At 45.2% G+C, this 93,490-nt stretch carries 88 protein-coding genes, 1 pseudogene and 1 other annotated feature (1 of these 90 running past the window's edge); of the genes and pseudogenes, 30 read left to right on the top strand and 59 right to left on the bottom strand.

Annotated elements, in window-relative coordinates:
* Nucleotides 1–473 (bottom strand): annotated as a pseudogene (locus tag C4S39_RS04975) (transposase); the annotation flags it as partial.
* Nucleotides 79–195: a sequence feature (AL1L pseudoknot), on the bottom strand. It overlaps the preceding pseudogene by 117 nt.
* A 42-nt stretch (nt 474–515) precedes the next feature.
* Here C4S39_RS04975 and C4S39_RS04970 point away from each other — a divergent pair.
* The gene (locus tag C4S39_RS04970; RefSeq protein WP_219817915.1) at nt 516–821 is read left to right on the top strand and encodes a tyrosine-type recombinase/integrase; all 306 of its coding nucleotides are present in this window, start codon (nt 516–518) and stop codon (nt 819–821) included.
* Between the two features lie 983 nt (nt 822–1,804).
* Here the strand turns inward: C4S39_RS04970 and C4S39_RS04960 are convergent.
* Nucleotides 1,805–1,987: a hypothetical protein gene (locus C4S39_RS04960; protein WP_103965933.1), complete on the bottom strand. Its 183-nt coding sequence runs from the start codon at nt 1,985–1,987 to the stop codon at nt 1,805–1,807.
* Nucleotides 1,988–2,076: 89 nt separating this feature from the next.
* A complete protein-coding gene (locus C4S39_RS04955; RefSeq protein WP_181023756.1) occupies nt 2,077–2,256 on the bottom strand; it encodes a hypothetical protein in 180 nt (59 codons plus the stop codon).
* 46 nt (nt 2,257–2,302) lie between these two features.
* On the opposite strand from C4S39_RS04955, the gene C4S39_RS04950 reads away from it, so the two are divergent.
* Nucleotides 2,303–2,602, top strand: coding sequence for a transposase (locus C4S39_RS04950; protein WP_181023753.1), 300 nt, complete (start codon nt 2,303–2,305; stop codon nt 2,600–2,602).
* Between the two features lie 195 nt (nt 2,603–2,797).
* Here C4S39_RS04950 and C4S39_RS04945 read toward each other — a convergent pair whose 3' ends face one another.
* Nucleotides 2,798–3,364 (bottom strand): DUF2780 domain-containing protein, encoded by a 567-nt coding sequence (locus C4S39_RS04945; protein WP_103965930.1) that lies wholly within the window; start codon nt 3,362–3,364, stop codon nt 2,798–2,800.
* Between the two features lie 514 nt (nt 3,365–3,878).
* On the opposite strand from C4S39_RS04945, the gene C4S39_RS04940 reads away from it, so the two are divergent.
* A complete protein-coding gene (locus tag C4S39_RS04940; protein ID WP_103965929.1) occupies nt 3,879–4,583 on the top strand; it encodes an arginine N-succinyltransferase in 705 nt (234 codons plus the stop codon).
* A gap of 206 nt (nt 4,584–4,789) precedes the next feature.
* Nucleotides 4,790–5,149 (top strand): exosortase system-associated protein, TIGR04073 family, encoded by a 360-nt coding sequence (locus C4S39_RS04935; RefSeq protein ID WP_308457303.1) that lies wholly within the window; start codon nt 4,790–4,792, stop codon nt 5,147–5,149.
* Between the two features lie 190 nt (nt 5,150–5,339).
* Here C4S39_RS04935 and C4S39_RS04930 read toward each other — a convergent pair whose 3' ends face one another.
* Nucleotides 5,340–6,026 carry a response regulator gene (locus C4S39_RS04930; RefSeq protein WP_181023752.1) on the bottom strand — a complete coding sequence of 229 codons (687 nt, stop codon included), beginning with the start codon at nt 6,024–6,026 and terminating at the stop codon, nt 5,340–5,342.
* A 349-nt stretch (nt 6,027–6,375) separates the two neighbouring features.
* Here C4S39_RS04930 and C4S39_RS04925 point away from each other — a divergent pair, with 349 nt between their 5' ends.
* The gene (locus tag C4S39_RS04925) at nt 6,376–6,720 is read left to right on the top strand and encodes an exosortase system-associated protein, TIGR04073 family (RefSeq protein WP_103965927.1); all 345 of its coding nucleotides are present in this window, start codon (nt 6,376–6,378) and stop codon (nt 6,718–6,720) included.
* A 223-nt stretch (nt 6,721–6,943) separates the two neighbouring features.
* Here the strand turns inward: C4S39_RS04925 and htpX are convergent, their stop codons facing one another.
* From htpX to argH, 6 genes are all read right to left on the bottom strand, one after another.
* Nucleotides 6,944–7,837 (bottom strand): protease HtpX, encoded by an 894-nt coding sequence (gene htpX, locus C4S39_RS04920; protein ID WP_103965926.1) that lies wholly within the window; start codon nt 7,835–7,837, stop codon nt 6,944–6,946.
* A 177-nt stretch (nt 7,838–8,014) separates the two neighbouring features.
* On the bottom strand, nt 8,015–8,323 hold the full coding sequence (ftsB, locus tag C4S39_RS04915) for a cell division protein FtsB (RefSeq protein WP_103965925.1): 309 nt from the start codon (nt 8,321–8,323) through the stop codon (nt 8,015–8,017).
* Entirely contained in the window at nt 8,323–9,606 is a 1,284-nt protein-coding gene (eno, locus tag C4S39_RS04910; protein WP_103965924.1) for a phosphopyruvate hydratase, read from the bottom strand. The genes ftsB and eno overlap by 1 nt, the downstream gene beginning before the upstream one ends.
* A gap of 147 nt (nt 9,607–9,753) precedes the next feature.
* Entirely contained in the window at nt 9,754–11,430 is a 1,677-nt protein-coding gene (locus tag C4S39_RS04905; protein WP_103965923.1) for a CTP synthase, read from the bottom strand.
* A 76-nt stretch (nt 11,431–11,506) separates the two neighbouring features.
* Entirely contained in the window at nt 11,507–12,391 is an 885-nt protein-coding gene (locus C4S39_RS04900) for a fructosamine kinase family protein (RefSeq protein ID WP_103965922.1), read from the bottom strand.
* On the bottom strand, nt 12,375–13,811 hold the full coding sequence (gene argH / locus C4S39_RS04895) for an argininosuccinate lyase (protein WP_103965921.1): 1,437 nt from the start codon (nt 13,809–13,811) through the stop codon (nt 12,375–12,377). Before argH ends, C4S39_RS04900 begins: the two co-directional genes overlap by 17 nt.
* Before the next feature lie 237 nt (nt 13,812–14,048).
* On the opposite strand from argH, the gene C4S39_RS04890 reads away from it, so the two are divergent.
* A complete protein-coding gene (locus tag C4S39_RS04890; RefSeq protein WP_103965920.1) occupies nt 14,049–14,663 on the top strand; it encodes a hypothetical protein in 615 nt (204 codons plus the stop codon).
* A 63-nt stretch (nt 14,664–14,726) separates the two neighbouring features.
* Here the strand turns inward: C4S39_RS04890 and murA are convergent, their stop codons facing one another.
* Complete coding sequence (gene murA, locus C4S39_RS04885) at nt 14,727–15,980, bottom strand: UDP-N-acetylglucosamine 1-carboxyvinyltransferase (protein WP_103965919.1); 1,254 nt, start codon at nt 15,978–15,980, stop codon at nt 14,727–14,729.
* Between the two features lie 149 nt (nt 15,981–16,129).
* Between murA and C4S39_RS04880 the strand changes: the two genes are divergently transcribed.
* From C4S39_RS04880 to C4S39_RS04865, 4 genes are all read left to right on the top strand, one after another.
* The gene (locus C4S39_RS04880; RefSeq protein WP_103965918.1) at nt 16,130–16,519 is read left to right on the top strand and encodes a RidA family protein; all 390 of its coding nucleotides are present in this window, start codon (nt 16,130–16,132) and stop codon (nt 16,517–16,519) included.
* A gap of 4 nt (nt 16,520–16,523) precedes the next feature.
* Nucleotides 16,524–18,563, top strand: a complete 2,040-nt coding sequence (gene recG, locus C4S39_RS04875; RefSeq protein WP_103965917.1) for an ATP-dependent DNA helicase RecG — start codon at nt 16,524–16,526, stop codon at nt 18,561–18,563.
* Between the two features lie 419 nt (nt 18,564–18,982).
* A complete protein-coding gene (locus C4S39_RS04870; protein WP_103965916.1) occupies nt 18,983–19,357 on the top strand; it encodes a DUF6746 family protein in 375 nt (124 codons plus the stop codon).
* A 346-nt stretch (nt 19,358–19,703) separates the two neighbouring features.
* On the top strand, nt 19,704–20,078 hold the full coding sequence (locus C4S39_RS04865) for a hypothetical protein (protein ID WP_146059747.1): 375 nt from the start codon (nt 19,704–19,706) through the stop codon (nt 20,076–20,078).
* 12 nt (nt 20,079–20,090) lie between these two features.
* Here C4S39_RS04865 and C4S39_RS04860 read toward each other — a convergent pair whose 3' ends face one another.
* From C4S39_RS04860 to C4S39_RS04815, 10 genes are all read right to left on the bottom strand, one after another.
* A complete protein-coding gene (locus tag C4S39_RS04860; protein ID WP_258039291.1) occupies nt 20,091–20,549 on the bottom strand; it encodes a GNAT family N-acetyltransferase in 459 nt (152 codons plus the stop codon).
* Nucleotides 20,542–21,846, bottom strand: coding sequence for an adenylosuccinate synthase (locus tag C4S39_RS04855; RefSeq protein ID WP_103965914.1), 1,305 nt, complete (start codon nt 21,844–21,846; stop codon nt 20,542–20,544). The genes C4S39_RS04860 and C4S39_RS04855 overlap by 8 nt, the downstream gene beginning before the upstream one ends.
* 42 nt (nt 21,847–21,888) lie before the next feature.
* Nucleotides 21,889–23,040: an ATP phosphoribosyltransferase regulatory subunit gene (locus C4S39_RS04850; RefSeq protein WP_103965913.1), complete on the bottom strand. Its 1,152-nt coding sequence runs from the start codon at nt 23,038–23,040 to the stop codon at nt 21,889–21,891.
* Between the two features lie 40 nt (nt 23,041–23,080).
* Complete coding sequence (locus tag C4S39_RS04845; protein WP_103965912.1) at nt 23,081–23,266, bottom strand: DUF2065 domain-containing protein; 186 nt, start codon at nt 23,264–23,266, stop codon at nt 23,081–23,083.
* A 223-nt stretch (nt 23,267–23,489) separates the two neighbouring features.
* Nucleotides 23,490–24,365: a protease modulator HflC gene (gene hflC, locus C4S39_RS04840; protein WP_103965911.1), complete on the bottom strand. Its 876-nt coding sequence runs from the start codon at nt 24,363–24,365 to the stop codon at nt 23,490–23,492.
* The gene (hflK, locus tag C4S39_RS04835; RefSeq protein WP_103965910.1) at nt 24,366–25,547 is read right to left on the bottom strand and encodes an FtsH protease activity modulator HflK; all 1,182 of its coding nucleotides are present in this window, start codon (nt 25,545–25,547) and stop codon (nt 24,366–24,368) included.
* 20 nt (nt 25,548–25,567) lie between these two features.
* The gene (gene hflX / locus C4S39_RS04830) at nt 25,568–26,740 is read right to left on the bottom strand and encodes a GTPase HflX (protein ID WP_103965909.1); all 1,173 of its coding nucleotides are present in this window, start codon (nt 26,738–26,740) and stop codon (nt 25,568–25,570) included.
* A gap of 14 nt (nt 26,741–26,754) precedes the next feature.
* Complete coding sequence (gene hfq, locus C4S39_RS04825) at nt 26,755–27,000, bottom strand: RNA chaperone Hfq (RefSeq protein WP_103965908.1); 246 nt, start codon at nt 26,998–27,000, stop codon at nt 26,755–26,757.
* Nucleotides 27,001–27,241: 241 nt separating this feature from the next.
* A complete protein-coding gene (locus C4S39_RS04820) occupies nt 27,242–28,234 on the bottom strand; it encodes a cytochrome-c peroxidase (protein ID WP_103965907.1) in 993 nt (330 codons plus the stop codon).
* Nucleotides 28,235–28,414: 180 nt separating this feature from the next.
* On the bottom strand, nt 28,415–28,975 hold the full coding sequence (locus C4S39_RS04815; RefSeq protein WP_103965906.1) for an RNA pyrophosphohydrolase: 561 nt from the start codon (nt 28,973–28,975) through the stop codon (nt 28,415–28,417).
* A 210-nt stretch (nt 28,976–29,185) separates the two neighbouring features.
* Between C4S39_RS04815 and C4S39_RS04810 the strand changes: the two genes are divergently transcribed.
* Complete coding sequence (locus C4S39_RS04810) at nt 29,186–30,895, top strand: proline--tRNA ligase (protein WP_103965905.1); 1,710 nt, start codon at nt 29,186–29,188, stop codon at nt 30,893–30,895.
* On the top strand, nt 30,883–31,461 hold the full coding sequence (locus C4S39_RS04805) for a lytic transglycosylase domain-containing protein (RefSeq protein ID WP_103965904.1): 579 nt from the start codon (nt 30,883–30,885) through the stop codon (nt 31,459–31,461). The genes C4S39_RS04810 and C4S39_RS04805 overlap by 13 nt, the downstream gene beginning before the upstream one ends.
* Nucleotides 31,462–31,544: 83 nt before the next feature.
* Here the strand turns inward: C4S39_RS04805 and C4S39_RS04800 are convergent, their stop codons facing one another.
* The 9 genes from C4S39_RS04800 to C4S39_RS04760 form a co-directional block, all read right to left on the bottom strand.
* Nucleotides 31,545–32,012, bottom strand: a complete 468-nt coding sequence (locus C4S39_RS04800; protein WP_258039290.1) for a TlpA family protein disulfide reductase — start codon at nt 32,010–32,012, stop codon at nt 31,545–31,547.
* A 45-nt stretch (nt 32,013–32,057) separates the two neighbouring features.
* On the bottom strand, nt 32,058–33,590 hold the full coding sequence (locus C4S39_RS04795) for a 2-isopropylmalate synthase (protein WP_103965903.1): 1,533 nt from the start codon (nt 33,588–33,590) through the stop codon (nt 32,058–32,060).
* Between the two features lie 230 nt (nt 33,591–33,820).
* The gene (gene pssA / locus C4S39_RS04790) at nt 33,821–34,594 is read right to left on the bottom strand and encodes a CDP-diacylglycerol--serine O-phosphatidyltransferase (protein ID WP_103965902.1); all 774 of its coding nucleotides are present in this window, start codon (nt 34,592–34,594) and stop codon (nt 33,821–33,823) included.
* A gap of 163 nt (nt 34,595–34,757) precedes the next feature.
* Nucleotides 34,758–35,408: a phosphatidylserine decarboxylase gene (locus tag C4S39_RS04785; RefSeq protein WP_103965901.1), complete on the bottom strand. Its 651-nt coding sequence runs from the start codon at nt 35,406–35,408 to the stop codon at nt 34,758–34,760.
* Nucleotides 35,409–35,471: 63 nt separating this feature from the next.
* Nucleotides 35,472–36,488, bottom strand: a complete 1,017-nt coding sequence (ilvC, locus tag C4S39_RS04780; RefSeq protein WP_103965900.1) for a ketol-acid reductoisomerase — start codon at nt 36,486–36,488, stop codon at nt 35,472–35,474.
* A 118-nt stretch (nt 36,489–36,606) separates the two neighbouring features.
* Nucleotides 36,607–37,098, bottom strand: coding sequence for an acetolactate synthase small subunit (gene ilvN, locus C4S39_RS04775; RefSeq protein WP_103965899.1), 492 nt, complete (start codon nt 37,096–37,098; stop codon nt 36,607–36,609).
* Between the two features lie 7 nt (nt 37,099–37,105).
* Nucleotides 37,106–38,809 carry an acetolactate synthase 3 catalytic subunit gene (locus tag C4S39_RS04770; protein ID WP_103965898.1) on the bottom strand — a complete coding sequence of 568 codons (1,704 nt, stop codon included), beginning with the start codon at nt 38,807–38,809 and terminating at the stop codon, nt 37,106–37,108.
* Between the two features lie 69 nt (nt 38,810–38,878).
* Nucleotides 38,879–40,354, bottom strand: a complete 1,476-nt coding sequence (gene tldD, locus C4S39_RS04765; RefSeq protein WP_103965897.1) for a metalloprotease TldD — start codon at nt 40,352–40,354, stop codon at nt 38,879–38,881.
* Nucleotides 40,355–40,421: 67 nt separating this feature from the next.
* Nucleotides 40,422–41,252 carry a carbon-nitrogen hydrolase family protein gene (locus C4S39_RS04760; RefSeq protein WP_103965896.1) on the bottom strand — a complete coding sequence of 277 codons (831 nt, stop codon included), beginning with the start codon at nt 41,250–41,252 and terminating at the stop codon, nt 40,422–40,424.
* Between the two features lie 266 nt (nt 41,253–41,518).
* Between C4S39_RS04760 and glnE the strand changes: the two genes are divergently transcribed.
* From glnE to C4S39_RS15990, 4 genes are all read left to right on the top strand, one after another.
* Nucleotides 41,519–44,311, top strand: a complete 2,793-nt coding sequence (glnE, locus tag C4S39_RS04755) for a bifunctional [glutamate--ammonia ligase]-adenylyl-L-tyrosine phosphorylase/[glutamate--ammonia-ligase] adenylyltransferase (protein WP_103965944.1) — start codon at nt 41,519–41,521, stop codon at nt 44,309–44,311.
* Between the two features lie 183 nt (nt 44,312–44,494).
* Entirely contained in the window at nt 44,495–44,953 is a 459-nt protein-coding gene (locus C4S39_RS04750) for a pilin (protein ID WP_103965895.1), read from the top strand.
* Nucleotides 44,954–45,030: 77 nt separating this feature from the next.
* Nucleotides 45,031–45,192, top strand: a complete 162-nt coding sequence (locus C4S39_RS15995; RefSeq protein WP_103965894.1) for a DUF4160 domain-containing protein — start codon at nt 45,031–45,033, stop codon at nt 45,190–45,192.
* 112 nt (nt 45,193–45,304) lie between these two features.
* On the top strand, nt 45,305–45,427 hold the full coding sequence (locus tag C4S39_RS15990) for a DUF2442 domain-containing protein (RefSeq protein ID WP_103965943.1): 123 nt from the start codon (nt 45,305–45,307) through the stop codon (nt 45,425–45,427).
* Between the two features lie 92 nt (nt 45,428–45,519).
* Here the strand turns inward: C4S39_RS15990 and C4S39_RS04735 are convergent, their stop codons facing one another.
* Genes C4S39_RS04735 through C4S39_RS04710 form a run of 6 tightly spaced genes read right to left on the bottom strand, consistent with a single transcriptional unit; the run spans nt 45,520 to nt 51,358 of the window.
* Nucleotides 45,520–47,901 carry a GspE/PulE family protein gene (locus C4S39_RS04735; protein ID WP_103965893.1) on the bottom strand — a complete coding sequence of 794 codons (2,382 nt, stop codon included), beginning with the start codon at nt 47,899–47,901 and terminating at the stop codon, nt 45,520–45,522.
* Nucleotides 47,902–47,912: 11 nt separating this feature from the next.
* Nucleotides 47,913–48,677, bottom strand: a complete 765-nt coding sequence (locus C4S39_RS04730) for a 3',5'-cyclic-nucleotide phosphodiesterase (RefSeq protein ID WP_103965892.1) — start codon at nt 48,675–48,677, stop codon at nt 47,913–47,915.
* Between the two features lie 21 nt (nt 48,678–48,698).
* Nucleotides 48,699–49,124, bottom strand: coding sequence for a universal stress protein (locus tag C4S39_RS04725; protein WP_103965891.1), 426 nt, complete (start codon nt 49,122–49,124; stop codon nt 48,699–48,701).
* A 30-nt stretch (nt 49,125–49,154) separates the two neighbouring features.
* On the bottom strand, nt 49,155–49,880 hold the full coding sequence (locus C4S39_RS04720) for a TerC family protein (RefSeq protein ID WP_103965890.1): 726 nt from the start codon (nt 49,878–49,880) through the stop codon (nt 49,155–49,157).
* A gap of 43 nt (nt 49,881–49,923) precedes the next feature.
* The gene (locus C4S39_RS04715; protein ID WP_103965889.1) at nt 49,924–51,108 is read right to left on the bottom strand and encodes a patatin-like phospholipase family protein; all 1,185 of its coding nucleotides are present in this window, start codon (nt 51,106–51,108) and stop codon (nt 49,924–49,926) included.
* On the bottom strand, nt 51,101–51,358 hold the full coding sequence (locus C4S39_RS04710) for a hypothetical protein (RefSeq protein WP_103965888.1): 258 nt from the start codon (nt 51,356–51,358) through the stop codon (nt 51,101–51,103). Before C4S39_RS04710 ends, C4S39_RS04715 begins: the two co-directional genes overlap by 8 nt.
* Before the next feature lie 160 nt (nt 51,359–51,518).
* Here C4S39_RS04710 and pip point away from each other — a divergent pair, with 160 nt between their 5' ends.
* On the top strand, nt 51,519–52,481 hold the full coding sequence (gene pip / locus C4S39_RS04705) for a prolyl aminopeptidase (RefSeq protein WP_103965887.1): 963 nt from the start codon (nt 51,519–51,521) through the stop codon (nt 52,479–52,481).
* Nucleotides 52,482–52,527: 46 nt separating this feature from the next.
* Here pip and C4S39_RS04700 read toward each other — a convergent pair whose 3' ends face one another.
* Nucleotides 52,528–53,244 carry a phosphoadenylyl-sulfate reductase gene (locus C4S39_RS04700; RefSeq protein ID WP_103965886.1) on the bottom strand — a complete coding sequence of 239 codons (717 nt, stop codon included), beginning with the start codon at nt 53,242–53,244 and terminating at the stop codon, nt 52,528–52,530.
* A gap of 421 nt (nt 53,245–53,665) precedes the next feature.
* Here C4S39_RS04700 and C4S39_RS04695 point away from each other — a divergent pair, with 421 nt between their 5' ends.
* The 3 genes from C4S39_RS04695 (at nt 53,666) to greB (ending at nt 55,661) form a co-directional block, all read left to right on the top strand.
* Nucleotides 53,666–54,181, top strand: coding sequence for a hypothetical protein (locus C4S39_RS04695; protein WP_103965885.1), 516 nt, complete (start codon nt 53,666–53,668; stop codon nt 54,179–54,181).
* 361 nt (nt 54,182–54,542) lie between these two features.
* Nucleotides 54,543–55,085: an ATP-dependent zinc protease family protein gene (locus C4S39_RS04690; RefSeq protein WP_103965884.1), complete on the top strand. Its 543-nt coding sequence runs from the start codon at nt 54,543–54,545 to the stop codon at nt 55,083–55,085.
* Nucleotides 55,086–55,112: 27 nt separating this feature from the next.
* Complete coding sequence (gene greB / locus C4S39_RS04685) at nt 55,113–55,661, top strand: transcription elongation factor GreB (protein ID WP_103965883.1); 549 nt, start codon at nt 55,113–55,115, stop codon at nt 55,659–55,661.
* Between the two features lie 174 nt (nt 55,662–55,835).
* Here the strand turns inward: greB and C4S39_RS04680 are convergent, their stop codons facing one another.
* Both C4S39_RS04680 and pstB read right to left on the bottom strand, forming a co-directional pair.
* Entirely contained in the window at nt 55,836–56,828 is a 993-nt protein-coding gene (locus C4S39_RS04680) for a VWA domain-containing protein (RefSeq protein WP_103965882.1), read from the bottom strand.
* 408 nt (nt 56,829–57,236) lie between these two features.
* Nucleotides 57,237–58,109 (bottom strand): phosphate ABC transporter ATP-binding protein PstB, encoded by an 873-nt coding sequence (gene pstB, locus C4S39_RS04675; protein ID WP_146059746.1) that lies wholly within the window; start codon nt 58,107–58,109, stop codon nt 57,237–57,239.
* Nucleotides 58,110–58,152: 43 nt separating this feature from the next.
* Between pstB and C4S39_RS15120 the strand changes: the two genes are divergently transcribed.
* A complete protein-coding gene (locus C4S39_RS15120) occupies nt 58,153–58,332 on the top strand; it encodes a hypothetical protein (RefSeq protein WP_146059745.1) in 180 nt (59 codons plus the stop codon).
* Here C4S39_RS15120 and pstA read toward each other — a convergent pair.
* From pstA to C4S39_RS15725, 15 genes are all read right to left on the bottom strand, one after another.
* A complete protein-coding gene (gene pstA / locus C4S39_RS04670; protein ID WP_103965881.1) occupies nt 58,324–59,169 on the bottom strand; it encodes a phosphate ABC transporter permease PstA in 846 nt (281 codons plus the stop codon). The two genes, C4S39_RS15120 and pstA, sit on opposite strands and share 9 nt — an antisense overlap.
* 8 nt (nt 59,170–59,177) lie before the next feature.
* Complete coding sequence (gene pstC, locus C4S39_RS04665; protein ID WP_103965880.1) at nt 59,178–60,140, bottom strand: phosphate ABC transporter permease subunit PstC; 963 nt, start codon at nt 60,138–60,140, stop codon at nt 59,178–59,180.
* Between the two features lie 42 nt (nt 60,141–60,182).
* Nucleotides 60,183–61,247 carry a phosphate ABC transporter substrate-binding protein PstS gene (gene pstS / locus C4S39_RS04660; RefSeq protein WP_103965879.1) on the bottom strand — a complete coding sequence of 355 codons (1,065 nt, stop codon included), beginning with the start codon at nt 61,245–61,247 and terminating at the stop codon, nt 60,183–60,185.
* A 461-nt stretch (nt 61,248–61,708) separates the two neighbouring features.
* Nucleotides 61,709–61,972: a hypothetical protein gene (locus C4S39_RS04655; RefSeq protein ID WP_103965878.1), complete on the bottom strand. Its 264-nt coding sequence runs from the start codon at nt 61,970–61,972 to the stop codon at nt 61,709–61,711.
* Between the two features lie 31 nt (nt 61,973–62,003).
* A complete protein-coding gene (locus C4S39_RS04650) occupies nt 62,004–63,329 on the bottom strand; it encodes an alkaline phosphatase PhoX (RefSeq protein WP_103965877.1) in 1,326 nt (441 codons plus the stop codon).
* 337 nt (nt 63,330–63,666) lie between these two features.
* Complete coding sequence (locus tag C4S39_RS04640; protein ID WP_103965875.1) at nt 63,667–65,265, bottom strand: hypothetical protein; 1,599 nt, start codon at nt 65,263–65,265, stop codon at nt 63,667–63,669.
* A gap of 168 nt (nt 65,266–65,433) precedes the next feature.
* On the bottom strand, nt 65,434–66,357 hold the full coding sequence (locus tag C4S39_RS04635; protein WP_103965874.1) for a bile acid:sodium symporter family protein: 924 nt from the start codon (nt 66,355–66,357) through the stop codon (nt 65,434–65,436).
* A 188-nt stretch (nt 66,358–66,545) separates the two neighbouring features.
* The gene (locus tag C4S39_RS04630; protein WP_103965873.1) at nt 66,546–69,728 is read right to left on the bottom strand and encodes a TonB-dependent receptor; all 3,183 of its coding nucleotides are present in this window, start codon (nt 69,726–69,728) and stop codon (nt 66,546–66,548) included.
* 122 nt (nt 69,729–69,850) lie between these two features.
* Nucleotides 69,851–71,026 (bottom strand): tetratricopeptide repeat protein, encoded by a 1,176-nt coding sequence (locus C4S39_RS04625; RefSeq protein WP_103965872.1) that lies wholly within the window; start codon nt 71,024–71,026, stop codon nt 69,851–69,853.
* Nucleotides 71,027–71,034: 8 nt separating this feature from the next.
* Nucleotides 71,035–71,670 carry an energy transducer TonB gene (locus tag C4S39_RS04620; RefSeq protein WP_258039288.1) on the bottom strand — a complete coding sequence of 212 codons (636 nt, stop codon included), beginning with the start codon at nt 71,668–71,670 and terminating at the stop codon, nt 71,035–71,037.
* Between the two features lie 5 nt (nt 71,671–71,675).
* Entirely contained in the window at nt 71,676–72,080 is a 405-nt protein-coding gene (locus C4S39_RS04615; protein ID WP_103965870.1) for an ExbD/TolR family protein, read from the bottom strand.
* A complete protein-coding gene (locus C4S39_RS04610; RefSeq protein WP_074720592.1) occupies nt 72,077–72,703 on the bottom strand; it encodes a MotA/TolQ/ExbB proton channel family protein in 627 nt (208 codons plus the stop codon). The genes C4S39_RS04615 and C4S39_RS04610 overlap by 4 nt, the downstream gene beginning before the upstream one ends.
* A 1-nt stretch (nt 72,704) precedes the next feature.
* Nucleotides 72,705–74,198, bottom strand: a complete 1,494-nt coding sequence (locus C4S39_RS04605) for a MotA/TolQ/ExbB proton channel family protein (protein ID WP_103965869.1) — start codon at nt 74,196–74,198, stop codon at nt 72,705–72,707.
* Complete coding sequence (locus tag C4S39_RS04600) at nt 74,195–74,965, bottom strand: DUF3450 domain-containing protein (RefSeq protein WP_258039287.1); 771 nt, start codon at nt 74,963–74,965, stop codon at nt 74,195–74,197. The genes C4S39_RS04605 and C4S39_RS04600 overlap by 4 nt, the downstream gene beginning before the upstream one ends.
* Nucleotides 74,966–75,725: 760 nt before the next feature.
* Nucleotides 75,726–76,499 carry a PEP-CTERM sorting domain-containing protein gene (locus C4S39_RS15725; RefSeq protein ID WP_258039286.1) on the bottom strand — a complete coding sequence of 258 codons (774 nt, stop codon included), beginning with the start codon at nt 76,497–76,499 and terminating at the stop codon, nt 75,726–75,728.
* A gap of 463 nt (nt 76,500–76,962) precedes the next feature.
* On the opposite strand from C4S39_RS15725, the gene C4S39_RS04590 reads away from it, so the two are divergent.
* The gene (locus tag C4S39_RS04590; protein WP_103965867.1) at nt 76,963–77,913 is read left to right on the top strand and encodes a hypothetical protein; all 951 of its coding nucleotides are present in this window, start codon (nt 76,963–76,965) and stop codon (nt 77,911–77,913) included.
* A gap of 124 nt (nt 77,914–78,037) precedes the next feature.
* Here the strand turns inward: C4S39_RS04590 and C4S39_RS04585 are convergent, their stop codons facing one another.
* Together C4S39_RS04585 and C4S39_RS04580 are read right to left on the bottom strand one after the other, a co-directional pair.
* Nucleotides 78,038–79,588, bottom strand: coding sequence for a SulP family inorganic anion transporter (locus tag C4S39_RS04585; RefSeq protein ID WP_258039285.1), 1,551 nt, complete (start codon nt 79,586–79,588; stop codon nt 78,038–78,040).
* A gap of 156 nt (nt 79,589–79,744) precedes the next feature.
* Entirely contained in the window at nt 79,745–80,773 is a 1,029-nt protein-coding gene (locus tag C4S39_RS04580) for a fatty acid desaturase family protein (RefSeq protein WP_103965866.1), read from the bottom strand.
* Nucleotides 80,774–80,917: 144 nt separating this feature from the next.
* Here C4S39_RS04580 and C4S39_RS04575 point away from each other — a divergent pair, with 144 nt between their 5' ends.
* Entirely contained in the window at nt 80,918–81,313 is a 396-nt protein-coding gene (locus tag C4S39_RS04575; RefSeq protein WP_258039284.1) for a MarR family transcriptional regulator, read from the top strand.
* Between the two features lie 324 nt (nt 81,314–81,637).
* Here C4S39_RS04575 and C4S39_RS04570 read toward each other — a convergent pair whose 3' ends face one another.
* Nucleotides 81,638–82,720 carry an ADP-ribosylglycohydrolase family protein gene (locus C4S39_RS04570; protein WP_103965865.1) on the bottom strand — a complete coding sequence of 361 codons (1,083 nt, stop codon included), beginning with the start codon at nt 82,718–82,720 and terminating at the stop codon, nt 81,638–81,640.
* Nucleotides 82,721–82,801: 81 nt separating this feature from the next.
* Here C4S39_RS04570 and C4S39_RS15255 point away from each other — a divergent pair, with 81 nt between their 5' ends.
* The 5 genes from C4S39_RS15255 to C4S39_RS04550 all read left to right on the top strand — a co-directional run bounded on the left by C4S39_RS15255 (nt 82,802) and on the right by C4S39_RS04550 (nt 89,790).
* Nucleotides 82,802–82,948, top strand: a complete 147-nt coding sequence (locus tag C4S39_RS15255) for a hypothetical protein (RefSeq protein WP_181023751.1) — start codon at nt 82,802–82,804, stop codon at nt 82,946–82,948.
* A gap of 262 nt (nt 82,949–83,210) precedes the next feature.
* Nucleotides 83,211–85,559 (top strand): hypothetical protein, encoded by a 2,349-nt coding sequence (locus C4S39_RS04565; RefSeq protein ID WP_103965864.1) that lies wholly within the window; start codon nt 83,211–83,213, stop codon nt 85,557–85,559.
* Between the two features lie 210 nt (nt 85,560–85,769).
* Nucleotides 85,770–87,638 (top strand): hypothetical protein, encoded by a 1,869-nt coding sequence (locus C4S39_RS04560; RefSeq protein WP_103965863.1) that lies wholly within the window; start codon nt 85,770–85,772, stop codon nt 87,636–87,638.
* Nucleotides 87,639–87,727: 89 nt separating this feature from the next.
* Nucleotides 87,728–89,446: a YbaL family putative K(+) efflux transporter gene (gene ybaL / locus C4S39_RS04555; protein WP_103965862.1), complete on the top strand. Its 1,719-nt coding sequence runs from the start codon at nt 87,728–87,730 to the stop codon at nt 89,444–89,446.
* A 41-nt stretch (nt 89,447–89,487) separates the two neighbouring features.
* The gene (locus C4S39_RS04550) at nt 89,488–89,790 is read left to right on the top strand and encodes a hypothetical protein (protein ID WP_103965861.1); all 303 of its coding nucleotides are present in this window, start codon (nt 89,488–89,490) and stop codon (nt 89,788–89,790) included.
* Here the strand turns inward: C4S39_RS04550 and C4S39_RS04545 are convergent.
* The gene (locus C4S39_RS04545; RefSeq protein ID WP_103965860.1) at nt 89,787–90,191 is read right to left on the bottom strand and encodes a hypothetical protein; all 405 of its coding nucleotides are present in this window, start codon (nt 90,189–90,191) and stop codon (nt 89,787–89,789) included. The genes C4S39_RS04550 and C4S39_RS04545 overlap by 4 nt on opposite strands.
* Before the next feature lie 220 nt (nt 90,192–90,411).
* Here C4S39_RS04545 and C4S39_RS04540 point away from each other — a divergent pair, with 220 nt between their 5' ends.
* A complete protein-coding gene (locus C4S39_RS04540) occupies nt 90,412–91,686 on the top strand; it encodes an NRAMP family divalent metal transporter (RefSeq protein WP_103965859.1) in 1,275 nt (424 codons plus the stop codon).
* A gap of 11 nt (nt 91,687–91,697) precedes the next feature.
* Nucleotides 91,698–93,490: the 5' portion of an ABCB family ABC transporter ATP-binding protein/permease gene (locus C4S39_RS04535; RefSeq protein ID WP_103965858.1), read on the top strand. It continues 19 nt past the right edge of the window; only the first 1,793 of its 1,812 coding nucleotides appear in the window; the start codon lies at nt 91,698–91,700; its stop codon lies beyond the right edge, outside the window.

The raw sequence follows: 93,490 nt of genomic DNA, 5'->3' as shown, positions 1-93,490 counted from the left end.
CAGTGATTGATCACGCTGATGGCGTAGAGATTGCTTAGCAGGTTCTGCCTGACGGGCCTTATGGGCAAAGTAAGTAGAGGGGGCAATCGGCAGTTGCTGGCAGATCGACTCGACCCCGTGCTCTCGGCGGTGTTGATCAATAAAAGTAACCATCACTTTGGTCGGCGGTCGAGTTCCGCCTGAGCGAAAAAAGCCGCTGCTTTGCGAAGTATCTCATTAGCCCGTTTCAGTTCCCGGTTCTCGCGCTCCAAAGACATGAGCCGCTCCCGATCCGAGGTGCTCTGACCTAAGCGGACACCCGAATCACACTCATTCTGGCGCACCCATGTACGCAGTGTCTCGGCAGTACAGCCGATCTTGCTGGCAATGGATTTGATGGCTGCCCACTGGGATTCATAATCGGCTTGGTGTTCCAAAACCATGCGAATTGCTCGTTCACGGATTTCAGGTGAGTATCTTATCGATTTATTCATAGCTCCATTCTCTCAAGAAATGGAGTCTCCGATAAACCCGGGGTGGTTCAGTTTGAGTATCTGTTCATTAATCGTCTGACAGGCATGCCTTATCGTAATATTCATAAGGTCTGGCAGCGACTGCGCAAGAAAGCAGGATTAAAACATCTGCGTTTGCACGATCTGCGGCATCAGTATGCGTCCTTTCTGGTCAACAGTGGCCGTACCCTTTACGAAGTACAGCAGATATTTGGTCATAGCACGAGCGTGGTTACGCAGCGTTATTCTCACCTGTCTTCCAAGGTATTGAAAGAGGCAGCTCAAAGCGCATCGATCAAAATCAGGGAGGCCACGACAACCACGACTTAAAAAAGAGCGAAAATTGCGGGTCGGGCTGGCGAAAACCGGCCCCGCTCGTGCCCATAGTTGGCCGCTCTGGAGCGATTCCTGGGCGGGGATGGCTGCACTATCGGCAATCCCCAGCGCTGCGCCTCGGGTCGTTTTGGGACAAATCCGGGATTTTTTCCCGCTCTGCCTTGCCAGTGTTCGCTTTCCGTCTACTGGATTCGGAATCGTTCGGGTTCGGCTCAGTTGAAATTGCGGTATGGAATTGTTTCCAATCAAAATAAACTAATAGCAATGCAATTTATACCCTTTTCGGTTCGGTTTTGGATGGTCCAGACACTTGCAATAAAAAAGAATTTACGCTTCTTCAACTTTGAAACCATAACTTCCACTGTGACTGCTTCTTTTAATCCGTTGGTCGCGCGTTCGAATCTAGCAATAACTACCAAATAAAACAATCACTTAGAGACTAGCAATCCTAAGTGCTTTTCTTTTTAATGAAATATGTCACCAATTTGTCACCACAAATTATCAATATTGATAAATTATTGATAAATAAAAAACCCGCCACTCGGACGGGTTTATAAACGTTTTCCTTAAATTGAGAAGTATCTAGTACTCGGGGAACTTACAGTGCGAAACGCTTGTATCATGACTTGGCAGATCACGGAGCATGCCATACTGCGTTCGAACATTGCGCAAGAAATTTCAATTGATGAATCGTGCTGCTGGGCGCTAGCATTTTTATCACCATTCCAACCAAAAATATGCAGTAATCTTAACATTCCAGGTCGACAGAATTATACATACCGCAGCATTATTGCTTGATATCAGTTGGTTCGGCGTATTTAAGGAAAGACTAATTAGATAGGCCCCCGTGGAAAGACCACGGGGAATGATAAGTTTATAACCAAATAATCATTGTCCTAACAATAACTTAGAGCAATGTAAGTTGGAGTAAATATTGAACATTGATTAACTTTATAGAGTTTTGCACACTTTAAGGCTTAACTTGACAGTATTGCTTGTTTTTCAGTTATTTTATTATGATAAGCTGCTTTGCTGGAACTTAATGTTGCATTTTGTTCTGCTGCAGAGGAAGCCACTGTTGTAGCAATAAATCCAAAAGCAAAAATTATCATTAAAGTACAAATTGATGTAATTACAAAATATTTAGTAGTTTTTTTCATGATAGGCACTCCTCGAATTGATTTTAAAATTTAGAATAAGTGTAATTAGATTAATAATTTACGTATATAGGGGAGACAATCATTTTTCTCTAAGGGAAGCCATTAGTTCCTAATATCTGCAGTATGGCTCTCCAGGAACGCCTGTCGATCATTTCACATTCCAAAGTAGCAAAAAAACTTTCAGCCATCGCATTGCCCACGCTGCCCATGAAGGGACGCACGCCACTGAGAAAACCCGCGTTTCTAATCTGAGGTATGCCGATTTTCATGGAGTCCAAAGTTTCATAAAATGGAGGCATGAAATGGAGGATGAAGATGGAATTATCGCGTACCCAATATAGTCAGGAATTTCTGGAGCAATCAGTTAAGTTTTTTAAAGAAAGTGGATTGACTGTGGTAGAGGCAGCAAAACGACTGTCGTTACCTCGAGGGACACTAAAGAACTGGGTTTATGCTGACAAACGAGGAGAACTCGCTGCAGTAGGCAAACATCAGAAGCCGCTGACTGAACTTGAATTAGAGCTATCCAGGGTTAAACGGGAATTAGCAGAAGTGAAGATGGAGCGTGACTTCATAAAAAAGTGTGCGACGTATTTCGCCAAGGAATCGCGGTGAGATACGGCCTGATTGAGTCGATGCTTTGAGCTATCCGGTTGCGCTCATGTGTCGGGTACTTGATGTATCCAAGAGTAGCTTTCATGCAAGGAAAGCACGCCCACCATGTGATTGTGAACGTGAGAGTACAAGTGTCCTGGTCAAATGAAACTGGACAGTCCAGTTTCATTTGACCAGGTGATTTCACTGTAATAACTACATTCCGCCCATTAGTGCTGATTGAAGTGCACCCGCAACTGCACCACCTCCATTACCCTGAACATACTGCATAACGACTGGAATAAACTTCTGTACCATATCAGGTGCTAAGCCAAGCTGTTGAAATGAGCTGGCTAAGCCAACTAAATTTCCGTCTGCTCCACTCAAATTACCTGCCATACTTGCTAGGTTGCCCGCCGTACTACCGCTTCCAGCTGCGTTTGCAACAGGCGCGGCGGCTAGTAACCCTTGCATATCTGGAACGGAATCACCCAAGGCTGTAAAATCACCTGCCGACATTTTAGATTTGGCTAATTGGAATAGCGCTCCTGCTCCACCTTCTGCTTGCGGTTGTGTCACCCCTAATTGTTGCATTAATAACTCAGTCAACCCAGTGGTAGAGCTTGGCACGGCCGCAGTAGCAGCTTGTCCAGCTTGCGTGCCTTGCTGCAGAATACCGGTTGCTCCCGTAAGATCACTTAAGTCGGCCGCATAAGAATTGGCAGCTACGAAAATAGCGACACCTAATAAAGAATATACAGTTAATAATTTAATTCTTTTCATAATTTACTCCTTAATTAAGAACCGTTTGATGATATAGCCCTTGATTTAAAATTCGAATACATAGTAGAAATATGCTGCTTACACATCTCTACCTACAAATTTATTAAGCTACAGGCTTTCTATTTATCACCCTGATTTATCATGTTAAAAACCAATTCTGCCACTACGCCGCCCACAAAATAAGCGACCAAATGAATCCAGATATTACTCCAATTCCCAATTCATCAAGCCCATTAATGGGGCGCCGATCGCTACTGCGGGACTGAAAGCACCAATAAACTCGACGATAAACTTTTTCATGATTGATGCCCTCCTATCAATGTATTCATTCTGATGCAAATAGAATATCGGTCGGCTTGTATCTAAAATATCGCAACAACTTATTGCGTAACTTGCCTGCTTAAATGATACATTTCCATTTAAGCATAAAATTTTTCTGGTGTATAAACTATTTTTTATTACTATACAATGCGAAAAGCAAGGCTAACCCTTTTGAGCAGATATACTCACTCGCATGAATTCAACTGAAAACATTTATCAAAAGACTTCTACTATGCACTGGACTCATGTACTCCTCATTGTTATCTTCACCATTGTAATCACCATAGCCGGAACCTACTGGATACTCAAGACCTACATTTTCACAACGGCATTTACACCCGTTGTACTCGACACAAAGGAAGAAAGAACACTCCAAGACAAACTTAAGGCAATCGGTTATGACTTCGAATTTTCAGCACGACCCAGGCATAAAAAGGAACGTGATGAAATCAATGACAATGAAGATGGCTTTCTGGAACCTGAACCCTATTCAGAAAAAAATGCGCCACGCAAAATCACTTTCACAGAACGCGAATTGAATGCACTACTTGCTAAAAATACTGATCTTGCGCAAAAGCTGGCTATTGATCTTGCAAGTAACCTCATCAGTGCAAAACTGCTCATTCCGCTTGAAGAAGATTTTCCAGTTCTGGGCGGCAAAACACTGCGCTTTAATGCCGGCATCGGAATGGCTTATCTGCATGATAAACCGGTTATTGTCCTCAAAGGTGTCAGCATCATGGGTGTTCCCATCCCCAATGCTTGGCTGGGCGGATTAAAAAATATTGATCTCGTCAGCGAATTTGGCGTCGATCCAGGTTTCTGGAAATCCTTCTCGGAAGGCGTAGAAGACATTCAAGTCACAGATGGTCAAATCAGCATCAAGTTAAAAGAGTAATCTACCTTTACTGCGACTCAATCATGATCATTTGGCGCGTGAAATCGTTCGATTAATTTAAAGTGAAAAGTCTGCATAATTATCAAGAGCAAACATCATCTTGTTTCATCTATCCACTTACAGATCACTAGACTTAGATATGCTGCTTATTTAGCTAAACTTTCCTAAATATAATGATGACATTAACGGCCTGAGCAGAAAGCTATCTGACAGGTTTCACCAACAAGATAAGCCAGGGTGTGGCTAATATTGCTTTTGGATTTATCGAAATCCCGAAAAATATCATCAATATCACCAATGACCAAAATATTTTTGTAGGCATGAATTGGGGTGTTATTCGAGGAGTTGCGCACGGGGTGAGTCGAACACTAGTGGGTGGTACTGAGTTTTTAACTTACCGATTCCAACGAGTGAGTTTGCCTCATCAGCCTATGTCTGTGATCGTTTTAGTGAAGATAGCCGCTATTTTGGCTTGCATTACCCCGGCTACTGGACTAACTACGGCCCATTGGATGATGGCGAGTAAGCCTGTTGCGACTAATTCAATCACGAGGATAACATCATGAAAAAATATCATTACTTACTACTCGCAACTTTGATACTTTTCCTAACAGCTTGCGCTACATAAAATCGATACGGAAGATTTGAAAGCCGAGATTAAATCAGCCAGATCAGGTCACTATGGTCAAGCCATACTACATCAGGAACTATCTGAAGAAGATCTGGAAGTGGCTAATACCATTCTGGGAGGATTACCTAATCATTCGCTCCTAAACGCAGCAATTCTACTCTGCTTGCAACATCGTCAAGAACTGAGAATATTAACAAAGGGATATAATTCTTATTCTGATCCTCAAGCTGCCTGATGGCCTTTACAGTACCACGACCGTTTAATCTTCCTTTCAGCAATATATCAATGAGCACTAAATCATATACATTATTCTGAAATACCCGTATTCCTTCTTCGCCGTTAGCGAAACGGTCGACGGTATATCCATTGTCACGAAGTATAGTTAAGGTTTGATTAGTAACTGATTGACTATCTTCTATGTATAAGATACGCCCAGATATTGCTTTTTTGTATTTCTGATTGGAAAATTGCGCAGCATAACTTGTGATCTTGTCGAGTTCATGCTTGGCAAATATTTTTGTTACACCTGCTGAAAATGCCTCATCCAATAATTCTTTGTCTTCATTTGAAGTGATCATAACTACCGGTATTTGACAGATATGTAAATCAGCCCGAAGATGCCATGAAAACTTGGAAGCATTCATATCTTGTAAATGCATTGCAATAAATACCAGGTCAAAATGTTGATTTCTCAGTAACATTAGCGCTTCGCTGCCAATTGAAACCTGTTTCGTCCCCAATCCACCCAATTCAATCGCAGATGATAAAAACCTCTGATAAGTTCTGGATGGTTCAACAATAAGCCCTTCCATGTTATGCTTCCCTTTCAATGACATAATCTGAATATGATGGATAGAATTAATCAGCATCTAGCTCTTCTAAAAACATAGCTATCGACATTCAATGTGTTTTCGTTTTTTCGTTAGAAGTTATTTGGTTACCGTACATTGCAAATTCGATCGTGTTTGTTGGTGATCGATAACAAACAGATTTATTCTGTGGGATTTAACGTTAGTTATATAAAAGGGGATCAATCACAATATATTTCAGCTTGATTTGTATGATTAATTCCGAAAGGGTAAACTGCTAGGGAATTTTTGCTTATTCTCATTAAAGGCATAAATTTGATAAATTCTAAAACTGTATAAAGGAGATTCTTTGATGGGAAGTATTGTTAAATTATCTTTGGTGATTGCGATTTCTTTTGTTTTCTCGTCTCAGGCAATTGCTTCTGGTAGTAACTTTAATGCCTCGGGAGAGAGATTTGTAAGCGGAATAGCAAACATGGCTACTGGGTGGGTGGAGCTGCCAAAGAATGTTGTGCTAACGGGACAAAGAGATGGTCCGATATATGGCATTACCGTTGGATTGGCAATGGGTCTCATGCATACAGTGGGTCGAACGCTTGTTGGAGCATTGGATGTGGTAACCTTCTGGATGCCATTAAAGCCTTCAGTAAATCCACCTTATATCTGGGAAGACCTTTCGAGAGAGACTTCTTACTAATTAATATCTTATAGCACAACCAATTTCGTAAGAAATGTTATTAATGCAGAAAGGGAATGCTTCTTTTTAACTGTATTTGGGAATTACGAATATTTTTGTGTGATATCGGTTATTTCAATCATGCTCGAATAATCGAGAAAGCTCGGCATAATAGAAAAACGAGTTGTATAAAAAATAAAGCCGCCATGCGACTCGCATGGCGGCTTTATTTTTTCATCAAATGTCAGAATTTAGCGTTTTGTTGCGCTTCAAGTGCTGCAATTCTTTCCTCCAACGGAGGATGCGACATAAATAGCTTCGTTAATCCATTACTGCTTCCGGAAATACCAAAAGCAGCTAGCTGATCGGGCAAATGGGCCTGCCCATGGGCTAGTTGCAATCGTCGAAGTGCGGCAATCATTTTTACTTTACCTGCCAGGTTGGCCCCGCCTGCATCGGCACGAAACTCGCGTTGACGGCTAAACCACATGACAATGATACTAGCCAGAACACCCAGAACAATTTCAGCAATAATGGTGGTCACCCAGAAAGCAGGTCCGTGGCCTTCTTCAGTTTTAAATACGGCGCGATCTATCGTATGTCCAATGACGCGTGATAAAAAGATTACAAATGTGTTGACGACACCTTGTATTAACGCCAATGTGACCATATCGCCATTTGCGATATGACTGACTTCGTGCGCCAGGACCGCCTCCGCTTCATCCTGGCTCATGGTATTTAATAATCCAGTGCTCACGGCAACCAGCGCAGCATCTTTTGACATTCCTGTGGCAAAGGCATTGACATCAGGAGCCTCATAAATGGCTACCTCTGGCATACCAATACCCGCAATCTTCGCTTGCCGCTGCACGGTAGATACCAACCAGTGCTCTCGCGCGTTTCTTGGTGTTTCAATGACTTGTGCGCCAGTGAAACGTTTAGCTGTCCATTTTGACATCGCCAGCGACATGAAGGAGCCACCAAATCCGAATACAGCCGCAAACAATAATAATGAATTAATATCCAGGCCAGCACCTTGTTCATCCAAAATTCTTTCGAATCCCAACAGTCGTAAGGAAATGCTAAGAACAACGATGATAGCCAGGTTAGTAATTAAAAAAAGAAAAATCCTTTTCATTTTTTGCTCCACAATAAGATTTAATTTGACAGAAGTAATATGTCAATTATTTGCCTTTTTTCAAGAAAAATTTATTTAAGCTAAAGCTAGATTGGATAATTGACAAGCATCTGAATAACGATCATCTGATTATAAAGATTATTGGGTACTCAGATCGCTCAAGAGTCCTGGCAGATTTTATGGTGCAATATCTGATTGTGAAGTCTGAGGTTGCGCATTTCTGACAATCTGGAAAAGTACTTCCCCTTTCTTGATCATACCCAAATCGCTTCGGGCGCGTTCTTCAATTGCTTCAAGTCCTTGTTTTAAGTCATTGACTTCGGCTTCTAGCTTGTTATTGCGCACCTGCAGCTGTAAATTATTTTTACGTGCCGCGACAACCTCTTGATCCACTTGAAAAACTCTTAACCAGCTTACCTTACCAATCCACAATGAATATTGCGTCGCAAAAATTAACGCCAGCAGTATGAAACTCAACGGCTTCATTATTTAAGTTGATAAAACGCGCTCCGGCCTGCATATTTTACTGTATCCCCTAAATTTTCTTCAATTCGTAATAGTTGATTGTATTTAGCAAGACGGTCGGATCTAGATAGTGAGCCAGTTTTGATTTGTAATGCATTGGCTGCTACTGCGATATCGGCAATGGTGGTGTCTTCGGTTTCTCCTGAACGATGTGAGATGACTGCGGTGTAACCAGCACATTTGGCCATCTCTATGGCCGCGAATGTTTCTGTTAATGTGCCAATCTGATTTACCTTGATTAAGATAGAATTAGCAATACCTTGCTTGATCCCTTCCTGTAGAATTCTTGCGTTGGTGACAAAGATATCATCGCCAACCAATTGAATTGAATCACCCATTTTCTGAGTTAATAATCTCCATCCATCCCAATCATGCTCGCTCATGCCATCCTCGATACTGATGATGGGATATTTATCCACCCACGATAATAAATAATCAACGAATTGCGCTGATGTCAGGTGCAAATCATCAGAAGACAAATGGTATTTGCCATCATGAAAAAATTCAGAGCTGGCGCAATCAACACCAATCGCAATATCTTTTCCAGGTTGATAACCTGCTTGATCAATTGCTTCTACGATTAATTGCAAAGCTGCTTCATTGTTTTCCAAGTTAGGTGCGAACCCACCTTCATCACCCACTGTAGTGGGCATATTTTTGTTGTTGATAAGCTTCTTGAGCGTGCCAAAAACTTCGGCGCCGCAACGAATGGCATCATGGAAATTTGAGATTCCCAGCGGCACAATCATAAATTCCTGCATATCGATATTATTATTGGCATGCGCACCGCCATTAATCAGGTTCATCAGCGGAACGGGCATTGACATTGAAGCAGCACCACCCAGATAACGATACAGCGGCAATCCTGATTCCTCGGCGGCTGCTTTGGCAACCGCCAGCGATACTGCCAGAATTGCGTTGGCGCCAAGCCTGGATTTGTTTTCCGATCCATCTAAATCAATCAAGGTCTGATCAATGAAGCTTTGATCGATCGCATCTAAACCCATTAGCGCCTCAGAGATTTCAGTGTTAACATTTTTCACCGCCTTAAGAACGCCTTTTCCTGAATAGCGTTGTGCATCGCCATCGCGCAGCTCCATTGCTTCTTTGGTTCCAACAGATGCACCGGATGGAACCGAGGCGCGGCCTAAAACTCCCGATTCCAGCATTACATCTGCTTCAATAGTTGGATTGCCGCGAGAATCCAGAATCTCACGGGCGATGACTTCTACAATTGCACTCATGCTACATTTTTCCTGTTATTTGCGTTTACTGTTATTGATTAATTGATGGCGATCTTGTGATTTCTACTACAACTACAATGATATATCGATAATGTCGATTATCTTTTTTGTTTCTTGGCTCTAAGTTTTTTGTGCTTCGACAGTTGGTCAGTTGTTGTGTAATGCATGGATTTTTTCATCTCCGGAGAGTTGATGTTTGCTGGCAAAATTTATTGCTGCTTGAACATAGGATTTGAATAGTACATGCCCTAGCCGTGGTGTAGAAGTAAATTCCGGATGAAATTGACAACCTAAGAACCAGGGATGCTCAGCCTCAGGCAGTTCTATCATTTCACATAGATTCTCTTCCTTGGAAAAGCCGCTGATGCAAAGCCCGGCCTTTTCCAATCTAGGAATATAGAGATTATTAACTTCATACCGATGACGGTGACGCTCGGTAATTGTATCCGTGCCGTAGGTCTTCCAGGCGAGGGTATCTTGCTTCAAGATACATTCCTGTCCTCCTAGCCGCATACTTCCGCCAATATTGGAATTTTCATTACGTATTTCAATTTGCCCATCCCGAGTCCGCCATTCGGTAATCAGCCCGATAACCGGGAACGGCGTATCGGGATTGAATTCAGTGCTGTGGGCACCTTTCATGCCGGTTTTGTTACGTGCGTATTCCACTACAGCCAATTGCATGCCTAAACAAATGCCGAGATACGGTATGCGGTTGGTTCGGGCAAAGTTGATGGCCATTATTTTACCTTCGACACCACGTTTGCCAAATCCGCCGGGAACCAGAATTGCATCCATTTCACTCAAACCACTGGTACCTTCTGTCTCAATATTTTCAGAATCAATGTAATTGATGTTAATTCGGCTGTGAGTATGGATGCCGGCATGAATCAAAGCCTCTGATAATGATTTATAAGATTCGGTTAAATCAACGTACTTACCCACGATAGCTATAGTAACCGCGTGTTTGGGGTGCTCAAGCGCGTATACCAAGTTGTTCCAGACACTCAAATCTGCAGGTTTGGCCAGAATATTCAATTTATGGCAGATAATTCCATCCAGCATCTGCGCATGCAGTAACCCCGGGATTTTATAAATGCTATCCACATCGACGGCGGATATCACGGCTTCTTCCTGAACATTGGTAAAGAGCGCTATTTTTCGGCGTTCATCCTTGGGCAGCTCACGGTCTGAGCGGCACAGCAAAACATCCGGTTGAATCCCAATTTCGCGTAACTCCTTGACCGAATGCTGAGTTGGCTTGGTTTTCAGTTCACCGGCCGAGCCGATATAAGGCAATAAGGTAAGATGAATGAAGCAGGTATCCATGCGCGGATTTTGTACGGCCATTTGCCTGATGGCTTCCAGAAACGGGAGCGATTCAATATCACCGACCGTACCGCCAATTTCAATAATCGCAATTTGTGCATCTCCCACGCCGGCGTGAATATAGCGCTTAATTTCATCCGTAATATGGGGGATAACCTGAACAGTACCTCCAAGATAATCGCCACGCCGCTCCTTGCGAATAACACTTTCGTAGATTTGACCGGTAGTAAAGTTATTATGCCGAGTCATACGGGTAGTAATGAAACGCTCATAATGTCCCAAATCAAGATCTGTTTCGGCGCCATCCTCGGTGACAAACACTTCACCATGCTGAAACGGGCTCATGGTTCCCGGGTCCACATTGATATAAGGATCCAGCTTAAGCATAGTCACTTTGAGCCCCCGCGACTCAAGCAGTGCGGCGAGAGATGCAGCTGCAATTCCTTTACCCAGCGAAGAAACGACACCGCCTGTCACAAAGACATACTTGGTCATGAGTGATTATCGCAATTTAAATAATTCATTGGAACAATAAGATGGGGTTTGTATGGGCAATGTGACTCTGAATTTATCAGCGAATTTCTGCAAGCAATTTACTCATCATTTGTTCGGCCTGGCAGCAATAGCCACCGCCAAACAGATTTAAATGATTAAGAACATGATACAGGTTATAAACTACTTTCCTGATATTATAACCGGAATCCAGGGGATAGTCACAGCGGTAAGCAGAATAAAAACCAGCTGGAAATCCACCGAAAAGCTCAGTCATGGCAATATCGGCCTCCCGGTCGCCGTAATATACTGCGGGATCAAATAACACCGGTTCTCCTGTCTTATCATAAGCATAATTACCGCTCCAGAGATCGCCGTGCAATAATGAAGGTAATGGCGAAGCGTCTGGAAGAAGCTTCGCCAGATTCGCCAGTAATTGCTCTCCAAGCTCTTGCAGTTTTCCATTAAATCCATTGTTTTTAGCCAGTTCGAGTTGATTGCCTAAACGATGCATGCGCCAGAATTCAACCCAATTTAAAGAAGTCGTATTGATTTGTGGATTTTTTCCAATGGTATTGTCGCGAATCCAACCAAATTGACTACAAGTCGTACGATGCATTGCAGCAAGTTGTCGACCCAGATCGGATGCTTTTCCGTATTTGCCATTATTGATATCGAGATATTCCAGAATGAGCCATGCTGCATGAGTGTTTTGCCCGGAACAGACAGGTACTGGAACACGTATAGTGCGTGATTGGTGAATTTCCACGAGACCAACGGCTTCGGCCTCAAACATGGCTAAATTTCCAGGGGTATTTAATTTGACAAAATAGCGTTGTTTTCCGTCTGTAATACAATAAGCCTGGTTGATGCAGCCACCACCGATGGAATAGGCCTCTTTAACCTCGAAGAAACTATCCGTGACAGCGGAAATTTGTCTGCTGATTTCATGCCATGCTTGCATGTTTTAAATTTTCTGCAGTTAACCATGCTTTGGCTGCTTGAATGGCTATTCGCACCTGTTCAGGCGCTGTGCCACCGGTGTGCTTTCTGCTTTGCATCGAACCTTCGAGTGTTAGGACAGCGAAAATATCGGATTCGATTTGTGGAGAAAATTTTTGTAGCTCATCAAGCGCAAGATCGCTAAGATCGCAATCTTTTTGTTCCGCAAACTGCACTGTTTTCGCTACAATTTCATGTGCATCGCGAAAAGGAATGCCTTTTTTGGTCAAGTAATCGGCCAGGTCGGTAGCCGTTGCATAACCGCGCAAAGCCGACTGGCGCATCACTTGCTGGTTCACTTGCACGCCGGTGAGCATATCGGCGTAAATCCGCAGCGTATCTGTCAAGGTATCGACTGTATCAAAGAGTGGTTCTTTGTCTTCCTGGTTATCCTTGTTATAAGCCAGTGGCTGTGCTTTCATCAATGTCAACAACGCTACTAAGTGACCGTTGACGCGTCCGGTTTTGCCACGCACCAGTTCCGGTACATCTGGATTCTTTTTCTGTGGCATGATCGAAGAGCCGGTACAAAATCGATCAGCGAGCTGGATAAAACCGAATGCAGGATTCATCCATAAAATGAATTCTTCCGACATACGGGATAGATGCGTCATGATCAACGCTGCGCAGGCACAAAATTCAATGGCAAAGTCCCGATCCGAGACTGCATCCAAGGAATTTTGGCAAACGCTATCAAAACTCAGCAATTGCGCCGCCCGTTCGCGATTGATCGGATAGCTCGTACCAGCCAATGCGGCTGCACCCAGTGGTAATTGATTCACACGCTTTCTGCAATCGTTCAGTCGTTCAGAATCGCGTTTCAGCATCTCAAAATAAGCCATCAGGTGATGCCCGAAGGATACAGGCTGTGCAACTTGAAGATGCGTAAATCCAGGCATGATCGTGTGAATATGCTGTTCCGCCAGGTTCAACAAGGCAAGTTGCATGGCTTTGATCAGATTGGTGATTTCATCAATCGAAGCGCGCAGAAATAACCGAATATCGGTAGCGACCTGATCATTACGTGAGCGGCCGGTGTGTAATCGCTTGCCAGCATCGCCGACTAAAGCGGTTAAGCGTTTTTCGATATTTAAATGAACATCCTCGAGTTCCTGTAACCATGTGAATTGATGCAGCCGGATTTCATCGCGGATTTGATACAATCCATGCCGGATGGCCGTAAAATCCTCATTGCTGATAATCCCCTGCTCTGCAAGCATTTGCGCATGAGCCAGCGATCCCTGGATATCATATTCGGCGAGACGCTGATCAAAATCAACAGAAGCGGTATAACGTTCCACAAGAGCGGAAACCGGTTCAGTGAAACGCCCGGACCATGTATTTTTGTGGTTTTCTTTTTTCGCTGCAGAATCATTATCCATTATGTCGCTGAAATTCCTTGTTTTCCATATAAAATACCATGAAGCACTTATTATAGAGCAAAATACAAGTCGAGTTGTTTTGAGTAGTAACGATATCCACGCATGGTGTTGCAGTTCTGATGTAAAAATAGCAAATCATGTGTAAAACCGCTAGTTAATTGATACCGCCACTTTTACTTCCTCCAGGATTAGTGGATAATTTGCATTCCTCGCTACCAATAACACAAGGAGTTATCCATGACAGCTAACAACAAGCAAAACCAGAGCCAACAATCGCCAATCGATAACTTGCTTTCACAATTAAGTGACAAGTTTGAATGGCTGGCTAAAGTTCCGACGATGCAACTGCCAGGTAAGTATGCAGTGATTCTGGTTGGAATTATCGTCGTTATTTTTGCTTGGAAGATCATCGCCGTCGGTAAAGCAGAATCTGACATGGCCAAGAAGCTTGAGCATGAGCGTGTGTTGATTACACAGCAAGCCCGTGAATATGCTGATCATCAATATATTAAAGAAGAAGAACGTTTTGGCCAGATTTTGTCCTGGGCAGTTCGCGGTGAGTTGATTCGTAATAATATTGATCAGATAGATCAATATCTAAATGAAATCGTCAAAATGAAGGATACCGAGCGTGTCGTGTTAATAAATGACGATGGAAAATTATTAGTTTCAACGGACAAACGATTGGAGGAAACCAATGGTACGGATTTGTTTCCTAGAGAAATTCTGAATTTGCAGAAAATTACTGTTAGATCGGATGTTGATGGCAAAAAGATACTGGTTGCTCCCGTGATGGGATTGAACAAGAAAATTGCAACGATTATCGTTAGCTACAAACAACAGAAATTTTAGTGTGAATTAACTATCGGATAGTCTGGTTTTTGGTTAAAAAGCCTTTGCAATCGCAAAGGCTTTTTATTGAGCGCGTTGGATCTGCGCGCCCAGTGCCGATAATTTTCCTTCAATATTTTCATAACCACGATCCAAGTGATAGATACGATCAATTACAGTCTCTCCTTGTGCCACTAAGCCAGCGATTACGAGACTTGCTGAAGCGCGTAAATCAGTCGCCATGACATGAGCGCCATCGAGCTGGGGAACGCCGTGGACAATGGCTGCATTGCCTTCAACTTCAATATTCGCATTCATGCGTATTAATTCTTGCACATGCATTAAACGGTTTTCAAAAATTGTCTCCGTAACGATGGCCGTTCCAGAAGCAACGCAATTCAATGACATGAACTGTGCTTGCATATCGGTTGGGAAGGCTGGGTAGGGAGCGGTGCGTACATTGATTGATTTCGGCCTGGTATGCATTTTCAAACGAATCCAATTGTCATTGGAATCAATATGAGCGCCTGCCTCGGTAAGTTTATCCAGGACTGCATCGAGTAAGTGGGCATCTGTTTTTCTTAAGAGGATTTCACCGCCGGCAGCTGTGGCTGCGACCAAGAAAGTTCCGGTTTCAATTCGATCGGGCATAACCGTGTGTTCAGCACCATGCAGTGACGGGACGCCTTCAATGGTAATGATATCAGTGCCTGCGCCATGAATTTTTGCGCCCATGGCAATGAGGCAATTAGCCAGATCGACGACCTCAGGTTCGCGCGCGGCGTTTTCAAGTATTGTGATGCCTTCCGCCAAGGTTGCGGCCATCATCAGGTTTTCTGTTCCAGTTACAGTGATGATGTCAAGTACAATGCGGGCCCCATGCAGCTTCTTCGCTACGGCATGAATATAGCCGTGTTTGATATGGATTTCGGCGCCCATTACCTGCAGTCCTTTGATATGCTGATCAACGGGCCGCAAGCCGATTGCACACCCGCCCGGCAAGGAAATATTGGCCTCTCCTGCTCGAGCCAGCAACGGTCCCAGTACCAGAATGGCCGCACGCATGGTTTTAACCATTTCATAAGGAGCAACAAGATGAGTTAACGTAGAAGCTGATAGCGTTATCTCCGAAACATTGGGTGCGGCGACATTTATTCCCATTTGTTTGAGCAGGGATAGCATGGTGATAATATCCTGGAGCACCGGCACATTTTTTATTTTTAAAGGCTCCTCGGTCAAAAGCGCGGCGCACAAAACGGGTAATGCAGCATTCTTGGCCCCCGAAATGGTAATTTCACCGTGCAGTGGTACACCACCTTGGATAATCAGTTTTTGCATAATGTAAAAAATTTAAATGTATTTTAGTGATGTTCTTATGTGGTTGAAATGTGCCAAAGTTCGCTGCATCATAACGCAATGGTGCGATAAAGGTTATGTAATAGTGTCAACTATATCAAAAATATCAAATCAATTTATAAGGAGAAAGAATGACTAAGCAAGTAATCCACACCGTGGATGCACCACAAGCCATCGGCACCTATTCTCAAGCAATCCGGGTAAACGGAGGTGATATCGTTTATCTATCGGGCCAGATCGGTTTGGATCCGGTCAGTATGCAAATGGTGGATGGGATCGAAGCGCAAATCCAGCAGGTATTCTCAAATCTGAAAGCGGTGGCAAAAGCGAGCGGCGGCAGTTTGAACGATATTGTGAAATTGAATATATTTTTAACCGATCTCGACAATTTTGCATTAGTCAACGAAATCATGGCCAGTCATTTCTCACAGCCTTATCCTGCGCGCGCGGCGATCGGTGTCAAGGCCTTACCGCGCGGTGCATTGGTTGAAATGGACGGGATCATGGCATTGCAGGAATAAAACATTGTCCGTTAGTGCCAGTATGCAAGAAAAATTATCCCGCTTGGGCATTTACAATGAACTGGATCTGATTTTGCATCTGCCGATCCGTTATGAAGATGAAACGCATTTGTTCCCGATCGGTGATGCGCCACAAGGGCAAACAGTGCAGGTCGAAGGTGTGATTATTCATAATGAAGTGGTTGTTCGCCCTAGACGGCAATTGATTTTCCAGATTGAAGATGGCAGCGGCACCCTGGTTATGCGCTTTCTGAATTTCTACAGTAGTCAGATTAAAACCTATGCGGTGGGTAAACGTGTACGGTTGCTGGGCGAAATTCGTGGTGGTTTTTTTGGCGCCGAAATGGTGCATCCGAAATGTCGTATTGTGCGCGCAGGAGAATCGCTGGCGCATTCGTTGACGCCGATATATCCCACCACGGCGGGTTTGACGCAAAAGACTTTGACGAAAATAATCGGACAAGGATTGCAGGATGCGCAAACGGTGCAGGCACTAATTGAAACGGTGCCTGATAAAATCATCAGAAAATACCGGCTAAAAGGTTTTGACGAGAGTGTGATGTGCTTGCATCATCCCTCCCCCGAAGAATCGATTGAAGCCCTGCAAACACGTACACATCCAGCTTGGCGGCGTATCAAGTTCGATGAGTTGCTGGCGCAGCAATTATCGATGCGCTTGCATTACCGGCAACGGAGAAGCCGCAATGCGCCAGTGCTGGAGCAAAAAAATGCACTGACGAATCAATTACTGGCGCAGCTTGGTTTTAAACTGACTTCTGCACAAATCAAAGTATATGCGGAAATCAGCCGTGACTTGGCAGTCGCTTATCCGATGCAGCGCCTGCTGCAAGGGGATGTGGGCAGCGGAAAAACAATTGTGGCTGCACTGGCTGCACTGCAGGCGATTGAGAACGGTTTTCAGGCGGTCATCATGGCACCCACTGAAATTCTTGCTGAACAGCATTTCATGAAATTATCTGCTTGGCTTGAACCACTGGGAGTACATGTTGCATGGCTATCCGGAGGGATGAGGAAAAAACAAAAACAAGCCGGGATGGATAAAATCGTATCGGGCGCAGCGCAACTTGTTATAGGCACACATGCCTTGTTTCAAGACCAGGTAATATTTCACCAGCTCGGCCTGGCGATTATTGACGAACAGCACCGTTTTGGTGTGCATCAGCGTTTGGCGCTGCGGATGAAAGGCACGCAATCCGATTTGATGCCACATCAATTGATGATGAGCGCTACGCCAATTCCGAGGACTTTATCGATGAGCTATTTCGCTGATCTGGATGTATCAATTATCGATCAATTGCCACCCGGCAGATCGCCTGTAGTCACCAAATTAATTGCCGATCGGCGTCGTGACGAGATCATTGCGCGCATACATTCCGCTTGCCAACAAGGCAAGCAAGTATATTGGGTTTGTCCGCTCATTGAAGAATCAGAAGCGTTGCAATTACAGACCGCAATGGAAACCTATCAGCATCTGAGGAAAATATTTCCGGAATTGAATGTGGGCCTGGTACATGGGCGCTTGCCATCACAGGAAAAAGCTGAAATTATGCTGCTGTTCAAGGCAGGTAAAATTCAATTACTGGTGGCGACAACCGTGATAGAAGTGGGAGTAGATGTACCGAACGCTTCGTTAATGGTGATTGAAAATGCCGAACGCATGGGATTGTCCCAGTTACATCAGCTACGTGGTCGTGTAGGACGTGGACCGGGAGCGAGTGTTTGTATTTTGTTGTTTCAGCAACCCCTGTCAGAGATTGCCCGTAAACGACTCCGAATCATTTTTGAACACACCGATGGTTTTGAAATCGCCCGTCAGGATTTGCAATTGAGAGGCCCGGGTGAATTTCTTGGCGCACGCCAGAGTGGCTTGCCTATGCTGCGTTTTGCCGATTTAGAACAAGATGGTGAGTTATTGAAAACCGCGCAAGATTGCGCCAATGAAATGCTTAATAATTACCCGGAATTAGCACAGCGACATATCTCGCGCTGGCTAGGCAATAAGACTGAGTATCTGCGTGTGTAAAAGGATAAATCAGGTTTATACTCCTCAACCGTATGAGGGAGCCTGTTCCACCGATAACATTCGCACCCCAAGCATCCGGCTCGTGTTGGGTTTACCGTGAAGAAAAGGCTCTCATTAGTATTTAATCAATTAGAAAATTTCCAGTGCAAAAGATTACGAAAACCTGATCACCTATTCTAGACATCTCGTAAGATTAGATCTGAGCTAATCCGCTTAAGAATTTTGGAAGTAATTTAATTTAGCAAATGATAATCATTATTATATACTAGTACGAATGTGATTGACATCGCTGTCTTCTGCATGACATACAAAAACATGATTTTCATGGCATTTGTTGTATCTATCACAGCTCGCTTCCTCAATCATCAATAAATTTGATTGAGTTGAATCACCAGAAAGATTATTTAAGAGAGTTAAATATGAAAAGACCGGCATTTTTAGTAGCAAGCATACTTATTTTAGGCTTTACGACATTTGCGTCAGCAAGTGAACGGCCCGATCATTTTAAAGGTAAATCAGCTAACACACTGAAACAGGCGGTAATTAACTTTTCTGAACACAATGCTAAATTAGAGGAAATTCTGACCAAAGAAAGTTTGACTTCCGAAGAATTACATACTGTGCATGAGCTGACCTACACTTTAGAAGAAGCACTGAAAAAAATTAACGAAGAATTCCTGGAGCTCGCAGAAACACTCGAAAAGGTACATGTAGCTTCAGAAACTGCGGATGTCGAAGTAGTAAAGAATCAGGGGCTTCGCTACCTGGAGACCGCACGTCAAGTAATAAAATGAATATAAACCATAAGGTAAATACTTATTGAAAAGTGAAATTCCACTCATAATAGCAGCTCGCAAACAGCCACTTAGGAAGGGATCAATACCTCCGGATCTGCCGGCGTTGGTTTAAATTTTCATTGAATAAGAAGGCTCTAGACTAGAAGAAACAATCTGTCAGTCTAGAGCCTAATCTATTTCTGAGAATCTCGATAAGATAACTTTACAACCATTTATATGAGAACAATTCGATTATAACGGTAACTATAAAAAAGAATTGTCACTTCCTGATATACTTCAACACGAAGCATCACTCCGCAAGTAGCGAGAAATTAAATTTGAACGAGTATTCACCTTCAATCCCATGAAAATTAACTCAAATCTAAAAAGATTTAACTCATTGCGTGAGTTTATTCTCTTCTCCGTACTTATTTTTTACGCTTTAGCCTCGCCGTATGCTACAGCAGGAGATATTGAAAATATGCAGAAGAATGCAAGCATCACCTATGAAAAAATGGTGCAAGCCAGGAAAAATGCTGAGACCTTAACTAAGGATTTAACTTTTGCTGAAAAAAAGCTGGCTACAGCAAAACAGAAACTGGCAGAAGCAGAACAAGCAGCCGAAACGGCAAGGAAAAAGTCGGAACAAGCTAAAATCTCGATGGAAAAAGCAACCAGGCAATGGAAGGAAGCATCGGATGCATTAGCGAACGAATGGGGAAAAACCGAAGTAAAATAATCAGAAATAATATTATTCTAAAAGAATCGCCATCTTGACATGGGGAATTCCCGCTTCAAGAAATTTTTTTCCAGAAACTTGCTGAAATCCAAATCTCTCATAGAACTTTACTGCACTAATTTGCGCATTAAGCATTGCTTTTTGCATATGGCGCCCCCTTAGTTCCTCTAATATTTTTTTCAGTATCGCACTGCCATATCCTTTACCCCGCCATTCTTTCAATACAGCCATTCTCCCGATATGTCCATCTGGCAATAGTCTCGCAGTTCCCACTGCCTCGCGGTGATTATTAAATACCAGAAAATGCATACTGATAATATCAAACTCATCCCATTCCAAATCTACTGGAACCTGCTGTTCACGAATAAAAACCGTTGTTCGAATATTTCGTAGCGTTAGCGTTTCCGTTTCCCAATCTACAACACGTACAAGATGATTGCATCGCATTTTTATAACAATTTTATTAAGCAATCGATTCAAATGGATGGCGCAATAAAATAGTATCTTCTCTGTCGGGTCCGGTAGAAATCATATCAATAGGTATTTCACACACTTCTTCTAATCTTTTCAAATAATTCTGCGCGGCCTTGGGTAGTTGATGGAATTTTTTAATACCCGCTGTATTTTCTACCCAGCCGGGTATTTTCTCATAAATCGGCTCACAACAATCCAAATCATCTGCACCAACCGGAAGAATATTACTCTTGTTACCGTCAATCAATCGATACCCAACACCCAGACTAAGGCTTTCCACTCCATCCAGAACGTCAAGCTTAGTAATGCATAGTCCTGTTACACCATTTATTTGAATGGAACGCTTTAGCGCAACCGCATCAAACCAGCCGCAACGACGCGGACGACCCGTTGTTGATCCAAACTCATGTCCACGCGAAGCCAAATGCCTGCCGATATCGTCGTCCAGCTCAGTTGGAAAGGGGCCGGATCCAACCCTTGTGGTATACGCCTTGGTAATGCCCAATACATACTGCAGCATTTGTGGTCCGACTCCGCTGCCAGGCCCTGCTGCACCTGCCACACAGTTACTCGAAGTTACAAATGGATATGTACCATGATCAACATCCAATAATGCTCCTTGCGCACCCTCAAATAATAGATTATTACCTGCTTTATGCGCCTCAAACAAAAGCTGCGGAACATCCGCTATCATTGGTTTAATACGCTCGGATTGCACTAGCGCATCATCCATCGTTTTTTGAAAATCAATAACCTGTGCATGAAAGTAATTCTTCAACACAAAATTATGATAATCCAGCATTTCACCCAATTTGGCTGCAAAGCGATCCCGATGAAACAAATCTTGTAATCGAATCGCACGACGAGCAACCTTATCTTCGTACGCAGGCCCGATACCACGCCCCGTAGTGCCGATTTTTCCTACGCCTCTGGCAGCTTCACGTGCATTATCCAGCGCAATGTGACAAGGTAAAATGAGTGGACAAGCCGCGCTAATGCGCAAACGCCCGGTAACATCAATACCGTTCTGCTCCAGCATATCAATTTCACTTAGCAATGCTTCTGGTGAAATTACCACACCATTTCCAATGTAACAGATAACATTGTCCCGCAGGATACCGGATGGAATTAAATGCAATACCGTTTTAGTATTACCTATGACCAATGTATGACCTGCATTATGCCCACCCTGAAAGCGTACGACACCTTGCGCATGATCCGTTAACCAGTCAACAATCTTGCCCTTTCCTTCATCGCCCCATTGCGTACCAATAACGACTACATTTTTAGTCATAATCCTATTCTCTAAAAAATCCGTGGATTTAAATCAAAGAAGTTAAATCTCTTTAATTATCCATTTTCCATCATGCAGCACTAATTGCCTGTCACAGCCTATACATTCATCCTTTTGTTCTGGCAATTCCATGACTACAATATGCCCTGCTTTGCGTAACTGCTGAATCATCGCTTCCAGTCTCTTATCTTTTTTCTCAAAAGGCGCTCGTATTCCTTTGGGATATTTCTTAGGCCTTACTAATCTGGATAATTCTCTTAAATCCATACTAAAACCAGTTGCCGGTCGTGCCCGTCCAAAGGTTTTCCCTATTTCATCGTAGCGTCCACCGAGGGCGATAGCACTTGAACACCCTTTCGCGTATGCAGCAAATACAATTCCTGTATGATAGTGGTATCCGCGCAAATCAGCTAAATCGAATGCAACGCTATCCACTATCGGCTCCAGCTCTGTTTCAACCATACCAAGCTCATTCAATGCGGTTCTAATTACTGGATAGTCCGGCAGCCGTGCCGCTGCATCGGCTAGAATCTTTTTATCACCATAAAGCTCAGGTAATAAGAGCAGTGCCTCACGAATACTTTTTTTCAGCTTTAAACACAATTCCTGTAAAGTTGAAATATCTTTCGCTTGTAGAACCGAAAATAATTCTGCTTCAAGTTCTCGTGATATCCCGGCACCTTTTATTAGTCCACGAAAAACTGCTACATGACCGAGATCCAGATGAATTTCATTTATCTGGGAGGCCGACAAGCACTGCAGCATAAGACGTTGCACTTCTAAATCACTTTCCAACCCTGAGTGACCGTATAGCTCAGCGCCAATTTGCAAGGGTTCACGCGTTTGTGTTATTCCGGATGGAATCGTATGTAGTACACTATTAACATAGCATAGCCGTGTTATACCGTTAGAATTCAATAAATGCGCATCAATTCTTGCCACTTGAGGTGTCATGTCAGCGCGCAATCCCATCATTCGTCCACTTAGCTGATCGATAACTTTAAATGTCTGCAGATCCATATCACTGCCGCTGCCAGACAATAATGACTCTACGTATTCTAATAAAGGCGGTATGACTTGCTGGTAACCATGTGTTAACAATAGGTCAAGAATCTGCCGGCGCGTTACTTCAATATGCAATGCTTCCGCTGGCAATATATCTTCAACATATTCTGGGAGCAACCAATTATGCATGCTAAGACTGACAAAGCGTCAGAGGGAAGTGAAAAATGATTTAGGTTATGATGACAAGTAATATTAATCCGATCAACATTGAAGTTAATCCTATGAAACGTAACTGACTATCATTGATCTCAATTAGCTTCCTAAATGCTTCCCTCCAGGTATTCGGAGATAAAAATGGCAGCATTCCTTCTAGAATTAACATCAATGCAATTGCATTTAAAAAATTTTCCCACATGTACGATAACCCCTGCTTAATCACGCATGCATAATATCTTCAATGAGAAGCATAAAAAATTGATAGGCTCTGTCACAAAATCGAGTAAACAATTAGCTTCAATTCTCAGGAATTTCTGCATTAGCATCCAAATCACACACGCCTTAGTGAAAAATAAATTAGGACGCTATTTGCATCGATTGTAATAAACAGAGCCTTAACTGATTCTACAGGAATATGATTATTACTTACTAACTGCAGGATTTTTCAAATATTTAAAGAACTCAGAGGTAGGTTCAAGAACCATCATATCCCCTTTATTCTTGAATGACTGCTTATAAGCATCAACGCTGCGCCAGAACGCATAAAATTCAGAATCTTTCTGAAATGCAGCCGCATAGATTGCAGCTGCCTGACCATCACCATCACCCATTGTTTTTTGGGCTTCCCGATAGGCTTCAGCTAATATGATTTCTCTTTGCTTATCTGCGTCAGCACGAATTTTTTCCGATTCAGCAGCACCGGTAGAGCGTAATTCATTTGCCACTCGTTTTCGTTCTGCCTCCATACGCCTATATACCGATTCACTGACTTCTTGCGGCAGATCCACACGTTTTAGACGCACATCAACAACTTCTACTCCAATGGATCGAGCATCATTATCCGCTTTCTGGCGCATAATCTCCATAATTACATCACGTTCACCCGAAACCACATCATGAACCGTACGATTACCAAACTCATCACGTAAACTCGCATTAATGGTTTGAGATAATCGTGTTTGAGCTAATCCTTCATCTCCTCGTACGCTGATATAATATTGTTTCACATCAACGATACGCCATTTCACAAACAGATCCACTAAAACGTTCTTTTTCTCAGAAGTAATAAAGCGCTCCGGTTCTTCGGTATCCATTGTCAGGATACGCTTCTCAAAGAAGCGTACATTTTGCGCAATTGGAATTTTAAAATATAAGCCTGGGTCAGTTTTAACATCAATAACTTCTCCAAGTTGAAATAAGATTGCCTGCTGACGCTCATCAACAATATAAATTGCTGAACTGCCCAGAAAGAAAATTGCAATAATGATGCCTGAAAATACTGATGTAAAACTTTTCATCTATCTTATCTCCCGTTCGCGACTACGAAAAGATTCTCGTGCGCGTAAACTGCTGTCAGGTGTTGTTTCTTGTACTGCAGGTGATGCTGGTGCTGATGAGACCGAAGTTGATCCACTCATGTTAATTAGTTTATCGAGCGGCAAATACAAAAGATTGTTGCCGTTCTTTTGATCAACAATAATCTTAGTTGTATTAGAAAGCACCTGCTGCATCATATCCAGATATAAACGTTCGCGTGTAACATTCGGTGCCTTACTATATTCAGTAAGAATTTGCTCAAAACGACTGGCATCACCCTCAGCACTTACAATTACACGCTGCTTATACCCTTCCGATTCTTGAATTAATCGAGCCGCATTACCGGCTGCCCTTGGAATGACATCATTCGCGTACGCCTGTCCTTCATTCTTTTGCCGCTCTCTATCTTGACCCGCTTTTACCGCATCATCAAATGCAGCTTGAACTTGTTCAGGCGGCTGCGCATTCTGCATTGTCACTCTACTAATCAAAATACCAATTTCATATCGATCAAGTATTTTTTGCATCAACTGTGTCGCATTGGCGGCCACTTGCTCACGTCCTTCATACAGGACAAAGTCCATTTTACTTTTGCCTATGACTTCCCTAATTGCAGTTTCGGCTGCCTGAAGTACGGCTTCATCCGGGTTTCTATTTTTGAATAGAAAATTCTCTGGATCATTCAATATATACTGTACCGCAAACTGAATATCGATAATGTTTTCATCGTCTGTTAACATTAACGCTTCACGCAGCACTTTGCTTCTTACATTGTTCCGATAGCCAATTTCAACTGTACGGACCTGACTGACATTCACAACTTCCACTCTCTCAACCGGATAGGGAAAATGCCAACGCAACCCTGCTGCTGATGTATCGACATATTGACCAAATCGTAACACCACACCTCTATGGCCCTCATCTACAATATAAAAACCACTGCCCAGCCACACCACAACCAACAAGCCAAGGATTAATATAATGCTCCCACTACTCTGCGGCTTAGATCCTTGAGTACGCGGGCCATCATCACCCCCTCCTCCACTTTTTTTTTGCCCAAACATATCATTGATTTTCTTATTGAAATTCCGCAATACATCATCTAAGTCTGGTGGGCCAGAATCGCCTTTATTTTTTCCCCATTGTGGATCATTTAATCCCATAATCATTCCTGTTTGTTCGTTCAAAAAAAGTCTTGCACTGAAGCACAATCTCGAAATCCATTAGTTATTTCCGTTGATTCTTTATTCAGTTTTTTGGAGTTTTCCAAGATCGTTTCTGCCAACGCCTGCCTTACAAACTCAATTCCATCGCCTGTTTCTGCACTTAAACGAATACGTGATATTCTACCATATTCATCACGTACGCAACCTTTACTGCATATGGTCGTGTCGATTAAATCAATTTTGTTGAAAATCAAGATCTGTGGAATAACATCGGCACCAATTTCTTTTAATATTTTATTAACTTCTTTAATTTGCTCATCACTATTGGAGCTACTGGCATCTATCACATGAAGCAATAAATCAGCCTGCACAGTTTCTTCAAGTGTTGCACGAAATGCGGCTACCAGTGTATGCGGCAATTCCCGGATAAACCCTACCGTATCCGAAATGACTACTGTACTGCCTTCTTCAATAAATAATTTACGTGTTGTTGTATCAAGCGTGGCAAATAGCTGATCAGCAGCATACGATTGCGCCCGGGTTAATTTGTTAAAGAAAGTTGATTTACCTGCATTGGTATAACCAACAATGGATACCGCCAACGAGTTTGCTCGCTGCCTAGATCGTCTTTGAACATTTCGTTGACGCTGCAGATCCGAAAGTTTTCCCTTAAGCAATTTTACTCGCTTTTTAATTAACCTCCGATCCGTTTCCAGTTGGGTCTCTCCTGGCCCACGTAAACCTATACCGCCTTTTTGTCTTTCAAGATGAGTCCATCCGCGTACAAGACGTGTCAAAAGATACTCCAACTGAGCCAATTCAACTTGTAGCTTTCCTTCATGGCTGTGAGCTCGCCGGGCAAAAATGTCAAGAATCAGATTAGTGCGATCAATAACATTACAATTTAAACGCAAAGATAGGTTTCGTTGCTGCGCTGGAGACAAATCATGATTAAATATAACCAACCCAGCTCCTGTCTGCTGCATCACTCGCACGATTTCCTCAACTTTACCCTTCCCAACGTATGTTGTGGGATCAGGGCGGGATCGCTTTCCCGTCACAATCGCAACAACCTCAAGCTTATCGCTGGAAGCTAATAGCTGCAACTCTAGCAAACTGTCTTGATGAGTACCGCCACCGAAATCGACACCAACCAAAATTGCTGTATCGGATGCTATTAATTTATTCATGCCCAACAGGCATATCAGACATCGCGCGTTTCCACCACTTCAACGGGAATGGTAACAGCTCTTGCAGGCACTACTGTAGAAATTGCATGTTTGTATACCATTTGCGTAACCGAGTTTTTCAGCAGTACTACATATTGATCGAATGAATCAATTTGTCCTTGTAGTTTAATACCATTCACTAAATAAATTGATACTGGAATATGTTCTTTTCGCAATATATTTAGAAATGGATCTTGTAGCAACTGTCCCTTGTTACCCATAGGTAATTCCCTATTTTAATTATTCATTATCGGAATGGTAACTCTACTTTATTTCTAAATGTAAATCTATATCAGATTTTACTCATTCAGCGTTCAGTAGAACCGTTATATCAAATTAATTTTACAACTAAATACTTTTCAGATCACCCAGACTATAATCATAATCTGGGTGATCCGAGACTCGCCTAGCACTATAATCGTAATACCGAAATTTCAACAATCTTCTGTTCGATTGCAACAATTAAAATGGTACTGGCTTAGGCGTATTATTATTTGATGGTGGAAGAATGGGCAATATAATTTCAGGCTGCACACCCGTTAGCGTCTTCAAAAAGGCAACGATACTATCAATTTCTTTCTTGTTGAAGTCGCGATCTAATTGCACTTTACCCATTATCCTTACTGCATCTTCTAATGTGGTTACAGCGCCATCATGAAAGTAGGGATAAGTTAATTCTATATTACGCAAGGTTGGCACTTTAAAGACATTCAAATCAGAATCTTTTCCAGTAACCGCTTTCCGGCCTTCCACCTTACTTTTTGTTTCATAAGGATGATAAACACCAAACTTCTGATACAGTGCACCTCCTACAGCTTGCCCGTTATGACAACCAGTGCACCCGCTACTTTTGAATAGCGCATACCCTTCAAGTTCTTGCTGATTTAAGGCCTTTTTGTCTCCTTCCAGCCATTTATCAAAACGGGATCCCGGAGTAACCAGCGTCTCCTCAAAAGCTGCAATTGCGGTGGTTATTCGATCAATATCAACTTGGTCTGATCCAAACGCTTTCTCAAAATAGGTACGATATTGAGGAATCGATTGTATTACATCAACGGCAATTTTATGTGTCGAACCCATTTCTCCTGGATTTGCAATCGGCCCCCCGGCTTGCTCTTTTAAATCTTTAGCGCGCCCATCCCAGAATTGCGCCAAACTCATACTGGAATTTAATACAGTTGGAGCATTAATTGGTCCTTGATGCCATTTATGACCGATAGAACTCGGAAGATTATCTGTTCCACCCATGCTCAAATTATGGCAAGAGTTACAAGAAATAAATCCAGACATAGATAAACGCGGATCAAAAAACAGCATTTTTCCCAACTCAACCATATCAGCATTTTCAACTTTTGCAGGTTTAATAGGTTGGATAGGCTCATTGGCTGAAGTATTAACCGAAATGGCAAGCATGCCAATCGATAAAAGTGATGCAACCAGTATATGCATCTTCATCGGTACTCTCCCTAATTTAATAATAAGCGGCTGTAATGGCGCAGCCGATTACGCCTGATGAAAAGCTCACAGATGGGAAATTTATTAAAAAATAAAACTAAACCATCCACTTCTATTTCTCTTAGATTCATAACAAAACCAAAAGAATGATTCCAAGATCTGCTTATGATAGATTCGTTCTTATTCGTTCACTTCCAATTGATCAGTCAGAGCCTTCCTACCAACCCCAGCCAAAGTATCCACATCATAATCAGCACATTGACAAGGATCTGTTTTTAACAGGCGTGACAACTCTGTCAATGCCTGTTTATAAACTTTGCGTTTAAATTCCACGACCGAGTCTAACTCAACCCAATATTGATTCCAGCGCCATGCATCAAATTCTGGATGAGTGCTTTGACGTAACGAAACATCGCTATCGCGCCCGACCAGTCGCAACAGATACCAAATCTGCTTCTGCCCCTTATAATTGCCGCGCCATTCACGTCTAATCCATCGATCAGGCACTTCATATCTCAGCCAATCACGTGTACGCCCAACAATTTCAACATGATTCGGGCGCAACCCTATTTCTTCACTCAGCTCTCGATACATGGCTTGCTCTGGACTTTCTCCAGACTTAATGCCTCCCTGTGGAAATTGCCAAGAATTCTGTCTAATGCGTTTACTCCAAAAAACTTCGTTTCTTGAATTCAAGAGAATAATACCGACGTTGGGGCGATATCCATTACGGTCAATCATATGAATTGTTCATTTGACCCATCAAATAGATGGATTTTTTCATACTTTACGATAGATTGAAAGTATTCATAACCCAAAAACAAAAACTCATGTCTTTTCATATCGTTGATTACCTAAATAAATCACGGGCGCATGACCCATGAACTACTGCACACTATAAACAAGCATTTCACGGTAAAATTATTATTTCTTATCATAATGGAATAGCTCATGCGCGTCTCACAATTTTTTGTTTCAACACTCAAAGAAGCACCCGCGGAAGCAGAGCTGATTAGTCACAAGCTTATGTTGCGCGCCGGGCTCATCAAACGCCTCGGGAGTGGACTATACACATGGATGCCACTGGGTTTGAGAGTATTAAGAAAAATCGAAAACATTATACGTGAAGAAATGAACAGCAGTGGCGCCGTGGAGGTTTTAATGCCCGCTATACAACCTGCAGAATTATGGCAAGAAACTGGAAGATGGGATGTATTCGGACTACAAATGCTAAAAATCAAAGATCGCCATAAACACGATTTCTGTTTTGGCCCCACCCACGAAGAAGTCATCACCGATATTGCGCGCAAGGAAATCAAAAGCTATCGCCAGCTGCCACTCAATTTCTATCAAATACAAACTAAATTTCGCGATGAAATCAGGCCTCGCTTTGGGGTAATGCGTGCGCGCGAGTTTGTCATGAAAGATGCATACTCATTTCATACGAATGAAGATAGTTTAATGCAGACCTATCAGCTCATGTACGAAACCTACAATCGTATTTTTACTCGCCTCGGATTGCAATTTCGCGCAGTCACAGCTGATACGGGTGCCATAGGGGGTAGCGGCTCACATGAGTTTCACGTTTTAGCGGACTCTGGCGAGGATGCAATCGCATTCTGTCCTGATTCGGATTATGCGGCCAATATTGAATTGGCCAGTTCGCCAACACTCCCTCAAAGCCGCAGCATTCCCGATGGCAGCATGCAAAAAATTGCCACCCCGAGCAAACGAACTTGTGTTGAGGTTGCAGAATTCTTAAAAATCCCATTGAACAAAACCTTAAAAACACTCGCTGTAAAAGCTAATGATCGAATATTTTTATTATTATTGCGTGGCGATCACCAACTGAACGAATTAAAAGTAAGGAAAATACCCTTTTTATCTGAATTTCAGTTAGCAAATGAAGAAGATATTCTAGATGAAACCGACACGGTTCCCGGATATATCGGTCCGGTCGGGTTAAATACCTGCGTGATTGCAGATCAAGCAGTTATGAATATGAGTAATTTTGTTTGCGGTGCAAATGAAGAAGGTTTTCACTTGATGCATGTCAATTTTGGTCGTGATCTTAAGCTACCGGAATATGTCTTTGATATTAGGAATGTAGTTCCGGGTGATGCATCTCCTGATGGGAAAGGCATTTTAGAAATTTGCCGAGGAATAGAAGTAGGGCATATTTTCCAGTTACGTACGAAGTATTCTAAAATTATGAAAGCCACTTATTTAGATGAATCTGGATGCGCTCAACATATGGAAATGGGTTGTTACGGTATTGGCGTCTCGCGTATTGTGGCTGCCGCCATCGAGCAAAACCACGATGAGCATGGTATTATTTTTCCAGCTGCAATAGCACCATTTCAGTTAGCAATAATTCCGATCGGTTTGCAGAAGAGCCCTCAAGTAAAAGAAATTGTAGAAAAACTTTATCAACAATTCTTGGGTGCACGCATAGAAGTACTTTTAGACGATCGGGATGAACGTCCCGGCGTTATGTTTGCTGATACGGAACTAATGGGCATTCCACATCGAATTGTGATTGGAGAACGCGGACTCAAGCAATCAACTATTGAATATCAAAGCCGGAAAGATCGCTCTCCTCAAGTGATCTTTATTGATGAAATTTTTCCATTTATATCCACCAAACTATGCATAGATTAACCTTCGCAATACTCTTATTACTCGTTCCAAGCCTTATTTATGCCAACAATCCGGGTTATGAGCATCTCGCTGCCAATACGCAAACAATCATTCTGCACGAAACGAGTGATCAAGCCGCTTCATACATAGAATATGCAGCTATTGCAGATAATGTTACCTGGCTCATCAGCATGAGTCATCGTTTAGAAAAATACATACCCGATCTAATCGAACGAGAGGATTTTTTAAGAACGGTTTATTATGAAGCAACACGAGCAGGACTGGATCCCCAACTGGTGCTAAGCGTCATTCAAGTTGAAAGTGGCTTTAAAAAATATGCCGTTTCTCATGCGGGCGCGCGCGGCTATATGCAAATCATGCCATTTTGGATAGGCGTCATCGGTCATCAAGATCACAATCTTTTTCACTTGCGCATGAATTTGCGCTATGGATGCACCATTCTTCGGCATTACTTAGATAAGGAAAATGGGGATTATTTCCGTGCGCTCGGAAGATATAATGGTAGCTTGGGAGAAGCTTCTTACCCGCAACTTGTATTCAATAGATGGCAAACCACCTGGCGCTAAACATCATCGCAATCGAATAAGCTTATAATCGATAAACTAATTAACAATGGAAACAACTGCTGCAGAGTCAGTGCGGATAGGTATTACTTCTTTTCCACTGATTTTGACTCAATAAATTTTTCGATACTCTCCCGCGAAATAATGCCTAGCTGCCGTGCAGCGGGATTACCGTTAGGATCATAAAAATACGTGCTGGGCAATAATGAGATATCATCTAGTTGAGAAGCAATTTTCCGATCACCTAATACGATAGGATAGTTGATTGACAGAGAACGCACAAAGCTCATAATTTCTTGTGGATCGCTATAATCCATCGCAACTCCAATAACCATAATATCCTTACGATCCTGATATAGTGAAATCAAATCAGGAATTTCTTTAAGGCAAGGCGGGCACCAGGTTGCCCAAAAATTAATCAATACCCAGCGCCCCTTATAGTCCTCAAGCTTATGAAGCTCACCCGTTGCATCTTTAAATTGAAATGCCTGCACCTGAAAACTTAGCAATAAAACTGCTGTACAAACCGATATGCTTAATTTATTTTTCATCATGCAAAGAGAAGCTTTCTTTCAGATTTATCAACAATCCCATGGCAACTACACTTGAGGATGCGCCCGTTCCAATTTGCTGCATAACTTATTTAATGCGCTCAGATATGCTTTTGCAGAAGCCACGACAATATCGGTATCTGCACCATGTCCATTAACAATACGGTCAGATTTTTGTAATCGCACGGTTACTTCGCCTTGTGCATCAGTGCCACTGGTAATATTGTTGACAGAGTATAGTTGCAGCTTCGCTTCGCTCGAAAGCAGTTTCTCAATCGCACGGAAAGTGGCATCCACCGGACCGCTTCCTTCAGAATCAGCGCTCATTTCATTTCCGTTATCCGAAATCACCACGCGCGCGTAAGGGATCTCACCCGTTTCACTATGCACAATCAACGAGATCAGCCGAAAGCATTCATGCAGTACTAACTCCTCATCCGAAACCAATGCATGAAGATCTTCATCGAATATTTCATGTTTTTTATCTGCTAACTCCTTGAAGCGCATAAAAGTATTATTCAGCATCTCTTCGGATTCCAACTCGATGCCAAGTTCCACCAGACGATTCCGAAAAGCGTTACGTCCCGAATGCTTTCCCAGCAATAATTTGTTCGCACCCCAACCCACATCTTCTGCACGCATGATTTCATATGTCTCGCGGTGTTTCAATACGCCATCTTGATGAATGCCCGATTCATGTGCAAAAGCATTCGCACCTACTATCGCTTTATTGGGTTGGACTGGAAAGCCGGTAATACCGGAAACCAGTTTACTTGCCGAAACGATATGTGTTGTATCAATTCGTGTATCGCAAGGAAAATAATCCTGGCGGGTACGGACAGCCATCACGATTTCTTCCAACGCAGCATTACCCGCTCTTTCTCCCAAACCATTGATGGTACATTCAACCTGCCGTGCCCCATTCATCACCGCAGTCAATGAATTAGCCACAGCCTGCCCTAAATCATTGTGGCAATGAACCGAGAAAATTGCCTTATCTGAATTCGGAACGCGCTCACGTAAATTTCGAATAAGCGTCCCGAACTGATCCGGCATGGTATAACCAACCGTATCAGGAATATTAACCGTGGTTGCGCCCGCGTCGATCACAGCCTCAAGTATCTGACACAAAAAGTCTAATTCTGATCGACCAGCATCCTCTGGGGAAAACTCAATATTATCGGTGTATTGACGCGCCCATTTCACAGCTTTCACGGCTTGTGTTATCACCTGATCAGGTGACATCCGCAATTTTTTCTTCATGTGAACCGGCGATGTCGCAATGAAAGTATGAATGCGTGCTAATTGCGCGCCTTTTAACGCCTCACCCGTACGCTGAATATCAGTTTCAATCGCACGCGCTAACCCACACACCACACTATCCTTGACTGAGTCAGCAACTGCCTTTACGGCCTCAAAATCTCCATTTGATGCTGCCGGAAAACCTGCTTCGATAACATCCACACCCATGCGCTCCAGTTGCCAAGCAATGCGCACCTTTTCTTCCTTAGTCATGGATGCACCCGGACTTTGTTCGCCATCGCGCAACGTTGTGTCAAAAATAATCAAATGCTCTTGCATTATGCTCTCCACATGAAGAAGAAATCTTAAAGTAAGATAAAATTCGCTATTCGAATTTTATAGGGAAGAAAGAAGATTAGGGAGAGAAAATTTAGCGCGCAAGGCGCAATAGCAGATACGCCAGTGTCGTAATAGAAACTGCAAGCAGGGAGAAAAAGTATTTATCGTTTTTTTCAAACATCATGAATGAAAATATAATTAATTTTTCCTTCGAATGCAAGAGGTAAACTTCAGGAATTAATTGTGTCACTACTTCTTTTGCTTTTACCAAAGCGCCATAACTTAATGAAATATCCCGAAAACGCATACGCTGCAAATAAGAAAAATAAAACCAAAGGCGGATGACTGGGTATCAATACAAAGAAAAACAAAACTAATAACAGTACTGTAAAGAAAGGTACTCTTCGACGTAGATTTATCTCTTTTCCGCTATAATACGGAATATTACTCACCATAGTAAATGCAGCAAACAGTGTAACGATACTTGCTAGCCATTTAACATCACTCCCTTGTATCTGAAAATTGAGCGTCACCCACACAAGTCCCGCTATCAGCGCAGCGGCGGCGGGACTGGGCAGGCCCTGGAAGAAACGTTTATCAACCACTTCGATATTAGTATTGAATCGCGCAAGCCGTAAAGCTGCGCATGCACAGTATATAAACGCAACGATCCAACCCCACTGATTCATTTCTTTCAAGGCCCATTCATATACTATCAATGCAGGCGCAACGCCAAAAGAAACCATATCCGACATACTATCGTATTCGGCACCAAACTCACTTTGAGTTCCAGTAAGGCGTGCCACTCGGCCATCTAGTCCGTCAAGAACCATCGCAATAAAGACGGCAATTGCCGAATACTCAAAATTCCCATTCATTGCCTGCACAATGGCATAAAATCCAGCAAACAATGCGGCCGTTGTGAATAAATTCGGTAATAAATAGATACCACGCCTGCGTAATCTAGATTTGAGTACAGTGCGTTCTGATATGGAATCGGGCATTATTTATTAGTTAATGAAAGAAAATGCTGATAGTAGTAAGAATAATCAATGGATCATTAATTCAAAAACACCGTAGAAAGACAATATAAAAAAATGGGCTTTTGACAATAAAATTATACTAAAAAAGCAGAAAGAAACCCATTTATTAACTTACCCTTTTGACTTATTCTTCTCGAAACTCAGCCAGAATGGTCAATGTTGCTGATACTCTATCGCCGATATTGACATTAATTTTAGTATTCAGCGGTAAATATACATCCACTCTCGAACCAAAGCGTATAAACCCAAAGCGTTGCCCACGCGTCATATGATCTCCCGGCGATACTTGACAAATAATCCGTTTCGCAATGAGTCCCGCTACCTGGACACAAGTCACATCAGCACCATTATCGGCTTTAATCCATAATGCATTGCGCTCATTCTCCAGCGACGCTTTGGGTAAATCCGCATTTACGAATTTACCTGGAAAATACCACTTATCACGTATTTCGCCATCAATAGGGCTGCGATTGGAATGTACATTAAATACATTCATAAATACGCTGATTTTGACAGCTTCCCGCTCCAAATAAGGATCCTGAGTTTTCTCAACTGCAACAATTCTGCCATCCGCCGGTGCCAATATAGCATTGCGATTAGATGGCACTTCCCTCGGTGGATCACGAAAAAACTGCAAAACGAAAAAAGCAATCACCCAGAACGGTATTGACCAGAGCCAACCAACCAGAAACACTGCACCAAACGCAACAGAAAATGCTATCGCGATATGCAACCAGCCTTCGCGAGCAATAATAGGATGAGGATAATAAGCCATAAATAAATTACTACAATAGCTCCGTAAATAAAGAAATTAAAATTCTAATAATGAAATAATCAGTTAATTTTTCCCTTGATCAACAAGTTTATTCTTCTTGATCCATGGCATCATATCACGCAACTTAGTACCCACCTGTTCAATGGGATGCTCGGATGCAATACGGCGGCTTGACTTAAGCACCGGCGCTCCCGCCTGATTCTCGAGAATAAATTCCCGGGCATACTCACCGGTTTGAATCTGATGCAAAATTCTCCGCATTTCGGCGCGCGTTTCGTCAGTAATAATACGTGGCCCACGGGACACATCGCCATATTCAGCATTATTGGAAATGGAATAACGCATATTTGCGATACCACCTTCATAAATCAGATCAACAATTAGCTTAACTTCATGTAAACATTCGAAATAAGCCATCTCCGGAGCATACCCGGCTTCCACCAGCGTTTCAAAACCAGCCTGAATCAGCGCAGTCAAGCCACCACATAATACAACTTGTTCCCCAAACAAATCCGTTTCAGTTTCTTCTCGGAAATTTGTTTCTATCACACCCCCGCGAGTACCTCCATTGGCAGCCGCATAGGATAATGCCAGATCGCGCGCCTTACCTGATTTGTTCTGATGCACCGCTATCAATGTCGGTACGCCACCTCCCTGCAAATAAGTTGAACGCACTAAATGACCAGGCCCCTTTGGCGCAATCATAATGACATCAAGATCTTCACGTGGCGTTACCTGCCCATAATGAACATTAAAACCATGTGCAAAAGCCAAAGTTGCGTTTTTTTTCAACTCCGGCTCAATTTCCTTTTTATATACCGAACCAATTTCCTCATCGGGCAATAAAACCATCACAACATCTGCATTCTTAACCGCGTCAGCAACTTCCTTAACCTTTAAGCCCGCTTTTTCCGCCTTACTCCAGGACCCTCCGCCCTTGCGCAAACCTACAGTAACTTTAACCCCTGATTCACTCAGATTATTGGCATGAGCATGCCCCTGTGAACCATAGCCTAATATAGTTACTTTTTTTCCTTTTATGAGAGATAAATCCGCATCTTTATCGTAATAAACTTTCATTATTTTCCTTTTAAACAAAATTAGGGTAAAACAGGACAGCAATAGAGAGAAAACTTCTTAACAAATTGAATACTCTGGATTACTAACCTTGAGATCCGCGTAAATTGGCAATTGCGAATTATACCTTTAAAATCCATTCTCCGCGCCCTATACCGGAAGCACCGGTTCGCACGGTTTCGAGTACTGCACTGGATTCAATAGCTTCAAGAAATGCATCCAATTTCTCGCTGGTACCTGTTAATTCAATGGTATAAGACTTATCCGTAACATCGATAATAGAGCCACGGAAAATTTCAGCTAACCGCTTAATCTCCTCACGTTCCGCATCAACTGCACGCACTTTCACCAGCATCAATTCACGTTCAATGTGATTTCCATCGCTCAAATCTATAATTTTCACCACTTCGATCAATTTATTCAATTGCTTGGTCACTTGCTCTACGACTTCGTCCGACCCAACGGTTACCAGCGTCATGCGTGACAAAGTTAGATCTTCAGTAGGTGCAACTGAAAGCGATTCAATATTATAGCCCCGCGCCGAAAACAGACCTGCTACACGAGACAAAGCGCCCGCCTCGTTTTCCATTAATAACGAAATAATATGTCGCATTTATTTTCTATACCAGAATCATTTCAGAGAGCCCCTTACCGCCTGGCACCATGGGAAAAACATTTTCAGACTGATCCGTAATAAAATCCATAAACACCAACTGATCTTTAAGCTTAAATGATTCTTTTAAAGCATCTCCGACATCTTCCGGTTTCTCGATTTTCATTCCGACATGCCCGTAGCTTTCGGCCAGTTTTACAAAATCAGGCAACGCATTCATATACGATTCTGCATAGCGATTCCCGTGAAAAAACTCTTGCCACTGCCTAACCATCCCCATGTAACGATTATTCAAATTAATAATTTTCAGCGGCAGATTATATTGCTTGCAGGTTGATAGCTCCTGAATGCACATCTGGATACTCGCTTCACCAGTAACACAAGCCACTTTCCCATGCGGATTTGCCAATTGCACTCCCATTGCGGCAGGCATGCCAAATCCCATCGTACCCAGTCCACCGGAATTGATCCAACGCCGGGGCTTGTCAAACTTATAAAACTGCGCTGCCCACATTTGATGCTGACCGACATCTGAAGTTATAAACGCATCGCCTTTGGTAATCTCGAATAATTTCTCGATCACCATCTGCGGCTTGATAATCTTGCTCTTGCGATCAAATTTCAGGCAATCCCGCTCACGCCATAAATCAATCTGTTTCCACCATTCCTTCAACGCAACATGGTCCGGCTTATCTTTCTCGATTTTAAGCAACTTGATTAATTCCTTGAGTACATCCAAAACATCCCCAACAATGGGTATATCTACTCTTACACGTTTTGAAATTGACGACGGATCGATATCAATATGAATTATCTTCCTGTTTTCGTTAAAAAAATGCTTTGGATTACCAATGACACGATCATCAAATCGGGCGCCCACAGCTATCAGAACATCACAATATTGCATCGCCATGTTCGCTTCATAGGTACCATGCATTCCTAACATACCCAATGACTGTTTATCAGTCGCCGGATACCCTCCCAATCCCATCAGCGTATTGGTGCAAGGAAAATTCAGCATTTGCGTCATCTCGGTCAATTGCGGCGCAGCATCACTCAATATTACCCCGCCGCCCGCATAAACCACCGGACGCTTAGCACTGAGGATCAATTCGACGGCTTTTTTAATCTGCTTGGCATGCCCTTTCGTCACAGGATTATAAGAACGCATCGATACCTTGTCAGGATATACAAATTTGGTCTTTTGCTGCGAAACATCCTTCGGAATATCTACCAGCACGGGGCCCGGACGACCTGTCGATGCAATGTAAAAAGCCTTCTTAATCGTATGCGCCAGCTCTGTAATATCTTTCACCAGAAAATTGTGCTTGACACAAGGCCGTGTAATCCCAACCGTATCCACTTCCTGAAATGCATCCAAACCAATAGCGTTAGTCGGCACCTGACCGCTGATTATCACCATCGGTATCGAATCCATATAAGCCGTGGCAATACCTGTCACTGCATTGGTTACACCGGGGCCGGAAGTCACCAGCGCTACCCCCACTTTATTGCTGGAGCGCGCATAACCATCCGCCGCATGTATCGCTGCCTGTTCGTGACGCACCAGAATATGCCGTACCTTATCCTGCTTGAACAATTCATCATAAATAAATAATACAGCCCCGCCAGGATAACCGAAAATACACTTTACGCCTTCTTCCTGCAAACACCGTATGGTAATTTCAGCACCGGTCAATTCCGCACTCATGCTTTTTACATCCCAATGTTAATTCAACAAGTTAAAAATATTTCAACAGCAAAGTCTTATATCGTGCCGTCAAACACCTGTACCGCCTACAGTCAGCCCGTCAATCCGTAGTGTTGGCTGTCCAACACCCACCGGAACGCTCTGGCCTTCTTTACCACAAGTCCCCACCCCCGGGTCCAATAGCATATCATTACCAATCATCGATACTCTTGTCAGCACATCAGGCCCATTACCAATCAGAGTTGCCCCCTTAACCGGATAGGTAATTTTTCCGTCTTCGATCATATAGGCTTCCGCAGCAGAAAAAACAAATTTTCCGCTGGTAATATCAACCTGCCCGCCACCAAAATTCGCGGCATATAGACCATGTTTCACTGAAGCTATAATTTCTGCCGGATCCTTGTCGCCATTTAGCATATACGTATTGGTCATGCGTGGCATGGGGATATGTGCGAAAGATTCACGCCGACCGTTGCCGGTCACCGGAGAATCCATCAACCGGGCATTCAAACTATCCTGCAGATAGCCCTTAAGTATGCCATCCTCTATCAATACAGTACATTGGGTCGGATTACCCTCATCGTCAATATTTAACGATCCTCGCCTGCGTGGGATTGTTCCGTCATCGACCACCGTGACGCCAGGTGCTGCGACTCGTTCGCCAATTCGCCCTGAGAAAGCGGAGCTACCCTTTCGATTAAAATCTCCTTCCAGACCATGTCCAATCGCTTCATGCAGCAATATCCCAGGCCAACCGCTGCCCAACACGACCGTCATAGTGCCGGCGGGCGCCGGACGAGCATCAAGATTTACGATTGCCTGATGCACAGCTTTTTGAGCATAATCCTGCAGAATTTCATCGGTAAAATAAGCGTAATTAAAACGCCCGCCACCGCCAGCAACACCTTGCTCGCGGTGGCCATTTTCCTCAGCGATCACCTGCAAAGACAATCTGACCAGCGGTCTCACATCAGCTGCAAGCAATCCATCACTTCGGGTTACCAATATAACCTCATATTCACCGGCAAGCGATGCCACTACTTGAGTAACCCTGCGATCCAGTTGCCGCGTATAGCGTTCAATTTTTTCCAGCAACGCTACTTTTTCCGCATCCTTAAGGCTTGCTATCGGATCTTCAGGCAAATACAACTGAGTTTGCCGATCCATTACATCATTACGTTTTGCTACCTGCACGGAATGCATGGCACCCTGATTGGCAATGGCTCGTGTTGCCTGTGCCGCCGAAACCAGTGCCGGCATACTAATATCATCGGAATAAGCAAAGCCGGTTTTTTCTCCGCTGATCGCACGAACTCCAACACCTTGTTCAATATTGAAGCTGCCTGACTTAACGATACCTTCTTCCAGCATCCAGCCTTCCGAGCGGCTATATTGAAAGTACAAATCAGCATAATCGATCTTATGCGTGAGTATTTGACCCAACACACGCTGCAATCCTGCAGTATCAATATCGTAGGGTGTCAACAAGCAACGGTCTGCAATTGCAATAAATTCTCTGGATTCTGTCATACGCTCAATGGTCATTATATTCCGTTTATGTTGCTCAATACATGTATCAGCCGAATGAAGCTAATTCAACGCACAAAGCACTTTAGCAAGGCTGTAAGGTTCGATGGTCCAGCGCGGGCAAATTTGCCCGCAAACTGGTCTGATAATCCGGATCAATGGTCGCCACCACCGCCCCGGAACCACGTGGCAGACGTTCCATGACCACCCCCCAGGGATCAACGATCATGCTATCTCCATTGGTTTCACGTCCACTCACATGATATCCACCCTGTCCGGGCGCAATCACATAGGCCATATTTTCGACCGCGCGCGCGCGCACCAATACTTCCCAATGCGCTTTTCCGGTAATTGCGGTAAACGCCGCAGGCGCAAGGATAATATCAACATTTCTCATGAGGCGAAATAACTCCGGGAACCGCAAATCGTAGCATATCGATAAACCGATACGTCCAAAAGGCGACTCCACAGTCACCACTTTGTTTCCGGCTTTAATGGTTTTTTCCTCGGCATAATGTTCTTGCCCCAATTGCAACCCGAACAAATGAATTTTGTCGTAACGCGCAACCTGCTCTCCACTATCCGCATAAACCAGGCAGCTATTATAAATTTTGTCCGGATCCGGCGATGCCAATGGCACCGATCCCCCCACCAGCCATATTCCCAAACGCTTTGCCGTATCACTCAGGAATTTCTGGATCTGTCCATCCCCTGGCTGCTCCCGGACCGCCAACTTATCCGTATCTTTCATCCCCATAATGCAAAAATACTCGGGCAACACGACCAGTTTGGCCTGTTGTGAAACGGCATCCTCTATCAGACGCGCCGCTTCTTCCAAATTTGCAGTCACGCTTGGACCCGAGGCCATTTGAATCGCGGCCACGCGAAACCCCTGGTTTTTCTCATTTTCCTTCATAGATCGTTGTTAAGCCATGTATTTTTCTGTGGTCAATCGCTTTGATTATTTGAATCCGCAGCAATATACGAAGTATCGGTAGATTGTGCTATTGGATTCTCGTTTTTATCAAGCACCTTTTTCTTTTTTTGTTAATTATTCCATATAAAATCATGGATTCATATTATTATGCAGAATTCTAGCATTTACTCTGATAACGTTGTATTTTGATTTTGCTTAACCTGGTATCAGTAGATTGGGTTACAGTGAAGAATTACCGTTCAATGATGGACACCACCGATCACTCCCCAGACGCAGCGCTGGCTGCAGCGCTACCCTTCAGCCGTTATGCGCAACGCCTGCTGGAAAGCGAGCCCGCGCAAAAAAATGTATTGCTGGAAACCCTCCAGTTTCCTCTCCAAAAGGTTGAGATGCAAACATTCCTTGCCTCTTACGCCAAACATATCACGGATGAGAAAACTTTACACAGCGCGCTGCGCAATTTGCGCAAACAAACCATGCTTCGTTTATTTATCCGCGACATTAATGGCCAAGCGGATTTATATGAAGTCATGCGCTGCATGACCGAACTTGCCGAGGTCACGATCAATTTCGCACTTCAATACCATGAAAACTGGATGACGCAACCCGATCGCTTCGGATTACCGCGCGGCGAACATAACCATAACATTCAACACCTGCTGGTTGTCGCCATGGGAAAACTGGGAGGCGGAGAGCTCAACGTATCATCCGATGTCGATTTAATCTTTGTCTATCCGGAAGAAGGTGAAACCGATGGCGCCAAGTCGATTTCCAACCATGAATTCTTCGCCCGCCTGGGACGTAAACTGATCGCCAGCCTTAATGATTTTACCGTGGACGGGTATGTATTCCGGGTCGACATGCGTTTGCGCCCGCATGGTGAGAACAGTCCGCTAGCCATCAGTTTCCCCATGCTGGAAGAATATTTCTTCAAACAAGGCAGAGAATGGGAACGTCACGCCTGGATCAAAGGCCGGATCATCACAGGCCATGCTGACGTCGAAACGCAATCGATCCTGATGGAAAAAATAGTCAGGCCTTTTGTGTTCCGTAAGTATCTGGATTTTAACGCGTATGCATCGATGCGCAGCCTGCATGCGCAATTGCGCAAGGAAGTCGAGCGCCGTGAAATGCACGACAATATCAAACTGGGGCCTGGCGGTATTCGTGAAATAGAATTTATCACGCAGGTATTTCAATTAATCCGCGGCGGCCGCGATGTGGATCTGTGTATTCGCCCCACACTCGGCGTCCTGCAACGCCTGAGAAAAAAGCAGCAACTACCGGAACAAGCCATCACGGAACTCATCGATGCTTATCACTTCCTGCGCAAACTGGAACACCGCCTGCAATACCTGGACGATCAGCAAACGCAAACATTGCCATTGAATCCGGATGACCAGCGCTTAATCGCAAGTGCCATGAACTTCCAGAATTATGCCGGCTTTATGCGTCAATTGGATATTCATCGTAGAGACGTAACGCGTCACTTTGAGCTCATTTTTGCCGCTCCCAAAAAATCGCGCACGCATGACACGCTGGCTTATCTGTGGCAGACCAAGGCACAGGATACCTCGCAAACCGAAGCCGCCGCATCGCAATTGAGCACGATGGGATTCACCGAGCCGGAGAAAGTGTCCGAGCGGCTCCGGCTGTTTTATCAAAGCACTTTCTATCATCAACTGCCTGAATTCAACCGGCAGCAGATCAATACCCTGGTTCCCTTGCTAATCGAAGCAATGGCCAAGCTCCCGCCGGTTGAAACCACGCTCGAACGCATGCTGCAACTGCTCGAGAAGATCAGCGCGCAAACATCTTACCTGGCGCTGCTGCTGGAACATCCCCATACCCTGCAGCGGGTCGCGGAACTGGCCGGCATCAGCCAGTGGGCCAGCGACTATCTGGGGCGGCATCCCATTTTGATGGATGAGTTATTACGCCGCGATGTACCGCACCCGGCGCCTGACTGGACAACGCTTAATCACGACCTTATGTATCAATTGAATCATGTCAATAATCCGAAAAATGACGTGATCGAGTGGCAAATGGATGTTCTGCGGCACTTTCAGCACGCGCAGGTTTTCCGGTTACTGGTCACCGATCTGAAAGGCTCCCTGCTGCTCGAAACGCTGAGCGATCACCTGACCGCGCTGGCCGATCTGATTCTGGACAACGTATTGAATCTCGCCTGGGCGGGTTTAAAAAAACGTCACCGGGAGACACCGGCGTTTGCGATTATCGGCTATGGCAAGCTGGGCGGGAAAGAACTGGGCTATGTCTCCGATCTTGATATGATCTTTTTGTATCAGGATGATCATCCCGATGCGGCGGAAATCTACACCAAACTGGGACAAAGCATCAATGCCTGGCTCACCCGCCACACATCGGCCGGTTTACTGTATGAAACCGATCTGCGCTTGCGCCCGAATGGCGCAACCGGTTTACTGGTCAACTCGATGGAAGCTTTCGCGCAATACCAGCATGAACAAGCCTGGGTATGGGAACATCAGGCATTGACCCGGGCGCGTTTCGTAGTGGGCGACTCCCACGTGGGGAAAGTATTTGAAAACACCCGCAAAGAAATTCTGTGCAACGCGCGCGACGTGACCCGGCTCAAGCAAGAGATTCTGAAAATGCGCGAGAAAATGCTGGACGTTCATCCCAACCCGACCGCCTTGTTCGATATCAAGCATGACCGCGGTGGTATCATTGATGTTGAATTCATCGTGCAATACCTGGTTCTGGGCTATGCCTGCCAATATCCGCAACTCACCGGGAATATCGGCAACATCGCGTTATTAAAACTGGCCGGGGAACTCGGGCTGATCTCGACCGGCACGGCGGAGCAAGTTCGCTCGGGGTACCGGGAATTCCGCCGTATCCAGCATCGCCTGAGATTAAACGGCGATTCAGACATGACGGTACGCGCATCCATCGATGGAGAAGCACAGAAATTCGCCCGGGTCGATGGCAGTCATTTAAAAAAAGATCGCAAGGCCGTGCTGGCGCTATGGGAAGAAGTTTTTGGCCATGAATAAATCAATCCGGAAAAAATCGCTCACAATCCTATGCGCAGCCGATGGATCGGATAGCAGTGGCAAACCACAATGAACTGATATTTATTTTGCTGCAATTATATTAAATAAAATTTCTGGCACGATTTCTGCTTATGAAGCATCACACACACTGTGTGCCCTAATCAACCTAAAGGAGAACAACAAATGCAACACACGCAAAAAGGTTTCACATTGATTGAATTAATGATCGTTGTCGCTATCATTGGCATTCTGGCTGCAGTGGCAATTCCCGCTTATCAAAACTATACGTTAAAAGCAAGATTCACTGAAGTTGTCAATGCAACTGCTCCATATAAAACAGCTGTAGAATTGTGCGTTCAAACTGGTAATTGCAATAACGCTGGCGCGGTCCAAGTTGCTGCAACTGGTGCACGTGGAGCCATTGAGGTTCCAAATGATATGGCGACAGTTACAGGGATAGTAACCTCTATAGCAGTTGGTGCCAATGGCGCGATTACGGCAACCCCAGTTGCTGGCCAAGGCATTGCAGCAGCAGATACTTACGTAATCACCCCAACCATCGTCGCTGGTTCAGGAGGTGTAACCTGGGCAGTTACTGGTGGATGTCTTGCCGCAGCTGGTGGTGCTGGCAAAATTTGCTAACCACACAAATTTGATAGGCTGAGACTCTTTATAGAGCAACAGTCGTAAGCGCTCTAATAAAAAACCGCCTTTAACAAATAAAGGCGGTTTTTTATTTTTTTAATCAGCGTAAACTCGTTCATGTGAAGAAATGGAGCAGGATTGCCAAATTCTGGCTCGACCCAGTGCGCTTGCAAAGTAGTGGCGGTTTTTCGCGAAATGAAATGAGGTGTATTCAAGGAATTATCAGTGAACATTAATCACAACTGAAAGAGGCATGACATGCATACTTCCATGATTGAAATAGAAATTCCTGCCGCAGAAAACGTTACGGTAACAAGAGGATAACTTACAGGTTGATTTGGATACGAAATACACTGGGAAGACCTGGATGAAGATATCAGTGTTGAAGGATTACTGGCAGGCAAACCTTCGGGTGAGAGTCAAATATCCTCCAAAAAATGGCTGGAAAACCGATCATCCCGCCCGGGATAAATTGTCATTTGCCGTTAACTTATTTACGGCTCCGGACAGTGCAACACGTTACGTCAGAATGTGACCATTTACGTCACATTCAGTCGAATCGGTTACTTGATACACACCACCCGCACTTGATGAATATCCGTCACGCCCTGCAAAACCTTTTCGATGCCATCCTGCTTAAGCGTGCGCATGCCCTCGCTTAAAGCCGTCACCAGCATTTCCGCCACGCGCGCGCGCTCCTGGACATTCTTCTTCAGCGCGTCGCTGGCGGTCATCAGTTCATGCAATCCCACCCGGCCGGAAAAGCCGGTGTTATTGCACTGATCGCAACCAACCGGTTTATGCAGCATGATCTGTCCGCTTTCATCGCCGTACCGTTCGATCCATTGCTGACGGATTTCCTGCATCGCCGCTTCGGGATCGGCTTTGAAATGATCGATATTCCTGAGCTCTTCGCAGTATTCGCTTAACAGCGCGTTGATTTCCCGTTCGTCGGCTACATACGATTCCTTGCATTTGCATAAACGCTTGGTCAGCCGTTGCGCCAGAACGCCCAGCAATGCATCGGAAAAGTTAAACGGATCCATCCCCATATCCAGCAAACGGATCACCGATTCCGGCGCGCTGTTGGTATGCAGCGTGGCTAAAACCAAATGCCCCGTGAGCGAGGCTTCAATGCCGATGCTGGTGGTTTCCTTGTCGCGCATCTCACCCACCATGATGATATCGGGATCCGCACGCAGGAACGAACGCATGATCACCGGGAAAGTCAGCCCGGCTTTGACGTTGATCTGCACCTGCCGCAGCCCCTTTTGGGTGATCTCCACCGGATCCTCCGCGGTCCAGATTTTGGTATCGTTGCGATTGAGATATTTCAGCACCGAATGTAGGGTGGTGGTTTTACCCGAACCTGTGGGGCCGCAGACAAAAAATAATCCATAAGGTTTACTGACAATTTTTTTCAGTTCCCCCAGATTACGCTCGGTGAATCCCATTTTATCCAGCGGGATCGGCTCTCCGGCGGCCAGAATACGCATTACGACATCTTCCACCCCGCCCGCCGAAGGAATGGTCGCAACCCGCAATTCAATATCCAGCGGCGCAAACTTTCTGAATTTAATCTTGCCATCCTGAGGCCTGCGCTTCTCCGAAATATCCAGATCGCACATGATCTTGATCCGCGTCACCAGCGGATTGCGATAACTGGCCGGAATTTCGATATAGGGCATCAACGAACCATCCTTGCGGAAGCGGATTTTGGTTTTTTCCTTACCTGAAAAAGGCTCGATATGAATATCCGACACCCCCATCTTATAGGCATCAGTGATAATTTTATTCACCAGCTTGACCAGTTCATTGTCCGACGCCGCTGAAGATTCCTCTATGTCGTTGGAGCCTTCTTCAGCATGCTCATCCCCAAGATTAAAAAGCATTTCATTAATATCACCGGTACCCGCCTCATCCTGACCGCTGCCATAAAACTGCTCTACCGTCGCCGTGAATTCACGCTTGGTAGTGACTGCATAAATAATCTTGTGTTTGGGAAAAATCGTGTTTGCAATGCGCTGCGACTTGATCTGTTCCGGATCGAGCGTTAAAACCACCAGCCCCTCTTTGGTTTCATTAATTGGCAGCAACGCATTACTTTCAACATAATCTTTTTTGATATTCTTGAGCAAATCCATCGGCTTGATCCGATCGCCCCGGAAAGGCTCGTACCTGGCTCCAAAAAACAAGGCCAGTGCCTTACCGATGAGCGGCAAGGCAACCTGAAACTCATCCACCAGCACATCTTCCAAATCACAGCCTTTTTTTCGCGCTGAACGTGTTGCAAGATCAAGTTCCGCGGCGGAAATTACCGCATCGGAAATCAGATAGTCATATTTTGATTTAATCAGCCGCACCGGTTGTTGCCGCTGATTAAGAGCAACCGCCAGCGCTCGGCAGATTTCCGTGGCCTTCTTCACTGTAGCGGCTGAGAAAGGCTCATTATTATTGCTGTTAATGACCTGAACCACGCCCGTCAGGTCCTGGTTATTCGGATTTAAGATTGGCACCACCAGCATTTGTTTGGTTCGATAACCGGTACGCTTGTCGACATCGTTGGAGAAAATCAGCGATGCGCTAATTTTTTTCAACTCGGATTTATTGTAAACATCCTCAATATTGACCACTTTCTTCTGCAATCCGGCAAAACCAACAATACTTTTCTCCGTTACCGGTATTTGCAGATCCTGAAACGAATCAAGCCCTGTTTTAACTCGTGACACAAAACATGATTTATCTGCGCTCAATGAATAAATGGTTAAGCGATCTGCATTAAACAGGGCACAAATATCTTTACTGATTTCCGCCATGATTTCGTCCAAATTATTGGCAGTATTTATCTTGCCGATAACTTTACGGAAATTCGCAATCACATCCGGTTCCTCAAGGGTATTAGAGGTATCTTTCGGCTGATGAGGCGTTAATACAGTTGCATTCATGGCATCACATCCTAAAATTCAAGTAATTGATTATTCTCAAGCTGGCGAGGATGATAACTTCCCATACACTGATTGATTTCCTGCATCGTTATTTCAGCCTCGCCGGGTTTTAAATGCGTGATAAATATCTCCACTGCCCGTTCCAATTTCATCATATCTTCTGCCAGCAAGCTGGGACAATAATGCTGGGATCTTTGAGCGATATCCCGCTTTCGATTACAGAAAGCCGACTCAACAATTAAATATTTCAGATTTTCAATTTTATTAACGGCTGCCCACAACGCATCATTAGTCGTAGTATCGCCTGTGAATACCAGACTGGCTTGTCCGGAATCGAGCCGATAGCCCACAGCCGGGACGGTATGATACGCAGGCAATGGCGTGATTTTTCGCTGTTTGAGGTAGATGGTTTGATCCAACGCCAGAGCTTCATAGCGCATATAAGGCATGGAGGCTACAGGGATTTGTGTAAAATCCGGCCAGAGATACCAGTTGAATAAGTGCTTTTGCAGTATATCCAGTGTCGCCGGTATGGCATGAATGGTTATCGGCTTGGTGCGCATGGAACCAACGGTATCCACCAGAAAAGGAATAAAAGCCACATGATCCAGATGTGCGTGCGTCACCAGAATATGATCAATCTTGACCATTTCTTCGATGGTCAAATTTCCTACCCCGGTTCCTGCATCAATGAGAACATCATCATCCAATAACATGGCCGTGGTGTGCGCACCGCTTCCTACTCCCCCGCTACATCCCAGAACCCTGAGTTTCACCGTATCGGCCTCAGGAAAACATTATCTAACCAGCAATACGGGAAGGCTCGACAGTTGCATCACTTTGTTCGTCACCGACCCCAGCAGCAGACTTTGTATACCGCCTTGACCACGCGGCCCCATGACAATCTGATCATATTGCTTTTCGACCGCAAAACGAACAATCATTTCAGCCGGATCTCCGATAGTAATGTGATGTTGATAGGGAATCCCTGCCTGATCCAGTAAATCACGAGCGGATTGCAGATTTTTTAATCCTTCTTCCTGATGATATTGCGTGATATCCGATTGATTAATAAATAATGAAATATTGCCATCGAGAGGATATTGCACGCTCAATAAATGCAATTCCGGTTTTTCCTTATACCAATCCAGTAATTGAATAAACTTGCCGATTGTCTTGTCGGAATTATCAGAACCATCAACAGGTAACAGGATTTTTAGCATGATCAATCTCCTTATTTCTAATAACAGCAATTATTGTTTGTATTTTTCTTCATCCACCAAATCAATGACAGGGCCAATCCTGGCCTGCTGCCGGGCAGCCAGCATTTTACCCAGCACAATCACCAGCAAAGCCATTGCCAGCGGCGCAATCCAGTGTAAATATCTGGCCTGGGTACTGACCCAATCTTTAGTAGCCACATCGGTGACCGCCATATCGCCCGCGATCCACCCCAGCAGTCCGGCGCCAATCAGGATCGCCACCGGATAACGATCCATGACTCTCATCACCAGCTGACTTCCCCACACGATAATCGGCACACTGATGACCAAACCGAAAATTACCAGACCCATACTATCTTTAGCCGCACCCGCAATAGCGATTACATTGTCGAGACTCATCACGGCATCGGCCACAATAATCGTTTTAATCGCGCCCAATAAGGTTGTACTGGCATCAATGTCATGCCCCTCCACCACCTCCTCTGGTTGCAGCAATTTGATACCGATCCATAGCAACAGAACCGCACCGACAATTTTCAAGTAGGGGATAGCAAGCAAACTTAACGCAAAAAAGATCAGCACCACGCGTAATCCAATAGCACCGACAACACCCCACATAATGCCCAGTCTACGTTGATGTTCCGGCAGGCGCCGGCAGGCAAGCGCGATGACAACTGCATTATCGCCTCCCAGCACGATATCAATTGCGATGATTTGCATAACAGCAATCCAGAATTGCGGACTATCAAAAGCCATTTAATCTTTCCCGATTAAAATTCAAATCAAAATCACAAAAAATTCAACCGCCATTTTTCTCTGCCTTATCCTCAACGCCAATAAACTTCAGCAGCTCGGTTTTCTGCTGCAAGGTATCGTTATAACCCAATTCAATCAAATGCCGGCAAAAAGGCGCTTCAAATAATACATAGCTCAGCAAGGTCGATCCATTGGGCCCCATGGCACCAATAGCGCGATAGAGATAACGCATGATCCACGGCAGGGTATGGGCATAGTTCTGTGCAATCTCGTTGATACCTTCGCTGGGCGCAATCATCATTGCTTCAACCGGACGCAATGAAACATTGTTTTGTTTAAATACTTCAGAGGGAATCAATTTCAGCGTTTCATTAATGCGCAATAAACGCTCCAGATCAACATCCAGGCTATCGACAAAAATACTGTTCAACGCATGCCCCGCAATCTGCGCAAAAGGTGGATAACTCGTAGCGCTGGTACGTTTGGGTTCATCGGTTACTGGTTTACGCACGCCAATAATCAACACCTTATCGGCGCCCAAATGAAGCGCCGGACTAATCGGCGCCAACTGACGCATCGAACCGTCGCCAAAATACTCACGATTCAATTTCACGGCCGGAAAAATGAAAGGTATCGACGAAGAAGCCATTAAATGCTCAACTCCTATTTCAACCGGGACACCCAGCCGCTGCGCCCTTTTCCAGGGCAAAACCTCTCTGGCTGCTTGATAGAAAGTAACCGACTGCCCCGAGGTATAGCCCCATGCGGTCAACCCCAAGGCATGCAGTGCGCCGGAACGGATGCAGTGCTGAATGGCGCGAAAAGAAAAGCGGTTTTTTAACAACGCTTCCAAGGGCGCATTATCCAATAAGGAAACTGGATTATGCTGGCCGTATTCGGTCGAAATCAACGACAGTAAGCATCGCAAAGTATTATGAGTCACACCGACCACATCAGAGCGGTGAATCTGATCTACGTGAAAATTTGACCAAACATCCTCTAGTTGCGCTACACCTTCAGAAAAATTGTTGGCCGCAACGGCTATGCTGGCAGCATTAATAGCACCTGCCGATGTCCCGCAAATAACAGGAAACGGATTACGAGACTTATCCGGCAGCAATTCCACAATAGCGCGCAATACACCTACCTGATAAGCTGCGCGCGCACCCCCTCCGGTCAGTACAAGCCCAACCTTTGGCGCACCTAGATTATGCTTTTTTTCATGCACGGACTGCAGATACTAACTTCACTCTTTCCAACGCATCTTGCAAGGTTTCTTCCGGTAAGTTATTAAGCGATCTGGATAAAATTTTCGCCGCCTGGCAAGCCGATGCGGGCAACGCAGCACTATCCAATTCGGCTACAAACATGGCCGCGGCCCCTGTGGTATCCAGCAAACATTGACGCTCATTCATTAAAATCTCCATCTCTTCACGTAACATGGAAACTTCCCGTCCTTTCAGTATAGTATTGGGCATATATTATTCCTTAAAACATTGATACAGTATGCAACCTATGCAATCTTTCAAGCAATATATCAGAACTGTAATTCATTTAAGCTTTAAACTCTGTGCGGTTTGTCACGCTATTCTTTCAATTTCATGACTCATTCATCAGGAATCACTTTCGTTACCCACTATGAACAATCATTCAGCTGCTGAACTATACCCCGAAATCGAGCCTTATGGTCAAGGAAGATTACCCTTGGATGAAATTCACACCATGTATTGGGAAGAATCCGGAAATCCTGCCGGAATTCCAGTTATATTTCTGCACGGTGGTCCTGGAGCCGGATCAACCCCGGCGCACCGGCGTTTCTTTGATCCGACCTATTATCGTATTGTAATTTATGATCAAAGAGGCGCAGGACGCTCGACTCCGCTCGGTGAAACTCGCGCAAATACAACCCCTCACCTGATTAGCGATCTGGAATTGCTCAGACTGCATCTGGAAATTGATCGATGGCTGGTATTTGGAGGTTCCTGGGGCAGCACATTGGCAATTGCCTACGGCGAGGCGCATCCGGAACGCTGCCTGGGGTTTATTCTGCGGGGAATTTTTCTTTGCCGCAAGCAGGAGATCGATTGGTTTCTTTATGGACTTCGCAATTTATTTCCCGAAGCCTGGCATGTTTTGGTCGCCCCGCTATCAACGGAAGAACGCGACGATATTCTTGCGGCTTACTATCAGCGTCTGATGAACCCCGATCCGGCCATACATTTACCTGCCGCGCGCACTTGGAGCACCTACGAAGGTTCGTGCTCCACACTGTTACCCAATCCGGCCACGATCAGTTATTTTGCCAGCGATACTGTCGCATTGGGTTTGGCACGCATGGAAGCGCACTACTTTAGCCATAACATTTTTTTGCCGGAAAACGCTTTGCTGAAAAACGTGCATAAACTGCACGGCATTCCCGCCACCATTGTGCAAGGGCGTTATGATGCGGTCTGCCCAATCGTCAGCGCCGACGATCTGCATCAGGCCTGGCCACAAGCTGAATATATCATTATTGATGACGCCGGCCATTCGGCATGGGAACCCGGCATACAATCAGCCCTGGTCAGAGCTACCGATCAATTTAAAATCACAATCAAATAATTCAAAGACTCACTTTGCAAGGCATGGCCGTATATCAATTAGTGAATTAAAGATGCAAACCACATTCGGTCTTTGGCTTCCCAACCCAACGACCGCTGCGGCCTTCACCTTTTACAGTGCAATGCGTGCAGCCTATCGAGGAATACCCCTCAGCCACAAGCGGGTGGAAAGGTAATTTATGCTCAAGAATATAGGCGTCGCGTTCTGCACGAGTCACATCAATCATCGGATTAAATTTAATAATTCCGCGCCGTTCTTCAAAAATACTCAAGCTTGCACGATGATCCGTCTGCCAGTTCATCAAACTTGACACCCAAACATCATGGTTGGGCTTGATTTCTTCCAATGGACTAATTTTATTTATCGTACAGCAGAAATCAGGATCCACTTCATACAGTTTTTCTTTCTTACTGTACCAGTGCTGATAACCATCCGCTCTCAGATCCTTGACTTTAAGATGATATAACCCGATCAAATAATCGCGATATAACAAGGTTTCCGGAAAATGAAAACCCGTATCTACAAAAAAAATAACCTGTTCCGGACGAATACGGGAAATAATGTGCAGGAAATAAGCAGAGGTTGCTGCAAATGAGGATGTCACCATTACTTTTTCAGGGTGGAAATCCGTATAGAGATTGCGCAATCGCTCCTCAAAATTGAGCGGGCGGTAACGATCATTTAATTCGCTAATAGCCTGCATGCTCAGACCAGCACTATTAGCATTATCATTTTTTTGAATTACAGCGGCTACTTCAGACATAAGATTCTCTTATTAATCAATTTCCATATAACGAACTCAGACTTTCTCACTTTGCCATCACGACACAGATAGCGAATATTTTTCGTGTAAACGCACAAGCACGAAATATCCCCTACTTAACTGCAAAATACCGAGTATCCCCTAAGCTGTCAAACACATTACTGATGTATCCGGAAAATTGTTTTCCGATTCAGAGCACTCAATCTCTTATTTAATGCTCCGCCTCTACTCATTCTCAAAAACTTAATGCTACTGCAATGTTGATGACATCGGCATGTCATGGTCGCTTGCTAGTATATCCCTCGCATACATCATGCTCGTCATACTCGTGATGTATGCAAATACGGAGGATGCATTATTGAGCACACTCAGTGTTCGTAATGTGCTCGACAATACTTTAAAAACACATCGGAGATTTCACATGAAAATGCAAAAAATGTCGTTACTGTCTTTAGTTGCTGCATTGTTGTTTGTTAGTTTCAATGCAATGGCCGCATGCGGAGATCAGGTTCAAACCAAATTAACCCAACCTGCCTATGCAAATCTGAACGCCATATTGACACCTGCACAAGTAACAAAATTCAGAAACAGACTAAATGCAGTTGTAGGTCCGGGTACTTACAACGCATTACTCAATGAAGCTAACACAGTCGCAGCACTGATAACGGATGGCCGTGTTCTGATCACGCTTCCCGATGGAACTGTCGTTGTTGATACCTCTAAAGGAGCAGGCAACACCTATCCCAATTTTCAAGCTAAAACAATCAATGAAAACCACAATTCCCGCATCGCTATCTTAGATGCGCAGCTATGGGCTTGTGGCGTTGGCTTGGAAACCAAAACCAGTACATCAACTGGCGCCGTAGAAGTTTATTTGGCAAAACGCCTCGGTGCTTATTTGAACAGCGCTGGAACCGTAAGACTTTCACATAAATAATCACAGTTCTTCATTGAGCGTTCAGCTCGCAAGAGTGGATTGCAATCGGGCAATCCACTCTTTTCACAACTGCGCCAATTTTTTTCCTATGCAGGCTTTCTCTGATAATATAAATAAAGCTGGGCAACTTACACCTGTTTCAACCAAGCGGATACAAATTTCGCAAACTTTTTATCGCTAGCCAGCGTGTTTGACACTTCATTCAGTTTCCGGTATTTTTTAAGAAGACGCTCATTTTTCCTGCGTGCCGATTCATTACATCCGCATCAATGCAGTTGCATAATTATTAAAATCGTTGTTCAAAATATGAGTTCACATTGTGCTCAAATAACAATGAATCCTTACAAAAAATATACTTGTTATGAAATCACAAAAAACCTATCCGTTTTATTTTATTTTTCTGCCGCTGACAGGCATAATTTTTTTTCTGACGGCAACACCTGTTACAGCAAACAAATCCGTTTACGGTTATCTTGAACCCGTAACGCTAGCGCCTGATAAAGTTACGCTGACGGCAAAGCTGGATACAGGCGCTGAAACTGCTTCAATATCCGCGACAGATATTCAGTTATATGAAAAAGAAGGCGAAGAGTATGTAAAGTTTAAAGTTTCTCATCCTGAATTGGAACAAACACTCCACTACAATTTACCGATTGTTCGCTATTCAAAAATAAAAAGACGGGCCATTGATGGCGCTCAAGCTCAAAAATACCATTCACGTCCTGTCGTAAAGATACAAATTCACTTTGATGGAAAACCCTATAAAATCATGGTTAATTTGATCGACCGTTCCCGTTTCTCAACACCATTGCTGTTAGGCAGAAAAGCATTAGAAAAAGTTGACGCTATTGTTGACAGCACTGTAGCAAATACGCTTCTGGCAAAAAACAGAAACTATTACTAAAAAAATTTCTAGTGAAGATCTCTAAGTATGAGTAAAGCATTTACCAAGGAAAATGAGGACGACGATGACCTGGACGACACACCGGAATTACCGCAGAGTATAAAGAATTACATTACGCCAGGCGGATATCAACGATTGAGAGATGAATTCGATCAATTGTGGAAAGTGGAACGCCCGGAATTGGTAAAAACCATTACCTGGGCAGCTTCCAATGGGGATCGTTCAGAAAATGGTGATTACATTTACGGCAAAAGACGCTTGCGCGAAATTGATCGCCGCTTGCGTTTCTTATCCAGACGCCTGGATAGTGCGGAGATAGTTGATCCCGCGCAGCGTGGCGAATGCGATCAGGTTTTTTTTGGCGCTACCGTAACGGTCTGCAATGCTCTGAGTGAGAAACAAACTTACAGCATTGTTGGCATGGACGAAGCAGAACCCGGATCTGGCCGCATCAGTTGGATTTCACCGCTGGCCAAAGCATTGCTCAAAGCGCATGAAGGTGATGCTGTAACGTTGCATACTCCAGGTGGGGTGGAAGAACTGGAAGTGATTGAAATTCATTATCAAGCGTTATAAAAAAACAAACTCTTCAAGACAGTAAATGGCTGGCGTATTTTGAAAGAAACAGGCAGGAAAGCAATAGATTGGAAAATAACCAAGGCAACCCTATACCAGGCATTTCATAGTTAAGCAAACATGCAAAGGCCGCGTTCTTTCCAGAACGCGGCCTCCTTAATTCACAAAAACCGATTAGGCGATACGGCGCCGGTTAACCCAGCCCAACAGCAGTAAACCCAAGCCAAGCATCGCGTATGTGCTAGGCTCTGGAACAGCAGTGAGTATCAACTCTGCAGACGCACTATTACCTAGCGTATCGTAAGCAACAGCGGTAAATACATTGTCACCGGGAGCAAGTGTAGCATTGGGTAATACAAAATTTCCCAGACCGTCGATGGCAATATCGTTAATCAATACACCGTTGTTCATTGTCACGTCTACATGATCGATACCTACCAGATTTCCGGAAGTGCCATTGAACAAATCAATCAGGCTTGTCAGACTGCTGACATTCGTATAAATGCCATTACCTGAAGTAGCGATGTTTTGCATAGTGAATGCATCATGACCTGGAAGGCCCACGGTATGAATGGCATCGACACCCGCACCTAATGCGGCAAGAGCGTTACTTGCAGGATCTCCTGAACTAAGACCATCGGAAACCACTACCATCATTTGCGTAGCGCCTGCAGTGTGATTGGCGCCGGTAAGTTCGGTAGCCGCACTGTCAATACCAGCGCCGATGTTGGTTCCACCCGAGGCATCTATTGCATTGATTGCCGATATTACCGCGGCCGAACCGCTGGATAATGGCGTGAGGCTCTGCAATATGCTTGCACTGGAATCGAAATCGATTACGCTGACCGAAGTGCTTGCAGCAGGCAGCGCATTCACTAGTGCTGTAGACGCCTCTTGCAGCCATTGGTTGAGGGTCTTGCCGCTATCCACCACACCCATGCTACCCGAAGAATCAAGTACCAAGGCCAGATCCAAGCCGCTACCGCCTACGATACCACTGGCATTAGCGTTGCCGAACGGATTTACCACCTGGCCCGCAAAGTACACGCCGGAAGGCGATGGCCCTGTCCAATTTACCGCTACCGCGGCCAGTGCTGAGCTTGACGTTGCAAACATGGCCAATGCCAGCATGGATAAGGCAAAACAATACTTAGGGATTCTTTTCATTATTCTTCTCCAATAAAGCTTATTTTTAATAAAATTTTTTTCTGCATTCGCGACTATAAATAATCAGTGGACTGTATATTCCGATCAAAATAGTCAAGAAATTCTATCAGATTATTTCGCTAACATAAGGGAGACATGGTCAAATTAGCATAGTATTTAAGTCAAGCAATAACATGTTATTTATCCATGTTAATCATTATCTTAATAAATTAAGGCATCCCACACGCGGCTCACTCAAACTGGAAACAAAATTTCCCGCAAAAAAGTAATACTGAACGGGAAAGCCGGGATAATGAGAAGCGAGCAAAAGTGACCATGCATGTAAGGGAAGTTGCTCAATCTGATACAAATGCACAGGCACTGTCGGACTGACAAGAGCCACAAATCTTTTTGGCTATATAATGTATTTCAACCAAACTTACCCGTAATGTAATCCTCAGTAGCTTTCTCTTTGGGTGTGGTGAAAATCGTATCTGTTTCACCAAATTCGACCAATTCTCCTAAATACATGTAGGCGGTAAAATCGGAAACGCGTGCTGCCTGCTGCATATTGTGCGTGACAATAACGATGGTGTAATCTTGCTTAAGTTGAAAAATAAGCTCTTCAATATGCGCGGTGGAAATCGGGTCCAGCGCCGAAGTTGGTTCGTCAAGCAACACCACTTCGGGCCTCACTGCAATGGTGCGGGCAATACACAAGCGTTGTTGCTGTCCGCCTGAGAGACTCATGCCGCTTTGATTCAGCTTATCCTTAACTTCCTCCCATAGCGCAGCTTTCCGTAATGCCCATTCGACTCGTTCCATTAATTCACTGCGGTTTAAACTTTCATATAACTTCACGCCAAATATCACATTATCAAAAATGGACATAGGAAAAGGTGTCGGTTTCTGAAATACCATACCCATTTTAGCGCGCAGGATATTGATATCGTGCTTCTTATCAAGAATATTGACGCCATCCACCCTGATCTCGCCGCGGGCTACCTGGCTAGGATAAAGTTGATACATACGATTGAACGTACGCAATAATGTCGATTTCCCGCAACCGGATGGGCCAATAAACGCGGTAATCTTTTTCTCCAGGATATTCATGCTGACGGACTTGAGTGCATGGTGCTTGCCGTAGTAAAAGTTTAAATCGTTGATGGTAATTTTGGTATCAGCTCGTTTTGCTTGATTGATATTCATCGTAGCCTTAAATTCAGAGACTTCTTCCGTAATTTGCGGATGTTCGTGCGACCCCGATAACTTACTGTAAAATAATATCTGCTGGTTTCTCATGCTCATCACCTGTTGTTTATGCATCTGTCTTTTTATTAGGGAAATGCTGATTAACTGGCTGCACGAGCGAATCACTTCGTTGCGCGGTACTCACGCCTTCGCCTATCTTGTTGATATGTCTCAGTTGCTGCGTTCCGGGCGCCTCGCGCTTCATCTCGTTCGCCGAATTAATCAGCGTTTCCTTAGTAATCCGGTAATTGGCGGTAAAAAAACTTTAACCTGACAACGTCCTCTTGCGCAGAAAAAAGCGCGCAATGATATTGAGCCCCAAAACACTCAATGTAATCAACAATGCACCAGCCCATGCCAACTCCTGCCATGATTCATACGGACTCATGGCAAACTGGAATATAACTACCGGTAAATTCGCCATCGGTTGATTCATGTCCACAGTCCAGAACTGATTATTCAGCGCCGTGAAAAGCAACGGGGCAGTTTCTCCGCTGATACGCGCAACTGCCAGCAGCACGCCGGTCAATATGCCTACTTCGGAAGCACGCCAGGTCACCAGTGTAACCACTTTCCATGGGGGAGCGCCTAAAGCTGCAGCTGCTTCACGAAGACTGTCCGGAATGAGTCGAAGCATATCCTCCGTGGTGCGCACAACAACCGGAATGACAATGATCGAGAGTGCCAGAGCGCCCGCCCAGCCGGAAAAATGACCAACCCTGGCCACATAAACAGTATAAACAAACAATCCGATAACGATAGACGGCGCAGATAGCAGAATATCGTTAATAAAACGGGTGATTGAAGCTAACCAGCCGTGCTGACCGAACTCAGCCAAATAGGTGCCCGCCAGAATACCCACGGGTGTACCGATCAGAGTGGCCAGCGCTACCATCATCAGACTGCCAATGATCGCATTGAGCAGCCCGCCTGCGCTACCTGGCGCTGGTGTCATCTCGGTAAACAGCGCAACACTAATGCCATCCAATCCCTTGCCAACCAGGACAAACAATATCCAGAATAACCAGAACAGGCCAAAAATCATAGCCAAGACGGAGAAAGTCAAGTGAAGAATATTGATCATGCGTCTTCGGGTATAGACTGAAATCATACAAACCTCTACGTAGCAACACCTTCGCGTTTTTTCAGTTGTATCAACAAGAGCTTGGAACAACCTAATACCACAAAAGTGATAAGGAACAGAATCAAACCCAGCTCAATCAAAGCCGAGGTATACAATTCGCCGTCGGCCTCGGTGAATTCATTTGCCAGCGCCGAAGCAATGCTGTTTCCGGGCATAAAAAGGGAAGCGTGTAACTGATGCGCGTTACCAATCACAAACGTAACCGCCATGGTTTCACCCAATGCCCGCCCAAGCCCGAGCATAATCCCGCCGATAACACCGCTTTTGGTATAAGGCAAAACCACGTTCCAGATCACTTCCCAGGTGGTGGCACCAAAAGCATAGGCTGACTCCTTTAGCATGGAAGGCACAATCTCGAATATATCACGCATGACGGCAGCGATAAAAGGAATGACCATGATCGCCAATATAATGCCGGCGGCTAACATGCCTATTCCCATAAAAGCGCCTTCAAACAGAAACCCAATGCCCGGCAAATCTCCAAAAGTATTCTGCAGCCAAGGTTGCACGGTGCTGGCAAAAAACGGGGCAAATACAAATAGCCCCCACATGCCGTAAATAATGCTGGGAATTCCGGCTAAGAGCTCTATCGCCGTTCCAAGCGGACGGCGCAGCCACGATGGAGATAGTTCCGTCAGGAATAATGCGATACCGAAGCTCACGGGAATACCGATTGACAGTGCAATGATTGCGGTAACCAAAGTACCCACAATCGGCACCAATGCGCCAAATTGCTCTGTTACCGGATTCCATTCCGGACTAATGAGGAAGTTAAAACCAAAAGTTTTAATGGCAGGCAGACTGCCCACGACAAGCGAACCTATAAGCGCAACCAGCAGAACTAAAACGATCACGGTAAAAAACCAGGTCGTTTTTTGAAATAACTGATCCAGTAGTCGTTGCCTTGTTAGCTTTGCTGCAGAAATAATTTTTGACATTGATCGTTGTGTATGGCTGTAATGGCCAGGCGCATGTTATTTTTATGGGCTATTCGCGCTCGCGCTAACAGTGTATATCGCGCGGCCATCCTTATCTTTGATATTGGCTTCCCAGGAGGTCTTAATCAAAGCAACAAGATTGTCGGGCAGCGGAATATAATCCAATTCCAGCGCTGTATGATTGCCATGCGCATAGGCCCACTCAAAAAACTTTAATACTTGCATTGCATGCGCCGGCTTACTCTGGGATTTGTGCATTAGAACAAAAGTAGCGCCTGTAATCGGCCAACTGCCTGAACCTGGCTTGTTAGTAAGAATTTCGTAAAACCCGGAATCTTTATCCCATTCAGCATTGGCAGCGGAAGCCCTGAAACTCTCTTCGGTAGGCAATACATAATGACCTGCCAGGTTTTGCAGTTGCACATAATGCAGTTTGTTTTGTTTTACGTAAGCCGCTTCGACGTAACCAATCGAATTCTTGATTCGCTTCACGAAATTGGCCACGCCTTCATTACCTTTCCCGCCAGTACCTATCGGCCAGGCCACTGAAGTCGCTGCACCTACTTTGGCTTTCCATTCCGGGCTCACTTTACTTAAATAATCAGTAAACAGGAAAGTAGTGCCGGAGCCATCCGCACGATGAACGATCGCAATATTGCTGGCTGGCAAAACAATGTCCTCATTCAATGCGGCGATGGATGCATCATCCCAGCGCTTGATTTTTCCCAGGAAAATATCGGCCAAAACTTTTCCGGTTAATTTAATCTGACCTTCTCCGATTCCCTCAAGATTGGTAATTGGCACTACGCCACCCAGCACCGTAGGAAATTGTGTCAAGCCATCCTTCTCCAGATCTTCCCGTGTCAGAGGCTTGTCGGATGCCCCGAAATCCACAGTCCTGGCTTTGATTTGCTTGATACCGCCACCGGAACCAATGGATTGATAATTCAACCGGATACCTGTTTCCTTATGATATCTATCCGCCCACTTGGCATAAACCGGATAAGGAAAAGTAGCGCCCGCACCGGTAATATCAGCGGCAGTCGCTATTGTTGCGCACAGTAGTGCTGTAGCAGCTGCCAATGCATGAAAAAAGTGCAATCTCATTTGAATGCTCCTGTCGCGAACATAAATCTGGAATAAGATGAAATTTTAATCGCTTGATATGACAGAGTGATGACAAACAGATTACTTTTGAGAATCCCCTCAGTAACTGCAGGCAAATAGCAGGCTGAGAGGAAAGGTAGTTAGAAGATAGTAAAACATAGAACCCAATTCAACACGCCCACAATCTCCAGGATTGTTGTGACACTTTAAACTACTCCAGTGCTTGGGTTAAGCGGTTATTTTCCAGTGCATAGAGAGGAAGGCATAGAAAATCTTTTGAGAAGAAGTTACGGTAGTACTATGAACACGTACTCCTAAGGAAACGCTGATTAATTCGGCGAACGAGATGAAGCACGAGGCGCCCGGAACGCAGCAACTGAGACATATCAACAAGATAGACGAAGGTGTGAGTACCGCGCAACGAAGTGATTCGCTCGTGCAGCCAATTAATCAGCGTTTCCTTAATATTCATAAATTTTATTACGTGATACCGGGGGTTTATTTCCCCGTGAATATTTTGTATTAAAGTGATGTATTTTATTACCGGGTTTATTGCAAATAATGGTAAACAACAAATAAGCCGAATAAAGATAAAGCCCCATAAACAAAACTGAAATACTTCCCCAATCCACAGTCAGCTCATAAAATGCGATGCTGATGATGATACTAAGCAACACAAAACCCATGAACGCAACTACTCGCACCAGTAAATTATCAATTTTCATGCATGGCTCCTTATGTAAGTGTATTAAGCGATTATTCCCCATCCCGATCGAATCGCTTGTTGGTAATGATCATGGTCTTATCATTTCCGGTACCGGAATGCTGGATGTTTACAAACAACGTGTGCGGATCCTTGCCAAAATAGATACCGGTACCTTCCGCAGCAGCATCTTTCAATGAAGCAAATAAATACACACCATCACTGAAACCATCACCATCTTCATCAGGCAACGCAACCCAGATATCGCTGTTTGGGTTATCCTCGACAATCCACAATTTGCCATCCGGACCGCGCGCCAGATTATCAGGTCTCATGAACCCGGTTACACCAATGGTCGTACTTGTGGGTCTCACTTCATGGGGAACATTCACTCCAGGCTGGACGAAGTAGCTCACTATCGGAACGGATGCCAGTTTAATAGCCAATATTGCACCGGGGCCATCAGTGTTGATCGGATCGTTAGCATCCTCACAGGTTAATGCTGCAAACAAAGTATGCCCGATGCGCTCCAAATCCTCCGGACGGCAAAAAGGCGTAGCGCCTACGGCTTGAGCGGCAACCCTGGCATTGACCTGCACCTGATTCATATCCAGCGCAATCCATTCGGCCTCACCGGTTTTGATACCATTCTTCACCCGTAGAACATATAGCTGGCCCTTGCTCAAGTCACCATAGGCATGCGGTACGAATTTATAGATAGATCCTGTTTCAGTTTCATCAATGACGTAGACGTTGCCTTCATCATCAATTTCAATACCTTCGTGGGCAAGTGACCCCAGCATGGGGCGAACTTTGATTTCTACTGCGGTGGTCGGGTCGTTCTTGGCGAATATTATTTCGTATAGCATGCCACTCTCTGCATCAGGCACATCCGGGTCGGGCAGTGCGGCTGAAATGGTTTCCTCAGCGAAAAGAAGAGTCTGCCAGGGCGTCCATACCAATCCATCCAGCGCTTCCCAATCATGACGTTGCGCCAGAATATTGGCTTTACCGGTTTTCAAATCCACAATGGATATAGCGCCACCGGCATAAGGAGCAAGACCCGGCCGCGCTTCATGTGTACGATACAGATAACGACCCGCGTGCTTTCCGGTTTCGTTGACGGTGTTCATATCGGGTAAATCATTCAAGCCAGGATAAATATCCAAATGGCGCTCATCCGAAATAATGTGTTGCGTAAAACCTTTCGGAATGATCCAAGGCTCGCTATCAAGAACGAGTGGATCAGTCGTTGTTTGCTCATAAGCAGAAGCTGCGATTGGTTTGAAACTCATGGGGCCATCTACCAGTACCGCTTCAGCATAAACCCATGTGGTCAACACAGCACAAACCGGTAGTGCCCAGGTTGATTTATTCATGAGTTTCTCCTGAAAATTGAATTACATTTGGTTTATCGTCGGACAACCAGCTTACCGTCGTCAGTGCCGCAACTATATCGGCCTAATATGAAACGCTGATGTCAACTGAATGAATTTTTCATGAATGCTTGAAGTCATTGAGGTCCGATAGTTTGCAACATAGGATTTTTCACACCGAGCGAATCAGGCTCTTTGAGTTTTATCGTTTAAATAAAAAAATCGCTGGCGCCTCGAAAGGCAAATCCAGCGATCTCTTTTCAACGAACAAGTTGCGTATTGCTGATCGAAAACTTCAACCCATGCGTAACAACAACAGAGCGTTCAAGACAGACGCATATTAATTAAAGTTAAATGTCCATTCTCTGGTCCAATCGTCGTTCTCATCCTTGAATGCACCCACATAATCGACTGCGGTGAAGAAAGGATCGCTCACTGCGACTCCACCCAAGGTTAGCGGTGAGCCGGAGGCTGGCAAATAACCGCTCAGCAAAGGATCGCCTTCTTGATTTTCGGATTGAGACAAGAACCAATCCGCTGTTGTAAACGTGGCACCTTCACCATCCGCAAAGTTGCCAGTGCAATTAACAAATGAATTTTGTATGGTCAAAGTGCCGCTTAAGCTGCCAGGAGTACCCGCATGGGCAAAAGTTGCCGGACCATCAATCGTTAAGCATGACGAGAATCCACCCACAACCACAGAATTCCAGATATTGACACCGGTTCCACGACGCAACAATATGCCTTCCACAGCACTGCCTGCTCGACCGAGAATGGTCATGTTGGACAAAATTGGCTGAGCGCGGGGAGTACTGCCATTGTCGACTTCGTTGTTATCGGCTTCAATTCCGCGATCCCCTGAATCCGCCGCCTGCTTGATCAAAATAAACTGTGCACGGCCTTGCCAGCCATTGGTCCAATCGAGAGAATCGTCACGAATGTTCGTTAACACCAAATGTTTCATTTGCACGGTGCCACCGAAAACTTCGATACCATCATCCAAACCTGCGTGCACCTGCACGTAATCAACAATCGTTCCTGAACCCACGCCATTAAACGTCAAGCCGTTAAGCTCCTCATCCTGACGAACCGCATCACCGGCAAAAAGAATTTGTACATATTTAAGCACGCCGCTGTTATCCGCAGGATTATTACCGCCATAAATCTCGGTGGTGACCGCCTCGAAAGGAACTTCGCACACGGGTACACCTGCATTACATCCGTTAACCGGCGCATTACCCGCCAGAACCAGGCCGGCCCACTCGCCTGCATCCTGACCCACTGCGCCCGTCATGACAATGGGATTGTCCGGTGTGCCTTCAGCCAGAATTCTTGAACCACGTCTGACCCATAAATAAGCCTTATCCAGTCCGATGATATTGGTTCCCGGATTAATTGTTAAAGTAGCACTTTGTGTGTTATCACCGCCCACATAGACAGGCCCCTCGAGTACCCACACAATATTTTTTGTCAAAGTGACATTGGTTGTAATCGTGCCGCTCAAGACACAAGAATTCTCTGCCGGTCCTGGTGGCGCAAAACCAGGGCAACCCGTAAATGCATTATTCGCCAGTTGCTCGATCGTAAAACGCATCGGATCCGATCCCGGCACCAATTTCAATTTGCCATAAAAACTATCGGCCCCAACCACAACCGAAGGAACATGCACTGAGCTCGTATCGAAATCAAACACGTTACGTTGTCCCGTGGTAGCTGCAATAGGATTGGCCGCAATCAACTGTAATCCGTCTCCAACGAGCTGCAATTGCGCGCTATAGAATTCTGATGATCCGCCAATCAAAAGCTCAACCACGGGAAGATCGACAATACCCGATGCCGGATCGTATGTGGCCGTTGCCTGTACATTGAATGTCGCGGCACTCAATAACACTGCCGACGCAGTCATTAATTTTTCTTTTATATGTTTTAATCTGAACATGATTTACCCACCTCCAAGTTTTAAATAGGTACGCAAATCTAACAGGCCAACATGACAGGGATATTACATTCCCATGTAAATTAAAAATTCGGTTAACTAAAAAATAAAAGGGTTGACGGCCGAATTTATTGCCTGTAATCGTAAGCCGTCCCGATTGGATATGTGCAACTAAGATGGGGCTCGGATACGCCACAAGACAGCCAGCAGGCTGCCAATCAATACGTGCATGAGCGCCGAAACCGCGCCCGCAACGGGCGTCAGAAGCAACATTGGAAATGCCTGTTTAGCCAGCACAATGGCCAAACCGGAATTCTGCATGCCCACTTCAATCGCAATCGTACGTGCGGTTTGCAACTGGCAACCCAGTAGCTTTGCCAAGTGATAGCCAATGAAAAAACCACCCCCATGCAGCAGGGCTGTAGCAAGAAGCAATTCTGCGCCATGATTGAGAATGGATTGCGCATGAGCTGCAAACACAATAGCGCAGATTACACATACACCCAGCACTGACAGAAAAGGTGCAACCGGCATCACGCAACATACCAATCGAGGCATCCAGCGATTGAGCAGAACGCCCAGCGCAACGGGCAGTATTACCACTTGCAGTGTCTGCTTGAATAGCAACCAGCTATCCACCGGGACAAGCGCACCGGCAAACAACTGAGTGAGCAATGGCGTTAAAACGACCGCAGCCAGAGTGGAACAGACCGTCATAATCACGGAAAGCGCCACATCCGCCTTGGCAATATAAGTCACCAGATTTGAAGCCGTTCCGCCAGGGCAGCACCCCACCAGAATCAGACCAACCGCAAAATAATCGGGCAAATTGAGCGCATAAGCAATGCCAAAAGCCAGCAAGGGCATGATGGAGTATTGTGCCGCAAAACCAATTGCAACCGTTTTGGGCATACGGGTAACCCGGCGAAAATCATCGAAGGTGAGCGTCAGGCCCATACATAGCATGACAAACGCCAGAATTAGCACTACGATGGAACCTTGATTCAGGAAAATCAGCCATTCCGGCCAGATTAATGCGGCCGTGCACAGCACAATCATCCATAGCGGAAATAACAGCGTTAATTTATGCAACATGCTTACCGGATACCGTGCATATCTGCTGCAGATCCGGATCCGCAAACTAACCAACAAGCATTCGCAAAGGAGATCAGTGATTCATCGGAAGCCATCAGCAACAAAATAAAGTGAAAGGAATTACAATCCGGCGACACTCTACATGAAATTGGCGCTTAACAGCCACTAAATCGTATTATTTCCTACAATCAATAAGCCAGGCGAACGCTAAAATTAAAGAAGCGCCCACGACGGAATTGTCGGCTGATTTCATCGCCTTGCATGATGAGCACATCGTCATCCAATAGATTTTGTGCTGATGCCTGCATCGATATTCCTCGATACAAATTCTGGCTGAGCACAAAGTCGACTTGGTGAAATGGCTGCTCGTATTTATCGGGTGTTCCCAATAGCCCTGCGGCTACGATACGTTTGCTGGAGACGTTGTACAATAAGGTCGCTTGGGTCTTCCATGCCGGATTATCATAGCCGATCTGAAAATTAACGATATGCGAAGAATGTCCCTGCAAGGGTCTCGAAACGGTCGTCAGCGATGCCAGATTCTCGGCACTTAACTGAACCTTCGATGTAGACCATGTGTAATTGCCGCCCACATAAAAATTTTGCAACTGCGGATGCACAAAATCCAATTTTTTTAACAATTCGAATTCAAACCCATAAATATTCGCTTTATCCGTATTCTGATAAGTATTCAGCACGCCAGAGCCGACTTGAGTGACCAGTTCAATGGGATTGGTCAAATCTTTCCAGAAAAAACCGGCAAAGATATTTTCACTGGGCGATAAGTAATATTCCCAACGTACATCCCAGTTGGTGATCGCGGTTTGTTTGAGATTCGGATTACCGATGGTTTCCTGGTTGGTATTGATATCCGTAAAGGGGGCGATGGATAATTCCCTGAAATCCGGCCGTGATAATGTTTGGCTAAATCCCGCCCGCAGTTGTTGTTTGTCCGTAAGAAACATCGTGGCCGTTGCTGCCGGCAACATATCAACTCTGTTGAGTCTTGCGGTTGTGGGCAAATTGTCCTTGAATGTATTGACCTTCTGATCATTATCTTCCCATCGCAATCCACCGGTGATATTGACTCTATCATGCAACAACCAATCCATTTTTCCATAGTAAGAAAAGAGGTTTTGAGAAGCAGTATAGCTTTCGCTGGCCCGGGTAACATCACGCAGTTGAAATCCATTCCTGCCGATGAAGGCGGGCTGCAGGATATTTTCCACCGAAGGTTGAGCTAAAACGGAATTATCGAAGGATGTTGTAAAATAATTAAAGCGCTGAATATTCGAATCACGGGTTTTATCCTGAGTGATAAAACCGCCTTGCATCGTTATTTTATGATCACGCAAAACCTCTAATGGCAATTTCCCATCGACACGCCAGCTTCGATCCCGATCGATGAGGTCGGAATACATGATCTGATTGCTATCAACCTGGCGCGAAAAAGAGAAATTGCCGTTTCTTGAAACATCATCGTAGCGATAATCGCGTGTTTTAGGCTCAACCCGATCGGCGGTCGCATCGGTAAACAACCAGTTAATGGTAAAATCCTTCAATTGATCAAATCGGTGCTCACCTCCTACCTGATGCATGAATAATTGATTCGAGAAAAATTTAAGCCGGGTTCTGCGGATATCAAAAGTTTCAGCATCGGTAAATCCCTGAGCAACTCTGGCTTCATCGAAAGATTGGCGCAAGAACATGGTTTTCGCAAAAAGCTTATGGGTATCCTTGTATTGCAGTTCTGTTCCGCCATAACCCGTCAGATGCGCTTCACGTAGCGACCGTTGCGTATCGAAATCCATTTTCTTGATCAACTCGCCATCATCTGTAGCAAATTCGCGATTGATTTCGTTCTGCCTTCTAAATTCCTGTTTCCAGCCAGCGGCTGCAATGTAGCCCCAGGTAAAATCACCTTTAGAAAAACGATCGCCGACGGAAGCTTGTATTCCTGTATCGGGACCGATTGTCTTCCTGTTAACATCCCATACGCCTGATAAATCCTCGCCAAGTTTTTCCAGTTGTACAGGCGTAACGCCATTCGGATTAAAGGGGGATTGCGGACGCAGATTTCCTTCCTGGATAGCAGCATCCAGTGAATCGGGTAAGGCGCGTGCGCCATCGTCATAACTGGTAAAATCAATGCCGCCCCCCTTGTACGTCAAACCTTCCTGAAAGGTGGTATTGTCATTAACACCCGCCTGCAAATTGAGGTTGAAAAAGAACTCATCCGGAATGCCGCGCGTGCGCATTTCCAGCGTGCCACCGGCAAACTCTGCCGGGCGATCCGGCGAGTAGGTTTTTTGCACCTGCACACTCTCAAGAATGTTGGTCGGAAAAAGATCCAGTGGCACCACGCGCCGGGTCGGATCCGGGCTGGGAATCGCTGCACCGTTCACCAATGTGGTTGAGAATCGCTCCCCCAATCCACGGATAAAAATGAACTGGCCGCCGACCAGAGTGAGTCCGGATGCCCTTCGTAATGCACTGGCAGCATCGCTATCGCCCGCACGACTAAATTGCTCGGCGCCCAATACGGTAGAAACGGATGTAGCGGTGCGTTGCTCTTCAATCACCGAAGCCACCGTCCCTGCCAGATGGGGCTCCAGAACCACATACTCAGCCAATTCAACACCTGCAGGCGTAAGCTTGAAGCTGAGCTCGGTGGTTTGCGCGTCAGTGATCCTGACATCATCCTGCGTTTGACTGCTGTAGGCACTATGTAACAAAGAAACGCTGTAATTGCCTGCCGCAACCGTTGCGCTTACCAGGCCCTGCTCATCGGTTCTTAGCTTTTGCTGGGATCCGCTCAGAAAAACCTGGACATCCTTGATCGGTTTCTGCGTTTCTGCGGATATCACTTGCACGGAAATAACACCTTCCCCCTGATCTTGCGCTTCGCTCGCGGTTGCATCCATACCCGCTATCGTTCCCGCGACCGAGCTTTCAATATTGAGCAATGGCTGCTTTTTTCCGGGGTAGAAGGTTATGAGTATTTGCGCGTTTTCAGCAGGACGCAAAGGTAAGTCGAAAGTAAATTCTTGATCCCGAGTTTTAAGCGTAAATTGATACGATCCGGGTGGCAATTTCCCCGCAATGCTCCCGTTAGCATTGGTTTTCAATACTGAATCACCTTCCGTGCGCCAATGATACGTCGAGGGCGTGGCTTCAAAAATTAATACTGCATTGGATTTGTCATATAACTCACTGGTGATTGATAGCTCAGCATTTTCAATCGGCAACCCATTCTGAAATAAATAAATCGCAAACTCGGCTTGCTCAGTTTCAGCTCGAGCAAAAGTGCTGATTAGCGCAATCGCGATTACACTGCAAAACCAGAAAATTTTTTTTAATTTTGTATTCATTTGGCGTATCAAGCCCCCTCTCCACTTACAGCACACTGGTTCATGGAGATAAATTCTAATTATGGATGGGCGGAAAGATCCGTCCCGGGCGGATGGTTAAGGCGGCATGGTGAACGTATGCATCAGGTGCACTGCCAGGGTTCGTTTTTGCATACCTCCATCAAGCGACGAAGTTCAGTGGCTTTACGAAACAGCTCGGCATTCGTGAGATGTTGCAGGTGCTTATCGACTGCGGAAAAACGGCGGCTCGAAAATAGCGCATAAGCCAATGCATAGCGAATATCCTGATCTTCCAATAAACCGGTGCGGTACAGGCTGGATTCCATGTTGGCAGCGTGCTCGAATTGCTTTAATGCCAGCAGAATCGATAATCGCTGTTTCAACTTCACTTTCTGATCACTGATACTCTCATTGAGCGTCAATGCTTTGTGAAACCGGCCTGCGCGCCGATAGATTTCGGCAGCTTCCGCCTGTAATACGGGATTCAATAACGCAGCCTGCTCCAGGATAAATGCTGCGGAATTCAGCTGCCCTTGATCCAGATAAGTATGCGCCAGCAGTTTTGCCACCATTTCCTCATGCGGGTATTGCAGGCGCGCAACTTCAAGAATGTTGATGGCTTCCTGATATTCCCGGCTCAAACGCAATGCATTGCCGAAGGCGACATAATCCGCAGCGGTTGCATCAGCGCGTTTGAAATATTCCCGGCCTAATCGGATAGCTTCCTGATAGAGTCCCAATTCAACAAAATAGAACACCTTGCGTTTGAGAAAACGAGAATCCGATGGGAAAGCCCGCTGTCCTTCATTCAAGGTATCGATCGCCGCTGTGGTTCGTTGCAAATGCCAATAGGATTCCGCTTTCAAACTGATCAAGACGGCATCCTTGTTAACCAACGCACCGGCCTTTTCAAGGGCATCAAGGGTATTTTTGTAATCTTTCACTCCGAAGTAAGCTTGCGCCAAATAGATAAAGATGGATGGATCTTTTTGCCCATTCCTGACTGCCAGTCGCAAGCTGTCTTTGGCTGCTTCAAGGTCGTTCAATCCCAAATACGCTAAACCTTGCAGCGTATAAAATCTGGCCAGATCGGTCTTTTTATTGCCGAGGTCGACACTTTGCAATGCCAGCAAAGCGCGATCATGATGACCGTCTTTGAGCATGACCGCAGCCAATTCAATAAAATCGGTGGGTTGCTGCGCCTTATTATCGTTTGCTCCCGCAGGATAAGCGTAACAATTCAAGGCGATAGCCACATAAATCAGGTAATGAAATTGCCAGGACCCTTGGTTTTTCATATCAACGATCAAGATAAATCAAAGCGAATTTTTTGCTTGGCCCAGACACGAACCGTGTCACCTTTATACTTCGCCGGCTCAAAATGCCAAGCGCGAATGCCTTGCAGCGCTGCCGCATCAAAAACTCCGGATGGGCTGGATTCCAGCACTTGTACCTGATTGACGGAACCATCGGTTTCAACCAATACCGACAAGACAACGTAACCCTTGATGCCATTCCTTTTGGCTGTCGGCGGATATTTGAACGATCCCCGCGCAATCGGTTTAGGTGGAATATCCACCAGATCGGCGGTCATGACGGCATTACCGGTCTTACCGAGCAAATTATCGTCAATATCGCGTTGTCCGTTATCCAAACCCAGCGAACCCAGATCAATGCCGGATAGCGCAGTATCCAATCCTTTGAAAGGTGTGGGCGCTTGCGGACGGGATACCTGCTTTTTAGGTTCCACTTTCTTGATTTCTTTTTTGGGTTCTTGTTTGATCTCCCGCGTCATACTGATTTCCGTCACATCCTGGGGAGGTGTTCTTTCAATCTTTCCCATGTAGTGATTTAATATCACGATCAGCCCAAACACAAATACCAACCCGAATAACATCGACACGGCTCCAGCCAGATGCTGTTTCATATTGATAGTTCTCATTTTCTTTATCCCGCTTCTTTTTTAGTTGCAACACCCACGCTTTCGGCACCCGCCAAACGCGCCTGATCCACTACTTCTACCAATCTTCCTGCCGGCACACCTTCATCCGTTACTACCAGAACAATTTTGTTGGAGGCCGTGTTCAACGCATCGCGTAACTTGCTTTGTATCAACCACAACCGCACGGGTTCGCCATCCATGTAAGTATCGCCGTTGCGATCGATAAACAAACGAATCGCCTTGCTCGATGCCGCTATGGCGCTATTCGCCTTGGGGCGCTCCAGTTCCAGTTTCATATCCTTAACAAAAGTCGTTGTCACCATAAAAAAAATCAGCAAGATAAAAACGATATCGATTAAGGGCGCCATATCAATGGTGGTTTCCACTTCGGCGGATTCTTTGTGTCTCATGATGAAAAGCTCTTGGTTGGGTGATGGTTAGGGATCTGATGGCACAGCAAATCCTTGACTTGCGCAAGATCCAACTCTATTTGCTGTTGCTTGCGGTTTAGCATGCTGTGCGCCAGCAAACCGGGAATGGCGACCGTAAGACCCATCTGGGTGGTAAACAAAGCTTGTGAAATACCGCCTGCGATTCCCCCGGATTGCGAATGCAAAGTCATCGTTGCCAATGAATCAAAGGTTTCGATCATCCCGATCACCGTTCCCAATAAACCCAACAAAGGGGAAATGATGATGACGATGCGAACCAGAACAGAAAATTTACCGATCTCCCTTTCATATTCGTAAAAAGCGGCATCCAAATGACGCCGCAAATTTTTCACCCCTTTCTTTTGCAATCGAACGCCTTGCTTAATGGCCTGAGCGACGATACTTGCAGCGGGCTTGTCATCGTGTTGCTGGTAATATTTCAATAAGTCGCGCACACCCATGCTTTTGGGTGATTTCATTACCCAGAATCGATAACCCAAGCCATACCATAGCAATAGGATGCACAGCACTAAAGGTGGCATTACAATTCCGCCTGCCGCCAGCAACTGTTTTATGATCAGAATGAATTCCGGGAAATCCATTTCAAGTATTACCTAAAGCCAAGGCAGCTTCATCCGCAGTGGGTACATTCAGTTCATCGATATCAAGTCCGCCACCCAAAAAAACATTGATGATTTTGAGCGCTGAATGCTCCATGTCACCTTTAATATTTTTCGCCCAGGAAGACAGCAATGAACCGAGCATCAATGCCGGAATGGCCACGATCAAGCCGAGTTGCGTGGTTACCAGAGCAATCGAGATACCATCCGACAAGAGCTTAGGATCTCCGGTGCCAAATTCGGTAATCATGTCAAAGGTTTCGATCATGCCCGTTACCGTACCCAGCAAACCGAGCAGCGGCGCCACGGAGGCAATCACCAATATCGCCGTGCCAAAACGATCCAATGGGCTGGATTCTTGCAGAATGGCTTCGTACACGATGCCTTCCATGTGATCCCGATCATCTTTCAAATGACGCAGGGTATAGTGCAACACGCGCCCGATCGCGGAAGAGTTGTCTTCACAGCTTTTCTTGGCCACCTCCAGATCGCCGGAAGCCAATTCACCGAGAATCTGCTCCGTCAATTGCTGGGTGTTAGCGCTATTCGTCCGCAGCAAATGGGCGCGGATCAGAACCAGCAAGACTGCAAGGCCGCCCAGTATCACAATGATCCAACCAATGGGACCTCCGGAATCGATAATCCCTATGAGGGTTTTTTCAGGAGATTCATCGATGGAACTGGTGCGTGATTCAAATAGATACAACTGCAAAACATCCGGCTGTTCGTTATTGCTCAATACAGTGGCGTTTTCTGCACCCGCATTTTTCCAAACCTTGAAATCTCCTCCCCCGGCAGGAACCAGACTCCCGCTGCCACCGTCGCTGATGCCATACGCCGCAATATTGCCCAGATGAATCACCGATCCTTCAACCTGTTTGCCGTTGGCCAGGAAAAAATGACCTGTCTTGGTCTGGATTGCACCGAGATTCCTCAGTAAAGACAATGCTTGCTTAAACAAAAAATCAACTTTGACCGGATCGTTATCCTTGGCTTCCTTCATTGCCTCCGGCATTTCTATGCCATGATTTTTCAAAGTCCCTTCAGCTTGCAAATAGGTGGTTTCCAGGGCATCGCTGCGTTCTATCACAGCGGCTTCCTTATGTTCCGATTCGCTAAGCTGTGCGCTTAACTGATCAATTCGGGCTGATCGTTCGACCGAGCTGCGTTCAAGCGCGTTGACTTTACCGCTCAACGCCTGCTCTTCCCGATTGGCGCTGGCCTGATAATTTCTCAAGCGTTCGGCCAATTCACGTTTCTGCGCTTCCAGAAAAGCATATTCACGCTTATAAGCCGTTTCCAGATTAACGGTATCCTGCTTGATTGAATTTGTTTTTTTGGCGGGTGCAGATTCAGGCTTTCTTTCAGGTGCTGAAACCGATACATTCTCAGTGGCTTCAGTGCCTTTCCGATCCTGCGCAAAAACCAAATGCGGCAGAATCATTGACAGTGTCAAGATTAATAATTTTATTTTCATTTTTTTAACGGATTCGGTAATTCAAAATAACCCTGGCGAATTTGCTTCTTCAATGAATCAAACAAATTCCTGATTCGCTCCCTATCGCCTGCGTTATCCACCATCTCAAACTTCCAGCCGCCTTGCGCCAGCTTCCTGGCCATGCCGCTTTGGTTATCCTTGGTTTGAAAGAAAAGAAATACTGTGCCCAGTTTGGCGATATCCACCAGCACTTTTTCCCCATCGAGCATGATCGTTTGCTGATAAATACCATTTTCCTTACTCAGACGAATTTCATCCTCAATCAATGACCAAGCCTGGTTGACTGCCTTGTTGGGATCTATTTGCTGATTGATCAGATTGTTTTCCAGATCATTAATCGCCTTGACACGATCTTCCATTTTGAATGGAAAGCCGGTTTGAATATGCAACCGGTATTCACCCAATGCCGCCAACAGAACCGGCTTCAGACTTTCGCCAGACTGCTCCGCCTGTTTCGCAGTAACGCCCAACTTCTCGATGGAATGCTGCAACTTCTCGATACTCAGTTTTTGCCGCCGCTCTTCAACACTCAAATCCGCCAATTGCGAATTCAATGCCGATATTCTGCTGCCGTGCTTTTCCTTCTCGATATCCAGCTGCATTTGTAGCGTTTCCACTTCACCGCGGATTTTGGCCAATGACTTGGCCAGGTTCTCCAGGCTATTCCCCATCGCTACAGACGTAGATAAAAGCAAGATCATCACGCTGGAAAATAAAGCTGCCTTTTTAAAAAAATGGTTATGCATAAATTCCTCATCAACAATGCCCATGCATACTACAAGTTGAATATTTCACTTTCATGACAGTTCGATGTCATTTCATCAATCCCTTCCGGGATCAATCAAAGCCATATTAATCAGAAAAAAACTCGAATACTGAAGCAACTCAGTCTGTTGGAATGTGGGGATGTCATCAATCTTTTAACGCCGGACTGGCAGACATCAGCTGTTAGTCAAACAAGATATTAAGAAACAGCGGATTGAGTGATTATTACGTTTGAGAAATAATTCGATGCTTTTGGATTGATATTTCCAGCAGTTCCACATATCTCGAGGTAACAATGAGTTTATTGGAATGGATAACGATATTGAATCGTTTTGAAGCTCTACCCAGTAGTAGCGGCTTGAGAAGTTTAAATGCAGCGCGACATAACCACTCTATTTTCATCAACGAAGATTATTGAGTGAATCAGCAATAAGTAATTCATATAGTTGCTGTCAGCCGCCAGAATTAGAGGTCATAGGTAGGTACACTGCCGAATTGCGCGTTGGGGCGGTTTCTTTGGCTTCATAGCCCCAAAGTATAAAAGCTGGTGATCGAATTGACTGACTAGACAATTCAATGCGTCGTAATTGTAAATGCGTTTATACGGCAGTGTAGATTGCAAAATAAAAACTCATGCAATCCATCGAAAATATACTCAATTCGGGACCTGCCCCTATTTTCCCCTTTCCTGCTGGTAAAATGGGAGCCAAAACTCCCATTTTGGATTTATCTAAGCTTAAATTACACGGTTGATTCTTTTCTGCGACGTGCCATGAATCCGATCAACCCTAGACCCGCTAATAACATGGCATAGGTTTCTGGTTCCGGGATAGCAGCAACTTCGACATAATCATATCGGGTAGTTGATTCCCACAGCGAACCGATGCCAATGCCGCCATGAAGATAGGGATTCGAACTGTTATCAACAATAGGATTATCGGTGAGCGAATGACCATTAATGGAAACCATGAACTCATTTCCATTAGCCCAGAGATCCAGTTGGTTATCCCTATCGTTGATTGGAATGGATGGATCTATATCGCCTTCCCCAAGATGTGTACGCGTGAAGCCGTCATACTTACCAATGAGCCAGTCTGCTCCGGTAGGCCATAAAGGAGTCGTTATTATAAGAAAATAATACTGCCCATCGTACCAGGTAGTAGATTCCAGTTCCTGGATCCTGAAATGTACGAAGGCGTTATACCAGTCATCGCCGCCACCCTCCGCAATAAAACGAGTAGACAGATGATAGTCGGTCCAATTCTGATCGTTTACTGCAGTTTGTATATTGGAATCTCTGGCACCAGGTGAACCGCCTTGCATACTAACAAAACCATTGGCAACATCGGCAGAGCCTCTTTGCACTGTCCATAGAGGATCTAGTGAGGTACCCGAGAAATCATCGGTAAGCAGCATTTTTCCAACCGCAGGAGCAGTCAAACTCATGGATAAGGCCAGTGTTAAAAAAGATTTCCTAATAGATACAGGAAAATTAGTGTGGATTCCGGATCTCATTGCGCTCTCCTTTTGTCTGTTGTTTTAGCAAACTATAATTTGTGATTATGTAATTGACCCCATTGAGTATCAATACCGAAAAAATACTCCATGCCTGTCTGATCCATTTCTGAATAAACTGATCGAAAATTGTACCCAACATGGAAAAGCGTAAAACAATTTATATCCAGCTAGCTTGATATAAATCAACAAAAGAACAAACTAAGGATCAGATATCATCTTGAATGACAAGTGCTGAATGATCAGGAGCAGAAGATGGGGTCAAGATCAACATCACGAATATAGACTACAAAGCAAAAATTCATGTAATTCATCGACAATATTCTCAATTCTAGACCTGCCCCAATTTTCTACTAAATTATATAGTACTTTAATATAGATCAAATTTGTTGAACGCAGAAAGTGGAAAAATAAGAATGCCTATTGTGCTGCATCAGGGTTTTAAAATTCAGAGGAGATAATTATGTTTACAAGAAAGCTATATTCCGGATCTTCTAGATCCTTTGCGAAAGGGTTTGCTTTATGTGCAGTGATATTTTATTCCACGTTATCTTTTGCGGGAGGTACAGGTTGGAACAATTCGTCGGATCCTTATGCGCTTTATGGTTTATGTTTGTCCGGAAGCATTGGTAGTGCGCTCGGGTCAAAGCAATTTATTATAACTGGCATAGGTGAAACACTTACCAATGTACTGGCCATCACGGTCTTAGATTGTAAACCGTTTAATGGAGGAGGAACTCAAAAAATCGCCTGTCCAACTGATAGTCCCTACGCTTACTGTACCAATACCGGTAACGATGGTGGAGGTAATAACCTAACGCTAGGCGTTTTGAAACTTAATGCCAAAACTAATCCTAATGGTCTTTATACGGGGTGTCCTGGCGGTGCACAATTGAAACCAAAATTATCTCTAATAAAGAGAGTGCGTGATCCACGTTTGATCAAAGGTGCAGTAACCCTAAGCTGCGATACCGCTACCGTAGCGAAATCAACCAAAGCAGCGGTTGTGGATTGTCCAGCAGGGCCAGATCCTTATGACTATTGCCTCAGTACTCCAAATGATGGTTCTGGTAATGCCGTTAAGATTGGTGTTGTGGCAGCCAAGGATGCGGGGGATCCGTATGGAATGTATGGAGAATGCAATACCACTCCCTCGGCATATGGCATAGAAAAAGGTTTTAAATCTAAAGCAACGCTTGTTACTAGTGTGGGCCTTTCCATGGATACCGTAAGATCTATCGATCTCATAGGTTGCAATGCCCCTGTAGGGATAGGCAGTTGGTTTCCTGAAAATATGGTCACTGGTTCATGCTCTGAGATTCCCATACCACTTGCATGGGCGAATCGTTATAGCTATTGTATTTGGGGTACCGACGACAAAGGCAACGGTGTAGTAGCAGGTGTCAATCAATAGTGAGTAGCTGAGATAGCAACCTGGCCCCGTGCAGATCAGACATGGGGTCAGATACAGAATCACGAATATAGATAACAGATAACAAAACAAAAATTCATGCAATTCATTGAGAAAATTCTCAATTCTACTCCTGCCCCCATTTTCCTCCGACTAGCCTGTTTTCCAACTTCTTCCAATCGAAAGACACTGTTCCATTTCTGGCTTCATAAAATCTCTTCCATGAGACCAGCAGGTTAAGGCAAGCGTGATCAATATACCGTAGATCATCGAAATCGAGATGAACATCTCTTTTCAATGGAACGTCGTCCAGGATATTGGCCATCTTGGGAAGACTTACGAACGTGGCGGCACCTGAGAATTTGATGGAAATCGATTTGCTGTTCGTTCCTTGGTCAACGAAAATCTTAAGGATATTGGTTGAATATATAAGCTTCGCAAGTGCCACACCGAACCCTGCAAGCACGCCTATCAAAAGGTTAGTTGTCACAATGGTCACAAGGGTCACCGCATACACGACGACTTCTCCCCGGCCAAACATTGAAAGTGTCCGGATAGCCTGTACATTGATGAGGTTATAGCCGGTATACACGAGAAGAGCGGCCAGACTCGCGATGGGAACCAGTTCGAGTATTTGCGGAAAGAGTCCGGCAAAGAGCAGTAACCATCCACCATGCAAAATGGCTGAAACACGGGTTCGGCCTCCACTCTGAATATTGGCTTTGCTGCGGACGATCACGCCAGTCATGGGTAAAGCCCCAAGGAATCCACATAAAAAATTTCCAATCCCCTGGGCAGACATTTCCCGGTTGTATCGGGTTCGCTGACCCGAATGCATTTGGTCGACGGCAGCGGCGCATAAGAGGGTTTCCGCGCTGGCGATAAAGGCAATGGAGATTGCTATGGACAATAGGGACGGATCGAGAAGGGAAGCAAAATCCTCCATTCCCGGAAAATGGATCGAGCTATCGAGGCTATCCCGGAATTCAATATAATTGATGGAGAGATTTTGCACGTATGCCACTCCACTCGCGACCAATACACCCACCAATGGAGCGGGGATAAATTGAAACTTTTTGGGCACCAGGAATTGCCAAAGAATAATGACTGTGATCGTGAGAATTCCAATATGGGCCGACACCCAATGGCTCGGGTCATCTCCCTCATGAGGGATTAACCCTTTCCTCATGGCTTCGGGAATGGTCAAAATATTCTCAAGTCCATTTTCCTTGGGCGTGTCCCCAATCATGATGTGAAATTGGCTTGCCAGGATAAGCACGCCGATTCCCGCTAACATCCCTTGAATAACCGCAGGGGAGACGGCCCGGAACCATTGACCTAACTGGAGAAATCCCGCCAGGATTTGAATTGCTCCTGCCATCAGAACCACTATCCCTAGTTTGTCCACGCCAAAACGCTGAACCATATCGAAGATAAGCACGGTCAGACCAGCAGCCGGGCCGCTGATCTGCAGCGGACAACCGGCAAGGAATCCGACAACCAGGCCACCGATAATACCGGTAATAATTCCCTTCACGGGAGGGACACCCGAAGCAATGGCAATGCCCATACATAAGGGCAATGCCACCAGAAATACCACAACGGACGCCAAAAAATCGCGTTGCACATCTTTCCACGTCATCGTGGAAAACCCCTTCCATTGCAGCTTCTTAATCATGAGTCATCCGACATGGTTAATGATGAAGAGTTTCCTCATCCAGGCATTCTTGACCGTTTTGACCTCTTCCAAAGATGATGTCGACCGGTGCAAGAATTACTGATTCTACCGTTTTACCCGCTCAAGTTTATCATCAACGACGTTAATACCATTGGTTTAGTATGGAACCAGGAAAGATATTCCATCAGCGCCTACCGCAGAGCCTTTCTGAAGACGTCGTGCAAACCGGTTGCCTTGCATTTCGCTAACATCACCGATCACGCGCGCTACCCTGCTGTTATGGAAACTCAATAGCTGCTTGCGGAATGGAATAACAAAAATCGTTTCATTGTCATACAGCATCTGGTGCAATTTTGGCAGTTCGTGCCAGGGTACCGTAGGTTTTGCATGATGCACGTTGTGATAGCCAAAGTTAAGCGTAAGAAGATTTAGCCACGGGCGATTGATTGAAATCGGATTGCTAAAAGTATGAGACTGCTCATAGTTCCGGTCGTCTTTGTGCTTTACCGGATCGGGATTGCTATCCGCTGCCACGACGAATTCATAGTTGTGTTGAAGTGCATCCATGAAACGCAGAACCGTCAGAAAGATGATATAGGCCAGAAGGTAGCAGACATAAACGATAGGCGAATAGAGGAATACCGCCAGAAACAGACTGAACCGGACAACGATTATCCCGGTTACCCGAAGCCGTTGATCCGCTTTTTCCTTAAAGATGAATGGGGCGGAAATCAGAACAGCATGCATGAAGAGCTCTACCGCTGGTATGTACAGCCATTCCAAAGCCTTCACGATTTTGAGCTGCATCGGATGACGTGCAAGATAGCTCCGGTAGTCGAACACCACGGTATCGACGTGGTCTACGTGATGTCTCATGTGATTTGCGCGCAAATTGTCATACGTTCCATAACAGCCGCCGGTAAGCCAATTTAATGCGCTTCCCAGCCAGGCATTGTGACGCGATGATTTGAATACGGAATTGTGTCCGCATTCGTGGATCATATAAGCGGCGATTACCATACCGTGAGCCATTGCGAGCGTACCGATCATCATGAGAACCGGATTCAGGGACAAGATAAGCACGGCTCCGCCAACATAAGTTATCTGGCAATATAGCAATGCCAGGATGGTTGGACGCAAGCTGCCCTCGTAACGAAACCAGTTTTTTTCTATTGTACTCATCATGGCTTGACTCCTTCTTTCGTAGTTACTTTTTATTCGACATGAATTTTGCAATTATACATGCAAAATTACATGCAAAAAGATGTATGATGATATTTTTTAATCATTGCGAATTCCGCAAACGTCAAAGAGAAGGAGATAAGAAAAATGATCAAACCTGCAAAGCAGACGGACGCAAGACGACGCCAGCTCATCCAACTGATAAACAGTACGGATCAGTATTGGTTGGATGTCCTGGGAGATAAGCTGTTTCACGATTTGAATTACTATGATCTTTTTACGCGCATATGGCTGAGGCTTGACGATACTTTCCACAAATCCGAGCTGTACCAGCTCATGCCCAACGTCAGCCAGCGCACCGCCGTCAAATACGTCCAGATTGCAATCGATCAAGGTTTACTCATTGAGCATATAGACCCCAATGATCTCCGCTCCAAGCGGATTACGATGTCCACCGATCTCAAGCAAAAAATTGAGATTTTTCTGGATTACTCTGTTTCAGTGTTCGAGACGTTCTCTGGGTCAACATCCCGACAGGACTAATGGGATCACCGTTTTACCCTCGACATCTTTTTATCTCGCGTCATCATGAGGGTAAACCGGCGTGCAAAAGTTAGCGCTGCCATATAGCCATCGCTATAGCCATCGCAACGGGAATTTTAAAATGAAACCCGAAAGACACGCCGTTCAGTCGGCGCGTATCCGGACTTTCAGTCCGTAGCCCAAACCCACCGGCTTTAGCCGGTGGTTGTTCAGTTGGCTAATGAGGGAGTCGGGCAGGAATTTCTGGAAGGATAATCAGTAGAAAGTAACAGAAGTACTCGAACCGATCCGCAAAAGCTTTGTTGTTTTGCAAAATCACTACTGCTAGGGTATTTCAATACATGCGGCCAGATCCTTAGCCAGCTTCTCCAGAATGGCCGCTTCTTTTAGCCCATCGATCAGACGTCTGGGAATGCCCGAAAAACCGGTTTGAGCGCCTGCCAGTGCCCCCGTGAGAATAGCCCGTGCCTGGTTTTGTCCACCACCATTGACGGCATGGAGTACAGCTGATTCAAAATCGCCGTGAAAACGAGCTGCAAGATAATAGGCAGCAGGCAATTGGTGATAAATGGCACAGGGCATACCATAAACAATCGATACTTTCCATGCCGGCTCTATACGAATTTCAGGATCGTTCACGGCTGCGGCCATATACGAAGGCGTCAGCAATGCGTCCGGTGAGGCGAAGCGTCCTGCGCGAGGCGGATCAGGGTCACCCGGACGTGGCATTTGTAAATCATCCCGAGTCACGACATGAAACGGTAGTGCGCCTTTTTTTACTAATTCCAAGAGCTTCCCGGACAATTCCGTATCCAGAGCATGCCCCTGAATCAAAAGACCCAATACTGCACCATAAGCGACGGTCAGGGATACTACGATTTCATCAGACTGGGTCAGAAGGGTATTTTTGGTTATGGCATCAGCAAGCTGACCGGGATTCAATGCATAGCGGACAGCAATGGCAAGGGTGCGCTCTATGGCCTCAGTCGTATCGGCGTGACTACCGGTTTTCCCCCAAGGCAGCTTTTGCTCCACACGCCGCCTCCATACTTCACGAATTGACTGGCTGGTGTACCCGCCGGGCCCGCTCACCGGCGTTCCGTCAAGTAGCGGCAAGAGATCTTCATCCATGCGACGGCAAAAATCTTCTGTATCGTAGCCACCCCGGTCAACAAGCGAACGCACCATAAGCGTGAGAATGAAACCTGCTTGCGACAATTGACCGCCTTTAAGGCCAGCATGATACCGGTCAGGTTTGGGGTCAGTATAGGTACTGATCCATTCTCCATAATCACGCCGAAGATCGTCCAGACTATAGTACCAATGCGGGCCGAGAGCCAGCGCATCACCAATGAAAGCGCCCATGATGGCGCCACTGGCGCGATCCTGAATGTTTTTCTTCGACATCAGCACCCTCCTGTATACAAAAATAGAAATTGCAATCCTGGAATTACGTCTTATACATCACGTTTTCCAAGGCATTGTATCATGCAACCAAACGCGGCAATACGCGGGAAGGCATTCATAGCAACGATACCGGTCTTCAACAATGCCGCCCCCGTCATCGAATACAGTCAGCCGCTATGCCGGAGTATCGCGCTGGAGGAATACCGCACAATGAATAGCCGGCTATGAGGCAAGCAATGACTGGATGTTACAGGTATATTGAAGTGGTCTGCACATTGACTCAGGTGGATACGTAATAAAATTCATCAACATGCCGACAGCGTCTCAACGATTTTCTCAAAACCAAGACAATATCCGGGAACAAACTATACATAGCACGATAAGTTTATCCCCAAACCAATATTCAAAACCTTGCCTTGACAATAGAGTCCATGTAGTCTTGTCAAGTTATTAATCATCTTAAATCAAACAGCTACAACTAAAGGAAATCATGGGTATTTTACATAAATGGCATTTCTTCCGCTCCGGCGGTTTCGATCAAGTGCACTTAAACTCAAGCGCTGACTTAAAATCACTCGGCGAGCTCGACCCTAAACTCTGGGCAGCACTGAGCTGCCCTACCGATCATTTGGAATTTGATGCTAAAACACTCGAATTCATAGATACCGATAAAGATGGTCATATACGCGTACCGGAGATTATTGCAGCCGTAAATTGGACCACATCGCTGCTAAAGAATCCGGAAGATATGATCCTGGGATCAAATTCCCTATCTTTGAGCGCTATCAATGACGATACGGCGGAAGGCGCTATTTTGCTGGCATCGGCAAAAGAAATATTGCTCAATATTGGCAAAGGCGAAGAACCCGCAATCACCGTTGAAGATACGGCAGATTTGAACAGGATTTTTGCCAGCACAAAATACAACGGGGATGGCATTATTCCTTCGAGCGCCGCGCCAGAACCGAATACTCAAGCTGTCATTGAAGAAATCATTCTTTGTGTCGGATCGGATGAAGATCGGTCGGGTTTGCCAGGCATCTCTGAAGAAAAAGTCAAACAATTCTATATGGAAGCGAACGCTTTTTCTGAATGGTGGCGGGAGGCTGAGAAAGACTCGATCAACATTCTGCTGCTTGGCGATGAAACGGGCGCTGCCCAAGCAGCATTCGATCGCGTTAAGGTTAAAATTGATGATTATTTTACACGCAGCAAATTGGCAGAATTTGATCAGCGCGCCGGTGATCCGTTGAATCCCGCGCTAACCGAATATGAAGCGCTGACCAGCAGAAATCTATCCGCGGACTCTGAAGAGATCGCTGCTTTTCCTTTGGCAAAAGTCGAAGCAAAAAAACCGCTTCCGCTTGAAAACGAGATTAATCCTGCCTGGGCCGACGCCCTGGCTGAGTTTAAAAAGAAAGTTGTCACGCCATTGTTAGGCAATAAAGATAATCTAAGCAATGGAGACTGGCAGGAATTATGCAACAGATTCTCCGCTTATCAGGCATGGTTGAAAACCAAACGCGGCGCTGCTGTTGAACCTTTAGGAATCAAGCGTGTTCGCGCCATTCTGACAGGCGGGCACCATGACAAAATCATGCAACTGATTCAGAACGACAAGTCACACTCCGGCACTGCGGATGCCATCAATTCGGTGGAAAAGTTAATTCGCTTTCATTGTCATCTTTTCCAGCTATTGGATAATTTTGTATCGTTTCATGATTTTTACACGGCCCAGAACAAAGCAATTTTTCAGGTGGGATCGCTCTATCTGGATGGCCGTAGCTGTGATTTTTGCTTGCACGTCACTGACATCAACAAGCACAGCAGCATGGCAAATTTAAGCGGTACCTATTTGGCCTATTGCGAATGCCAACGAAGAGACGACGATAGTAAAAAAATGAATATCGTCGCAGCGTTCACAAATGGCGATGCCGACAATCTGATGGTAGGCCGGAATGGCATTTTTTATGACCGCAAAGGCCAAGACTGGGATGCGACGATCGTAAAGATTATCGAACACCCTATCAGCGTCCGCCAGGCTTTCTGGTATCCGTATAAGCGGATTGGCAAAATGATTGATGAGCAGATCGAGAAAATGGTCAGCGCCCGGGAAAAAGCCGTGCAAGATCAGGCGGCTTCCGGCATAACCAGTACCGCACAAACAGCAGAAGCAGTTAAAGCCCCTCCCGTTCCATTTGATGTCGGTAAATTTGCCGGTATCTTTGCAGCAATTGGGCTGGCTATTGGAGCGATTGGCACTGCGATTGCATCAGTCGTTACGGGATTCATCAGTTTAGTCTGGTGGCAAATGCCCTTGGCAATCCTTGGCCTGATCCTGTTGATCTCGGGCCCATCGGTCATTCTCGCGTTTCTCAAGCTACGTAAACGCAATCTGGCGCCATTACTCGATGGCAATGGTTGGGCAGTAAATACCCGTGCCATTATCAATATTCCATTTGGCGCCTCGCTGACAAAAATGGCCAGCTTGCCACTCGGCGCCCAGAGATCATTGGTTGATCCTTATGCCGAAAAAGAGCGTCCATGGAAATTGTATTTGTTTATCATACTGCTGCTGAGCAGCATCGCCTACCTTTGGACCAATGACTACTTCAGTCCAGACACTAGTGAAGAAGCACAGAAACAACTCACGAATAAGAAAAGTGAAACCACGATTGAAGACAAAGCAAAACCTGATAACACCGGATCAGAAAATAAAACTCCTGACACACCCCAATCCATGAACGGTTTACAATCCGATACCAAGGTTTCTACAGATCAGCCATCGGGATCGTCATCAGCAACAGTTGTTCCAGGACCAAAGCCAGCCAATCATTAAGAAACTGATTCATGTCTTAAACCACAAGCCAGGATTGATACAATTCTTATCCAGCGAGCTTGAAGAATTGTATCAATCTAATAAGGAAGCGCTGATTCTATCAATATCTTGACAGCCGCTAGCCAATAAAGTCTACTATCAGCAGCCTATCCCCTACCTGCAACAGTTAAAATTCATTTCCGGTAGATTGATCATGAAGGAATCATTGCAGTGTTTTCAGCGTTTAAAAATTTCAATTTTATAACAGCGCTTGGTTATCTGGTATTTTCCGCAAGCTGGCTCGCATTTGCCTATTTCCTGGGGCGATTGATTCCGGATCAACAATTATGGTTTGCTTTGCTGATAACGCTCATATTTGCCTTACCCATTTACTCTGCGGCTATTTATGCAGTAACCATACAAAGAATCTATCTTTCCAGTCAATTCAAGAAATCCGGCATTTTGCATTGGTTATTCACCCGGCGAATCCTGGCGTATATCGGCTGGTTGCTATGGTCGGTCATTTTTGCATTTTTATTGCTGTTTTATCTCGGCTCAGCCGAGAAGCGGGAATGGATCGCATTCTTTGCGGCAATCCCCGTATTCGCGGCCATTTATGCCATTTTCTTCCCTTTGGCTGCACGCGAATATAAATTCTACATTGCCGTGCACAAATCTTTATCCTGGTCTCGCTGGGCAACTGCGCTGGTAATGGCAATATTTTTTGTCATTTTCATCAACCACAGTGATGTAAATCGCCAATATTCATCACTGGCTGAAGCGGTCATGACGGCGAGCAAGCATCTGGACGGAACAACAAACAGTGTTCTGATTCTTGAAACCAATCGGTTACTAGGTTTTATCGAAGGCGTAAAACGCTATGCACTCAGTAGCTTGCACTCACTCAGTAACATGTTTTATTTAGGCGCGGTTTTTCTGGGGAGCTTAGTGTTCTTCTTCAATGTAGCACTGGGCATATCCAGTTTCATGGTCCCTTTATCCGAATACCGCCGCGTGTTTGCTCCGATACAGGATAGCGATGATCCGCCTGCGGTTTCCCCGTGGGCCTGGGGTATCACATCGGCGTTAGCCACTTTTTTTGTTTTCTTCATTTATGTGCCGTCCACTGTTTACGTCGATGCCTGGATGCGCTCCAATCCGGAGACAGTCGGCGAAATTCGCGCTTCTCAGCAAATTATCATTCAGACGGTGGAAAAAATTGGAGATGATTACTATCAACCCGGAACTGCGGAACAGATCGAACAGGCTTATCTCGAAAGCCTGCACAAATTGGAAACTTCAATCGATCAATTGCGCAAAACTACCGCTCTAGGCTTTGAGCAAATGATTGACAATGTGGACGATTATCTCGATTGGTATTATAGCTTGCCAGGCGAATATGAACGTATTGTAGCGCTTGCTACCGGTACATTGGAAAACTGGATGGCGGAAAAACTCCAGAATTATCTGATGCAAGGCAACGCATTCGGCCCGGTGCAACAATCCATTGAAAGCCTGTTACAGAATAATCTGCAATTGCGCGCTGAGCATTTGCAGAAAGTTGAGCGAATACTCAATGAAAATCGCGTTGATCTCATCGATGACTCGCAACTGGAAATTGTTCGGCAGGCCTCGTTAAGCGCGCTGAAAGAGCCACCTGCACACAGTGTGATTATTAATCTGGAAAACCGTATGCTGATTTCCGGCGGAATAGGCACCGCCGGTGCAATCACCGGTGCGATTGCCGGCAAGATCACAGCGAAAGTGGCCGGGAAAGGCATTATCAAGCTGGGGGCGCAAGCTCTGATCAAGGTAACCGCCGGCAAGGCAGTCAGCGCTTTAGGCGGAGCCGCAGCGGGCGCCGCAACCGGCATGGCGCTAGGCTCATTCATTCCCGGCATTGGGACGGCCATCGGTGCAGCCATTGGTGGTATCATTGGCGGCATTACTATTGGCCTAACGATCGAGAAATTGCTCTTGATGCTTGAAGAAGCATTCTCGCGTGAAGAGTTTAAGCATCAAATACTTGAAGCCATTGAGGAAGAGCGTATTGAATTCGAGAAGTTTTTAAACACTCCGATTTTGCTGGATAAGCCTTGATGGCATGACCGGAATTGAGAAGCATCCTGAAGTTTTCCTGAAGCCCAATTAGCGTGCTCCGACTGATTAACCTTAACTTTAAAAGTTGAATGGAACATGACATTACACTGATCACCACGATCGCAGCGGGTTTTGGTTTGGCTTTGATTTTTGGCTTTATCGCTGAAAAGCTGAAAACTCCCGCATTGGTTGGCTATCTATTGGCCGGAATTGCGATCAGTCCCGCCACGCCCGGATTTGTCGCAGATATCGATATTGCCTCGCAATTATCGGAAATCGGCGTGATGCTGCTGATGTTTGGTGTCGGGTTACATTTCTCCTTGAATGATCTGTTAGCTGTCAAGCGTATCGCCGTACCGGGTGCAATCGTGCAGATGACTGTTGCAACTTTACTGGGTATGGCCCTGGCGGATTGGTGGGGATGGGATTTTGGTGCAGGGCTGGTTCTAGGTTTATCGTTATCCTGCGCCAGTACGGTCGTGCTCCTTAAAGCAGTTGAATCACGAGGATTACTGGACACCATGACCGGTCGAATCGCGGTTGGCTGGTTGATTGTTGAAGATTTAGTCACGGTTCTGATTCTGGTGCTGCTGCCATCCTTTGCCACCATGCTGGGAGGATCAAATGGCGCTGAAACTGCAACACAACCTCTGTGGCAAACGATCGGAATCACTTTACTGTTAGTTTCGGCCTTTATCGCGATCATGCTTATTGTCGGGCTGCGCGTACTGCCCTGGTTACTATGGCAGGTTGCCCGCACCGGCTCGCGCGAACTGTTCACGCTGGCTGTGGTTGCCGCCGCCATTTGCATAGCCTATGGCGCCGCGGCATTGTTTAATGTGTCGTTTGCACTGGGTGCTTTCTTTGCCGGTATGGTAATGCGCGAATCAAAATTCAGTCATCGCGCTGCGGAAGAATCCTTACCCCTACGCGATGCTTTTGCGGTATTGTTTTTTGTTTCCGTCGGCATGTTGTTCGATCCTGCCGTATTAATCGATGAGCCTATGCATGTTTTAGCGGTGGTCGCGATTATTATTGTGGGAAAATCAATAGCGGCCATGTTGCTGGTGCTGATCCTACGCTATCCGTTGAATACTGCATTGACAGTGGCCGCCAGTCTTGGTCAGATCGGCGAATTTTCGTTTATTCTGGCGGGCTTGGGGCTATCGCTTGGGTTAATGCCTGCTGAGGGAATGAGCCTGGTACTTGCAGGCGCGTTGATTTCCATTGCCTTTAATCCGATCGCTTTTGCCGTTATTGAGCCTCTCCGTAATTTGATCTTGAAGCATTCTGCCGTGGCGCGCAGATATGAAAGCCGGGATGATCCGTATGCTGAACTCCCGATGAGCACCGAACGTAAATATCTTCACGGCCAGGTCGTACTCGTCGGCTATGGCCACGTAGGTGAACGCATCGTACAGGCGCTTGTGGAACAGGATATTCCGTTTGTCGTTGCGGAGCAAAATCGTGAACTGGTACAGGATCTGCGAAAACAGAATATTAATGCGGTATCCGGGGATGCGACAGAACCCTCGGTATTAATTCAGGCGCATATCACCAACGCGGCAATGCTAGTCATTGCAATCCCCGATCCATTAAATGCTCGTCAGATGATTGATACCGCACGTACCTTGAATCCTGAAATCGAGATTGTATTACGCACCCGCAATGAAGATGAAACGGCATTACTGCGCCAGGACAAGGTTGGCACCGTATTTTTCAGTGAAGAGGAGCTTGCTAAAAGCATGACTCATCATATATTGCAACGCTTTGATACAGAATTAGAAAATGACATAATAAAGCACTAAGTGAAAATTGTCCGCACACTCACAATAACGGGATTACCGCAATGTTAGAACAACACTATATAGGTATTGATCAAGATGAAAATGAAGGGCTCACTCATCTAGGCCGCATTGTGCGTGATGCCTGGGTGTTCGGCATTTTGCCCGACTCCGAAACCTGCGCGGGCTGGAGTGGCGCGCAAATGCAATCCCTGTACGAAAAAGTCTACGCTGCTTGGGAGCCCTACGCACACCTGCCAAGCCGTTTACCGGATGAATTACGTGAACGGCATGCGCAACTATACGCACGAGCCATTGCAAAGGCGAAAGAGAAAGGCTGGGATACCGAGCTGGATGACGATGACTAGCGCTTTGCCGGGAAATGAAGAATCCGTGCCGGGCCATCCAACTTGACCTTATTGACCAAGATCTTTAATGCCAGAGGGAATTCCCTTTGCAATCGAGTCATGATTTCTGACATGTTCTCACGGTAATAGATTGCATCATAGACGACCGGATGATTCAATGCATCACGATCTTCCCGCTTGAAATTGCACCACGCAATATCAATCCAGCATTTACGCTCCCCGTCGACAAACACAAATTCATTGCTATCGACAATAGCCATATATTGCATGGTACGGATAGGCACGAACAAATGCCCGGTCGGACAGCGCGTTAATAAGGTAATGGCCAGATTATAAATATCTGCAGGTAAGTGACGAGTCTCTCGATAGATCTCCGGATCGCGATAACAGGTAATCTCCATAATTGCTCCAGTTAAGTATTAAAGATTTAGATTATTGTTATAACCCAAAATGCTTCCGGCAACTCAGTTGAGAAGCAAAATATCCATACTTGTGTTACCTTACCGCCGATAATCCAAGAACTCAAGGTAATGAACAATAATTTTTATTCATTAGCCAAACCGGGAATTAAATTTTGTTGATCCAGCAAACAATCCCTATTCCTTACCAGAACAACATGCTATGTCGCTACCCAAGCTTTTAAATCATTTTATTTCACGCCTGGGGCCTGGATTACTCTATGCGGGCGCAGCTGTGGGCGTTTCTCATCTGGTTCAATCGACTCAAGTCGGCGGCATGTTTGGATTCGAGTTAATTATTGCAATTATTATTATTCATTTAATCAAATATCCTTTCTTTGAATTCGGTCCGCGTTATACCGCAGCGACGGGGCAGCATATTTTGCACGGATATTTAAAACTGGGGAAATGGGCCGTATGGCTCTATCTATGCCTGTCGATATCGACCATGTTCATCGTTCAAGCCGCCATTACTGTAGTAACGGCTGGCTTGATAAAAAGTATTTTTGGCCTTGAAGGATTTGGCGGGCATGATCCGAAAATAATTGAATTCATTATCAGCAGTATCTTACTGCTGTTCGCTTTGATCCTGCTGGTCAGTGGCCACTATAAGCTTCTGGATAAACTGATGAAAATAATTATCCTGATACTTACGATAACTTCGGTCGCTGCTGTGATCATGCTGTTGTTTGACAATCCCGGGCATCACAAAACCGCTACTGTATTTTTCTCATTTTCTGATACGGTGCATTTAATCTTTTTGGCCACATTTCTTGGCTGGATGCCTGCACCTCTTGATCTTTCCGTATGGCATTCCATTTGGGCCAAAAGCAAAAATGAGAGTAGCGGTAAGTTAACCAGCATGCAAGATGCTCTGTTCGACTTTAGAGTGGGTTATATTGGAACCGCTTTTCTGGCGATCTGCTTTCTATTATTGGGTGCGTTGGTGATGTATGGCAGTAATGTTCCTTTTGCAGCGGGAGGCGCAGCCTTTGCAGGACAATTGCTGGATATGTACGAACAGGCATTGGGCGAGTGGGCTTATCCCATTGTTGCCATCGCAGCACTGGCGACCATGTTCAGCACGACATTGACCGTTCTCGATGCTTTTCCACGCTCAATCAGCGCCTCCCTGGAGTTATTATTCCCGCAAAAATCACTGCTGAATAATGAAAAAACCTATTTGGTCTGGCTATTGATCATTATTACAGGAACATTATTTATCCTCTTCTTTTATCTTACCTCGATGCGTGAAATGGTTAAAATTGCCACTGTCGTCTCTTTCGTTGCAGCCCCGGTTCTCGCCGTGCTAAACATGCAGGCCGTATTCAGCAACACTATGCCCGCCCAGCATCGCCCGGGAAAATTGATGTGGATTTGGTGCTGGTCGGGCGTTGTTGCTTTATCCGCTTGTTCAATTATCTATTTATTACTTTGATTTAATATTTAATGCGCCCTACCCGCCTTGAGAAGCCAGCGGCCACCCGCAGCAATCTTAAAACGATAGCTGCATTGCTACCCTATTTATGGGAATTTAAAGTCAGAGTTGTGCTTGCGCTCAGCTTGCTGGTATTGGCCAAATTAGCCAACGTTTCTGTTCCATTGGTGCTAAAGGAAATTGTCGATGCTTTGGATCAAACGCGCGCCGAACTGACGCTACCCGTTTTTTTGCTGCTGAGTTATGGCGTATTACGCCTGTGCAGCACTTTATTTGGCGAATTACGCGATGCCATCTTCGCCAAGGTGACGCAACGAGCGATCCGGCGCATTGCCAACAAAGTATTCAGCCACCTGCATTCCCTGTCATTGCGTTTTCATTTGGAACGGCAGACCGGTGGCGTTTCGCGCGATATCGAACGCGGCACGCGCGGCATTTCATTCCTGCTGAATTTTATGCTGTTCAATATCTTGCCGACACTGCTGGAAATCGGTTTGGTATTGATCATTCTCATTAGCCGGTATGATATCTGGTTTGCCATCATCATTGTCCTGACCTTGCTGGCTTATATTGCGTTGACGCTGATCGTCACCGAATGGCGCATGATTTTCCGCCGCACCATGAACAATATGGACTCCAAGGCCAACACCCAGGCAATCGACAGTTTGCTGAATTATGAAACGGTCAAATACTTTGGCAATGAATCCTGGGAAGCCCGGCGTTACGATGAACATCTGCAATCATGGGAAAAAGCCGCCATACGCAATCAAACTTCGCTGGCAGCGCTTAACGCAGGACAAAGCGCAATAATTGCTGTCGGAGTCACGCTGCTCATGCTATTGGCAGCCGATCAGGTCATCGATGGCCATATGACGCTGGGCGATCTGGTGCTGATCAATGCTTTCATGCTGCAACTTTATATGCCATTACATTTCCTCGGCTTTGTGTACCGCGAAATCAAGCATTCGCTCGCAGATATGGAGCGCATGTTTACTTTACTGGAGGAAAACAAAGAAATTCAGGACAAGCTCGATGCCCGGATACTCGATGTCAAAAATGCGGCGATCCATTTTAATCATATAAATTTTAGCTATGAGCCTAATCGTCAAATCCTGTTTGATGTCAGCTTTGATATCCCGTCCGGACAAAACATCGCCGTTGTGGGTCATAGTGGTTCAGGGAAATCCACACTGGCGCGCTTGTTGTTCCGCTTTTATGACGTGCAGTCAGGTTGCATCATGATCAATGATCAGGATATCCGGGACGTCACGCAGCAAAGCCTGCGCAGCGCCATGGGCATCGTGCCGCAAGACACCGTGCTATTTAACGATAGCATTTATTACAACATTGCCTATGGGCGCCCGGATGCCACGGCGGATGAAGTCTATGCAGCAGCCAGGTCAGCGCACATCGATGATTTTATTGAGAGCCTTCCTGACAAATATGAAACCATCGTCGGCGAACGCGGCTTGAAACTATCCGGTGGCGAGAAACAGCGCGTGGCCATTGCGCGCACCATTTTAAAGAATCCTGCCATGCTGATTTTTGATGAAGCCACATCAGCGCTGGATTCACATTCAGAAAAACGTATTCAAGCCGAGTTGAAACGCATCGCAAAAAATCGAACGACATTGACCATAGCGCACCGATTATCCACCATTGCTGACGCTGACCAGATCCTGGTCATGGATCATGGGCGCATCATCGAGCGTGGCACACATCAGCAGTTGCTTGCCATGAAAGGTAACTATGCGCGTATGTGGGAATTACAACGACAAAAAGAAGCCGATCAAAGATTACCACT

Origin of the sequence: Nitrosomonas ureae, from assembly GCF_900108305.1 — a bacterium.
Lineage (GTDB): Bacteria > Pseudomonadota > Gammaproteobacteria > Burkholderiales > Nitrosomonadaceae > Nitrosomonas > Nitrosomonas ureae_B.
This window is presented reverse-complemented; position numbering and strand designations above follow the sequence as displayed.

Excerpts from the sequence above, each read along its gene's own strand:
- C4S39_RS04625 (WP_103965872.1), bottom strand. The coding sequence starts at position 71,026 with ATGAAAAACCAAGGGTCCTGGCAATTTCATTACCTGATTTATGTGGCT.
- C4S39_RS04570 (WP_103965865.1), bottom strand. The coding sequence starts at position 82,720 with ATGTCGAAGAAAAACATTCAGGATCGCGCCAGTGGCGCCATCATGGGC.
- C4S39_RS04550 (WP_103965861.1), top strand. The coding sequence starts at position 89,488 with ATGTTAGAACAACACTATATAGGTATTGATCAAGATGAAAATGAAGGG.
- hflK (WP_103965910.1), bottom strand. The coding sequence starts at position 25,547 with ATGGGATTAAATGATCCACAATGGGGAAAAAATAAAGGCGATTCTGGC.
- C4S39_RS04565 (WP_103965864.1), top strand. The coding sequence starts at position 83,211 with ATGGGTATTTTACATAAATGGCATTTCTTCCGCTCCGGCGGTTTCGAT.
- murA (WP_103965919.1), bottom strand. The coding sequence starts at position 15,980 with ATGCAAAAACTGATTATCCAAGGTGGTGTACCACTGCACGGTGAAATT.
- C4S39_RS04655 (WP_103965878.1), bottom strand. The coding sequence starts at position 61,972 with ATGAAAATTGATAATTTACTGGTGCGAGTAGTTGCGTTCATGGGTTTT.
- C4S39_RS04605 (WP_103965869.1), bottom strand. The coding sequence starts at position 74,198 with ATGAAAATAAAATTATTAATCTTGACACTGTCAATGATTCTGCCGCAT.
- C4S39_RS04905 (WP_103965923.1), bottom strand. The coding sequence starts at position 11,430 with ATGACCAAGTATGTCTTTGTGACAGGCGGTGTCGTTTCTTCGCTGGGT.
- C4S39_RS04880 (WP_103965918.1), top strand. The coding sequence starts at position 16,130 with ATGACTAAGCAAGTAATCCACACCGTGGATGCACCACAAGCCATCGGC.
- pstB (WP_146059746.1), bottom strand. The coding sequence starts at position 58,109 with ATGAGAAACCAGCAGATATTATTTTACAGTAAGTTATCGGGGTCGCAC.
- hflC (WP_103965911.1), bottom strand. The coding sequence starts at position 24,365 with ATGAAAAGTTTTACATCAGTATTTTCAGGCATCATTATTGCAATTTTC.
- C4S39_RS04870 (WP_103965916.1), top strand. The coding sequence starts at position 18,983 with ATGAAAAGACCGGCATTTTTAGTAGCAAGCATACTTATTTTAGGCTTT.
- pstS (WP_103965879.1), bottom strand. The coding sequence starts at position 61,247 with ATGAGATTGCACTTTTTTCATGCATTGGCAGCTGCTACAGCACTACTG.
- C4S39_RS04720 (WP_103965890.1), bottom strand. The coding sequence starts at position 49,880 with ATGGCTTTTGATAGTCCGCAATTCTGGATTGCTGTTATGCAAATCATC.
- C4S39_RS04950 (WP_181023753.1), top strand. The coding sequence starts at position 2,303 with ATGGAATTATCGCGTACCCAATATAGTCAGGAATTTCTGGAGCAATCA.
- C4S39_RS04600 (WP_258039287.1), bottom strand. The coding sequence starts at position 74,965 with ATGCATAACCATTTTTTTAAAAAGGCAGCTTTATTTTCCAGCGTGATG.
- C4S39_RS04945 (WP_103965930.1), bottom strand. The coding sequence starts at position 3,364 with ATGAAAAGAATTAAATTATTAACTGTATATTCTTTATTAGGTGTCGCT.
- ftsB (WP_103965925.1), bottom strand. The coding sequence starts at position 8,323 with ATGAAGCCGTTGAGTTTCATACTGCTGGCGTTAATTTTTGCGACGCAA.
- C4S39_RS04940 (WP_103965929.1), top strand. The coding sequence starts at position 3,879 with ATGAATTCAACTGAAAACATTTATCAAAAGACTTCTACTATGCACTGG.
- C4S39_RS15120 (WP_146059745.1), top strand. The coding sequence starts at position 58,153 with ATGCTGATTAACTGGCTGCACGAGCGAATCACTTCGTTGCGCGGTACT.
- argH (WP_103965921.1), bottom strand. The coding sequence starts at position 13,811 with ATGGATAATGATTCTGCAGCGAAAAAAGAAAACCACAAAAATACATGG.
- C4S39_RS04750 (WP_103965895.1), top strand. The coding sequence starts at position 44,495 with ATGCAACACACGCAAAAAGGTTTCACATTGATTGAATTAATGATCGTT.
- C4S39_RS04770 (WP_103965898.1), bottom strand. The coding sequence starts at position 38,809 with ATGAGTGCGGAATTGACCGGTGCTGAAATTACCATACGGTGTTTGCAG.
- C4S39_RS04800 (WP_258039290.1), bottom strand. The coding sequence starts at position 32,012 with ATGATGAAAAATAAATTAAGCATATCGGTTTGTACAGCAGTTTTATTG.
- C4S39_RS04855 (WP_103965914.1), bottom strand. The coding sequence starts at position 21,846 with ATGACTAAAAATGTAGTCGTTATTGGTACGCAATGGGGCGATGAAGGA.
- C4S39_RS04585 (WP_258039285.1), bottom strand. The coding sequence starts at position 79,588 with ATGATTAAGAAGCTGCAATGGAAGGGGTTTTCCACGATGACGTGGAAA.
- C4S39_RS04785 (WP_103965901.1), bottom strand. The coding sequence starts at position 35,408 with ATGGCTTATTATCCTCATCCTATTATTGCTCGCGAAGGCTGGTTGCAT.
- C4S39_RS04630 (WP_103965873.1), bottom strand. The coding sequence starts at position 69,728 with ATGAATACAAAATTAAAAAAAATTTTCTGGTTTTGCAGTGTAATCGCG.
- pip (WP_103965887.1), top strand. The coding sequence starts at position 51,519 with ATGAACAATCATTCAGCTGCTGAACTATACCCCGAAATCGAGCCTTAT.
- C4S39_RS04700 (WP_103965886.1), bottom strand. The coding sequence starts at position 53,244 with ATGTCTGAAGTAGCCGCTGTAATTCAAAAAAATGATAATGCTAATAGT.
- pstA (WP_103965881.1), bottom strand. The coding sequence starts at position 59,169 with ATGATTTCAGTCTATACCCGAAGACGCATGATCAATATTCTTCACTTG.
- greB (WP_103965883.1), top strand. The coding sequence starts at position 55,113 with ATGAGTAAAGCATTTACCAAGGAAAATGAGGACGACGATGACCTGGAC.
- ybaL (WP_103965862.1), top strand. The coding sequence starts at position 87,728 with ATGGAACATGACATTACACTGATCACCACGATCGCAGCGGGTTTTGGT.
- C4S39_RS04735 (WP_103965893.1), bottom strand. The coding sequence starts at position 47,901 with ATGAATGCAACTGTATTAACGCCTCATCAGCCGAAAGATACCTCTAAT.
- eno (WP_103965924.1), bottom strand. The coding sequence starts at position 9,606 with ATGAGTGCAATTGTAGAAGTCATCGCCCGTGAGATTCTGGATTCTCGC.
- C4S39_RS04590 (WP_103965867.1), top strand. The coding sequence starts at position 76,963 with ATGTTTACAAGAAAGCTATATTCCGGATCTTCTAGATCCTTTGCGAAA.
- C4S39_RS04930 (WP_181023752.1), bottom strand. The coding sequence starts at position 6,026 with ATGGAAGGGCTTATTGTTGAACCATCCAGAACTTATCAGAGGTTTTTA.
- C4S39_RS04580 (WP_103965866.1), bottom strand. The coding sequence starts at position 80,773 with ATGATGAGTACAATAGAAAAAAACTGGTTTCGTTACGAGGGCAGCTTG.
- C4S39_RS04850 (WP_103965913.1), bottom strand. The coding sequence starts at position 23,040 with ATGCATAATTGGTTGCTCCCAGAATATGTTGAAGATATATTGCCAGCG.
- C4S39_RS15255 (WP_181023751.1), top strand. The coding sequence starts at position 82,802 with ATGCAACCAAACGCGGCAATACGCGGGAAGGCATTCATAGCAACGATA.
- C4S39_RS04890 (WP_103965920.1), top strand. The coding sequence starts at position 14,049 with ATGACAGCTAACAACAAGCAAAACCAGAGCCAACAATCGCCAATCGAT.
- C4S39_RS04710 (WP_103965888.1), bottom strand. The coding sequence starts at position 51,358 with ATGCCCAATACTATACTGAAAGGACGGGAAGTTTCCATGTTACGTGAA.
- C4S39_RS04815 (WP_103965906.1), bottom strand. The coding sequence starts at position 28,975 with ATGATTGACCGTAATGGATATCGCCCCAACGTCGGTATTATTCTCTTG.
- C4S39_RS04615 (WP_103965870.1), bottom strand. The coding sequence starts at position 72,080 with ATGAGACACAAAGAATCCGCCGAAGTGGAAACCACCATTGATATGGCG.
- C4S39_RS04795 (WP_103965903.1), bottom strand. The coding sequence starts at position 33,590 with ATGCAAGAGCATTTGATTATTTTTGACACAACGTTGCGCGATGGCGAA.
- C4S39_RS04960 (WP_103965933.1), bottom strand. The coding sequence starts at position 1,987 with ATGAAAAAAACTACTAAATATTTTGTAATTACATCAATTTGTACTTTA.
- C4S39_RS04955 (WP_181023756.1), bottom strand. The coding sequence starts at position 2,256 with ATGAAAATCGGCATACCTCAGATTAGAAACGCGGGTTTTCTCAGTGGC.
- C4S39_RS04725 (WP_103965891.1), bottom strand. The coding sequence starts at position 49,124 with ATGCTAAAAATCCTGTTACCTGTTGATGGTTCTGATAATTCCGACAAG.
- tldD (WP_103965897.1), bottom strand. The coding sequence starts at position 40,354 with ATGACCATTGAGCGTATGACAGAATCCAGAGAATTTATTGCAATTGCA.
- C4S39_RS04575 (WP_258039284.1), top strand. The coding sequence starts at position 80,918 with ATGATCAAACCTGCAAAGCAGACGGACGCAAGACGACGCCAGCTCATC.
- C4S39_RS04690 (WP_103965884.1), top strand. The coding sequence starts at position 54,543 with ATGAAATCACAAAAAACCTATCCGTTTTATTTTATTTTTCTGCCGCTG.
- C4S39_RS04635 (WP_103965874.1), bottom strand. The coding sequence starts at position 66,357 with ATGTTGCATAAATTAACGCTGTTATTTCCGCTATGGATGATTGTGCTG.
- C4S39_RS04640 (WP_103965875.1), bottom strand. The coding sequence starts at position 65,265 with ATGTTCAGATTAAAACATATAAAAGAAAAATTAATGACTGCGTCGGCA.
- C4S39_RS04540 (WP_103965859.1), top strand. The coding sequence starts at position 90,412 with ATGTCGCTACCCAAGCTTTTAAATCATTTTATTTCACGCCTGGGGCCT.
- C4S39_RS15725 (WP_258039286.1), bottom strand. The coding sequence starts at position 76,499 with ATGAGATCCGGAATCCACACTAATTTTCCTGTATCTATTAGGAAATCT.
- C4S39_RS04925 (WP_103965927.1), top strand. The coding sequence starts at position 6,376 with ATGGGAAGTATTGTTAAATTATCTTTGGTGATTGCGATTTCTTTTGTT.
- htpX (WP_103965926.1), bottom strand. The coding sequence starts at position 7,837 with ATGAAAAGGATTTTTCTTTTTTTAATTACTAACCTGGCTATCATCGTT.
- C4S39_RS04820 (WP_103965907.1), bottom strand. The coding sequence starts at position 28,234 with ATGAAGATGCATATACTGGTTGCATCACTTTTATCGATTGGCATGCTT.
- C4S39_RS04845 (WP_103965912.1), bottom strand. The coding sequence starts at position 23,266 with ATGTGGGAAAATTTTTTAAATGCAATTGCATTGATGTTAATTCTAGAA.
- C4S39_RS04805 (WP_103965904.1), top strand. The coding sequence starts at position 30,883 with ATGCATAGATTAACCTTCGCAATACTCTTATTACTCGTTCCAAGCCTT.
- C4S39_RS04545 (WP_103965860.1), bottom strand. The coding sequence starts at position 90,191 with ATGGAGATTACCTGTTATCGCGATCCGGAGATCTATCGAGAGACTCGT.
- ilvN (WP_103965899.1), bottom strand. The coding sequence starts at position 37,098 with ATGCGACATATTATTTCGTTATTAATGGAAAACGAGGCGGGCGCTTTG.
- C4S39_RS04680 (WP_103965882.1), bottom strand. The coding sequence starts at position 56,828 with ATGAAAAGAATCCCTAAGTATTGTTTTGCCTTATCCATGCTGGCATTG.
- C4S39_RS04865 (WP_146059747.1), top strand. The coding sequence starts at position 19,704 with ATGAAAATTAACTCAAATCTAAAAAGATTTAACTCATTGCGTGAGTTT.
- pstC (WP_103965880.1), bottom strand. The coding sequence starts at position 60,140 with ATGTCAAAAATTATTTCTGCAGCAAAGCTAACAAGGCAACGACTACTG.
- C4S39_RS04650 (WP_103965877.1), bottom strand. The coding sequence starts at position 63,329 with ATGAATAAATCAACCTGGGCACTACCGGTTTGTGCTGTGTTGACCACA.
- C4S39_RS04620 (WP_258039288.1), bottom strand. The coding sequence starts at position 71,670 with ATGAGAACTATCAATATGAAACAGCATCTGGCTGGAGCCGTGTCGATG.
- glnE (WP_103965944.1), top strand. The coding sequence starts at position 41,519 with ATGGACACCACCGATCACTCCCCAGACGCAGCGCTGGCTGCAGCGCTA.
- C4S39_RS04760 (WP_103965896.1), bottom strand. The coding sequence starts at position 41,252 with ATGAAGGAAAATGAGAAAAACCAGGGGTTTCGCGTGGCCGCGATTCAA.
- C4S39_RS04900 (WP_103965922.1), bottom strand. The coding sequence starts at position 12,391 with ATGCAAGCATGGCATGAAATCAGCAGACAAATTTCCGCTGTCACGGAT.
- C4S39_RS04695 (WP_103965885.1), top strand. The coding sequence starts at position 53,666 with ATGAAAATGCAAAAAATGTCGTTACTGTCTTTAGTTGCTGCATTGTTG.
- C4S39_RS04610 (WP_074720592.1), bottom strand. The coding sequence starts at position 72,703 with ATGGATTTCCCGGAATTCATTCTGATCATAAAACAGTTGCTGGCGGCA.
- hfq (WP_103965908.1), bottom strand. The coding sequence starts at position 27,000 with ATGGGTAACAAGGGACAGTTGCTACAAGATCCATTTCTAAATATATTG.
- C4S39_RS04810 (WP_103965905.1), top strand. The coding sequence starts at position 29,186 with ATGCGCGTCTCACAATTTTTTGTTTCAACACTCAAAGAAGCACCCGCG.
- hflX (WP_103965909.1), bottom strand. The coding sequence starts at position 26,740 with ATGAATAAATTAATAGCATCCGATACAGCAATTTTGGTTGGTGTCGAT.
- ilvC (WP_103965900.1), bottom strand. The coding sequence starts at position 36,488 with ATGAAAGTTTATTACGATAAAGATGCGGATTTATCTCTCATAAAAGGA.
- pssA (WP_103965902.1), bottom strand. The coding sequence starts at position 34,594 with ATGCCCGATTCCATATCAGAACGCACTGTACTCAAATCTAGATTACGC.